We start from the raw sequence: 113791 nt of genomic DNA on the forward strand, positions 1-113791 counted from the left end.
TAATCCGCTATATATTGAATGGCATAAAAAAGCCGGCTGGAAACAGCCGGCTGGTTTTATTTTAAGCGAGACGATCCAAGCTATCCGCTTATGCGCCGTATACAGGGAATTGATCGCACAAGGCTTTCACTTCACCGGCCACGCGTGCCAGGGTGGCTTCGTCTTCGGGTTTGTCCAGCACATCGGCCACCAGGTTGGCCAGTTTGCGGGCGGCAGCTTCGTCGAAACCGCGGGTGGTGATAGCGGCGGTGCCCACGCGGATGCCGGAAGTAACGAAGGGTTTTTCCGGGTCGTTCGGGATGGCGTTTTTGTTGATGGTAATCAACGCTTTGCCCAGTGCAGCCTCAGCGGCTTTGCCGGTGATGTGTTTCGGGCGCAGATCCACTAGGAAAACGTGGCTTTCGGTACGGCCGGAAATGATGCGCAGGCCGCGTTTTACCAGCTCTTCGGCCATGGCGGCGGCATTGATTTTCACCTGTTTGGCGTATTGCTTGAATTCAGGCGACAGGGCTTCTTTGAAGGCCACGGCTTTGGCCGCAATCACATGCATCAGCGGGCCGCCTTGCAGGCTGGGGAAAATAGCGGAGTTGAGCGCTTTTTCGTGGGTGTTGTCACGGCACAGAATCACGCCGCCGCGCGGGCCGCGCAGGGTTTTGTGGGTGGTGGTGGTAACGAAGTCGGCGTGCGGCACGGGGTTGGGGTATTCGCCGGCGGCAATCAGGCCGGCGTAGTGTGCCATATCCACAAACAGGTACGCGCCCACTTTGTCGGCGATTTCGCGGAATTTCGCCCAGTCGATTTCCAAGGCGTAGGCGGAGGCGCCGGCCACAATCATTTTGGGTTTGTGCTCAAGCGCGAGGCGTTCCACTTCGGCGTAGTCGAGCACTTCGTTTTCGTCCAGGCCGTAGGTGATGGCGTTGTAGAGCTTGCCAGAAATGTTTACCGATGCACCGTGGGTGAGGTGGCCGCCGTGGGCGAGGCTCATGCCGAGGATGGTGTCGCCGGGTTTCAATACGGAGGCATATACGGCTTGGTTGGCTTGCGAGCCGGAGTGGGGCTGTACGTTGGCATAGGCGGCGCCGAACAGTTTTTTCACGCGTTCGAGGGCAAGCTCTTCGGCCACATCCACGTGTTCGCAGCCGCCGTAGTAGCGTTTGCCGGGGTAGCCTTCGGCGTATTTGTTGGTGAGCTGGCTGCCCTGGGCTTCCATCACGGCGTAGCTGGCATAATTTTCGGAGGCAATCAGTTCGACGTGGTCTTGTTGGCGGTGCTCTTCAGCGGTAATAGCAGCGGCGAGTTCGGGGTCATATTGTTCGATGGTGATGCTGCGGGAAAACATGCTTGGATCTCCTTTAGTAAAGGCAATGGTAGGACGCTGGTGGTATCAGGGGCGCTGTATTGTAGCTGAATTCTGTGGTTATAGTTAAGGCACTTACTTGCTTCTTGCTGCGTTGGCTTGCTTTGCGGTACTACTTGTACTGTGTGCTGTACTGTTCAGTGGTCTCGCCGCCTTGTATGAAAATATTATAGCCTGACCTAGATAACCAGGACAGACTATCTCTTACCATTTGTTTCAACATGGCAATCTGAGACTTCATTTCATTGTTGTTAAATCGCCATTCGCACTCTTTCAAATACAGCTCGAAATACTTTTTTCGGAATACCGTTGAACTTGCATAAATGACGTTTGGCCCGGTTCTAGAAATTCTCAATCCCGTTAATGTGGTTTTGCCTGCCTGCAAAATGAGTGCGGTAATTAATGTGCAAGCGGCTAAACTCGCTGACATCCAATACGTTGGGATACTGTGGCAATCGGTATAAGCTACGCTGTCCGGCCTTATCTGCTCCCGGATAATCGGCAGCAGGGTAGTCGCTAATATTGGCTACGGTAACGGTGTAAACCTTGCCGTTACGCTTTAACAGCCCGAATACCACAACTTTGCCGGCTGCTCCGCGACTGCGTTTGCCTTTGCGGCCGCCTTCCAAATAACTTTCATCTGCTTCTACTTCGCCATCAAATAATTCCAAGTGCTCGCAACTATGAAAAAAAAGCAAACTCAAACGGTGAAAGTAGTAGGCAGCGGTGGTTTTATTGACTCCGGTCAATTCGGTGTCAGTACGGGCGGTTGCCCCTGCAACGAACAATTCGATCAGTTTGTCTTGGACAGGCTGATTGAGGCGACTTCTCTCATGGGAATGCTTTAATCAAATCTGAGTATTCCTAATTATCTAGGACAGCTCCAAAAATAATTGCTTCAGCTATATGCAGAGGGCGGAGAGAAAGGCTACCTGAAATTTTTAGGCAGCCTTTTAACGGGTGGCAAGATATAGGGAGAAGATTGAGTGATGAACGTTTGCCGAATTACGGTGCGAGGTTGTCTTGCAGCCATTTCAGGTAGACTTCCACGCCGTCGGATACGGGCAGCAGCAGGATTTGCGGGCAATCGTAGCTGTGGTGTTCGAGGATGAGGCGTTCAACGGCGGGATAGTGCCGAGTGGCGGTTTTGATGGTGAGGCGGATTTCATTGTCGCAGCAGAGTTTGCCCTGCCAGATGTATTGGCTTTGAATGGTTTCGTATTGCACGCAGGCGGCGAGTTGATGTTGCAGCAAGAGGCCGCTGATGCGTTCGGCTTCGGCTTGGCTGGGGCAGGTGGTGAGGACGATGGCGGGTTGGCAGGCGGGCATGGTGGTAAGGAGAAGATAGGGTTTCAGGTAGCCTGGTTGGGCGCCGCAGGCTGGCGGACATTGTGGTTTCAATAGGAGGAAAGTGTGGTGGATAGTTTTTCAGGTAGCCTTTCCAATCCAAAGGCTACCTGAAACTGATTAGCTTATTTTTCTAACACACTGGGTACGAAGCGCAGCAGGGTGTCGCGCAGGGGAATGAGTTTGCCGTGGAAGAAGTGGGAGGATTGGGGCAGTACAACCACGGGGATGTCTTGCGGGGCGGCCCAGCTGAGGGCGTTGGCCAGCGGCACCACTTCATCAATTTCGCCGTGGATCACCAAAGTGTGCGCCGGGTCGGCGGCTTGGGCAGCGGGCACTTCATACATGCCCACGGCGGGGCCGAGCAGCACGAGGGCATCGGGGCGGTGCTGCCGGGCGGCAAACAGGCTCACATAGCCGCCGAAGGAAAAGCCGGAAATGATGAGTTGGGCGGCATGGGGGTGTTGGCTTCGGGCGTAGTCGATTACGGCGAGGCAGTCGTCGGTTTCGCCGCGCCCGTAGTCGTACTCTCCTTCGCTTTTGCCTACGCCGCGCAGGTTGGGTAGGTAGCAGTGGAAGCCTAGACGGGCATAGACTTTGGCGGCGGTTTGGATCACTTTGTTGGTAAATGTGCCGCCGTGCAGGGGGTTGGGGTGATTGATGATGGCCACGCCGCGCTCGGGGGCTTTGGGCGGCAGATAAATGGTGTGCAGACGGCCGGCGGGGCCGTCTATCCAGAGTAGGTGTTGTGGAGTTAGCATAGTTTTTTAGTTTGTGAATGAGATTCATAGTAAATTAATTTTAAAGCAAGACAGCGTTGGCTTGCCTTGCTGTACTACTATACTATCTGCAGCTCACCGCCTTGTCCTGATTTAAACTTAATCCACTGCAAGTTTCAGGTAGCCTGAATGGGTTTGAGGGCTACCTGAAAACTAGTGGCAGGTAATGCTCTAGGCCTAGCCAAGGAACAGGCGGTAGGCGGTGTTGTCGGTTTGTTCGGTGTGCACATAGCCCAGCTCTTGCAGGAAGGTGGCAAAGGCTTGGTTGTCAGCGGGCGGTATGTCGATACCCACCAGCACGCGGTCATAATCCGAACTGTGGCTGAGGTAGTGGAACAGGGTAATGTTCCAACCACTCTGCATGCGGTCGAGGAAGTAGGCCAACGCACCGGGGCGTTTGGGAAATTCAAAACTGAACAAACGTTCGTGCGTTACTTTGCCGGTACGCCCACCCACCATGTAGCGAATGTGAATTTTGGCGGTTTCATTTTTGGTAAGGTTGGTGTTGGGCAGGCCGGCGGCGGTGAGCGCGGCACTGATTGCGGCCAGGTCGGCCGCGCCTTTGCTTTGGATAGCCACAAAGATGTGGGCGGTGGAGTTGTCGCTGTAGCGGTAATTGAACTCGGTGATGTTTCGGTTACCCAATATGTTGATGAATTTTAGGAAACTACCAGGCTGCTCGGGGATCGATACGGCAAAAATACTTTCGTTGCTCTCGTCCAGCTCGCTGCGCTCGGAAACATGACGCAAGCTGTGGAAATTGATATTGGCGCCGCTGGTTACGGCAATCAGGGTTTGCCTCTGCACTTGCTCACGGGCGATGTAGGCTTTGAGGCCGGCTAAGGCCAGCGCGCCGGCGGGCTCACAGATGCTGCGAGTGTCGTCGAAAATGTCTTTGAGTGCGCCGCAGATGGCATCGGTATCGACTGTGATGATTTCATCCAAGAATTCGCGGCACAGGCGAAAGGTCTCCTTTCCCACCAGTTTTACTGCCGTGCCGTCTGAAAACAGGCCGACGTCTCTGAGCTCGACCAGCCGACCGTGTTCGATGGAGGTTTTCATGGCGCAGGAATCGTGGGTTTGCACGCCGATTACCTTGATTTCAGGGCGCACCTGCTTGATGAACACGGCTACGCCGGCCGCCAGCCCACCGCCGCCGATAGGTACGAACACGGCATCAATCGGTTTGGAGTGCTGGCGCACGATTTCCAGCCCGATGGTGCCCTGGCCGGCAATCACATCAGGATCGTCAAACGGCGGGATATAGGTTTGACCGCTGGCGTCAGCCAGCTGCATGGCGTGGTCGTAGGCATCGTTGAATGACACGCCTTTGAGCACCACTTTGCCGCCGCGCGAGCGTACTGCGTCCACCTTAATTTGCGGCGCGGTTTCAGGCATCACGATGGTGGCTTCGCAGCCGAGCTTCTGCGCGGAAAGCGCCACGCCCTGCGCGTGGTTGCCGGCGCTGGCGGCAATCACACCTTTTTGCAGCATTTTTGGTGGAAGCTTAGCCATTTTATTGTATGCCCCTCTGATTTTGAAGGAAAAAACCGGCTGTAGATCCTCGCGCTTGAGCAGAATGCAGTTGCCGGTGCGCGCGGAAAGGTTGCGAGCGAAATCGAGTGGTGTTTCAACAGCCAAGTCGTAAACGGAGGCAGTGAGGATGCGGGTGAGGTAGTCGGTGTAGGGTAGTGGCATGATAGGGTGTTTTGAACGAGACTAAAAAGCAAGATACTCTGTTTGCGTCGCCGCTGGCAAGAAAAATCAGGTTAAACGCTTAGCAAAGCGGGTTTGAATGGCTATAATTAGTGCGATTTTGCTGCATGATTGGCATTTGGCAGCAGTCTATCTGAAAAGTTTTCAGATAGACTCAAACCAAACGTTGTTGCCGGCAAACCATTCAACCAAATCAAACAGACAACGCAATGAAACAAAAACTCACCCTCCTCACCTTATCCCTTTTAGTGGCCGGCTGGCAGGTGCAGGCTGCGCCGCAAGCCGCTTCCGCCCCCCGCCAAGCCTCTGCGCCCGCCGCTTCCACTCCGGCTGCCGCTGCCAATTCCGCCGCCACTCAGCCCGTAACCGCTGTGGGGCTGCCCGAAATCAAAGCCTCAGCTTATGCCGTGTATGACGCGCAAAGCGGCCAGATGCTCGCCTCGCACAAATTAAACGAACACATCGAGCCCGCCTCGCTCACCAAGCTGATGACCGCTTATTTGGTGTTTAAAGCGCTGGAAGAAGGCAAGCTCAAACCGGATCAAACCTTTACCGTTTCCGAGCAAGGCTGGAAAGTAGAAGGATCGCGCATGTTTCTCGATCCGAAAACCCCTGCTCGCGTGGATGATTTGCTCAAAGGGGTGATTGTGCAGTCTGGTAACGATGCCTCCATTACCCTGGCCGAAGCTGTGGCCGGCAGCGAAGCACAGTTTGTGCAGCTGATGAACGCCGAAGCCAAACGGCTCGGCATGAACGACACCCATTTTGAAAATAGCACCGGCCTGCCCGGCGCGCAGCACTACACCTCGGTGCAAGACCTCATCACCCTTTCCGCCGCTATCATTCACGACTATCCGCAATACTATCGGCTCTACGCCATCCAGTCTTACAGCTACAACAACATCACCCAGCCCAACCGCAACCTGCTGCTTTACCGCGACCCTGATGTGGATGGCATGAAAACCGGCCACACCGACAGCGCCGGCTACAACCTGGTTGCCTCCAGCAAACGTAACGGCCGCCGCGTGATTTCTGTAGTGGTGGGCACTGAAAGCATGCAGGCGCGCGCCGCCGAGAGCAGCAAATTGCTCAATTGGGCGCTGCAATCTTATGACACGCCCAAGCTGTATGATGCCGAGACCGCCATTTCACAGGTGAAAGTGTATAAAGGTACAGAAAACGCCGTGAACGTGGGCTTTATCGACACCACCTATATCACCGTGCCGCACGGCCAAGCCGCCCAGCTTCAGCCCGTGCTGGAAACCGTGCAGCCCGTGCTTGCCCCGATTACTAAAGGCCAAGTACTCGGCACGGTGAAATTTATGGATGCGCAAAACCGCGTGGTGGCACAGAAAGACGTGGTGGCGCTCAACGACGTAGCTGAAGCCGGCTTCTTCGGCCGCCTGTGGGACAGCATCGTGCTGTGGTTTAAGAGCCTGTTTAGCGGGTCTTGATATGGCTTGATTGATGCGAGAAAGGCTACCTGAAATTGTTCAAGTAGCCTTTTGTTTGGGTGGTAGGGTGCGGTAATGTTGGATTGTGGGTAGGTAGGCGTTGCCACACCGACATTTTGTTCTGTCTGTCGTGCACGATGAGGCGGTTTTGCTGCAAATCGAGCTGGTTACCATAGAACTCCGCCACACTGATTTTGTGCCCTGTATAGGCTTGCAGGCTGAAATGTTGGATAAGTTGAGCGAGGGAGGCACTTGGTGTCGGGCTGCGCGCTGCACGGCCTGTTCGTTACGTTTGGCGATAACAGTGTGCAGAGTGTGGTTGGCGATATGCAAATGGTATTTGTGGCGTTCGGCTTCACCATGGGCGGCGGTGTGGGTGAATTGTTGGAAGTCGAACATGCCGCCGAGCTCGTGGAAGCAGCTGATGGCGGTACGGCATTGACGGTGTTGCCATTCGGGCAGGCTGGCGTAGGGCAGTGTTTCTAGGTATTGGAAGGATATGGGGGTTTAATTTCGTTGAAGCTGCTCTTTCAGGTAGCCTCTTTATGACCTCTTAATCAGTTTCAGGTAGCCTTTTACCCCAAGCTCAGCCGATACGTTTGAACGGGGGCAGACAGGCGAGGAGTTGTTTGCCGTAGCGGGCGGTGAGGATGCGGTTGTCGAGGATGGTGATGCGGCCGTAGTCGTGTTCGGTGCGGATGAGCCGGCCCACGGCTTGGGTGAGCTTGATGCCGGCTTCGGGCACGGTGATTTCCATGAAGGGGTTGCCGCCGCGCTGCTCTATCCAGCGGCTACGGGTTTTTTCAATGGGGTGGTCGGGCATGGTGAAGGGCAGTTTGGCGATGATGACGTGGGCGCAGTCGCTGCCGGGCAGGTCGAGGCCTTCGGCGAAGCTGTCGAGCCCGAACAGGATGCTGGCGCGGCCTTCGGCGATGGCTTGGCGGTGGCGTTCGAGCAGGATGGCTTTGGGCAGGTCGCCTTGGATGAGCAATAGGGGCAGGTGGCTTTCAGGTAGCCTTAAGGCCACGTCTTGCATCTGTTTGCGCGAGGAGAACAAAACGAGGGTGCCGACGGCTTCTTCGGGGCTGATGAGCTTGGGCAGCCATTCGGCGATTTCGGCGGTGTGGGCGTCGGCCTGCTTGGGGCTGGCGGCCACGGGCGGGATGTAGAGCTCGCCTTGGGCGGGGAAGTTGAAGGGGCTTTCCAGCGCGAGGGTGGTGGTTTCAGGTAGCCATTGCAGGCCGGTTTGTTTCAATAAATGGTCGAAGCTGCCGAGCGATTGCAGGGTGGCGGAGGTGAGGATGGCGCCGGCGGCGCGGCGCCACAGGCCGGCGGCGAGCATGGCAGCGGCGCTCACGGGGGAGGCGTGGAAGGAGTAGTCGGTTTTGTCGCTGTTGTGGCTGCATTCGATCCATTTGGCCAGCGGCGGGGCGTCGCCCGCGGGCTCGGTGGCGAGCAAGTCCCACACGGCGCTGATTTGCTCGATGCGGGCGCGGAAGATGCCGAACTCGCTGCTGAGGCGGTCGATTTGGGCGCTGTCGCTGTCTTTTTCGCGGCGGGCGGCGGAGAGGGCGTCGTTGAGGCCGTTGGCGTGTTTGTAGAGGCTTTGCGCGGCGGCGGCGGTGTTGGATACAAGCAGGGCGAGCCCTTCGGGGATTTGGCCGTCTTGCCACAGCCATTGCGGATCGCGGCCGCTGTCGTTGTAGGCGAGCTCGGGGGTGTCGCCGAGGTGGAACTGCCATTCGTAGAGGCTGTCGAGCAGGGCGGCGGCGGCTTCGTCGGCCAGGTTGGCCAGCTCGGCTTTGTCGGCCACGGCGGCGATTTTATCGGTGATTGGTGGCAGTTTTTCCAGTGCCCACACGGCTTGGTTCAGCGAATGCTCGGCGGCAAACTGGTTGAGCGCTTTTTTGGGCAGGTGGTGCGCTTCGTCGATGCAGTAGAAGCTGTGTTCGGGCGCGGGCAGGATCACGCCGCCGCCCATGCCGATGTCCACCATGAGCAAATCGTGGTTGCTCACCACCACGTCTACGGTTTCGAGCGTGTCGCGGGCAAGGTAGAAGGGGCATTCTGGGCGGTTGGGGCAGGCGGCTTTGAGGCAGCCGTAGTTGTCGTTGTTCACCTTGAGCCAGAGGGCGTCGTCGATTTTCTCCGGCCAGGTGTCGCGGTCGCCTTTGAAGCGGCGTTCGGCGAAGGCGTCGGCCAGCTCGCGCAGGGTTTGGATTTCTTCGGGCTTGGGCTTGCTGTCCCACAGGATTTGCGGGGTGTCGAAGCCGGCCAGGCTTTGCTGCGCCTGGCTTTGGGTGAGCTGGTAGAGCTTGTAGGGGCAGAGGTAGCGGCCGCGCCCTTTGGCCAGGGCAAAGGTGAGCTCGAGCCCGCTTTTTTCCACCAAAAACGGCAAATCGCGCCCCACCAGCTGCTCTTGCAGGGCTACGGTGGCGCTGGATACCACCAGCCGCTTGCCGCGCGTTTGCGCCATGATGCCGCCGGCCAAAAGATAGGCCAGGCTTTTGCCCACGCCGGTGGGGCCTTCAATCACGGCAATGCTCTCACCCTCGCGCTTGGGCGGCTCTTCGCCGTCGGCCTTTTCCAGCGTGCGCGACAGGGTGTTGGCCACGGCGGCCAGCATTTCGCGCTGCGCTTTGCGCGGGCGGAAATGGGGCAGGTTTTCGCTGATGGCTTGGTAGTGGCGGCGGATGGCGTCTTTTTCTAAATCGGTGAGCATGGCGGTGGCGGCTGGAAAGAAGCGGGTATTATAAGAGATTATGGGAGGGCTTGGGCGGGAGTGGAGGCTACCTGAAAAATATAGGGCAGGGCAGAGAGGGAATAGGTGTTCCAAAATCAGAATAAGACAATGCCATATTCTTCATGGAGACGGCTATAAGCTTTCAGGTAGCCTGTTGCGCGATAAAGGCTACCTGAAACCCGATGGCGTGCGAAATGAAAGGCAAGTACAATCCGTCGCATCAATCATCAAACAGCTGGAGAGTGAAATGTCTGAACTCTTGGAATTTTCCCGTACCGAAACCGTGGGTGCGGCAGCGGAAACGCTGGATTTTTGGCTCAACGAATGCAGTTTGGATGAAGCGCCTTCGGCCGAGGAAGTGGCGCAGTGGCAGGCGGTGCTGGACGAGCGCGGCGGGCGGTTTGTACGGCTGGCGATGATGTGTGCCGACTGGCTTGAGGAGCACCGGGCGTGAACCGCTGGCTGTGGCTGAGCGTTTTGTGGTTTGCGGGCATGATGTATGCCTTGCTGCTGCATCAGGGCGGCAACGCGCCGCTGCCGTTTGCCCATTTCGATAAAGTGGTGCATGCGGCTTTGTTTTTCGGCCAATTTTGGCTGCTGGCTAAAGTATTTTTGCTGCGGCGGCGGACTGTGCCGTGGCAAGCTTTGCTGCTGGCGGCGCTGGTATTGGCTGCGGGCAGCGAGTGGGCGCAAGGCGCGCTCACGGCATCGCGGCAGGCCGATTGGCGCGATGCGGCGGCAGACATGGCCGGCGCGGCGGCGGCGCTGTATTTGGCGGGCAGGGTGCAGGCGGCGCGCGCTTGCCAAACGGCAGACACAGACTTATAATGCGTACTCTTCGGAATGTAGCGCAGTCTGGTAGCGCACTTCGTTCGGGACGAAGGGGTCGGAGGTTCGAATCCTCTCATTCCGACCAGCTTTTCAAAAAGACTTGGTGCCGCCAAGTCTTTTTGTTTTGGTGCGGCGCAAATGCTGCGCCCTCTCGGTCTTAAAGGCTACCTGAAACTTAGGTTTCGGCCGGGCTGAATTTCCTATTCCATCCAGTTATTGCAAAGAAATCCGTTATGACCGCCTCCCTTATCCAAGACCTGCAAGCGCGCGGCCTGATCGCGCAAACCACCGACATCGAAGCTTTGAGCACGTTGTTGAACGAACAAAAAATCGCCCTCTACTGCGGTTTCGACCCGACCGCCGACAGCCTGCACATCGGCCATTTGCTGCCCGTATTGGCCTTGCGCCGTTTCCAACAGGCCGGGCATACGCCGATTGCCCTGGTGGGCGGCGCGACCGGCATGATCGGCGACCCCAGCTTCAAAGCAACCGAGCGCAGCTTGAATTCCGCCGAAACCGTTGCCGGCTGGGTGGAAAGCATCCGCAACCAGCTGAAACCGTTTTTGAGCTTTGAAGGCGAAAACGCCGCCATCATGGCGAACAACGCCGACTGGTTCGGCAGCATGAACTGCCTCGACTTCCTGCGCGACATCGGCAAGCATTTCTCCGTCAATTCCATGCTGGCGCGGGAATCCGTCAAACAGCGCATCGAGCGCGACGACGTGGGCATTTCGTTTACCGAATTTTCCTACGCCCTTTTGCAAGGCTACGACTTTGCCGAACTGAACAAACGCCACGGCGCGGTTTTGGAAATTGGCGGCTCCGACCAATGGGGCAACATCACCGCCGGTATCGACCTGACCCGCCGCCTGCACCAAAAACAAGTATTCGGCCTGACCCTGCCGCTGGTAACCAAATCCGACGGCACCAAATTCGGCAAAACCGAAGGCGGCGCGGTATGGTTGAACGCGAAGAAAACCTCGCCGTATCAGTTCTACCAGTTCTGGCTGAAAGTGGCCGATGCCGATGTGTATAAATTCCTGAAATACTTCACCTTCCTGTCTATCGAAGAAATCGACGCCATCGAAGTCAAAGACCAAGCCAGCGGCACCAAGCCCGAAGCGCAACGCATCCTCGCCGAAGAAATGACCCGCCTGATTCACGGCGAAGCCGCCCTGCAAGCCGCGCAGCGCATTACCGAGAGCCTGTTTGCCGAAGATCAAAGCAGCCTGACGGAAAGCGACTTCGAACAGCTCGCCCTCGACGGCCTGCCCGCATTTGAGGTTTCAGGTAGCCTCAATGTGGTGGAAGCCTTGGTGAAAACCGGCTTGGCTTCTTCCAACAAAGAAGCGCGCGGTTTTGTGAACAGCAAAGCGGTATTACTCAACGGCCAAGCCGCCGAATCGAACAACCCGAACCACGCCGCCGAACGCCCCGACGATGCCTACCTCTTGACCGACGCACACAAACGCTTCGGCAAATACACCATCCTCCGCCGCGGCAAACGCAACCACGCGCTTTTGGTGTGGCAATGAGTTGAATGAAAACTAAAGGCTACCTGAAACTGGTTTTCCGGCTGCTGTTCAGGTTGTCGGCAAGGTTGTTTTCATCGTATGATTCTGCCTCCGGTCAGCCGGCAGACAGTAGATTTTGCAGAACAGGCAGGCCATCAGCCTGTTCTGCAAAATCTAAATTGAAATCAGAAAGCTGAACATGCTACAGGCAATCAACCCAATCCGGCTGGCCGATAATTCAGGCCGCCCGCCGGAAACCATTTTGGTGAACGTAACGCCGCAGGAAACCCGCGTGGCGCTGTTGGAAGAAAACAAAGTGTGCGAGCTGCACATCGACCGCAACAGCGGCCACGGGCTGGTGGGCAATATTTATTTGGGCGTGGTCAAACGCGTGCTGCCCGGCATGCAGAGCGCCTTTATCGACATCGGCTTGGAGCGCGCCGCCTTTTTGCACATCGTGGACGTGCTCGAACAGCGGCAGAAGCCGGAAGAAACCCAGCGCATCGAGCATATGCTGTTTGAAGGGCAAACCATCCTGGTGCAGGTGATTAAAGACCCGATTAACAGCAAAGGCGCGCGCCTTTCCACCCAAATCTCCTTGGCCGGCCGCTTTCTCGTGTATCTGCCGCAAGACGACCACATCGGCATTTCCCAGCGCATTGAAGACGAAGAAGAGCGCAACGAATTGCGTGCCCGCCTCAAAGCCTTGCTGCCCGAAAACGCCGGTGGCTACATCATCCGCACCAGCGCCGAAAACGCCCGCGACGAAGAATTGCAGGCCGACATCGATTACCTGTCCAAGTTGTGGCAAGACATCCTCGCCCGCTCCAAAACCAGCCCGCCCGAAACCATGCTGTATCAGGATTTGCCCCTGAGCCTGCGCGTGCTGCGCGATATGTTCAACGGCAACACCCAGAAAATCTTCGTCGATTCCGCCAATAATTACCGCCTGATGCAGGAATTTGCCCAGCAATACGTGCAGGGCGCGGTGGAACGTATCCAACACTATCAGGGCGAAAAACCCTTGTTCGAGCTCCATCATGTGGAGCAGGAAATCAACCAGTCGCTCAAGCCGCGTGTGGATTTAAACTTCGGCGGCTACCTGATTATCGAGAGCACCGAAGCCATGACCACCATCGACGTGAACACCGGCGGCTTCGTGGGCGCACGCAATTTCGACGAAACCATCTTCAAAACCAACCTCGATGCCTGCCACGCCATCGCCCGCGAGCTGCGCCTGCGCAACCTCGGCGGCATGATTATTGTGGATTTCATCGATATGGTGAGCGAAGAGCACCGCCAGGCCGTATTGGGCGAGATGGCCAAAGCCCTGCGCTTCGACCGCACCCGCGTTACCCTCAACGGCTTCACCAGCCTAGGGCTGGTGGAGCTCACCCGCAAACGTTCGCGCGAAAACCTCAACCACATCCTGTGCGAACCCTGCCCCACCTGCCATGGCAGGGGCTACCTGAAAACCCCGCAAACCGTGTGCTACGAAATCCAACGCGAAATCGTGCGCGAATCCCGCCGCTTCGATGCCCGCGAATTCCGCATCCTCGCCGCACCGGCCGTTATCGATTTGTTTTTGGACGAAGAATCGCAATCGCTCGCGCTGTTGATTGATTTTATCGGCAAACCCGTTTCCCTGATGGTGGAAAACAGCTACATGCAGGAGCAGTTTGATATTGTGCTGTTGTGATGGGGTTGGATAAGAAAAAAGCTAGCTGAAAACACAGCACGGCAAGTTGCTGCTAGCTAAAATTTTTTAGCTAGCTTTTTGGTTATGGGAAGGATTTACACGGTTTGGCGATACAGCAAGAGAAAAGGCTACCTGAAGCTGTTTTCAGGTAGCCTTTTGTGCTGTGCGGCGATTATTTCTTCAGCGAATTACGGATTTCGCGCAACAGCAAGATTTCTTCGGATGGCTCGGCAGGAGCTTCTTCCGGAGCGGTTTTTTGCAGTTTGCTGATACTTTTGATCACGGCGAAGATAGCGGTGGCGATAATTAGGAAGCTGATCACGGTGTTGATAAACAGGCCGATATTCAGGGTAACCGCACCGGCAGCTTGGGCGGCGGCCAGGGTGGCGTAACCGTTGGCAGGGGCATCGGCACCTGCTTTCAGGGTGATGAACAGGTTGGAGAAGTCCACGCCGCCCAAAATCAGGCCGATAGGGGGCATGATCACGTCGTCCACCAATGATTTGACGATGCCGGAGAAGGCGGTGCCGACTACCATACCGACGGCGAGGTCAATCACGTTACCGCGCATGATGAAGGCTTTGAATTCGTCACGTAATGCCATGTGAGTTTCCTTGAATGGTTAAGAACGGCGGCATGATAATGGTTTTAGCCGCCGCCGTCTTGTAGGTTACGGATAAATTTTGTTAATTGTGGCTGAATGGCGGGGAAAGCAGCAAATTATTCGATTTCCCCGCTGTTGGCAGGCAGGATATGGCGGCAGAAACGCCAGTCGGCAACGGCTTGGTCGTCGATATAGGCTTGCGGTTTGGGCAGGAAGGTTTGGAAACAGTGGGCTATCCCCAGCTCTTCGGCACTGGCGCGGGCGTAGTCGGCACCGCCGCTGCTCCACAAGTAGAGCAGGTGGTCGGCATCGTGCAGGCGGCGGATGTGGGCGATTACGGCGGCCATGGGGATGCGCGTTTGGCCAACGCTGCGGACGAGGGTGTCGTCAACATCTACGAATATGGTTTTGGGGCGGGGCGTATTCATGTGAGGCTACCTGAAAAAAGATAGGGCTGAAGCACTTCATTTCATACGGCCATATTGCTGCCGAGTATGGTTAAAGAGGGCTTCAGCCTGATTTACAAAGGTTACCTGAAGGCAAGGCTAAGCGAAAACCCAGGCTGTTGCCTGTGCCGACTTATTCCGGGTGCATCAGTGCCTGGATTTCAGCCAGGGAAATATCGGGCACGGCGCCGTGGCGGGTAACGTTGAGCGCGCCGATGGCGCAGGCGAAGGCCAGGGTGTCTTCGGGGCTGGCGCCGGAGAGCATTTGGAACAGGAAACCGGCAAGGAAGCTGTCGCCCGCGCCCACAGAATCGGCCATGCTCACGCGAAAGCCGTGGTGGGCGAGGATTTTGCTGTGGCGGAAATACACCGCACCGTGCTGGCCGAGGGTGATGCAGATGTGGGCGGTGTCGGTATGGCCGGCGAGGTAGCGCAGGTTTTGTTCGAGGCTGTGGTAGGGCGAACCGAAGGCGGCGGAGAGTTCGTAGAGTTCGTCGTCATTGAGCTTGATGAGGTCGGCATGGCGCATGAGGCTGAGCACGCGTTCGGGCTCGTAATGCGGCTTGCGCAGGTTGACATCGAGCACGCGGAAACGGGCGGCGGGCAGGGTTTGCTCCAGTGCGGCACGGGATACGGGATCGCGGCCGGAGAGGCTGCCATACACGAGCACGTCGGATTCGTCCACGCGCGCGATTGCCGCTTCGGTTGCGCAGATTTTATCCCAGGCGCAGGGGTAGACGATGTCGTAGCTGGCGCTGCCGTCAGGCTTGAGCAGCACTTTCACCAGGCTGGTGGCGTGTTCTTCGTCGGTTTGTACCAAGTCGGCGGCCACGTTGCGCGCGGCAATCTGGCGCAGCAGCTCTTCGCCGTCGGCATCGCGGCCGCGTCGGCTGATGATGCTGCAGTCCGCGCCAAACGAGGCCAGACGCACCAAAACATTGAGCGGCGCGCCGCCAAGGGCTTTGCCGCCGGGGAAGTCGTCCCACAGTACTTCGCCAAAGCTGCTGATTTTCATGATGAGGCCTTTATAGTTGTTTATTTGGGCATTGGCAGTTTGCCTGATTTGGGTTTCAGGTAGCCCGATGGGGTAGGAAGTAAAACAGGCTACCTGAAAACAATTTATCGCTTTTCAGGTAGCCTTCCATTTGGATTACACGTTGAACAGGAAGTGCATCACGTCGCCGTCCTGCACCACGTATTCCTTGCCTTCCACGCGCATTTTGCCGGCTTCTTTGGCTTTGGCTTCGCCGCCGAGCGAGACGAAATCGTCGTAGGCAATCACTTGGGCGCGGATGAAGCCGCGTTCGAAGTCAGTGTGGATGACGCCGGCGGCTTGCGGGGCGGTGTCGCCTTTGTGAATCGTCCACGCGCGGACTTCTTTCACGCCGGCGGTGAAGTAGGTTTGCAGGCCGAGCAAGTCGTAGCCCGCACGAATCAGGCGGTTCAGGCCCGGCTCTTCCAAGCCCATTTCGGCGAGGAATTCGGCTTTTTCGTCGTCTTCCAACTCGGCGATTTCGCTCTCCATTGCGGCGCATACGGCCACGACGGGGGCGTTTTCTTTGGCGGCGAGTTCTTTCAGTCTGTCCAGATGCGGGTTGTTTTCAAAGCCGTCTTCGGCCACGTTGCCGACATACATGGCGGGTTTGGCGGTGAGCAGGAACAGCGGTTTGAGCATGGCGAGTTCTTCCGCGTCCAAGCCGAGCGAGCGCACGGGCTTGCCTTCGTTGAGGTGCGGCAGGATTTTTTTGCACAGTTCCACTAATTTTTGCGCGTCTTTGTCGCCTGAGCGGGCGCGTTTTTCTTCGCGGACGATGGCTTTTTCGACGCTGGCGAGGTCAGCAAGGGCTAGTTCGGTGCCGATGGTTTCGATGTCGGCAATCGGATCGACTTTGCCTGCGACGTGGACGATGTTGTCGTTGTCGAAGCAGCGCACGACGTTGACGATGGCGTCGGTTTCGCGGATGTTGGCGAGGAACTGGTTGCCTAAGCCTTCGCCTTTGCTCGCGCCTGCAACCAAACCGGCAATGTCGACGAATTCGACGATGGCGGGCTGCATTTTTTGCGGATTGACGATTTTTGCCAGCTCCGACATGCGCGGGTCGGGCACTTCGACGATGCCGACGTTGGGTTCGATGGTGCAGAAGGGATAGTTCGCCGCTTCGATGCCCGATTGAGTCAGTGCGTTAAAGAGGGTGGATTTGCCGACGTTGGGCAGGCCGACGATGCCGCATTTCAAGCTCATGTGTGTTCCTTAAATGCCGTTAGATTAAAATCGGCGGATTTTAACATAGAAGGCTACCTGAAAGCTGCGGTTTGGGTTTTCAGGTAGCCTTTAGGCGATTTGAAGCGGGCTGAAAACGGCGGCGCGGGATGGCAGCCGGGCAGAAGTACGGTTTCGGTCGGGCAAAATATTGTGCCGCTTCGTTGAAGCTGCGTTTTCAGGTAGCCTGCAGGGTAGAGCGGAAATAGGCAGTTTGCCCATAAGGCTGCTATAATGCCGCCCCTGTTTGGCTGGCCGTATAGCTAAAGCGGTTATTTCTTCACGCAGCTAGGAAGGAGTAAGTGCTTTGGCGTTATGCCGATAACCATACAAAGCCGCACATCACCATGCTTGAACACCTGCCTTATTTCCAGCAACACCTGCCCCGCGATTTGAGCCGCGTTAATGCGGTGATTGAGCGCGCGGTGCAATCGGAAGTGGCGCTGATTTCGCAAATCGGGCGCTACATCATCAGCGCCGGCGGCAAGCGGCTGCGGCCGGTACTTACCATCCTTTCTGGCAAGGTGCTGGACTACGATGAAGGCCCGCTCTACGCGCTGGCGGCGATGGTGGAATTCATCCATACTTCCACCCTGCTGCACGACGATGTGGTGGATGAAAGCGAGCTGCGGCGCGGCCGGAAAACGGCAAACAATATGTTCGGCAACGCCGCTGCCGTGCTGGTGGGCGATTTCCTCTACACCCGTGCCTTCCAGCTGATGGTGTCTTCAGGTAGTCTCAAGATTTTAGACGTGATGGCCGATGCCACCAACATCATCGCCGAGGGCGAAGTGTTGCAGCTGATGAATATCGGCAACACCAACATCACCGAAGCCGAATATGCGCAGGTGATCCAATATAAAACCGCCAAACTGTTTGAAGCCGCCGCACAAGTGGGCGCGATTTTGGCCGGCGCCACGCCCGAGCAGGAAATTGCGCTGAAATGCTACGGCTGCCATATCGGCACCGCCTTCCAGATTATTGACGACGTACTGGATTATTCCGGCAACATCGAAGAAACTGGTAAAAACGTGGGCGATGATTTGGCCGAAGGCAAGTCAACCCTGCCGCTGATTTACCTGATGCAAAACGCTGAGCAACCGGTGGCCGAAGCTGTGCGCTACGCACTGGAGCACTCGGACCGGAGCTATTTCAAGCAAATTCATGCCTATGTGGCGCAATCCGATGCACTGGCCTATTGCGTGAACGAGGCGCGTAAAGCAGTGGACGAGGCCTTGTCATGCTTGGCCGCGTTGCCGGATAATGAAGTGTCGCAAGCGATGCGGCAGCTTGCCGAAGAATCGCTGGCGCGTGTATCCTAGCGGCCTTTTTTCGGGAATATATAATTGCATCTGAATGTTATCCCGTTATTTTTGGTGCTGCTGATTTTGCTTGGCGTGCTCAGCAACAACCAATCCATCACCATCTCGGCCACCGTGTTGCTCCTGATGCAGTAAACTGTGCTGGTGCGCTATATTCCGCTGGCCGAATAATACGGCATTCAAGCCGGCATCATTCTGCTCACCATCGGCGTGCTCAGTCCGCTGGTGTCGGGCAGAATCCAGTTTCCCGGTTTGGCCGGTTTGATGAGCTGGAAAATACTGGCGGTGGTTTTGATGGGCATGTTGGTGGCCTGGCTGGCCGGGCGCGGCGTGCCGCTGATGAGCGAGCAGCCGGTGTTGGTAACCGGCCTGCTGCCGGGCACGATTATCGGTGTGGCGTTTTTGGGCGGCATCCCGGTGGGCCGCTGATTGCCGCGGGGATTTTGTCGCTTATTGCCGGAAAAGTGTGATTGGAAAGTTTGAGTATTTCTCGCCGTAGTTCAATGGATAGAACGTATGCCTCCTAAGCGTAAAATACAGGTTCGATTCCTGTCGGCGGGGCCATGATGAAAAGGCTACCTGAAATTTTCAGGTAGCCTTTTTCTTGCCTGCCGTTTGCAGGAAAGGGGGATTAACCCGTATTGCGCAAGCCTTGTGCCACGCCGTTGATGGTGAGGTGGATCAGGTGGATGAGCTGCGGGTTGCCCGGGTGCTGGCGCAAGCGGGCGAGCAGGGCTACCTGAAGCCAGTTGAGCGCGTTCAGGTAGGGAATGCGCAGGGCCAGGGAGCGGGCGAGGCTGCGGTTGTCGGTGAGCAGGTGGTCTTGCTCGATTAATTGCAACAGGGCGCGGCGGCTGCGTTCGAACTCGCCTGCAATGCGCTCAAACATGGCTTGGGCGGCTTGCGGTTGGGCGGCTAGGCCAACATAGGCACGGGCGATGTCCAAATCCGCTTTGGCCATCACTTGTTCCATATTGGAGAGCATGGCTTGGAAGAAGGCGCTGTGCCGCACCATATGGCGCAGGCGGTCGAGGTTGGCGGGGTTGTCGCGCAAGAGCTGTTCGACCGCGCTGCCGAAGCCATACCAAGCAGGCAGCATCAGGCGGTTTTGCGTCCAGGAGAACACCCAGGGAATGGCGCGCAAATCCTGTATCCGTGCTAGGGTTTTGCGGCTGGCGGGGCGGCTGCCGATGTTGAGGCTGGCGATTTCGTTGATCGGGCTGGTTTGCAGGAAGTAGCCCACGAAATCGGGATGGGTGATGAGTTCGCGGTAGTAGGCGAAAGCGGCGTCGGAGAGCGACTGCATCAGCGCGGCATCGGGCTCTTCGGTGCGGTGCAGCAGCAGACTGGCTTCCAGCGAGGCGGCCACCAAGGTTTCGAGGTTGCGCTCGGCGTTGTCGGCATCGGCGTATTTGGCGGTGATGACTTCGCCCTGCTCGGTGATGCGGATTTGCCCGGCCACGCTGCCGGCGGGTTGCGCCAGTACGGCTTCGTAGGATGGACCGCCGCCACGCCCCACGCTGCCGCCGCGCCCGTGGAACAGGCGCAGGCGCACTTGGTGTTTGGCAAACAGTTTCACCAAAGCCTGCTCGGCCTGATACAGCACCCATTGACTGGTTACATAACCGCCGTCTTTGTTGCTGTCGGAATAGCCGAGCATGATTTCCTGAATATTGCTGCGGCCGGCAAGCAGGTGGCGGTACCACGGTAGGGAGAAAAGATGATCCATCACGCCGATGCACTCTTGCAGCGCTTCAATGGTTTCAAACAGCGGCACGATATTGAGCCGGCTTTCAGGTAGCCATTCGGCGTTTAGACGTAACAGACCGGTTTCTTTCATAATCAAGGCCAAGGCAAGCATTTCGCTCACGTTTTCGGCATTGGAGATGATACTTTGGCGGATAGCTTCCTCGCCGAAGCCGGCTTTAATTTCGGCAGCGGCGCGGAAGATGGCCAGCTCGTGTTCGGTATCTTCGCTGTATCGGGCGAACGGGCTGTAGAGCGGGCGCGGGGAAGACAGTTCGCGCAGCAGCACGCGTTCGCGCTCGGCTTCGTTCAGCGCGGCGAAGTCTTCCAAACCGGCGGCGGCAAAGAGCCTGGCCACCACGTCGATATGCTTTTGGGTGTGTTGGCGCAAATCTAGCGGCATCAGATAAAAGCGGAACACGGAAGCGGCACGGATCAGGTCGGCCAGGCGGCCGTCGGCCAGCGGGCGGCCGCCGTTGGCGCACAAGGAAGCGTGCACGGTGTGCAGGTCGGCTAAAAATTCTTCCACTGTGTCATACGGTTCGAGCAGGCCGAACCGGCTGCCCAAGCCGCTGCCGAAACGGTGGGCAGTGGCCACGGTGCGGGCGAGGATGTAGGCCAGGGCGCGGCGGTAGGGCTCTTCTTCGCGGGCGCGTTCGGTGTCGGGTGATTTGGCTGATAAAGCCAGCACTTCGGGGCTCACGTTCACGCGCCGGATCGACATCGGCAGCTCTTCATACAGTTTGTAGAGCTGGCTGCGGTAGAAGCGGAACACGGCACTGGCCTGCTGGGCAAAGGCGGTGCGCAGGGTGTCGGCGGAAACGAAAGGGTTGCCGTCGCGGTCGCCGCCGATCCAGCCGCCGATGTGCAGCACATTGGGCAGGCGGGTGTGCGGAAAGGCTACCTGAAGGGCGGCCTCCAGCTTGCGGTATACGCCGGGTACGGCACTGAAGAAGCTGAGCGGGAAATACATGATACCGTTGCTGATTTCATCGGCCACCGTGATTTTGAAATGACGGTTTTCATTGGTTTGCCACAGCGTCCACAGCATGGTTTGCACCTGCTGCTGCAATCGTTCTTCATTCTGCCCGGCCTGGTTGGCACGTTGGTCGAGCAGGTTGCGGATTTGGCGGTGCAGGGTGAGGGTGGTTTGGCGCTGCACTTCGGTGGGATGCGCGGTGAGCACAGCGGCCACTTCGGTGTGGTTCAGCTGCTGCTGCAAGGCTTCGGCGCTTACGCCTTGCTGTTGCAGCAAATCGAGGGTGTGGCCGAAGGTGGATTTGGCGTTGTCGCGGGTTTGGCTGTGCGCCAGACGGCGGCGTTGGTGGTGTGCGTCTTCGGCAATATTGAGGATTTGTGCAAACAGGCCGCAGGCGCGGATGAGGTCTTCCAGCTGTTGGTCGTTGAGCTGCGGCAGGCTGCGTGTCACCACGTCTTGCGGTGCTTCGCCGCCCAGCAGCGCGGCCACGGCTTCCTGCACGGGGCAGTCGGTTTGCGCGGCCAGCACGGTTTGCAGCGCGCCGGTGAGGAAGGCAACGTCGTCGAAGAGCGGCGCGTCTTTGTAGGGGTGTTGGCCAGAGGGTTCGGGCATCATGGGGTTATTCCTTTGCAGAAGGTTATTCTTGGGTTAGCCGGGAAAAACGCAATGTACTGTTTGGGTAATCCAAGCCGTACACGCACCAGATCAATACGAAATAGGCAATGGCATGCAGCGGCCAGTTGGCAGGAAGGCTACCTGAAAACAGCGGAGCCGAAGGCAGGCAGGTAAACAAGATGCCCGCCAGCACCGATGCCAGAGCCAGCCATTGGTATACGCGCATGCCGAGAAAATACGGCGTTTGCGGTTCGCCGCGCAGCGATTCTTCCACAAAGCGGAACGCACCGCTGAGAATCAAATACATACCGGCAATAAACGAAGCAGGCATTTGCAGCCGGTATAAGCGCCACAGCAGGAAAAAGCTCAGGAAATTGGCGGCGATGGAATAAAACTGGGTGGGGTGCAGATTTTTCCCCTGCCAGCCGGCCAGTTTGCACACACGCGATTTATCATGGAAAAAGCGGATACCCGGCATATCGGTGGGGATGCCGTGGCAGCAGCCCTGAATCAGGCAGCGGCAGCGGCCGAACAGCTGGATGGGGCAGGCAGCCAGTGCGGCCGCGCCCAGCAGCGTCCAACCGCCCAAATCCGAACCGGCGGCAATCAGACAGCCGGCCAGCACGATGCCGAACACGCTGCCGTAGTAGCCAAACGGGCGCAGCAGTGCCGATGAGCCTTCCACCCATTGCGCCCATAAGCCCGCGCCGATAAACCCGGCCACCCCCAGCAGCCACACTGCCCACAAATACTGCGGCAGCAGATAAGCCAACACCAGGAAACCGCTCACGCCGCCCAATGCGGCATAGAAGCCGTGGTTAATCAGCCTCAGGCGGCCGAAGCGCCATTCGTGCCACGAGTTGGCAATATATTCGGCGGCACGCAACAGAGCGTGGTAGATCGGCTGCCGATGTCGGATTGCCCAATAAGCGGCCATCCCGGCCAACACATCGGCCAAGGTATGGTTGTGCGTGGTCAGGCAGCTGACGATCACCAGTATCGCCAACAAAGCCCATACCATACGCCACTGCGGGCGGCATAGGCAAGAATATCGTGCGGCCAACAGTGCCCAAAACACATGAAACGAAGGCAGCGCTGCGGCGGCGCTGTCATACTCCCGCCCCAGGGCAATCCAACGTAGCCATAACGTATTTTCAGGTAGCCTGCCATAGCGCACGGCAGCCGGAATAATCAGATAACAATAGAAAATCAGTACCATGCCCCAGAATGCGTCTAGGGCAAAGCCGCGCAGCTGGCGGTTTTGCCGCAACCACAGCGGCAGCAGCCCGGCCCACGGATAAAGCAGCACATAAAACACCACGCTGAAGCCCCACAGCGGCACAACCTCATCCCAAGCGCCGTTGCTATACCACGCATCGGGCGGCACACCCAGCCACACAAACGCTTCATACAGCAGCAGCCATACCAGCCAAACTTTCAGTCCGAGCAACAGCCGCCTGGAGAAAGCCGCCTCATGCCCGTTATCCGGCGGCAGGCTGAACAGGCCGTAGTGCAGCATCGGCCGGGCGCCGAACTGCTTGGCCATCACCTCGCGCTCGAAGCCGGCCACATAAGCCACTATGAGCAACGCAAACAGCGGCGATACCAGCCACAGCCCGCCGGGCGATTGCGCATACAGCGCCGTGCCCGTGCAAAGCAGGACGGCACCGGTATAAATCGGGTGGCGGCACAGGCGGTAGGCGCCGGAAGCCACAAAATACTGCGGTGGAAACGCATTCATCGGCAGGCCGCCGCCGCGGTACCACAGGTTGTGCATCGCCCACAGGATTAATGAGAGCCCGGCTGCCGTCATCAGTGCGCCGGCCAGTGGGTAGGGCGGTACGGGCAGCCGCACCACATCCGAAGTGTGCCGTGCCCAATATTGCAGCACCAGCGGCAGCAGCAGGCAGAATACCAAGGCATAAACAATTTTTTGCAGGGTAACGCTTATTTTTTGCCATAACACCCTCTCGTATAAGGCCCAGCCTTCCACGGCAATATTTTCAGGTAGCCTCAGGGTGGCGCGGCTTTTCCATTTTTGTTCGCGGCTGGATAAAAATCTGCGGCTGAATAGTAGCCGCAACAATGGGTTGCGCGCTGCAATGGCCAGCAGCGGCTCGTCTTTTATCGTTTCCGGTGCAGCAAACTCCAGATGTAGGCCGAGTGCGGGCGCTTTCAGCCCGCCGGCTTCCAGCACGAAATCTTCAGTTAGCACGCCGTTGTAGTACAAACGTTTCAGCGGCATTTCGCCGCGCCATTCGATCCACACCACATAGTGCTGCTCCGATACGAAACGCCCCCAATACAGCTCGCATAACGGCAGCTGTTGCGGCCAAAAATCCATTTCCAGCGTTTCGGCATAACCCAAGCCGCTGTATTCCTGCCCGTTTAAGGCTACCTGAAAACGGGCGCTGGGCGTGTGTGCATGCCAAACGAGCCGGCGTTTGCCGCCGGCCGGCAAGGTAAGCCGGACACCGTCGGACAAAGCCTGCCAGCGGCCTTCGAGGCCAAGCTTGGGTTGCCGGATGCTGTTGGGGGATAGTTGCGATGCGCTCAGGCAGCTGCGTTCGATGGTGCAGCCGTGGGCCGGGCTGAAAATCAGGGCGGAATATGGCAGCTTGATGCCGTGATAATGCAGCTCGGCCGCATAGGCAATCAATGCGTTGCCGGCAGAATCGATGCCGTCGAAATAATGTTTGCGCAGGCGGAACATGATGGGGTAAAAGCGGTTTGGCCGGATGAGGCTACCTGAAAAATAGCAGTTTCGTGCCAGCCGATATTTTCAGGTAGCCTTGGCTGGCATGGCCGGCATGCCGTTTGATTGCAATTTACGCGGCAGCTGGTCGGAAGGAAACGGCTTACAGCGCGGCTTCGTCCCGCTCGCCAGTGCGGATGCGCACCACGCCTTCCACCGGCAGGATGAAGATTTTGCCGTCGCCGATTTTGCCGGAGTTAGCCGCCTGCATGATCGCTTCTACCGACTGCTCGACCATGCTGTCTTCCAGCACGATTTCCAGCCGGATTTTGGGCAGGAAATCCACTGCGTATTCCGCGCCGCGATAGATTTCAGTATGGCCTTTTTGGCGGCCGAAGCCTTTCACTTCGGTTACGGTCATGCCGTTTACACCGATATCGGTGAGCGCATCGCGCACGTCGTCGAGTTTGAACGGTTTGATGATGGCTTCGATTTTCTTCATGGGTTCCTCGGGGGGTGGTATATAAGGTTTTAGGCAGTTAAGCTACCACAAGCCCGCAACGCTTTCAATCGCCCGTTTCGCCGACAGGACGGGGCAGATTTGGCGTATAATCACGCCTCCCCAACCCCCTCTCATGCGAGTCTGCCCATGCCTATCCTCTTCCTGCGCGGCGAGCGCGCCCTCTCCGGTTTCCGTGTTGAAAAACTGCTGCAAAAATCTGCTGCTTTGAGGCTACCTGAAGCCGGAATCCGCAGCGAATATTGGTATTTTGCCGATTGCGCCGAACACTTGAATGCAGCAGATTCGGAAAAATTGGAAGCGTTGCTGGCGGGGCAGGTGGCATCGGAGTTGCCGCAGTCTTCAGGCAGCCTGCATCTGTTTCTCATCACGCCGCGTATCGGCACGATTTCGCCTTGGGCTTCCAAAGCCACGGAAATTGCAAAAAACTGCGGCTTCACCCAAATCCGGCGCATCGAACGCGGCATGGCAGTGTGGCTTTCAGGTAGCCTTTCCGAAGCGCAGAAACAGCAATGGGCAGCTTTGCTGCACGACCGCATGACCGAATCCGTGCTGCCTGATTTTCAGGCGGCCGCCAAATTGTTCGCCCACCCCGAAGCGCAAACCTTCGATACGGTAGATGTGCTCTCCGGCGGCCGTGCCGCCCTGGAAAAAGCCAATACCGACTTGGGCTTGGCACTCTCGCCCGACGAAATCGATTATCTGCTGGACAATTATCGGGCTTTGAAACGCAATCCGTCTGATGTGGAACTGATGATGTTCGCACAGGCCAACAGCGAACACTGCCGCCACAAAATCTTCAATGCCGACTTCATCTTAAACGGCGAAAAGCAGCCCAAATCGCTGTTCCGCATGATTCGCGACACGCACGAAGCCGCGCCGGCCGGCACGGTGGTGGCGTATAAGGACAACGCCTCGGTAATCGAAGGCGCAAAAATCGCCCGTTTTTATCCTGATGCATCGGCCAATCAGGGCTACCGTTTCCACGAAGAAGACACCCATATCCTGATGAAGGTGGAAACGCACAACCACCCCACGGCGATTGCGCCGTTTGCCGGTGCGGCCACGGGCGCGGGCGGCGAAATCCGCGACGAAGGCGCAACGGGGCGCGGCGCGCGCCCCAAAGCTGGTCTCACCGGCTATACGGTTTCCAACCTCAATGTCCCCGATTTGAAACAGCCTTGGGAAGGCGGCTACGGCAAGCCCGCCCACATCGCCCCCCCGCTCGACATCATGATTGAAGCTCCCATCGGCGGCGCGGCGTTCAACAACGAATTCGGCCGCCCGAACCTGCTGGGCTATTTCCGCACCTTTGAAGCCGAGTTCGACGGCCAAATGCGCGGCTATCACAAGCCGATTATGATTGCCGGCGGTTTGGGCAATATTCAGGCAGAACAAACGCATAAACACGAAATTCCCGCAGGCGCGCTTTTGGTGCAGCTCGGCGGGCCGGGCATGCTTATCGGCTTGGGCGGCGGCGCGGCTTCGTCGATGGATACGGGCGCGAACGATGCTTCGCTCGATTTCAACTCCGTGCAGCGCGGCAACCCCGAAATCGAACGGCGCGCGCAGGAAGTAATCGACCGCTGCTGGCAGCTCGGCGCGTCCAACCCGATTATCGCCATTCACGACGTGGGCGCGGGCGGCCTGTCCAACGCTTTCCCCGAATTGGTCAACGATGCCGGGCGCGGCGCAATCTTCGAACTGCGCGCCGTACCGCTGGAAGAGCATGGCCTGACGCCGCTGCAAATCTGGTGCAACGAGGCGCAGGAACGTTATGTATTGTCGATTCTGGAAAAAGATTTGGACACCTTCCGCGCCATTTGCGAACGCGAGCGCTGCCCGTTTGCCGTGGTCGGCACGGCTACCGACGACGGGCATTTGCAGGTGCGCGACGATTTGTTTGCCAACAAGCCGGTGGATTTGCCGCTGAACGTATTGCTCGGCAAACCGCCCAAAACCACGCGCACCGATAAAACGCAACAACAGCCTGAAAAACCGTTTTCAGATAGCCATATCGATTTGAAGGAAGCCGCCTACCGCGTATTGCAACTGCCCGCCGTGGCCGCGAAAAACTTCCTGATTACCATCGGCGACCGCAGCGTGGGCGGCTTGACCCACCGCGACCAGATGGTCGGCCGCTGGCAAACCCCCGTGGCCAACTGCGCTGTGACCATCATGGGCTTCGATACGCATCGCGGCGAAGCGATGGCCATGGGCGAAAAATCCGCCGTCGCGCTGTTTGACGCGCCTGCTTCGGGCAGGATGTGTATCGGTGAAGCCGTTACCAATATCGCGGCGGTTAATATCGGCAATATCGGCAACATCAAATTCTCCGCCAACTGGATGGCCGCCTGCGGCAATGCGGGCGAAGACGAGAAGCTCTACCGCACGGTGGAAGCCGTGTCGCAGATGTGCCAGGAAATCGGCGTGAGCATCCCTGTGGGCAAAGACAGCCTTTCCATGAAAACCGTGTGGCAGGACGGCGCGGAGAAAAAATCCGTGGTGTCGCCGTTGAGCCTGATTGCCACCGCCTTCGCCCCTGTGCAGGACGTGCGCAAAACGGTTACACCCGATATCAAGCCGGTGGCGGACAGCGTGCTGCTGCTGGTGGATTTGGGGCAAGGCAAAGCCCGCATGGGTGGCTCGGCCTTAACGCAGGTGTATGGCGAATTGGGCGGCGAAGCGCCCGACATCGAAGCAGGCTACCTGAAAAAGTTTTACGATGTGATTCAGCAGCTGGTGCAAGAAGATAAACTGCTGGCCTACCACGACCGTTCGGACGGCGGCCTGTTTGCCACGCTGGCGGAAATGGCGTTTGCGGGGCGGAGCGGCTTGGAAGCGAATATCGATGAATACGCGCAGGTTCTGTTTAAAGAATGGGAAAACAAACTGCCGAACGCGATTGTGGAAGAGGTGTTGCCACTCGCTAATCTGACGGCCTTATTCAACGAAGAGCTGGGCGCGGTATTGCAGGTGCGGAAGCAGGATTTTGCCGATGTGATGGCGGCATTTGATAAACAAGGCTTGGGCAACGCGGTTTACTGCATCGGACAGGCGCATTGCGGCAGCAATTTCACGGTTGTGAATGACGGGGAGACTTTGTTTGACCAACCCCTGGTAGATTTGCAACGCGCCTGGCAGTCCACCTCCCACCAAATCCAACGTCTGCGAGACAACCCGGCTTGCGCCGACAGCGAATTTGCCTTGCTGGCCGACAAAGAACGCAGCCGGTTGTTTGCCGATTTAAGCTTTGATGTGAAACAGGATGTTGCCGCGCCGTTTATCAACAGCGGGGCGAAACCCAAAATCGCCATTCTGCGCGAACAGGGCGTGAACGGCCAAGTGGAAATGGCCGCCGCCTTCACCCGCGCCGGTTTTGATGCCTACGATGTGCATATGTCCGACCTGATGGCAGGCCGCGTGAAGCTGGACACCTTCCAAATGCTGGCTGCCTGCGGCGGGTTTAGCTACGGCGACGTGCTGGGCGCGGGCGCAGGCTGGGCGAAATCTATCCTGTTCCACAGCAAATTGCGCGACCAATTCGCCGAATTCTTCGCTAGGCCAGACACGCTCGCACTCGGCGTGTGCAATGGCTGCCAGATGATGGCCAACCTGGCCGAAATTATCCCCGGCGCGGAGGGCTGGCCGAAGTTCCGCCGCAACGAATCCGAACAGTTTGAAGCCCGCCTGAGCATGGTGCGCGTGCCGCAATCGCCCTCGCTGATTTTGGCCGATATGGTGGGCAGCAGCCTGCCCGTGGTGGTTAGCCATGGCGAAGGCCGCGCCGATTTCGCCCACTTGGGGCGAGCTGAAAACCAAGTTTCAGCTAGCCTGAAAACCGCCATGCAATATATCGACGGGCAGGGCAAGCCCACCCAAACCTACCCACTCAACCCCAACGGCTCGCCCGATGCCATCGCCGCCGTCACCACTGCCGACGGCCGCGTAACCATCATGATGCCGCACCCCGAGCGCGTGTACCGCAGCGCGCAAATGAGCTGGCTGCCGGAAGAGTGGCGCGACAGCGAACTGGCCGGCTGGTATCGGATGTTTGCTACGGCACGGAAGGTGCTGGGCTAGGCTGTCGGGCAAAATAAGGCTACCTGAAAGTATCGGCTTCTATAGTGAATTAAATTTAAACCAGTACAGCGTTGCCTCGCCTTGCCGTACTATCTGTACTGTCTGCGGCTCGTCGCCTTGTCCTGATTTAAATTTAATTCACTATAAAACCGGCCAAAATATTCGGTGATCCCAACGAGTTGGCCAAAGACGAAGTTTGGTTTAATCTCACCCGCGAATCCGCTGCCACCGCCGCCCTGCGTGCCGCGCCGCGTCAGGCCGTGTTTGAAGGATTTGATTCGATTTCATAAGCGGGCAAGCCAGCCCGATATTTTTCAGGTAGCCTCATCATGAATTGGGAAACCCTCACGCAAATCGACCGCCGCCACATTTGGCACCCCTATGCCGCCATGCCCAACACCCAGCCGGTGTATGCCGTGGCTCGGGCGGAAGGCTGCAGCATCGAGCTGGCCGACGGCAGATGGCTGGTGGACGGCACTTCTTCTTGGTGGGCGGCGCTGCACGGATACAACCACCCGCGCCTCAACGCCGCGGCTGCCGCACAGCTGGAAAAGATGAGCCATGTGATGTTCGGCGGGCTCACCCACGAGCCGGCGGTGCGGCTCACGCAGTTGCTGCTGGAATTGCTGCCGCCGGCTCTCAACCAAGTGTTTTATGCCGACAGCGGCTCGGTGGCGGTGGAAGTGGCGATGAAGATGGCGCTGCAATACCAGCAGGCCGTGGGGCAGGGGAAACGCTGCCGTTTCGCCACCATCCGCGCCGGTTATCACGGCGACACCTGGCATGCCATGTCGGTATGCGACCCGGAAGAAGGCATGCACGGCCTGTTTTCGAGCAGCCTGCCGGTGCAGTATTTCCTGCCGCAACCGGCCAGCCCGTTCCACGGCGAATGGCAGCCTGAAAGCATCCGCCCGTTGGAAAGCTTGTTGGCAGAAAAACACGATGAATTGGCGGCGCTGATTTTAGAGCCGGTGGTGCAGGGGGCGGGCGGGATGTATTTCTACCACCCCGAATACCTGCGGCAGGCGCGGGCATTGTGCAGCCGATACGGCGTGTTGCTGATTTTTGACGAAATCGCCACCGGCTTCGGCCGCAGCGGTGAGATGTTTGCTTTGGAGCATGCCGGCGTGGTGCCGGACATTATCTTGCTGGGCAAGGGGCTCACCGGTGGTTATCTCACCTTGTCGGCCGCGGTGTGCACCGAGGAGATTTCCGCGGCCATCAGCCGGGGCCAGGCGGGCGCGTTTATGCACGGCCCCACCTTCATGGCCAACCCGCTGGCCTGCGCGGTAGCGGCTGAGAGCGTAGCGATGCTGCGGGAAAGCCCGTGGCGGCAGCGGGTGGCCAATATCGAGCAAACGCTGCGGCGTAAGCTGGCTGCGACGGCGCAATGGCGTTGCGTGCGCGAAGTGCGGGCGCTTGGCGCGATTGGTGTGCTGAAGATGGCGCAGCCGGTCAACACGGCTTCCCTGCAGCCGCGGCTGGTGGAAAAAGGCGTGTGGGTGCGGCCGTTCGGGCGGCTGGTGTATCTGATGCCGCCGTTTGTGATCAGCCAGCAGGAATTGGATTTCTTGGCCGAACAGACCTTGGCGGCAGTGGCGGAGGAATACGGCGAAGCATGGCCGCAGTCCGAATAATGCTACACGCGCTGAAGGCTACCTGAAATTTTCAGGTAGCCTGTTTGCAGAGAGGAGAACAGTATGCAGAAACAAGTTTATTTTGTTAGCGGCATCGACACCGGCATCGGCAAAAGCATCGCCACCGGCCTGTATGCCAAAGAGCTGGCCGCCGCCGGCCGACGTGTGATTACCCAAAAAATCGTGCAAACCGGCTGCCAAGGCATCGCCGAAGACATCCAAACCCACCGCCGCCTGCAAGGCATCGGGCTCACAGAGCACGACCGCAACGGCAGCACCTGCCCCTATGTGTTTGCCTATCCCTGCTCGCCGCACTTGGCTGCCGAGCAGGAACAGCGCCCCATTGATTTAAAAACCATCGATGCAGCCACCCAAACCCTGCTGCAAAGCTACGACACCGTGCTGCTCGAAGGGGCGGGCGGGCTGATGGTACCGCTAAACCGCGAGCAAACCCTGCTCGACTTTGCCGCCGAACGCGGCTACCCGCTGGTGTTGGTTACATCCGGCCGCCTGGGCAGCATCAACCACACCCTGCTCAGCCTTGCCGCAGCCCGCCATGCTGGCTTGCCGGTGCACCGATTGGTGTACAACCGCTATCCTGCTGCCGACCCCGTAATCGGCGCGGAAACCGAACGCTATTTGCGCGATTACCTGCAGCGGCATTTTCCCGAGGCGGAGTGGGCGGTGTTGGCAGAGGCTACCTGAAAACCGAGCGCAGCATTTTTTCAGGTAGCCTTGCACACAGCTTTAGCCCGAACCCCCACATATCCGCTATAATTCGCATTTTCGTTTACCCCTCTCCCCAAACCGAACCATGGGACAAAAAATCCAAGCCGTAAAAGGCATGAACGACCTCTTGCCGGTGGAGCAGAAAGATTTCAAGCTCACCGCCGCCTTCTGGCAGGCCTTTGAAAACCGCATCGGCCAATGGGCGCACCGCTTCGGCTACCGCCAAATCCGCACCCCGATCGTGGAGCAAACCGGCCTTTTCGTGCGCTCCATCGGCGAAGAAACCGATGTGGTGGGCAAAGAAATGTATACCTTTGCCGACTCCAACGACACCCTCAGCCTCAGCCTGCGCCCCGAAGGCACCGCCTCCTGCCTGCGCGCCGTGGTGGAGCACAATCTGCTGTACAACGGCGGCCAGAAGCTGTGGTATATGGGCCCCATGTTCCGCCGCGAACGCCCGCAGAAAGGGCGCTACCGCCAATTCCACCAAGTGGGCGTGGAAGCGCTGGGCTTTGAAGGCCCCGATATCGATGCCGAAATCATCGCCATGTGCGCCGATTTGTGGCGCGAGCTCGGCATCAGCCAATACCTGACTTTGGAAATCAACAGCCTGGGCAACCGCGAAGAACGCGCCGCCCACCGCGCCGCCTTGGTAGGCTACCTGAAACAGCACGAAGCCGCGCTGGACGAAGACAGCCGCCGCCGTATGCACACCAATCCACTACGCGTGCTGGACAGCAAAAACCCCGATTTGCAGGAAATTTGCAATGCCGCCCCGCGCCTGGCCGATTACCTCGGCGAAGCCTCCCGCGCCCACTACGCCGGTTTCAAAGCCCTGCTCGACGGTTTGGGCATCGCCTATGTGGAAAACCACCGCCTCGTGCGCGGGCTGGACTACTACAACCAAACCGTGTTCGAATGGACCACCGACAAACTCGGTGCCCAAGCCACCGTGTGCGGCGGCGGCCGCTACGACGGCCTGATTGAAGAGCTCGGCGGCAAACCCGCCCCTTCCATCGGCTTTGCCATGGGCGTGGAGCGGCTACTGCTGCTGGTGCACGAATACGGCAATCTGCAAGCCGATGCCGCACCCGATATTTATGTGATACACCAAGGCGGCGACACCCTGCTGCCCAGCATGCAGTATGCCGCCGCCGCCCGTGCCGCCGGCTTCAGCGTGCTGCAGCATTCCGGCAGCCAGAAACTGGCCGCCCAAATGAAAAAAGCCGACGCCTCCGGCGCCAAAGTGGCGCTGATCGTGGGCGAAGGCGAGCTGGCCGAAGGCAAGGCCAGCCTCAAAGACATGCAGCAAGGGCGCGGCCAAGTGAGCGTGCCTGCTGCCGATTTGCTTAAACAATTAAACGAATGGATACGCTAAATGGCTGTTTACGATTTAAAAGACCAAGAAGAAATTGAAAACTTCAAATATTTCTGGCGCAGCTGGGGGCGTTGGCTGTTTGCCCTGCTTGTGGTGGCCGCCATCGGCTACTTCGGCTGGGTGATGTACAGCAGCCACCAGCGCAGCGTGAACAACGAAGCCGTGGCCGTGTTCGACCAGTGGGCGGAAAACCAGCAGGCCGGCAAGCCCGCCGAAGCTGCCAAATTGCTTACCCAACTGCAAAGCCAATATCCGACCAGCATCTCCGCCGCCCAAGCCACCCTGATGCAGGCCGGTGCCGCCTTCGACCAAGGCAAATACGACGAAGCCATCGGCCACTTGAACTGGGTACTCAAATACCACCAAGAACCGCTCATCCGCGCCATGGCCATCCAGCGCCTGGCCACCGTGCAGCTGCAACAGCAGAAATACGATGCAGCCATCGCCACCCTCGGCATGAACACCGATGAAGCCTATTCCGGCATCCTGTTGGAAACCAAAGGCGACGTTTACGCCGCCCAAGGCAAACGCAGCGAAGCCGCCGCCGCCTACAAACAGGCGATGGACAAACTGCCCCAAGACGACCAAGGGCGCGAGTTTATACAGCTGAAAATCGACCAGCTGAACTAAGTTGGGTCAAAGCCCATAACGGCTGTTGCCGGCGGATGGAAAACCCACCGCCGGCAACAGCCGTTTTTTCAGGTAGCCTTTTAGATTTCAGGTGGCGTGTAGCTTGGATAACGTATTGCCTGCGCGGAAGTGAATCAGGCTACCTGAAACTGCCTGGATGGTTTGGAGGCTTGCCATTGCCAATACCGAGCAACTTTATTCTGCAAACAAAGGCTACCTGAAACGGTTTCAGGTAGCCTTTGCACATTCCGTACCAATCCCAATCAAGCCGCAGGTGTTTTGCCTTGCTGGCCTTTGATGATGCTCATACCGGCGGAGACGAGGCCGCCGATGTCGGCCACGTTGGCTGGCATAATCAGGGTGTTGCCTTCTTTGGCCAGTTTGGCGAAGGCGTCCACGTATTGCTCGGCCACTTTCAGGTTAACCGCTTCGTTGCCGCCGGGCTGGTTGATGGCGTCGGCCACCAGGCGGATGGCGTCGGCGCTGGCTTGCGCCACCAGTTTCAGGGCTTCGGCTTCGCCTTGGGCGCGGTTGATGCGGGCCACTTTTTCGCCTTGCGAGGCGTTGACGGCGGCTTGGGCTTCACCTTCGGATTTTTTGATCTCGGCTTCACGCTCGCCCGAAGCAAGGTTGATTTGCTCGATTTTCAGGCCTTCGGATTGGGCGATGCGGGCGCGTTTTTCGCGTTCGGCGGTGATTTGCGCCTGCATGGCACGCAGGATTTCCTGCGGCGGAACGAGGTCTTTGATTTCGTATCGCAATACTTTCACGCCCCAAGACACGGCGGCTTCATCGAGTGAGGCGACCACGGTGCGGTTGATGTCGTCACGCTCTTCAAAGGTTTTGTCCAGTTCCATGCGGCCGATGACGGAACGCAGGGTGGTTTGGGCAAGCTGGGTGATGGCGGTGATGTAGTTGCTGGAGCCGTAGGAGGCGAGTTTGGCATCGGTTACTTGGAAGTAGATGATGCCGTCTACAGTGAGCTGGGTGTTGTCGCGGGTGATACACACCTGGCTGGGCACATCGAGCGGGATTTCTTTGAGCAGGTGCTTGTAGGCCACGCGGTCGAGGAAGGGGATGAGGAAGTTGAGGCCGGGGTTGAGCACGGCGTGGAAGCGGCCGAGCCGCTCCACCACATAGGCCTCCTGCTGCGGCACGACGGTGAAGGCTTTAAAGCCGAATACAATGATAACGGCAAATAGGATTGCCAGGGTAACGATATCCATCAGTTTTCCTCCAGAGGTTGCAAAATCAAGATGTTGCCGGATTTTCCGGCGATGCGCGCGGCTTGCCCGGTCTGCGCGGGGAAGGGGGCTTCAGCCTGCCAATAGGTACCGCGATACTGCACGAGCCACAGGCTGCCGGATTGGGGCTGGTGCAGCAGCACGGTGTTGCCGATATCCAAATCACCTTCGGCATCGGCGGCGTGGGCGCGGCGGTTGCGCCGGATGCGGTACACGGCGGCGATACCGGCTACAGAAAGCAGCACGGCCACCAGCAGCGATACGCCGCTGCCTGCGCCGAGCCAGGCGGCTATGCCTGCACCGAGCAGGGCAATGCTGACCACCAGCAGGTAGAACGTGCCGCTGAACATTTCGAGAACGAACAGGGCGGCGGCGGCGATAAACCAATACCAGTAGTGCATGGGCGGCTCCTTTCTTATGTGGTTGAGATTTTAGCTTCTCAGAAACTCTGCCTTGGCTAGGCTAAGACATCGTTTCAGGTAGCCTTTAGCCTCGTTGATGAGGCTACCTGAAAAGCTCAGCTATACCGAAGTTAAAATTGCGCGGGCCAGCTCAGTCTATGCCTGTGCTTCCTGCAAACGGGGCAGGGCGGCAGTAAGGTCGATGCCGGCAGCAGCGGCGGTTTGCACCAGTTGACGCGGGTCTGCGCCTTGAGCGGCTTGCCCCATGGCCCACAAAAAGCTGCTGCGGGTGCCGCTGCGGCAGTAGGCGAGGGCGGGCGCCGGGTTGTCGGCCAGGTGTTTGGCAAACTGTGCGGCAGCGGCAGCATCGATTTGCGGCATCAGCATGGACTGGTGAATAACGTGCCGGATACCGGCTTCGGCCGCCCAGCGGCGGATTTGCTCAAAGCTTGGCTGGCCGGGCTCTTCGCCGTCGGGGCGGTTGCAGATGATGGTTTGCACGCCGGCGGCGGCAGCGGCAAGAATGTCTTGGCGGCTGATTTGCGGAGAAACAAACAGGCCGGGGGCAAGGATGGGGAAGGGGGCTTGGTTTGACATGGTTTTCTTTGTTTATGAATGGGTTGGTTTGGATCGGACAAGTTCGATGGATTCTTTGGCAGTGAGGTGGTCGATTTCCAAAACCATCACTTTCACGTAATCAAAATGTTTGCCGATATAGGGCAGGAGGCCGTTTTGGCTAGGAGAGTATTTGTTCCCCACGGCTTCGAGCGCAGCCTGTTTTTCGGCGGGGTCGGTAACGGTGTGCACCGTGCCGAACACGATGGCGCTGCGGAAATAAGTGGTGAATTCCTGCGGCACGATGTCGTTGAGATCCACCACGCAGAAGGAAACATGGTTGTCGCGCGCGAGCAGCTCGTGTTTATGGCCTGCGGGTGCGCCATGTAGGATGATTTTGCCTTCGTGGTAAACATAGCTGATAGGCACGGCGTAAGGATAGCCGTTGTCGCCGTGCAGCGCGAGTACGCCGGATTTGCCGCGCTGCAAAATGGCGATAGCTTCGTCGTTGGATAGCTGCTGGTTTGCGTGTTTCATCTCCCTGAACACGATTTTCTCCTTGTTTTGCTGTAGGCCAGTTTCAGGTAGCCTTTCGCTCACAGGGGAATGATACCAAATTCCACGCCCAAATGCTGGGCTTAAATGGCTTGGAGGCTACCTGAAAATAGAGTGGCGGCAGGGCGCGGTGATTGGTTTGCAGGCGGCGTGGGCGGCTATATAATGGCAGCTGTTTTCTATGTCTGCTTACTAAGGAGGTTGCCATGCACAAATCGCCGTTTGCCCGCACTATTTTGCTCGCCTTATTGTCTGTATCCGCCCTGCCTGCGCTGGCAGACAATACCCAGCGTGTTCATCAGGCCTGTTCGCGTTATTTGGACGAACCGCCGGATTATTTTGAATCCCGGAATGCCCGGTTCAGGGCACGCGCCATGCCGAATGCGGCTACCAAGAGCGCACCTGTCGTTGAATTGGCAGCCGGTGCTGCACCCGCCCCGCAGGCAGCAGCCGCCAGAGATTCTTTTATCGGCCTCGAAGGCTCATATGACATGATTAGCGAGAAGAGGATGGTGAATGCGGGAATATCTGCCCCGCCGCGCCAAAACACCGAGCGCTACGGCCATTATGAGCCCAACCCCGTGCACGCTGTGGCCGAACAGCCCGTTTCCACCTTCAGCATTGATGTGGACACCGGCAGCTACGCCAACATCCGCCGCTTCCTCACCCAAACCGGCCGCCTGCCGCCCGCAGATGCCGTGCGCATTGAAGAAATCATCAACTATTTCGACTACGGCTACGCCAAGCCTGCCGACGGCAAACCTTTCGCCGTGCACACCGAAACCGTGGATTCCCCTTTCCGCAGCGGCGCCAAGCTGATCCGCATCGGCATTCAGGCCAAAGAAGTGAGCCAGGCCGCGCTGCCGCCGGCCAATCTTGTGTTCCTGGTGGACGTGTCCGGCTCCATGTATAGCCGCGACAAACTGCCGATGGTGAAATACACCCTCTGCACTCTCGCGCACCAAACCCGCGCCCAAGACCGCATCACTCTCGTTACCTATGCCGACGGCAACAAAGTCGTGTTGCCGCCCACCCCGGGCAACCAGCGGCAGAAAATCCTTGCCGCGCTCGACAGCCTGAAGGCAGGCGGCTCCACCGCAGGCGAAAACGCCATCCAGCAGGCCTACCAAGCCGCCCGGCGCGCCTATATCCGCAACGGCATCAACCGCATCCTGCTCGCCACCGACGGCGATTTCAACGTGGGCATCACCGATTTCAACACCCTGCGCAGCATGGTGGCCGAAAAACGCAAAAGCGGCATTTCTCTCACCACGCTCGGCTTCGGCAGCGGCAACTACAACGAACGGCTGATGGAGCAGCTGGCCGATGCCGGCGACGGCAACTACAGCTACATCGACAGCCCCGAAGAAGCGCAGAAAGTGCTGCATCGCCAGCTCTCATCCACGCTCGCCACCGTGGCGCAAGATGTGAAAATCCAAGTGGAATTCAACCCCGCCACCGTGAAGGAATACCGCCTGATCGGCTATGAAAACCGCATGCTCGCCCGCGAAGACTTTAACAACGACCAAGTGGACGCAGGCGACATCGGCGCCGGCCACAACGTCACCGCGCTGTATGAAATCATCCCCGCCGGACAAACCGGCTGGCTGCCCGAAAGCCGCTACCAGGCCGCCCCCGCTGCCAACGATAAAGCCGGCAGCGAATACGCCTTCATCAACCTGCGCTACAAACTGCCCGGCCAAAGCAGCAGCATTCTCATCAACCGCCCCGTGGACGTGGGCAGCAAACCGCTCGCCCAAGGCAGCAACGCCACCCGCCAAGCCGTGGCTGCAGCCGCCTTCGGCGAACTCTTGCGCGGCGGCAAATACAGCGGCAACTTCGGCTGGCCGCAAACCCTCGAGCTGGCCCGCAACGCCCAATCCCCCGACCGCCACGGCCTGCGCCGCCAGTTTGTGCAGCTGATTGAGAAAGCACAACAGCTCAGCAGCAAGCCGCAGTAAGGTTTCAGGTAGCCTTTGCCTGGTTGGAAAGGCTACCTGAAAATTAAAACTGGTAGGTTGAATACTCATGCCCTGCAAGCATGTTGTAGGGCGATTTTCTGTTTGCTCCTATATTTTCAGGTAGCCTCTTACTCCAACCCCAAAGGAACCCCCATGCCCATTTCCCCAAACATTTTCAAAGCATACGACATCCGCGGTATCGTCGGCCAAACCCTCACCGAAGAGACTGCCGAGCAAATCGGCCGTGCCATCGCCACGCGTGCTGCCCGGCAAGGCCTGCGGCAGATTGCCGTAGGGTGTGACGGCCGGCTCAGCGGCCCGGCATTGCAAGCGGCGCTGATGTGCGGGCTCACCGCAGGCGGGCTGGAGGTGGCCGATGTGGGCATGGCGGCCACGCCCATGCTGTATTTCGCCGCCGTGCAGCATTGCTCCGGCAGCGGCGTGATGATTACCGGCAGCCACAACCCGCCCGATTACAACGGCTTCAAAATGATGCTCGGCGGTAATGCCCTGGCCGGGGAAAGCATTCAAGAGTTGTGCGGTATCATCGAAGCGCAGGATTTTGTGTCAGCTAGCCTGCAAGGCAGCGTGCGCAGTTTGGATGTGGCAGACGAATATATTCGGCACATCGCCAGCCATATTCGCCTGAAGCGGCCGCTGAAAATCGCTGTCGATGCTGGCAACGGCGTAGCCGGAGCGTTTGCCGGGCGGCTGTATCGCGCGCTGGGTTGCGAAGTGGAGGAACTGTTTTGTGAAGTAGACGGCCATTTCCCCAACCACCATCCCGATCCGGCCAAGCCCGCCAATCTGCAAGACCTCATCCGTGCCGTGCAGGCCGGAGCGGCCGAAGTCGGCCTGGCTTTCGACGGCGACGGCGACCGTCTCGGCGTGGTTACCCGCAGCGGAAGTATCATCTATCCCGACCGCCAGCTGATGCTGTTTGCGCAAGACGTGCTCGGGCGCAACCCGGGCGCGAAAGTAATTTACGACGTGAAATCCACCCGCCTGCTGGCGCCGTGGATTAAGCGGCACGGCGGCGAGCCGGTGATGAGCAAAACCGGCCACAGTTTCATCAAAGCCGCCATCAAGCAGCACGGCGCGCTTTTGGCGGGCGAAATGAGCGGGCATGTGTTTTTCAAAGAGCGCTGGTTCGGCTTCGACGACGGCCTCTATGCCGGTGCGCGCCTGCTGGAAATCCTTTCAGGTAGCCCCAACCCCAGCGCTGTGCTGGAAGCCTTGCCGGAAGGCGTGTCCACCCCCGAATTGAATATTGCCCTGCCCGAAGGCGCCGACGGCCACGCGCTGATTGCCGATTTGGCTCAGGCTGCCCGGTTCGACGGCCTGCAAGAGCTGATTACCATCGACGGCCTGCGCGCCGAATTCGCCGACGGCTTCGGCTTGCTGCGCGCTTCCAACACCACGCCGGTGCTGGTGTTGCGCTTCGAGGGCGACAACCAGGCCGCGCTGGCACGAATTCAGGCGCAGTTCAAAACCCTGGTGGAACAGCACGGCGGCTTGCAGTGGCCGTTGTGAAACCGAGCCGGATAAAGCAAACCGCACCGTGGCAATACGGTGCGGTTTGCTTCTCAGGTAGCCTGATTGCTGTAGGAAAAGGCTGGTTAGGGGCTGGCAGTATTCAATACTGGATTGTGCCGTTTGCAGTTTGCTGCACGGTGCTGCTGCCCGGGCTGTCGAACACGGGCTCGGGGCTGCCTGCTTTTTCATAGGCAGCGGCGCGTGCCATTGCGGGAACGGCCAGGGTTTGTTCGTTTTGCTGCAACGATACTTCCACCACGCGGTAGCCGCTGCCGCCCATACTGCGGCTGAGGGTGTCGGCGTGTTTACGGAAGTTTTGCAGGGCTTCGATGGCGAGGCTTTCTTCAATTTGGCGACGGCTTTCCGGCTTGAGCGAGAAACCGATGTCGTTGATGGTGGCTTCACCGCTGCTTTCGGCAATCAGCTTGCCGATAGCTTGGAAATCGCTGCCGGAAACGCGCAAGACGGCGATGTCTTCCCAAGGGCGTGAGCCGTTGCGGTAGCTTTGGTAGACGTGGCGGCTTTCCAGCTCCACTTCTGCGCCGGAGAGGTGGCTGGCGCGGCTTTGCAGGATGTTTAAGCAGCGCGTGGTTTCGGCGGCAGCCTGGGCGGGATTGGCGTGGGTGGAGGAAACTTTCAGGCGCACGGTCATCCAGTTGTTGGGCAAGGTGCGGCTGGCGGTTTCGCTGAATTTGAGCAGGTTGTAGTTGAGCGGCTCGACTAGGGCGGGGCCAAGGCTGAGGCCGGCCAGCAGCGTGGACAGGAGGAGGGCGGTTTTTTCATAAGCGTTTTCCTTTAAGGAGGGATAGTGTGGCGATTATATGGAACGGTCATACCGAAGGCTACCTCAAAACACTTCAGGTTTGCCTGCGCCAAGGTTTTCAGGTAGCCTTGCGCGCCATCTGAATATTGGAAAGGACATACCGTGATTACTGTGAACACTTTGCGCAAAATGAAGCACGAGGGCGAGAAAATCGCCATGCTCACCTGCTACGAAGCCAGCTTTGCCGCGTTAATGGATGCGGCAGGGGTGGATATGCTGCTGGTGGGCGATTCGCTGGGCATGACGGTGCAGGGGCAGAAATCCACCCTGCCGGTGAGCCTTGCCGATATGTGCTACCACACGGCGGCGGTGGCGCGCGGCAGCAGCAATGCGCTGATCGTGAGCGATTTGCCGTTTGGTGCCTACCAGCAGAACAAGGAGCAGGCTTTTGCCGCTGCGGCCGAACTGATGGCGGCAGGAGCGCATATGGTGAAGCTGGAAGGCGGCGCCTGGATGGCGGAAACCACCGAGTTTCTGCAGCTGCGCGGCATTCCGGTGTGCGCACACATCGGGCTCACGCCGCAGTCGGTGCATGTGTTTGGCGGCTATAAGGTGCAGGGCAAGGGCGATGTGGCGGCGCAGGCATTGCTGAACGATGCGCTGGCGCACGAGAAGGCCGGCGCGGCAGTGGTGCTGATGGAATGCGTACCCGCCGCTTTGGGCAAACAGATTACCGAAACGCTGGCCTGCCCCACCATCGGCATCGGCGCGGGCGTGGACTGCGACGGGCAAGTGCTGGTGATGCACGATATGTTCGGCGTGTTCCCCGGCCAAACGGCGAAGTTTGTGAAAAACTTCATGCAGGGGCAGGATAGCATTCAGGCGGCGGTGGCGGCTTATGTGCGCGAAGTGAAAGAAAAAACCTATCCCGCGCCGGAGCATACCTTTGCAGCTTGAGGCAGGTTAATCAAGTGAGGCTACCTGAAAGCGCCGCGCAGCTTTTGCCAGGCTAAATTCAGATTGCCTTGCCATTGTTTTCAGGTAGCCTCGCTATTGAGCCAAAAGGCTACCTGAAAACCTTAGCCAAACCATTCCCACAACCAATCAACAAAGAAGATAGAGCAACCATGCCGCGCTGCACCCCCCCCCCGCCGGCAGAAAATCGCCCGGCTTGTGCACGACCACGGCTTTATGTCGGTGGAAGAGCTGGCACGCAGCCTAAAGTGACCCCGCAAACCATCCGCCGCGATATCAACGTTTTGTGCGAACACAACATCCTGCGCCACGCGCAAAAACAAGCTGCAAAGCGAAAAAGCCCACATTGCCGACCTGATTGCCGAGCACATCCCCGACAACGTTTCCCTGTTTATGAGCATCGGCACCACCATCGAAGCAGTGGCGCTCGCGCTGGTGAAAAACCATAAAAACCTCTGCATCATCACCAACAACATCCACGTTGCCTCCATTGTGTCTGGCCGGCCGGACTACACCGTCATCATCACCTCCGGCGTGGTGCGGCCGGTGGACGGCGGCATCACCGGCGTGGCCACCATCGATTTCATCAACCAATTCAAAGTGGATTACGCCATCCTCGGTGCCTCCGGCATCGAAGCCGACGGCTCGCTGCTCGATTTCGACTACAAAGAAGTGAGCGTGATGCAGGCCATGATGGCCAACGCCCGCCACTGCTATCTGGCCGTGGACTACAGCAAATTCGGCCGCAATGCCTTGGTGCGCATAGGCGATGTAACTGAATTTCACGCCCTGTTCACCGATGAGCCACCCAGCGCCGGCCTGTGCAAAAAACTGGACGATGCCGGCGTTCGCTGGCATCTGGCGGCCAAAGAAGGGGAAGAATAGGGCGGCAGGCTACCTGAAAGAGGTTCGGCGTAAATTTTCAGGTAGCCTTTGATTAAGCCAATACGGCTACCTGAAAGCCAAGCTTCAATAAAGCGAAAATGCCGTTTGATGATTGAAAAAACGGTATTCATGCCGCAAGAAACTGGCGGCTGCACCAGCTTTGCAGTATATTTTCCTAAATTGATTTTGTTACGGAGAACACACCATGTCGATATTGAAAAGGCCGGAAGAAGTGATTATGGCGGTGCTGGGCGCGCTGTTTGTGGTGCTGACTTATGCGGCGGCATCCTATTTCGGCGCGCAGGGGCAAACCGCGCTGCTGGTGGCGGCGCTCACGCTGATTGTGCTGCTGCCGGCGTTTTTGCTGTGGCAACGCAACCGTGCGGCTTGGCTGTGGCCCTGCCTCCTCGGCCTGCTGGCCGCTTGCTGGTGGCCGTATTTCGATGCCCGCGGCGAGCAATCGCTGCCGGTGGGCTTGTTGCAGCAGGATACAGCGGCTGCGGTTTCAGCCCTGCCTTGGTATGCGGGCTGGACGTTTAAGCTGATCTTCGCCGCGCTGCCGGTGCTGGTGGGGTATGGCTGGATAGTGTATCGGCGGTATTATTGGAAGAAAAAACCGATATAAGCATAGCCGGAATTGGAATAGGAAAAAGGCTACCTGAAAATTTAGCTTCGCAGAAACTTTGCTGCGTTGCATTTTCAGGTAGCCTTTTTATTTGCTTTTCATATTGTCTTACTTTGAGCAGAAAACCATTCTTTTTTGATTTAGCACAATAATTTGCTTAATAAAGCTAGAATGATTGCGGTTTTCAGTTTGAGTTCTATGTTAATAAGATTTATTATCATAGCAAGCTTCAGTAAGAAAGAATCAAAACTATTTCTTTTCGTGAGACTTCCGACTCCATTCTAGAGAGCCCAGCTATGTCCGTTATTCCACTCTCCCAGCTGCGCAAAGGCGCGGTTGCGCATATTGATTCCATTGTCCCCAATCCCGTGTTCGGCGAACTCGATCCTTTGGTGTCGCGCCGTTTAGCTGATTTGGGATTTTCCAGCGGCATGCCTTTGCAGGTGATTGCCGTGGGCGGTTTCGGGCGCGGGCCGTTTGCAGTGCGTTTGGGCAATCAGTCACAGTTTTCGCTACGACATGAGGAGGCAGGGAAGGTGATGTGTCATATCGAAAAGCAACCTGAGGCTTAATGCTTAATGGCTACCTGAAAATCATTTTGTGTTACCTAAAAAGCAGCTTTCTTATAGTAACTGATTGAAAATAAGATAGAATAAGTAAGGATAATATGATGGAGCTGAGCTATTTCGCCCTAATCGGCGCGCCGAACTGCGGCAAAACCGTTTTGTTCAACGGGCTGACCGGCGCGCACGCCAAAGTGGCCAATTATCCGGGCGTAACGGTGGACAAGCGCGAAGGCGCGTTTTTGGACGACGAAGCCGTGCGCATTGTCGATTTGCCCGGCACATACAGCCTGCGCACCACCAGCCCCGACGAAGCGGTGGCGAAAGACGTGGCGGTGGGCAAACTCGGCATTCCGCCCGATGCGATTATCGCCGTGGCCGACGCGACCAACCTGCGCATGACGCTGCGCATGATTTTAGAACTGAAAACGCTGAAACTGCCGATGGTGGTGTCGCTGAATATGAGCGATGTGGCGCAGCGGCGCGGTTTGAATATCGACGCGGCGAAACTGAGCGAACTTTTGGGCGTGCCGGTGCTGGAAACCGTGGCCGTGAGCGCGTCGGGTGTGCAGGCGGTGCGCGAAGCCGTGGCGCAGTTGCCGCGCAAACGCTCGTTCCCCGCCAACCCCGCCTCCGCCGAACGCACGTTGGACGAATTGGACAGCGACGCGCTTTATCACGAAGTCGAATCCATTTTGGCGCAAGTCGTGCGCACGGAAATGACCCTGCCCGCCTGGCACAAAAAATTGGACGAAATCGTGCTGCACCCCGTGTGGGGCGTGGTGTTGCTGATGGTCATCCTGTTTATGGTATTCCAAGCGGTGTACACTTGGGCCGCGCCGATTATGGAAGCCATCGAAGGCGGCTTCGGCTGGCTGGGCGAGTGGGTGGCCGCCAATATGCAGCCCGGCATTTTGAACGATTTAATCGTGAACGGCGTGATTGCAGGCACGGGCAGCGTGCTGGTGTTCCTGCCGCAGATTACCATCCTGTTCGCCTTCATCCTGCTGCTGGAAGACTCGGGCTACCTGCCGCGCGCCGCGTTTTTGCTGGATAACGTGATGGCGAAAAGCGGCTTGTCCGGCCGTTCGTTCATTCCGCTGCTGTCCAGCTTCGCCTGCGCCGTGCCCGCTGTGATGTCCGCCCGCACCATCCACGACCCGCGCGAACGGCTGGTTACCATCGCCGTCGCCCCGCTGCTCACTTGCTCCGCGCGGCTGCCCGTGTACGCGTTGATTATCGCCGCCGTCATCCCTAATCAAACGGTGTTCGGCATATTCAATCTGCAAGGGCTGACGCTGTTTGTGCTGTACATTGCCGGCATCCTGTCCGCCGCACTCGCCGCCTACCTCATGAAACGGCTGGCGCGGATTAAGGGCAACGTGCAGCAGTTCCCGCTGTTGATGGAGCTGCCCACCTTCCGTATGCCCAACTTCAAACACATCCTGACCAGCCTGTGGGACAGGGTGAAAGCCTTCCTGAAACGCGCCGGCACGATTATTTTCACGCTGACCGTGATTTTGTGGGGCTTGGTCAGCTGGCCTGCGCCGCCCGAAGGCGCAACCGGCGCGGCAATCGATTACAGCCTGGCCGGCATGATCGGCCACGCCATCCAGCCGCTGTTCGCCCCGCTGGGCTTCACTTGGGAAATGTGCATCGCCATGATTCCGGGCATCGCCGCACGCGAAGTGGTCGTGGCCGCGCTGGGCACGGTGTATGCCGTGGGCGCGTCGTCCGAAGACGCGGTGCAGAACGCGCTGATTCCCATCGTCCACAGCAACTGGGGCCTGCCCACCGCCTTCGCCTTCCTCGCCTGGTATGTCTACGCCCCCATGTGCGCCGCGACTTTGGCAGTTATCAAGCGCGAAACCAAATCTCTGAAACACACTGTTATGGTTACAGGCTATATGTTCGCACTCGCCTACCTCGCGGCCTTTATCGTGTATCAAATTACTTCAAGGATATTATGATGATTCAAATGCAATTTATTATAGTCGCCATCATCATGCTCGCCTGTGTGGTGTTCCTGCTGCGGAAGTTTGTGTTTAAACCAAAAAAAAGGAAACCTGATTGCAGCAGTGGATGTGGGAAATGCGGGGGCTGTGGGTAAGATTGTTGTTTAGTTGATTTTGATGTAAGGAAAAGCAGCCTGCATTTTAGATGGGTAGAGTGCAGGCTGCTTTTTGTGAGCAGAAGGCTACCTGAAAGATTCGGGTAGCCTTCTGCTGTAGCTAAGAACACATTTTTATAAGGGCAGCTTGCCGTCTTAAAAAAGTTACTTGAATCTTCTAGGTAGCCTTTAATCTGGCCAAGCTCTCATTTTCAACGCCCGGTATGCACAACCAGGCATTGTTCTTGCCGTTGCAGGAAGACTTCGCTGCCGCCGAGTTTGTCCAACTGCTGTTTCGGTGAAAGCTTCGGCAGGCTGCGGAGATCTTCCGTACTGAGTTTTTGCACCGACTCTTCCCACAGGCAGCAGCAGTAGGGTTCAAGCACGCGCTCGCTTTGGCCGGCAAGGCCGTGTTTGGCCAAGTTGGCTTGTCATTGCGGTACGGCGGGTATATTTTGGACAGGCTTCCACGATGCGGCAGCTGATGCCGTCCTTATCCGGCGCATAGAAGCGCGGTATGAGGGCAAAGGTGAGTGTCAACACCACCGTTACCACATTCCAACCGATGAAGGGGCAGCGTTTGTGGCGGTCGGATTCATCGGCTTGAATCTCAGCCATGCAGGCTTTCCATGCGTAGCATCATCACGGGCTGGAAAACGTGCTCCAGCGCTTCGATTTTGGCGATAGCGGCCTTGATGTGCTTTTCTTTAGACTGGTGGGTGAGAATCACGATTTCGGCATTTTCGTGATTGATTACACCTTTTTGTAGAAGAGCTTCGATAGAGATGCCCTGTTCGGCAAGGATGCGGCCGATATCGGCCACCACGCCAGGTCTGTCTTGTGCCGATACACGCAGGTAGTAGCTACTGGTGATTTCGTTTATCGGCAGCACGGACAGCTCTTCGTTGTTGCGGAAGGCCAAAGGCGGCACACGCTGTTCGTTGGCAGCGTGAATTAGGCGGGCGGTGTCAATGATGTCGGCCACCACGGCACTGGCGGTAGGGGCTGCACCAGCGCCGGCGCCGTAATACAGGGTCTCACCCACCATATTTGATTGCACCAGTACAGCATTCATCACACCTTCCACCTGCGCCAGCAGACGGCATTCGGGCACGAGTGTGGGGTGTACACGCAATTCAATGCCTTCTTCGGTTTTGCGGGTGATGGCCAAGAGCTTGATGCGGTAGCCCAGCTCTTCGGCGTAGCGGATGTCTTGGCTTTCCAGCTTGTTAATGCCTTCCAAGTAGCAGTGTTGGAAATTAATCGGCGTGCCGAAGGTTAGCGCAGACATAATGCTCAACTTGTGCGCCGCATCGTGGCCTCCGATGTCGAAAGTCGGGTCGGCTTCGGCGTAGCCCAGCTCCTGTGCCTGTTTGAGCACTTCGGCAAACGGGCTGCCGTGGGCGCGCATATTGCTCAGAATGAAGTTACTAGTACCGTTGATGATGCCAACCACCGATTTGATACGGTTGGCGGCCAGGCCTTCTCGCAGGGCTTTGATAATCGGGATGCCGCCGGCCACTGCTGCTTCAAACATTACCATCACGTTTTTTCCCGCCGCCAGAGCGAAAATTTCATTGCCGTATTCAGCCAGCAGTTTTTTGTTGGCGGTAACCACGTGTTTGCCGTTTTCGATGGCACACAGCACCACTTCGCGTGCCGTATCCGTTCCGCCCATCAACTCTACCACAATATCCACATCCGCACTGCGGGCTACCTGAAACACATCGTCTGACACTATGGTATCCGGCGGACATAATTTGCGGATGCAGCCAGTGTTGCGGCTGGCGGCCATGCTGATACGCACCTCCCGCCCCAGGCGACGCGTGATTTCCTGCACGTTTTCTGCCAACAGTTTGACCGTACCACTGCCGACGGTGCCCATCCCTAAGATGCCGATTCTGACTGGTTGCATGCTGATTCCTTGTTATGATTACGGCTGTGCCGAGTGCTGTTTTGCTCTGAAAATGCCGGCTGCCATACGGGCAGCCAAGCTGATAAACAATAAAATCCGAAAGCGGACAGAAAGTCGCTATCTTAGCTGAAAACCCCGCTTTTTACACCTTTTAATAGAAACACTTACACTTTTAACCACACTGCCTCAAAGCCAAGCGTTTCAATCTCCTTGCAGCCTATGCTTTCAGGTATCCTCCAACTCATTAAAATAAAAACAAATTATGCTTATTCAAAGACACTAGACGGTTTCCACCTGCCACATCTACTGCTATCAAGACGGCCAAATCGAAATCGACTGCCGCACCTACTTCCAGGTTGAGTCTTGCCTGATGCGGGCAATGGTCTACACGTGTGTTGCGCCCGCCAACGATGATGATGTCGGGGTTGTCGCAAACGAGGGCTTCCACTGGTACTTCGATCAGGTTAGTCAGCCGAGTGTGAAACGCAGGTTGTTGTCTAATTTGGCGTTATATTAGCTGGCTATTTGTACGGCGTTGCCGCCAATAGTGGAGTAACAAAAATTAGGACAAGGTGGCGAGCTGCAGATAGTACAAGTAGTACAGCAAGACGAACCAACGCAGCACTGGTTTTTGTTAATCCACTATACGGTGTAAACAGCGGCATGGCCGCAGGCCACCCATTTCTACGCTATTGCCCAGCCTGACGTATGGCCGATAGGATTAGTTCTTCCGTCCTATGGTTTTCACTGTGCCAAAAACTGATTATCTACCTACTCAGAATTCGGCAACCACGCCTATTGCCTGCCGAAATGATATTTTCAGGTAGCCTCTTGTACACAGTAAGCTACCTGAAAACTCATTTCTCTACTTACTTTTGAATAAACTGCTATTACAAGGGCACACGCCGAATGCAAACCAAGCTGTTCCGCCTCACCGTGCTCAACACACGTTTCTTCTCCGGTTTCGCTGCTGCCAAAACCACATCTGCTGCCAGCAAATACGTAGCCAATAGCCGAACTGGAAACCATCTACACCATCGCTGAAGCCCAAGCCAAACAGCAGCTCGGCTCCTCACGCATCACCACGCAAGGCTTGCAGCACATGCCGGTGAGTAACAACATTTCCGATCCTTCAACCAAGTCTGCACCTTCCTCAACAAAGAAATCGGTTTCGAGTTCAACAAAGACAGCTATCTCGCCTCGCTGGCTTATTTCCATAACGACTACTACAACCGCATTGTTGATAACAGTCGTGTCGGTGGCTACAACCGCAATGTGCACCGCTTCTTCAATGCCCGCTATTCGTTCTAAAGCCTGATTGCCAAGTAATTTATTCAGCTCAGCGTGGAAAATCTTCCTAATATGTTGTTCAGATTGGTTTTTACTGTGTACTCCTATTGTTGGGGCGTAATAAAAGGCTACCGGAAAATTCAGGTAGCCTTTTATCAGCTTATCCGGCCCTATGCGCCGTCATCTAAATGATCCGGCCGAGCGAGGATGGTGCGTTTACCATTTGTATCGGCAGGGGAGACGATGCCTTCGGCTTCCATTTGATCCACCAGGGTGGCGGCTTTGTTGTAGCCGATGCGCAGGTGGCGTTGGATGGAGGAAATGGTGGCTTTTTGCGTACGCAAAACGATGGCGACAGCTTCGTTGAACAGGGGGTCTTGGTCGCTGTTGCCGCTGCCGCTGTTGGCATTGCTGAACAAATCGTCGCTGCCCACGCCGGAGGTAAGGATGTCTTCCACATAATCGGGCGCACCGAAACCTTTGAGGTATTCGGTCACGCGCTGCACTTCGCTATCGGCCACGAAGGCACCGTGTACGCGCTGTGGGTAGCCGGTGCCGGGCGGCAGGAAGAGCATATCGCCTTGGCCGAGCAGGTTTTCTGCGCCCATTTGATCGATGATGGTGCGGCTATCCACTTTGGAGGCTACCTGAAAAGCGATGCGGGTGGGGATATTGGCCTTAATCAGGCCGGTAATTACGTCCACGCTGGGGCGCTGGGTAGCGAGAATGAGGTGGATGCCGGCGGCGCGGGCTTTTTGGGCGAGGCGGGCGATCAGCTCTTCGATTTTTTTGCCGGAAGTCATCATCAGGTCGGCAAATTCGTCCACGATCACGACGATGTGCGGCAGGTGGGTGAGTGGCTCGGGATTGTCGGGGGTGAGGCTGAAGGGGTTGGCCAGCCGTTCGCCGCGGACGGTGGCATCTTTGATTTTTTGGTTGTAGCCGGCGAGGTTGCGCACGCCCACATGGCTCATCAGGCGGTAGCGCTTTTCCATTTCGTTCACGCACCAGGTGAGCGCGTTGGCAGCAAGCTTCATATCGGTTACCACCGGCGCGAGCAGGTGCGGGATGCCTTCATACACGGAAAGCTCGAGCATTTTCGGGTCGATCATGATCATGCGCACTTCGTCGGGTGTGGCCTTGAACAGCAGCGACAAAATCATGGCGTTCACGCCCACGGATTTGCCCGAGCCGGTGGTGCCGGCTACCAAGAGGTGCGGGGCCTTGGCGAGGTCGGTTACCACCGGCTGGCCGGTGATGTCCTGACCCAGCGCGAGGGTGAGCTTAGATTTGCTTTTGGCAAACACCGGTGAGTTGAATACTTCGCTTAGGCGAATCATCTGCCGTTTGGGATTAGGCAGCTCTAAACCCATACAAGTTTTGCCCGGGATGGTTTCCACTACGCGGATGGCAGCCACGCCGAGCGAACGGGCGAGGTCTTTTTCCAGGTTAATCACCGAGTTGCCACGCACGCCTACATCGGGCTCGATTTCGTAGCGGGTAATCACCGGGCCGGCATAAGCATCCACCACGTTTACTTTTACGCGAAATTCGGCCAGTTTTTCTTCGATTTTGATGCTGTTATCCAGCAGCTGCTCTTCGCTGAGGGAGGCTTCATTGTCGTATTGCGGCGGCAGGAGCAACTCGTTCATCGGCACATGATAGTGGCCGAAATCGGCATACGATACGGCGGAAACGGCCGAAATCGGCGTGGGCTGCGGCGGCAGGTCGGGCAGGGGAGGGATGCCGGGCGCGGCAGTGGGAGTAGGGTTTGCCCACGCGGCTTGCGCCTGAGTTTCGGCTGCACCTTGCTCCAAGACCTGCTGCCATTCGTTGCCGTTATCGAATTCGATGGCGGGTTCGGCAGCCGGTGCTTGTTCGGTGAGCGAGAGGTCGGGGCGGAAGTGATGCTGGATACCGACTTGGTCGGCGGTGTCTGAATACGTTTCAGCGGTATCGTCGCTCACAGTTTCAGTTAAGCTCCAAGGCGGGCTGTCTTCAACGGTGCTTTGCGGGAAAAAAATCGGCGGTTGTTCGGCGGGCAGCGCCGACTCCTCCTCAGCGGGCTGGGCATCGGGGCTTTCGGGTGCAATGCCATGATTGAAGGGGGTAAAGCGGGTGGAAATTGGCAGTGGTTGAGCCTGCTGAGATGGTATAGCCATCGGCACTTGTGCGCCCTGGCTGTGGTTCACGCGCGCGGCGGCGGGAATCACGCTCTCACGCACGGTTTGGCGTTTAAAGTGGCGGCGCTGGCGATTAGCCGGGGCATCGGTTTTAGCCAGATTAGCTAAAATTTCGTCTTCATTGATTACCGGCAAATCAGGCTGCTGCGGGGTGATGGCCGGTTGGGGCGCGGGCTGGGGCTGCCTGCGCGCACGCAGGCGCTGACGCAGGAGATTGTTGCGGATGTCGTCGGGGCTGATGGTGTGCCGCTCTTCGGCAGGCTCTTCAGGCGCAGGCTCGGCCACGGGCGGCAGGTGTGCTTGGATTTTTTCGCGCACATACTGCACAGCGGGATCGGCCGGAGTGATTTCTTCGCGCGGCTCGGCAGCGGGAGAGGGGGCTTTTATCGGCCAGTTCAGCACCACGGTTTCCAGTGGTTTGGCTTCGGCTGCTTCGTTTTTATATAGCATACGCGTGGCCTCGGAAAGGGAAATGATGCTCGACTCGGGTTGGCTTTCTTCATTTTCGATATTTTCAGGTAGCCTGTAGCGGGTGGCCTCGGCTTCGGTGATAACCGGCAAATTGGCGTCGGGAGCGGATAAATCGTGGATTTCCGGCTCGGCGGCAGTTTTGGCTTCGGTTTCGGTGGTGTGAGAGCTTTCAGTATTTTCAACCTGCTCAGCAGTGGCATCAATGGCGATTTCTGGCAACAGGGCAGTTGCTTCCGTTACGGCCGTTTTTTCTTCGGCGGGGCTGAAAATCGGTAGTTCTTCTTGGTTTTCGCTCACGTTACGGCGGCGTGCTTTTTTCTTCACACTACCGGCAAGCAGCTCGATTTTGCGCTGCAATTCGTCTTGCACTTTTTGATAATGCAGCTTCACTTGGGTTTGCGCACGCTGCGGCAGCACGTTGGGGCGGGCAGGCTGTTGCTGCGGAGTGTTTTCCGCTTCGGTATCAGTGGATTGCTTGTTGTTTTGGTGCCGGTTGAGATAGGTAAACTCCAGCAGCCATTCGCGCTCTTCGCGCGCACGCCACCACAAGAGCACGGCGATGCCGGCCAACAACAGAATCAGCAGAAAAACTAAAAACATAAACAGCAGCTCCCGAATTTGGCGCAAAGGTTGGTATTTTAACGTGTTTCCCGCCGAAATTAAACCTTGTGGCCTGGGTAAAAACTCGACTTTGGCGCATTTCTGCGTGATGTGCTTCCTGATGGCCTGCCTATCTGTATGATATGTTTGCGCGTTCTGTGATGCTGGCGCTTTGATTGGTGTCCAAATCTAAGAGTTTACAAAGATCTCCGCCCGCATATTGCGGGCGGAGGGGCGAACCAATCAGAGGCGGATTTCGATATTGTCGATGAGGCGCGTCTTGCCCAAACGGGCGGCGGCCAACACCACCAGTTCGCTGTCGCCGACATGGGCTACCTGAAGATTGCCCGCGTGGCGGAGTTCCACATAGTCCACCTGCCAGCCGGCCTGTTTCAGGTTTGCTGCCGCCTGTTGTTCCAGTGCGGCATAGTCGCGGTTGCCGTTTTCCACCGCGCGGGCAATGGCCTGCAATTCGCGGTAGAGCTGCGGGGCTTGTTTGCGCTCGGCTTCGCTCAGGTATTGGTTGCGGCTGGAGAGCGCCAGGCCGTCGGCGGTGCGGCCGATGTCCACCGGTACGATTTCCACCCGGAAATTCAAATCGGCAGCCATGCCTTGCAGGATGGCCAGCTGTTGGTAGTCTTTTTTGCCGAAACAGGCGTAATCGGGCTCAACAATGTTGAACAGCTTGGCCACCACGGTGGCCACGCCGCGGAAATGTCCCGGTCGGAACGCGCCGCACAGCTCGTTTTGCAGATTGGGCGGCTCGACGTTGTATTGCTGGGCCACATTCGGATACAGCTCCTGCTCGCTCGGCGCGAAGAGTACGGCCACTCCTTCGCCGGCCAGTTTGGCAGCATCCTGCTCCAGCGTGCGCGGATAGCGGTCGAAATCCTCGCCTTGGCCAAATTGCAGGCGGTTGACAAAAATGCTCACCACCACCTTGTCTGCCCATTTGGCCGCTTCGCGCACCAAAGCCAGGTGCCCTTCGTGCAGGTTGCCCATGGTGGGCACGAATGCCACGCTGCCGGCTTCGCGGCGCCAGTCGCGTAGTTCTTTAATGGTATGGATAGTTTTCATGGCTGGTTTGCCTTATCAATAAAATGCGGCGCAGTATACTCCGCCATGCTGGGAGAGGCTACCTGAAAAACAGGTGGTGGGGTTTCAGGTAGCCTTCATTATGGGGGTACAGCATGGAGCATGTATGGCTTGTTTGCATTTCTGTAATACGGCTTATGCGCTTCAAAGTTTCAGGTAGCCCGAGTATGAGAGGGACCACCTGAAAAATATGCCAGATATGAAGCAGGCTACCTGAAAATCCTAAGTTATGGTTTCAGGTAGCCTTTCCGGGTATAACCAAGCCTACTTCCGCACCAGCCGTTCCGCCGCGGCACGGGCGCGGATTTTGATTTCCTCCGTCAGATAATCCTTCATCTGCGCGTATACCAGCGTGATCACGGCGATGTCGTCGCTGAAGCCCAAGGGGCCGAGCAGGTCGGGGATGCTGTCGATGGGGCTGACGAAATACACCAGTGCGCCCACGATAATCAGCTTGGCGCGTTTGGGCACGGCGGGCGATTGAAACAGGAAATACAGCGCATACAGCTGTTCCACCACCGGCCGCCCCAGCCGCAGCGCAAAACGGCGCAGCTTGCGCAAAAAACCGTCCGGCTCAAAACGGCGACGGCGGAATTCCGGCACGAAATCTTCGGGGCGGACAGGGTTGTCTTGATTCATAGCAAACTCCTTGCATTGATACGGCACAAATGGGCGCAGCAGCGGCAGGTTTCAAGTTTAATCTTCTGGCAGTAGCAGCTGCGGGGTCATTGCAGCTTTCAGTTTGGCACAGAGCCTGCCGCCTTCACTGCTTTTCACGCCAAACCACCAAATGCCGGATTTTTTCACCGACCAATATTGGCCGCCTAGCCAGCCGCCGTTGAGCAGATAGCCGCACAGCTGCCCCAGCCAGGGCTGGTGCCCCACCAGTATCAAATAATCAGCCCTTTTATGCGCAGCAATCAGCGCAGGCAGCTCTTCCACACGGTTAATCGGATTAAGCTCGGGTTTCACGGTATAGGGCAGGCCGAGTGCTTCGGCAGTTTGCCGGCTGCGCAGCGCCTGCGAAGCCCACACTTCTACACGGCCGTTCAGATACAGCCTCAGCCACTTGGCAGCCGCACCGGCCTGCTGCCGGCCTTTGTCGGTGAGGCCGCGCTCCAAATCAGGCACACCATATTCGGCTTCGGCATGCCGCCATAAAATCAGGTTCATCTTGCCTTCCTTATTCTCTGATACAATTCGCATCTTAATGCTTGGCAGCCGCAGAGGCTACCTGAAAAGCACAGTTTCAATAACATAAACAAATGACAGCCTTTCCACACACCCTGCCGCCGTTTATTTGGCAGCCCGATCCGCCCGCTGTTCCCGCCGCCCTGCATCGCCTGATACAGGCGCCCTCGCTCACCTTGGCCTTGCAGGCTACCGGTGCGGATTTCCGCGTTCAGGTAGCCTTTCAAGGAGAAAGGGCGCAACGGTGGCCGGCAATGCGTTTCATGTGCGCCAGGTGTGGCTGCTGCTGGATGATACGCCGGTGGTGTGGGCGCGCAGCGTGTGCCCTTTAGCGGGCGCGTGGCCAAGCATCCTGGCTTGCGGCACGCAGCCTTTGGGCAAACGCCTGTTTGATGGCCGCCTGGCCGCCGAACGCAGCCCGCTCGCCTTCGCCGCCGTGCCGCCCGCGCAACAAGAACAAGCCGCCCAAGCCATTTGCCTGCGCCGCTCGGCATTCGATTTGAACGGCGAAAAGATGGTGCTGACCGAAGGGTTTATGCCCGAGCTGGTGCGGTTTTTGGAAGAGTAGGGCGGTATTTTGCAGCAGACATTATTCAGGTAGCCTAAACCATTAGCTTCCCCCGGCTGTTTTATTGTGCAACACTCTTTTTCAGGTAGCCTTTGCCGCAGCCTCGATGCTACCTGAAACCACACTCCCCGAGCACTCCCGTGCCTTTTCTTTCCTCTCCCCGAAGCAAGCCGAGCGTCTGGCCGTGTACCTGCAACTGATGCGCGCCGACAAGCCCATCGGCACGCTACTTTTGCTGTGGCCCACCCTGTGGGCGCTGTGGATGGCTACCGACGGGTTGCCCGATTTCGGCATTCTGTTTGCCTTCGTGCTCGGCACTTTTCTGATGCGCAGCGCCGGCTGCGTGGTCAATGATTTTGCCGACCGCAATTTCGACGGTGCGGTGGCGCGCACCAAAAACTGCCCATTTGCCACCGGCAAAATGAGCACGCGCAAAGCGCTACTCTTAGTACTGGCCTTGTGCGGTAGCTGCCGCCTATACCTGCAGGCTATGCCACACGTTGTTTGTGCTGCTGATGCCACTACTGGCTGCGCCATTCACGCCCGCTGGCCGTATTGGTTCGCGCTTATTTATGTGATGTGGCACCAATGCGGCCAATACCGCGCCATCCGTAGCCGCAACTGGGAGGCCTGTTTTAAAGCATCCTTAATCCAGCAACCGAATCAGCTGAGCTTTGTAGCTTGGTTTGCTGGCACATTACAGTGGCGGCTAAAAGACTGCCTGAAAACTTGGCCGCCGGGCACAAAATTGCCCTTCGGTGGCAGCACAGGTACAATCCCAACTTTGAATGTATTTTTATGCGAGAGAAGTAACCATGAGCCTAATCGGCAATATCCTGCCCTTATCGCATATTGTGCTGGATTTGGAAGTGAGCAGCAAAAAACGCCTGTTTGAAGAAGCCGGCCTGCTGCTGGAAAGCGAATCCGGCCTGAGCCGCACCGCTGTGTTTGAATGCCTGTTTGCGCGCGAAAAGCTCGGCACCACCGCGCTGGGGCACGGTGTGGCCATCCCGCATGGCCGGCATGCCGAAGTGCAAGCGGCCACCGGCGCGTTTATCCGCTTGAAAGAAGCTGTGGATTTCGATGCGCCCGACGGCAAGCCGGTGTCGCTGGTGTTTGTGCTGCTGGTGCCGGAAAACGCTTCCGGCGGGCATTTGGAAGTGTTGTCGGCCTTAGCCATCAAGCTTTCTGACAAAGCCGTGCGCGAGCAGCTTTTAGTTGCCGAAAACACCGAAGCCGTCCACCGCATCCTCACCGCATAACAGGCAGGATACCCATGCCCAGCATCTCCGTGCGCAAGCTCTATCAAGACAACCAGGCCAAGCTGAGTTTGGCTTGGTCGGCCGGCACGGCGGGCGCAGACAACCGCATCAGCGTGGATGCCGATAAACCCGTGCTGGCGCTGGTGGGGCATTTGAATTTTATCCACCCCAATCAGGTGCAGGTGTTGGGTGTGGCCGAAGTGGCTTATTTGGATAAGATGGCCGGCGGCGAAGTGAGAGAGAGTTTGGACGAACTCTTCGATTTAAGCATCGCTCTGGTGATTGTGGCCAATGATTTGCCTGTGCCCTTCATGCTGCGCGATTATTGCCACACGCACAACGTGCCGTTGCTTACTTCTAAAACCGAAAGCCCATTTTTGATGGACGTGCTGCGGATTTACCTACAACGCGTATTGGCTACCTCTACCGTGAAGCACGGTGTGTTTCTTGATGTATTTGAAATCGGCGTACTGCTGATGGGCGCGTCCGGCTTGGGCAAGAGTGAGCTGGCCTTGGAGCTGATTTCGCGCGGACACGGCCTGGTAGCCGACGACTCGGTGGAACTTTACCGCACCGGTCCGGAAACGCTGGAAGGCCGCTGCCCGGCCGTGTTGCGCGATTTTCTCGAAGTACGCGGCTTGGGCGTGCTCAATATCCGTACCATCTTCGGTGAAACCGCCGTGCTGCCCTCCAAACAGCTCAAACTCATCATCAATCTTACGCTGGCCGACGACAACTACATGAAAACGCTCGACCGCCTTTCCATCCAGAGCGAAACCGAAACCGTCCTCAACGTGGCCGTGCGTTCGGTTACTCTGCCAGTGGCTGTCGGTCGCAACCTCGCCGTGCTAGTGGAAGCAGCGGTGCGCAACTATATTCTGCAGGCGCGTGGCAAAGACAGTACCAAAGAATTTTTAGAACGCCATACCGCCATGCTGAGGGAAAACGAACGCATCCATGAGAATAGTGCTGATTAGCGGGCTCACCGGCTCGGGAAAAACAGTTGCCTTAAAACTGCTCAATGACATGGGCTTCACCTGCGTGGACAACATTCCGCCCTCGCTCCTGCCCCAATTGGTAGCCCAATCTGCCGCCAGCCAAATCAGTAAGCTGGCCATCAGCCTCGATATCCGCCTGCTTTATCCTCAAGACTACATCCAAAATTGCCTGCGCGCCATACGCCGCCAAGGCCATCCCCTACGCCTGTTGTTTCTCGATACCGACACCGCCACCCTCATCCGCCGGCTCGACCGTCATGGCCGCCGCCATCCCCTCGCCGCCAACACCCTCACCCTGGGCGAAAGCATAGCAGCTGAGCGGCAGATGCTCCAGCCGTGGCAGAGTTTCGCCTTTTGTATCAACAATTCCCACGACAGCATAGGTGATTTGAAATTCCGCATCCAAGAATGGCTCGCCCTCAGCCACGGTGGTTTGCAGGTGGTGATTGAATCATTCGGTTTCAAATACGGCACACCGCTGGATTTGGATTTCCTTTTCGACACCCGAGCCTTACCCAACCCGTATTACGATGAAAACCTGCGCCCGCTAACCGGCCGCGATGAAGCCGTGCGTGCCTATTTTGCTCAATTCAAAATCGTGCAGCAGATGGTGGCCGACATCAGCGGCTACCTAAACCGCTGGCTGCCAGAATACGCCCGCCAAACCTGCGTGCATATGCTTGTGGTCGGCATCGGCTGCACCGGCGGCCAGCACCGCTCTGTATTCGTGGCCGAAGCCGTGGCCGAACGCTTGCGCGACTACCCCGTGTGGGTGCGCCATCGCCAGCTTCCCGCAACCGCTGCTCACCATATGTAAAAACAAAGGATTGGTTCTGTTAAGGTTTGAGTTTTCAGGTAGCCTAAAACATCAAACAGGCTACCTGAAGCCCACAGAAAGAAAACATCATGAGCATCCAATGGTTTCCCGGCCATATGCACAAAACCCAAAAAGCCCTCACCGAGCGGCTGAAAAGCACCGACATGGTCATCGAAATGCTGGATGCCCGCCTGCCCGCCTCCAGCCAAAACCCCCTGCTGGCCCAGCTCTCGCGCGGCAAGCCCAAGCTCTATCTGCTCAACAAACAAGACCTTGCCGACCCCGAACTCACCTGCGTGTGGCTGGCCGAACTGCAAAACCGGCCCGACACCCGCGCCCTGGCCCTTGATGCTTCCGAACGCCAGGCCGCCCAAAAAATCACCGCCGCCTGCCGCGCGCTGGTTCCGCACCGGCAAGGTATCGACCGCCCCTTGCGCGTGCTCATCTGCGGCATCCCCAACGTGGGCAAGTCCACCCTGATCAACGGCATGATCGGCAAAAAATCCGCCAAAACCGGCAACGAACCCGGCATCACCAAAACCGAACAACGCCTGCTGCTTGCCGACGACTTCTGGCTCTACGACACCCCCGGCATGCTGTGGCCGAAAATCATCGTTCCGCAAAGCGGCTACAACCTCGCCGCCAGCGGCGCAGTAGGCCGCAATGCGCTGGACGAAGAAACCGTTGCCCTCGAGCTGCTCGACTACCTGCGCCAGCACTACCTGCCCCAACTGCAGGCGCGTTACCAAGCCGACCCGGCAGAGAGCCAAAGCTGGCAAGACACCGACTGGCTCGAATGGATCGGCCGCCGGCGCGGCGCCCTGCTTGGCGGCCGCCGCATCAACTACCAAAAAGCCGCCGAAAACACCCTCACCGATTTCCGCGACGGCCAAATCGGCCGCATCACCCTCGAAACCCCCGAGCAATGGCAAGCCTGGCTCGCCGCCGCCCGCGAAGAGGAAGCCCGCCTGCAAGCCAAACGCGCCGAGCGGCAGGCCGAACGGCGTAAGGGGAAATAGGCGATATATGCCAAAGGCTACCTGAAAACCGATTTTCAGTTTTCAGGTAGCCTTTAGTTTGACCGTGATGGCGTTATTTCACCAGCTTCAGGCCTTTGTGTTTGCCGGTGGGTTTGCTGTCTTTTCTGCTGCCGCCAGCTTCGGGTTCGGGTGGAGTGCCGGGTTCGTAGGGAGTGATATCGAAATTCATGCCTTCGCCGGTTTCGCGGGCATAGATGGCGCCGATGTGGCCAACCGGAATCCAAATATCGTGCGCCACACCACCGAAGCGGGCGGTGAAGCTGACCCAGTCGTTATCGATGGAGAGGCCGGCGCAGGCGGTGGCGCCGATATTGAGGATGATTTGATTGTCTTTCACAAACTGCATGGGCACACGGGTGTGTTCGTTCACCCATACTTGTATGTAGGGAGTGTGCCCTTGGTCGCTGCACCATTCATGCAGGGCGCGGACAAGGTAGGGTTTAAGGGTGGGGTTCATGAGCAAGATTCCTGTGTGGCGAAGGGCTACCTGAAAAACATATAGCTAAAATACTTATTTCTTCCTACTGCGTTGGCTCGCCTTGCCGTACTACCTGTACCGTCTGCGGCTTGCCGCCTTGTATGAAAAAATAATTATTTCAGTTATATGCCTAGCGGCGCATGGCTTTTTCGGCGGCAGTGAGCGCGGCGATAAAGGATTCACGCTGGAAAATGCGCTCGGCGTATTTCAGGATGGGGGCGGCAGATTTGCCCAGTTTGATGCCGTAGTGGTCGAGCCGCCACAGGAGGGGGGCGATGGCCACGTCGATCACGGAGAAGTCGTCGCCCAGTACATATTTGTTTTTAGAGAAGGCGGGAGCGAGCAGGGTAAGGCCTTGGCTGATGGCTTCGCGCGCTTTGGCCTGCTCTTTGGCTGATGTATCAGGGTTTTCGAGTTTCTGCACGTGGCTGAACAGCTCTTTTTCCATGCGGAACAAGACTAAGCGGCCGCGGCCGCGCATCACGGGATCGCCGGGCATGAGCTGCGGGTGGGGAAAGCGTTCGTCGATGTATTCGTTGATGATGTTGGACTCAAACAAGATGAGGTCGCGTTCAACCAATACGGGAACTTGGTTGTAGGGGTTCATTACGGAGAGATCTTCTGGTTTATTGAAGATATCTACGTCTTTGATTTCGAAATCCATGCCTTTTTCATATAACACGAAGCGGCAGCGGTGGCTGAACGGGCAGGTGATGCCTGAGTATAAGACCATCATAACTGTATTCTCCCTAAATGGTTTCGCCGGCTTGGCAAGGCTGCCGGCATATGCTGGCTGCGTAATTATAGCCTGCCGGCGGTTTTATGGCTAGGAAACCTATATAACTTAATGATATTTATATATTTAATTCAAATTGACGGCAAGAATGAAGGCTACCTGAAAAGCAAGCAATGTTTCAGGTAGCCTTTGTTTATGGCTTTAAATATCCAGCTCGGCTTTGTCGCCCTCAGCTTCCATCCAGCTGCGGCGCTGGGCGGATTCGCCTTTGCCCATGAGTTTGACGAACACTTCGTGAGTGGGCTCGCTGCTGTGTTCAGGGATATGCACGCGCAGCAGGCGGCGGGTATCTGGGTGCATGGTGGTGTCTTTGAGCTGGTCGGGGTTCATTTCGCCCAGGCCTTTGAAGCGGCTGATGGAATATTGGTTTTCGCGCAAGCCTTCTTTGCGCAGTTTTTCCAGGATGCCTTCAAGCTCGGCTTGGTCTAGGGCGTAGAATTTGCGGGCGGTTTTTTTCCTGCCTTGGGCGGCTACGTCCACGCGGAACAGCGGCGGCTGGGCAACGTAGATGTGGCCGCGCCGGATGAGTTCGGGGAAATGGCGGTAGAAGAGGGTGAGCAGCAGCACTTGGATGTGCGAACCATCGACGTCGGCATCGGAGAGGATAGCGATTTTGCCGTAGCGCAGGCCGGAGAGGTCGGGATTATCGCCTTCGCCGTGCGGGTCTACGCCAACGGCTACTGAAATGTCGTGGATTTCGGTGTTGGCGAAGAGTTGGTCGCGGTGCACTTCGAAGCTGTTGAGCACTTTGCCGCGCAGGGGCAGGATGGCTTGGGTGTTGCGGTCGCGGGCGAGTTTGGCGGAGCCGCCGGCGGAATCGCCTTCCACAAGGAAAAGCTCGTTTTCGCGGATGTCTTCGCTTTCGCAGTCGGTGAGCTTGCCGGGCAGCACGGAAATGCCGCTGCCTTTGCGTTTTTCGATTTTTTTCACCGAGCGCATGCGCTCTTGGGCTTGTTTGATGGCGAGCTCGGCAATTTTCTTGCCGGCTTCGAGGTTTTGGTTGAGCCACAGTTCGACGGGGTCGCCGGCGAGGGCGGCCACGAGTTTGAGCGCGTCGCGGTTGGTGAGTTTGTCTTTGGTTTGGCCTTGGAATTGCGGGTCGAGCATGCGCACGGAAAGCACGAAGGCGACGCGGTTGAATACGTCGTCGCTTTGGATTTTCACGCCGCGCGGCAAAAGGTTGTGGTGGGTGATGAAGTTGGATACGGCGTTGAACAGGGCTTGTTTGAGCCCGGCTTCGTGGGTGCCGCCGGCGGGGGTGGGGATGAGGTTGACATAGCTTTCGGTGGTGATGCGGCCTTCTTCCAGCCAGGTGAGGGCGCAGGATACGCCTTCGCCGTCGGCAAAATCGCCGTGGTGGCTACCTGAAACATGGTTTTGCAGGGTAAGCAGGGGCAGGGTGTTTTCCTGCCCGGCCAGCAGGGTTTTCAGGTAGCCTTCCAGGCCGTCGGGGTAGTGCCAGGTTTGGGTTTCGGGCAGGCCGTTGCGCCGGCGGGTGAGGGTAACGGTTACGCCGGGCAGCAGCACGGCTTTGGCGCGCAGCAGGCGTTCGATTTCGGCGATGTCGTAGTTGGGGCTTTCGAAGTAGCGGGCATCGGGCCAGATGCGCAGGGTGGTGCCGCTGTCTTTGGCGGGGCATTTGCCGGTTTCGGCCAAGGGTTCGACCACGTCGCCTCCGGCAAAGGCGATGCGGTATTCGCGCCCTTCGCGGCGCACGGTTACTTCGAGGCGGCGGGAGAGGGCGTTGGTTACGGATACGCCCACGCCGTGCAGGCCGCCGGAGAATGCATAAGCACCATCACCGCTGGTTTTGTTGAATTTGCCGCCGGCATGCAGGCGGGTGAACACCAGCTCGACCACGGGCACGTTTTCTTCAGGATGCAGCCCCACGGGGATGCCGCGCCCGTTGTCGGATACGGAAAGCGAGCCGTCTTCGTGGATTTCCACATCGATGCGGCTGGCGAAGCCGCCCAGCGCTTCATCGGCGGCGTTGTCGATGGCTTCCTGGCAGATGTGGGTGGGGCTGTCGGTGCGGGTGTACATGCCGGGGCGTTCTTTCACCGGCTGCAAGCCTTTGAGGACTTTGATGCTGCTTTCTGAGTATTGCTTGGTCATGGGTGTGTTCACGTTTTAAATCCGGTCTATTTTAACATATTAGGATTGGCGATTTATGGCTATCCAAGCTGTGCCGGGCATACAAGAAACAGGCTACCTGAAAACGGGTGGAACAAAATTTCAGGTAGCCTGTGTTGGGAATGGGGTTGGGCTTTAGCCTGCCTCGGCATCTTGCTGCAAGGCGGCGAGCAGTTCGGCTTGGCTGCACACGGCGGTGCCTAGTTTGGCCACCACCACACCGGCGGCGGCATTGGCGATGTGCATGGCTTGGCGCAAATCCAGTTTGGCGGCCAGGCCGAGGCCCACGGTGGCGATGACGGTGTCTCCCGCGCCGGATACGTCGAACACTTCCTGCGCACGGGTGGGCTGGTGGCTGATGTGGTCGGGCTCATACAGGCTCATGCCTTCTTCGCTGCGGGTGAGCAGGATGGCGTTTAATTGCAGGTGGCGGCGCAGGGTTTCGGCTTTTTCGGTGAGCTCGGTTTCGTTGCCCCACGAGCCAACCACTTGGCGCAGTTCGTTGCGGTTGGGGGTGATGAGGTAGGCGCCGGCATATTTTTCGTAGTCGTCGCCTTTGGGGTCGATCAACACGGGTTTGTTGTGCTCGCGGGCGAAATCAATCATATCGGCTACCTGAAACAGGCAGCCTTTGCCGTAGTCGGAAAGGATAACGGCATCATAATCCGGCAGCAGGCTGCGGAAACGGCGATTGAGCCGCTCCAGCACGTCTTGGCTGGGTTTTTCTTCAAAATCAATGCGCAAGAGCTGCTGATTGCGCGAGAGTACGCGCAGTTTCACGGTGGTGGCGATGGTTTCGTCGCGTTCTAAAAAGGTTTGTACGCCACTGCTTTGAACGATTTTTTCCAGCTCGTTGGCCGCTTCGTCTTCGCCCACGATGGAGAGCAGGCCGGCCTGCCCGCCCAGGGCGGCGATGTTGCGCGCCACGTTGCCTGCGCCGCCGGCGCGCTGATCCATGCGCCCGATTTTGGCTACGGGCACGGGGGCTTCAGGGGAGATGCGCTCCACCTCGCCAAACCAGTAGCGGTCGAGCATGGTGTCGCCCACCACCAGCACGCGGGCGGATTGGAACTGTTGGGGGAGTGTGGTGAGGGGGGGATTCATGGCTGTTCTCCGATATCAATTAAGATAAATAGGGGTTATTGCGCAAGTATTTGAAGCAGTTGTTTAGCTTCATATGAGAAATATATGACTGTAATAGACTACCTTGAGAGCCACGACGTAGGTCAGGCGGGCTGCAAAATAAATTCGGCGGCGGCTTGCACGTGGATTGCCGTTGTGTCGAACAGCGGCGCGGCGGTATCTTCGGGGCGCACCAGCAGGCCGATTTCGGTGCAGCCGAGGATGATGCCTTCTGCGCCTTGGGCGGCCAGCCGTTCGATGGTTTGCACATAGAAGCGGCGGCTGCTTTCGGGAAAGTGGCCCACGCAGAGCTCTTCGAAAATGATGCGGTGGATTTCGGCCTGCGTGTCCTCGTCCGGTACAATGGCTTGGATGCCGCGTTCGGCCAGGCCTTCGCGGTAGAACGCGTCCTGCATGGTAAAGCGTGTGCCGAGCAGGCCGACGGTGCGGATGCCTTGTGTGCGGATGCGTTCGGCCACGCTGTCTAAAATATGCAGGAAGGGCACGCCGATGGCAGCCTGTATCGGGGCGGCAACTTTGTGCATGGTGTTGGTGGCCAGGAGGACGGCGTCTGCCCCGGCCTGCTCCAGAGTGCGGGCGGCGTGGGCGAGGATTTCACCGGCTTTGTGCCAATCGCCGCGCTGCTGGCAATCCACGATTTCTTGAAATTCCACGCTGGCGAGCAGGATGGGTGCGCTGTGGTTGCCGCCTTTTTGCCGGTTGATAAGGCGGTTGATTTGGGTGTAGTAGGTGGCGGTGCTTTCGGGCGACATGCCGCCGATGATGCCGAGTGTGTTCATGTGGGCTTTCTTTTGGTGAGATTCAGGTGACCTTTGGGGCGGTATGCAGAGGCTGCCTGAAAAGCTGTATATCGGCTTTAGGTAGCCTGTTTGGCGTTTAAGGCTACCTGAAAATTTAATCTTCAGTGGAGCGGAACCCTATTCGCCCATGGCGGCCAGCAGCTCGGCCTGGTGTTCGGCGATGAGGGCGTTGGTGATTTCTTCCATATCGCCGTCCATCACGAAGTCGAGCTTGTGCAGGGTGAGGTTGATGCGGTGGTCGGTGACGCGGCCTTGCGGGTAGTTGTAGGTGCGGATGCGTTCGCTGCGGTCGCCACTGCCGATGAGGGATTTGCGTTCGGCGGCTTCTTTGGCCTGGGCTTCGCGTTTTTGTTTGTCATTCAGGCGGGCGGCGAGCACTTTCATGGCTTGGGCTTTGTTGGCGTGCTGGCTGCGGCCGTCTTGGCATTCCACCACCATGCCGGTGGGCAGGTGGGTGATGCGGATGGCGGAATCGGTTTTGTTGATGTGCTGGCCGCCGGCGCCGGATGCGCGGAAGGTGTCGATACGCAGTTCGGCGGGGTTGAGCTGGATTTCTTCGAGCTCATCGGCTTCGGGCATCACGGCCACGGTACAGGCGGAGGTGTGGATGCGGCCTTGGTTTTCGGTGGCGGGCACGCGTTGCACTCGGTGGCCGCCGCTCTCAAATTTGAGCCGGCCATAGGCGCCGATGCCGGCGATGCGGGCGATGACTTCTTTGTAGCCGCCCAAATCGCTTTCGTTGGCGGAAACGATTTCGACCTGCCAGCGGTTGCGCTCGGCATAGCGGGTGTACATGCGCAGCAAATCGGCGGCAAACAGGGCGGCTTCGTCGCCGCCGGTGCCGGCACGGACTTCGAGGAAGATGTTTTTGCCGTCGTCTTCGTCTTTGGGCAGCAGGAGTTTTTGCAGCTCGGTATCCAGCGTTTCGATTTTGGCTTTGGCGGCCTCGATTTCTTCGGCAGCGAAGTCTTTCATTTCGGGGTCGGCAAGCATGTCTTCAGCGTCGGCAAGGTCACTTTCGGCTTGGCGGTATTGGCGGTAGGTTTCCACTACCGGGGTGAGCTCGGCGTGCTCTTGGTTGAGCTGGCGGAAGCGGTTGATGTCAGCCGTGGCCTCGGGGGTGCTGAGCAGGGCGGTTACTTCTTCGAGCCGCTCGGAGAGGGATTGAAGTTTGTCTAGAACTGATGGTTTCATGTGGGCTCTTTCAAATATAGCGAATTAAAATTAAGAATGCTACAGCGTTGGCTGGCCTTGCCGTACATGTGTACTGGCTGCGGCTTGCCGCCTTGTCCCATTCTTATTTTGGTCCACTATAATTTTCAGGTAGCCTCAAGCGATAGAGGCTACCTGAAAAGGATTATAGCAAATGCGGCTGGGTTTGCCGCTGTGCCTACATGCGGCTGAGTTCGCGCTGTAGGGCTTGGATGTTTTGCTGGCGATCGAGCACGTCGCTTTGCAGGCTGCTCACGCGGGCTTGGTGGGCCTGGTAGGCAGCGCCGTCGCCTTTGGGCATGGTGCGGCTTTCGGTGAGGGCTCTTTGCGCGGTGGCCAGGGCACGGCGTTCGTTGGCCAGCTCTTGCTCGAGAATCATGCGGCGGCCGCTGTTGGTGCGGCCGGAAGGGGCGGCTGCAACCACGGGCTGCGGTGCGGGCGCACGATATACGGCGGCCTGCTGGCTGCCGGCGGCTGCGGCGCGCTGCGGAGCGGGTGCGGCGGCAACGGGCGCAGGCGTGGGGCGCGGCCGGGCGGCACTGTAGCGGCCGATAGTGGGCAGGTCAGCACGTTGGCAGCCGGGGCCTGGTTTGCTGCTGTAGCTGCCGTTACCGCAGGAATAAACGGGACCGGCGGCTGCGCTGAGGCAGCTTAGGGCGAAAATGGTAAGTAGCGTAGTTTTCTGCATTTTATTTTCCCTTTTCTAACGATTGCTGGCTGGAAAATTCCTGTTCGACGGCTTGATACACGGCTTCAAGTTGTTCTTGCAGGGCGAGCCAGTCTTCTTCTATTTGTGCTAATTGTACTTTGACTTCGGCTGTTTTGGCTAAGTATTGGTGCAATTTGGCTTTATTGTGTTCCTTATATGCTTCTTCATCGGCGAGAAAGGCTTCGCATTCGGCTTGCTCGGTGCTGAGTTTGGCCATGAGCTGTTCGGCTTTCTCGATTTTCTGCTGGATGGGTTTGCCGCGTTGGGCGCGTTGTTGGCGGATTTGGGCTGCGAGGCGTTTTTCGTCTTTGCGGTTTTGTCTGGCGGCGGAAGGGGGCGGGGCGGCTTCTGGGTTGCTTTGGACCAGACGCAGGCGGCGGTAGTCGTTGAGGTCTCCTTCGAAAGTTTTCAGGTAGCCTTGGTCGATGAGCAGGAAGCTGTCGGTAGTGGCTTCGAGCAGGCTGCGGTCGTGGGAAACGACGATGAGCGCGCCTTGGAAACTTTGCAGGGCCACGGTGAGGGCGTGGCGCATATCGAGATCGAGGTGGTTGGTGGGCTCGTCGAGCAGGAGCAGGTTGGGCTGCTGCCACACGATAACGGCCAGCGCGAGACGGGCTTTTTCGCCGCCGGAAAAGCCGGTGATGGGCTGGATGGCCATGTCGCCGGCGAAGTCGAAGCCGCCGAGGAAGTTGCGGATGTCTTGCTCTTTGGCTTCGGGGCTGAGACGCTGGATGTGCCAGAGCGGGCTTTGGTCGGCACGCAAGGTGTCGAGCTGGTGTTGGGCGAAATAGCCAATTTTCAGTTTGTCGGCGCGGATAATTTGGCCGCTTTGGGGCTCCAGGCTACCTGAAAGGGCTTTGATCAAGGTGGATTTGCCGCTGCCGTTGACGCCGAGCAGGCCGAGGCGGGCGCCGCTCTCGAGCGAGAGGGTGATTTGGTGCAGGACGGTGTGGCCGCCGTAGCCGAGATCGACTTGTTCGAGCTTGAGCAGGGGGTTGGGCAGGTGTTCGGGCGGGGGGAAGGAGAAGCTGAAGCTGCTGTCGAGGTGGGCGGGGGCGACGAGCTCGAGTTTGGCCAGGGCTTTTACGCGGCTTTGGGCTTGTTTGGCCTTGGTGGCTTTGGCTTTGAAGCGGTCGATGAAGGATTGGAGATGCTGGATGTGCGCCTGCTGTTTGACGTAGGCGGCCTGTTGGTTGGCAAGGCGTTGGGCGCGTTGCTGCTGGTAGAAGTCGTAGTCGCCGCTGTAGCTGTGCAGCTGGCGCTGGGCGAGCTCGATGGTGTGGTTGGTGGCGGCGTTGAGGAAGTCGCGGTCGTGGGAGATGATGATTTGGGTACAGGGCAGGGCGGCGAGGTGGCTTTCCAACCACAACACGGTTTCGAGGTCGAGGTGGTTGGTGGGTTCGTCGAGCAGGAGCAAGTCGGCGCGGCACATGAGGGCTTGGGCAAGATTGAGGCGCATGCGCCAGCCGCCGGAAAAGGCTTTAACGGGGCGGCTGTGTTCGGATTGGCTAAACCCAAGCCCGTTCAGTAGTTTGGCTGCACGGGCGGGCGCGCTGTAGGCGTCGATTTCTTCAAGCTTGGCGTGGCATTCGGCAATGGCGTGCCCGTCGTTTTGCGCTTCGGCCTGCTTGAGGGCTACCTGAAAAGTTTGCAGCTCGGCATCGCCTTGCAACACGTAATCCAGTGCGCTGATTTCCAGAGCGGGGGTTTCTTGTGCCACGGCGGCGAGCTTCCAATGTGGGGGCAGGCGGATGTCGCCGGCGTCGGCACCGATTTCGCCTTTAATCAGGGCAAACAGGCTGGATTTGCCGCTGCCGTTTTTGCCGATAAGGCCGACCCGGCGGCCGGGGGCGATACGGGCGGAGGCTTGTTCGAGCAGGACTTTATTGCCGCGTTGCAGGGTGAGGCGGTTGATTTCTATCATGTTGTTTGATACGTGGGAATCTGAATTTTTTAGATGAAGAGGCTACCTGAAAAAAATTTTCAGGTAGCCTTTGCTGTGCGGTTCGGCTAACGGTGTAATTCCAACGCTAAAAACAGCTTGCTGTTGCCGCGCTGGATGAGTAGGGCGACGGTACGGTCGGCATGGTTGAGGGCTTGGTTGAAGCTGTTTTCGTCGCTCACGGCGGTGCGGTTTACCATTAGGATGATGTCGCCGCGCCGCAGGCCGGCCTGTTGAGCTGCGCCTTCAACTTGCAAAACCAAGAGGCCTTGCCCTTGGCTGCGCAGTTGCAGGCCGGTAGGCTCGGAGGTAAAGCCGCTGCCGTTATCGGCATTGGTGCCGCTGCCGGATTGGTTGCCGGCATCGGCGCTGCTGGTGTTGCTAGAACCGAGGGTGACTTGTACTTCTTCGCGTTTGCCGTTGCGCCAAATGCCGAGGGTGAGCCGGGTGCCGGGCGGCATCATGCCGACGAGCACGGGCAAGTCGCTGGAGGCTTTTACGTTTTCGCCGTTTACGCTTTGCACGATGTCGCCGGGCTGGAGGCCGGCTTTGTCGGCAGGGCCGCCGGGCGTTACCTGCGAAATCAGTGCGCCATTGGCGGCTTCGAGACCGAAGGATTTGGCTAAGTCGTAGTTTACTTCTTGAATAACCACGCCGATGCGGCCGCGCTCAACTTTGCCGTTGCGGTGCAGCTGGTCGGCCACATTCATGGCCACATCGATGGGGATGGCGAAGGAGATGCCCATAAAGCCGCCGGATTGGCTGTAGATTTGGGAATTTACGCCCACTACTTGCCCGCGCAGGTTGAACAGCGGGCCGCCGGAGTTGCCGGGGTTGATGGCCACGTCGGTTTGGATGAAAGGGGTGTAGTTTTCGTTGGGCAGGCTGCGGCCTTTGGCGGAGACGATGCCGGCGGTTACGCTGTTATCAAAGCCGAAAGGTGCGCCGATGGCGGCTACCCATTCGCCTACACGCAGGGTTTTGGGATCGCCGATTTTGACGGTGGGCAGGCCTTGCGCGTCAATTTTCAAGAGGGCGATGTCGGTTTGGGTATCGGAGCCGACCAGGCGGGCGGTGTATTCGCGGCGGTTGTTGAGCACGACTTTGATGCTGTTCATGCCGCTGAGGACATGGGTGTTGGTGAGGATGTAGCCGTCGGAGCTAATGAGGAAGCCGGAACCGAAGTTGTATTCGTCGTCGCCGGGCTCGACTAAATCGGCTTGGTTGGGCTGCAGGCGTTTGAAAAATTCGGAGAAAGGATCGTTTTCAGGCAGCTGATCGATATTGTCTTCGCCACCGGCCTGAGCAGTGTTTTCATTGGTGCGGCTGGCTTGAATATTGACCACAGCGCCGCCCTCTTGCGCAACTAATTTGGTGAAGTCAGGCAACAGCATATCAGCACCGCCTGCGGGTGCGCTCACGGTTCGGACAAATGAGGAATCGTCAGTAGAGGCTTCTTCTTTGCCGCATCCGCCTAAGAGCATCAGGGCAAGCAGGAGGGAAAAGATGGAGCGGGTGGTGTTTGGCATAGTGCATATTATAGCCGGCAGAAAGCGCATTGTATAACTAAAGCATTTATTTAGCTATGCCAGGCTGGAATGCCTTGCTTTTGCGGGATGTGCTTGGAGTGTGAAGATTTAGTTGTGTGAAAACTTGCTATGCTAGACCGTAACCTTGTTGAAACCGTGTTTTCAGGTAGCATTAAGTCGGGAGGGTATGTCTGAAAGCACAAAAAGACAGGCCGTTACCTGTCTTTTTATAAGCGGCTACTTAGGCCGGCTGGATATTGGATGCTTGTTTGCCTTTCGGGCCGGTGGTTACTTCGAAAGAAACTTTCTGACCTTCTTTCAGGGTCTTGAAACCGTTCATGTTGATGGCCGAGAAGTGGGCAAACAAATCTTCGCCACCCTCATCGGGAGTGATGAAACCAAAACCTTTAGCATCGTTAAACCATTTAACAGTACCAGTTGCCATACAATACATCCTATCTAAAAAACAAAATATCGGAAAAAGCAGGGTTGGCAAAGCAGGAAAACGACTGTGTTGGGTAAAACGGTTTGTTCAGCTGCCGAGCCGGAGCAATTTATCCAGCCTGCCGCGCTTGCGGAGATAAGTTTCGCGCAGCCGGGATTAACAGTCAAGTAATGTTTGAATAATAATGTTAAAAATCGCAAAAAAAAGACAGAAATCCGAGCTTTTACCCTTATTTTGTGTTCTGCCGTGCGGTTGAATATAATTGTCTGGCATCAGTCTGCGGTTAGGCTGTGCAAAAAAGCAACCGGCAAACAAAGTTGATTTACAATCTAAAACCGAATTACGGCTAAAGCCGTTGAGTTCCTGTTGCGGCGTTAGTCTGCTTCACTAATAGCAGATAAAGCAAAGGCTTCGGCCAACTACAGTACACCTTGAAGAGTCAAAGCTATGTCCAATACCGAACAGGCGCTCCAGCCAGAAACCGTCTGGCAAAATGTGTCTCCGCCCAAGAAATACGGCGTATTTTTGCTGAATGATGATTATACGCCGATGGATTTTGTGGTTGGTTTGCTTACTGATATTTTCAGGCTACCTGAAAACCGGGCGGAGGCAGTGATGCTGCAAGTGCATCACGAAGGCAAAGGCCTGTGTGGTGTTTACCAAAAAGATATTGCTGATACCAAGCATCAGCAAGTGCAAAACCTTGCCCGGCAGGCCGGTCATCCACTGCTGAGTATGGTTGAGGAGGTGTGAGCCATGTTGTCGAAAGAGCTGGAAAGCATTTTGCAGGTGATCTATGCCGATGCACGTATGCAGCGTTATGAATTTATCGGCATCGAACACTTATTACTCTCGCTGGTGCAGGAGAGCGACGAGGTACGGGCGGTGTTAAAAAGCTGCGGTGCAAACATTCCGGTTTTGGCCGAACAGCTGGCCATCAGCATTGAAGAAAACACACCGGTGCTGCCCGAAGATTCGCCAACCAGCAGCGAAACCCAGCCCACGCTCGGCTTCCAGCGCGTGATTCAGCGTGCGATTGTGCATGTGCAGTCGGCAGGCAAACGGCAGGTGCAGCCGGTGGACGTACTGGTGGCGATTATGTCAGAAAAAAACAGCCATGCCGTGTATTTCCTGGGTTTGCAGTCGATTGGCCGTAGCGAGATTCTCAACTATATCGCGCACGGCATCGTGCCAGATCGCGTAGTGGAAACAGATAAAGGCGATGAAGTTGAGCAGGAAGATGGCGAAGAGGGCAAACCTATCCGTCATGCCCTAGCCAAATATACCGTTAACCTTAATATTGAAGCACGCGAAGGGCGTATCGATCCGCTGGTTGGCCGCACCATGGAGTTGGAACGCCTCATGCAAACCCTGTGTCGCCGACGCAAAAACAACCCGCTTTTGGTGGGTGAGGCCGGTGTGGGCAAAACTGCGTTGGCCGAAGGCTTGGCCTACCGCTTAGAACACAGCGATGTACCTGACACACTCGCCGGCGCCACTGTGTTTGCGCTGGATATGGGCTCGCTCTTGGCCGGCACCAAATATCGCGGCGATTTTGAAGCCCGCGTCAAGGCTGTACTCAAAGAGCTGGCTAAAATCGAGCATTCCATCCTGTTTATCGACGAAATCCATACCATCATCGGCGCAGGCAGCACCACCGGCAGCACTATGGATGCTTCCAATTTGCTCAAACCGGCTCTCTCCAAAGGCCATCTGCGCTGTATCGGCGCCACCACCTATGACGAATACCGCACCATTTTCGCCAAAGACCACGCCTTAAGCCGACGTTTCCAGAAAATTGATGTGCCCGAACCCAGCGTGGCTGAAACCGTGGAAATCCTGAAAGGCCTGCAACCCGCGCTCGAAGACTTCCACCAAATCCGCTTTTCCCAGCACGCCCTGAATGCCGCCGCCGAGCTTTCGGTACGCTACCTGAACGACCGCTTCCTGCCCGATAAGGCCATCGATTTGATTGACGAAGCCGCCGCCGCCCAGCGCATCCTGCCCGGCGACAAACGGCGCAAAGTGATTGAAGCAGCACAGATTGAAGAAGTGGTGGCCAAAATCGCCCGCATTCCCGAGCAAACTGTTTCCAAAGACGATAAAGAAGTGTTGCGCCATTTGGAGCGCAACCTGAAAAACATGGTGTTCGGCCAAGATGCTGCCATCGAAGCATTGGCTGCCGCCATTAAGATGTCCCGTTCCGGTCTGGGGTCGGCGGAAAAGCCCATCGGCAGCTTCCTGTTTTCCGGCCCCACCGGCGTGGGCAAAACCGAAGTTGCCCGCCAACTCGCCTTCATTTTGGGTGTGCCGCTGCAACGCTTCGATATGTCTGAATACATGGAACGCCACGCCGTGGCCCGCCTTATCGGCGCGCCGCCAGGCTACGTTGGCTTTGAGCAGAGCGGTCTGCTCACCGAAGCAGTAAACAAACAGCCATTCTGCGTGCTGTTGCTGGACGAAATCGAAAAAGCCCACCCTGATGTGCACAATATCCTGCTGCAAATAATGGACTACGGCACACTCACCGACAACAACGGCCGCAAAACCGATTTCCGCAACACCATTGTGATCATGACCACCAACGCCGGTGCGGAAAGCCTCAGCCGCCCCGTGCTCGGCTTCACGCGCCAGCGCATGAGCGGCGATGAGGGCGATGCGCTGAAAAAAGCCTTCACCCCCGAATTCCGCAACCGCTTGGGTGCCGTGATTTCCTTTGCTCCATTGGACACCGAAATCATCGCCAAGGTAACCGACAAATTCCTGCTTGCCCTGGAGCAGCAGCTGTTGGCGAAAAATGTGGAAGCTCATTTCACCACCGGCCTGCGCAGCTACTTGGCCGAGCAGGGCTTTGATCCGCAAATGGGCGCCCGCCCTATGCAGCGGCTGATTCAAGACAAAATCCGCCGCCTGCTCGCCGACGAGCTGCTTTTTGGCCGCTTAAGTAAAGGCGGCGAAGTAACCATCGGCTACGATGCCAAGGCTGATAAAGTCACCCTTGCCTTCTCTGCAGCCAAAGCCAAGCGTGGTAAAGTGGCGGATGCCAACGGCTGATGCAGGGCAGATATGGTTTGCGCTGTAAGCGTGTTGTAGCTTCTTAAGAAACGCACTTCTTTTGAGGGCGAGGATTTGACTGCATTGAAGCTGATATTTTCAGGTAGCCTGAACTGCGCTTAGGCTACCTGAAGAGTGGTTCGCAGAAATTGCGCTATTGTGTTTCAGGTAGCCGTTTCTTCTATCCTATCACCACACAGTCATCCCGCATAAAAATTGTCTATAAGCAGTTTTCCCACCCCTTTGGGGGCTTGCCAAACCCACGTCTTTCGGGCAAAGTCCGTCATTTTCTTGGCCACCCTTTATCTCATTTGGCAAACCATTCATTATGTCTGAACCCATTCTCTCGCGGCTGGATACCCTGCTCAAAGTTGAAACGCCAGAAGCCATTGATATTTATCTGCGTCCGGCTTCGGTGTTTGCCCGTTCGCGCGCTTGGTTTGTTGATTTCATTCTCCGTGGCATTTGGCTGATGCTCTCCACTATGCTGTTTGCATTTATCTTCTCTGGTGCGAATGGCGGTGATGACGGCAATATCGCTAAGGGCCTGTTCTTCTTTATGCTGTTTGTTAATATTTTCTTCACGCTGTGGCTATATTTCGTGGTGTTTGAAGTGTGCTGGAACGGCCAGACACCGGGCAAGAAAATCTTCGGCTTGCGTGTGATCAACGACAACGGCACACATATTTCCTGGTCGGCTTCGTTGCTGCGCAACCTGCTGCGCGTGTTTGACAGCCTGCCGTTTTTCTATGGCATTGGCATGATTTGCGGCCTATGCAATCCCTATGGCCGCCGCTTGGGTGACATCATGGCATCCACGGTGGTGGTGTATGTGGATAAAACGCGCGGGCAGGCCGAGCGCATGGATTTGGGCAATATCGAAGCGATTACCCCGCCCGTGGCGCTCACGCGTGAGGAACAGCAGGCAATTTTGAGCTTTGTCGAGCGCTGCCGCCATTTGAGCGCGGCGCGTACCGGCGAGTTGGCGCAAATGATGGTGGGGGCGATTTTCGGCCGTCAGGAAGACGAACGCAGCGCCGAGCAGCTGATCTTGGGTTTGGCCAAATATTATGCGGGTGAACAGCGGAAGGAGGCGGCGTGAGGCAACTGTTTTTTGAAGAACAGCATCAGGCGTTCTGGCGCACGTTCGAGCAGGATTTGCAGCAGCTGGAAAAACGGCGCGGCAGCCTGAGTGCGCAGAAAACGGCTTTGTTTATGCAAGACTACCGTACAGTGTGCCACCATTTGGCGGTGGCCACCGATCGCTGCTATTCCGGCGGCCTTACCGATTATTTGCAATATCTGTGCGAACGCGCGCACCAACTTTTGTATGTGGGGCAGCAGGTATCGCTGTGGGTGCGCTGCCGCGATTTCGTGATGCAGGGCTTCCCACAACTGGTACGGCGCGAGAAAAAACTGGTGTGGCTGGCGCATGCGCTGTTTTACCTGCCGTTTATCGTGGCTTTTCTGCTCACGGCGTTTTATCCCGACAGCGTGGACAAAATCGAAGGCTTACAGCATGGTCCGCAATTGGCGGATAGCTATAAAGAGATGCTGGATCAGTATAGTGAGGGAACTAACCGTGAGGCGTGGCAAAATTTTTTGATGGCCGGCTATTATATTTTCAACAATATAGGTATCGCGTTTCAAAGTTTTGCTAGCGGCATTCTGTTTGGTTTGGGCACGGTGTATCTTACGGTGATGAATGGTTGGGTAATCGGCGGGGCAATGGGCTATATGACCCGCGACCCGGCCGGACCGGCCTTTTTCTCGTTTGTGGGTGCGCACGGCGCATTTGAGCTGACCGGCATTGTGATGGCTGCGGCAGGCGGCCTGCGGCTGGGCTTGGCGCTGCTCAAACCGCAGGGTTTGTCGCGGCGCGATGCCTTGCGTATTCAGGGCAAACAGGCGGTGGGGCTGATGAATGGCGGTTTCCTAATGTTGTTTATTGCCGCATTTATTGAAGGCTTTTGGTCGCCGATTACCAGTATTCCGATGATTTTGAAATATATTGTTTCCATAGCAATGTGGCTTCTGGTGTATGCTTATCTGCTGTATGCGGGCAGGAGGGCGGCATGAATATTTGGGAAACCCGCCTCAATTTCCGCCCGCGCAGTGGCTGGGAGGCTTTGGATTTGGGTGCGCGCCTGTTTCAGGAGCGACCGGCGCTGTATATGGCGGTGTGGGCAACCCTGTCACTGCCGGTGTATGCGTTGGTGCTGGCTTTGTGCTGGCAGCAGCCTGAATGGGGCGGTTTTTTGGTGTGGTGGCTTAAGCCGTTGTTTGAAGCACCGGTGCTGTGGCTGATGTCGCAGCAGGTATTCGAGCCGCTGCCGCCATACCGGCAATGCGTGCGCACGGCGTTTAGGCAGATGTGGCGACCGCGCTTGATTGGTGATTTAACTTGGCGGCGGTTCAGCCTGCGCCGTAGCCTGGTGCTGCCGGTTACGCTCTTGGAAGGCTTGAGCGGCAAGGCGCATCAGCGCCGCTGTAACGAATTGTCGCGCCAAAGTGGTGGTGCAGCCGGCTGGCTGGCGGTTTTCGGTATCCATTTGGAGTCTATCCTTGCCTGTGGCTTACTCTCAATGCTGTTTTGGCTGTGGGTGGGCGATCCGACGCAAAACATCGTGGCTGGCCCTTTCGGCGGGGCGCGTTCCATGGCGGCTTTAGAACAGATTGAGACTTTGGTGTCTTCTGGGCAGGGCATGCTTTTCCAACATTTGCTCAACGGTATTTATGTGCTGCTGCTGTGCTTTTGGGGGCCGATTTATGTGGCCTGCGGCTTCACGCTTTACCTGAACGCCCGCACCAAGGCCGAAGGCTGGGATATCCGCCTGGCCGCCCGCAAAATCCAAGACCGCTTGTTGGGCAGCAGCAGCGCCTTATGGGCGTTGGCCTTGGTCGTGTTTATCGGCTTCGGTTTTTCAGGTAGCCTGCATGCCGAGCCGCTGCCCCAGCGTGAAAAGGTGGAGCAAATCCGTGATAACACTCTGCGTAAAGCGCCGTTTCAAAGCATTAAAACAAAAACCGAATACTGCTGGTTCAAATGCGATAAAGACGATGATGCTTCATCACGCCAGCTGCCAGAGCTGCCTGATGTGAAAACCCCGTCGCCAGTTTGGTTTAACACCCTGATGTATGCCCTAATCGGCCTGCTGCTGGCCTTGGTGTTATGGATTTTATACCGTTGGTATCAAGCCAACGGCGGCTTCGGCTTGAGCCAGGGCGAAGAAGTGCCGGAAACCTTGTTCGGCATGGAAATTACGCCCGAAAGCCTGCCCAACGACGTGGCTTCCGCCGTGCTGGCCGAATACGAACGTGACCCGCGCGCCGCCATGAGCCTGCTTTATCGCGCCAGCCTCTCGCAAATCAGCCGCCGATACGGTCTGCCGCTGCGCAGCAGCGACACCGAAGGCCAAGTGCTCAAACGCGTACGCCAGCGACAGCCGCAGCTTTTGGACTACTGGCAGCCGCTTACCGACAACTGGGTAGAGCTGGCTTATGCCCACCGTTTGCCCGAGCGCGAAGCGGTGCACAGCCTGTGCCGCCAATACCGCCAAGTGTTTGCCGGCGGGGAACAGGAATTTTCAGATAGCCTGCGTGCCGCCGGGGAGGGTAGGGCATGAAAAACCTTCGTTCCATCCTCATCGGTCTGACCGCCATATTGCTTATCGGTGGCCTGATTGCCGTTGCCGGGCTTTCCAAGCAGGAAAGCAAAACCTGGCAGTCGCTCGATCCGCAGCAGGAAATGCGTGAAGGCTCGCTCTACGCCCTGAAAACCCTGCTCACTCAATACGGCGTGGGAAATATCCAACATGAGCGCAGCATGTTTGGCTTGGAGAAACTCAATTCCTACGATAACAACCGCCTGCTGATCGTGGCCGACAACCGCATGCGGGATAAGGAAGATGCCGAACGTCTGCTGGAATGGGTGGGGCGCGGCAACCACCTGGTGATGGCGCTGCCCAGTTATGCCGACGACAATCCGTTGAAAGCAGACGACAAACCAAGCGATACGGAAGATGATGGAAATACGCAAAACTTCCGTCAAACCATGCTGCGCCAGCTGCAAATCGGCACCGTGGAGCTGGAAGAAACCGACGGCAAAACCCTGCCTAACCTGCCCGCCTGCGTGAAGGCAGCCGAGCAGCGCCGCGAAGCCGCCCGCCAAGTTGGCGATGAGGTTGCTTTGCAGATTGACCAGCACTGCAACGCCGGCCTGAGCAGCATCCAACTGCCCGAGGGCGCCACCATTGAAACCTTCACCGGCTCTGAGTACAACTCCGACAACGGCTGGGCGGCGAAAGACGGCAAACTGGTGATGTTCCAGGGCAAAAATGCCTACGGCGCCGTGCAAACCATCCGTGTGCGTTACGGTAACGGCAGCGTACTGCTCACTTGGAACGAAAACTGGCTGGGCAACCCGAGCAGCCCCGATATCGACCGCAACCACCTCGCCCTCTACGACCACCCCTACCTTGCCGTTTATCTGACTCAAGGGAAAGACGGCATCCTGCTGGCCGAGAAAGTTTACCCGTCCAGCTATAACGACACCGAGCCGATGCTGTGGAAAATGCTGAAAGCCCAACCCATACTGTTTGCCGTTGTGCTGGCCGCTGCCGTCGTATTGCTGTGGCGCATCATCGTTCGCGTGGGCGTGGTGCAGCAGCTGCCGCCCGCGCCGGAACGCTACCTGAACCAGCACCTGCTCGCGCAAGGCCAGTTCCTCACCCGCCACTTGAGCCGCCGCGCCATCCTCAGCGATATGCAGCGCCGCTTGCTCGAAGCCCTGCAACAGTGTCACCCGGCTTGGAAACAGATGGACAGCCGCAAACAGCTGGAATTTTTGTGCGCCCAAACCAAGCTGCCGCCCTCCGTGGTCGAGCCCTGGCTCACACCCTTGCCGGAACAGGTTAATTTGGTGCAGTGGCTGCAAATGCTCACCGCCCACCAGCGCATCGTGCGCAAGATAAACCGCTCGTGGTATTGAACGGCAGAGGCTACCTGAAAAGGCGAATACCATGTTTTAGGTAATCTGAACTAGCCTATTTTTCAGGTAGCCTCAAGCAAGCCGCAGGCTACCTGAAACCCAAACCTCCGATTAACCAACGAAACAAATAACGCAAAAGGATGATTCGATGACGGACATCAATTTTTCCCAGCCCCAACAAACCAGCGCCAACCCCGCCATCCAGCAGGGTGTGCGCGCTATTCAAATGCTGCGCGCACGGCTGAACGAAGTGCTCATCGGCCAACAGCAGGTGGTGGACGAAGTGCTCACCGCATTCCTGGCCGGCGGCCATGTGCTGCTCGAAGGCGTACCGGGCACCGGTAAAACCCTGCTCGTGCGCTCGCTGGCGCAAACCTTTGCCGGCGAATTCCGCCGCATCCAGTTCACCCCCGACCTGATGCCTTCCGACGTGACCGGCCACTACCGCTACGATGCGCAAAACAGCCGCTTCGAGCTGCGCCAAGGCCCGGTGTTCACCCACTTGCTGCTCGCCGACGAAATCAACCGCGCCCCGGCCAAAACCCAATCCGCCCTGCTCGAAGTGATGCAGGAGCGCAGCGTAACGCTCGACGGCCACACCCACCACCTGCCCAGCCCCTTCATGGTATTGGCCACCCAAAACCCGATCGAGCAGGAAGGCACCTATCCGCTGCCCGAAGCCCAGCTCGACCGCTTCATGTTCAAGGTGATGATCGGCTATCCCGCCCCGGCCGACGAAGCACGCATGCTGAACGCCGTCATCAACAGCAGCAACAACGACCTGCTCAGCGGCAGCCAGCCTGCGCATGTGTTCCAGCCGCAGCAGATCGAGCAGCTGAAAAAACTGGTGGCGCAGGTGGGCGTCGATCCGCAGATTATCGACTACACCGTGCGCCTGGTGGCCGCCACCCGCGACTGGCCTGCCTTACCCGTGGGCGCCGGGCCGCGCGCCAGCATCGCCCTCATCAGCTGCGCCCGCGCCTATGCCCTGCTGGCCGGCCGCGATTTCGTTACCCCAGACGACATCAAAGCCATCTGGCTGCCCGCCATGCGCCACCGTGTGCGCCTCTCCACCCAAATGGAAATGGAAGACATCCAAGTGGAGCAGGTGTTGAACGAACTGGCCGCCTCCGTGCCCGCCCCGCGCTTGTAAGGCCTGCCCATGAGACCGTCCAGACTGCTGGTGCTGCTATTTGCCGCCATCGTTGCCGTGTGCACCGCCGGCTGGCTGGCAGGCTACCTGAACGCAGATAACGGCCGCATCGTCCAATATACTGCCGGCGGCCTCGCCATCCTGCTCGCCCTGGCTGCGCTGGTTGATGCCTTCTGGCAGCGCCGCCAGCCCGAGCCGCGCTGGGAGCGCAGTCTGCCGCACCAGTTTATCCAAGGCCGGCCGCACGAAGTGGAACTCACGCTCACCCCGCCGGCCAAAGGCCGCTGGCGGCAGCCGCAAACCATCCTGGTGGCCGACCTGTTCCCGCCCGACTGGGACACCGACACCCAGCACCTGATTATCGACACGCGGCCCGGCCGCCTTTCCACCATCCGCTACCGGCTTACCCCGCGCTGGCGCGGCCGTGCCGAATTTACCGGCATCGAATACTGGCTCGCCAGCCCGCTCGGCCTGTGGCAGCGGCGGCATCGGCAGGAATTGCCCGGCAAAGTGGACGTGCTGCCCGATTTCAGCCGCATCCTCGGTGCCGATTTAATCGGCCTGCAACGCTGGCTCAACCTCGTGGGCGTGAAAAAACTGCCGCGCCTAGGCCTCGGCCAGGACTTCCACCAGCTGCGCGACTACCAAGACGGCGACGACATCCGCAATATCGACTGGAAAGCCACCTCCCGTATGAGCCGCCCCATCGTGCGCACCTATCAAGACGAGCAAGACCAACAGCTCATCTTCCTGCTCGACTGCGGCCGCAATATGCGCCTGCAAATGGAAGGCAAAAGCCATTTCGACCACGCCCTGCAGGCCATGCTGCTGCTTTCCTACACCGCGCTCAAACACGGCGACGCCGTCGGCCTGCTCACCTTCGCCCATCCCGTGGCCCGCTTCGTGCCGCCGCACAAAGGCATGGAGCAGCTCGGCCGCCTGGTGCAGGGCGTATTCGATATCGAGCCCTCGCAGCAGGCCGCCGATTTTGAAAGCGCCGTGAACTTATTGCTGCAAAAACAGAAACGCCGCGCCCTCGTGGTGGTGCTCTCCCACCTGAACCACGAAGACAGCCGCTACCTGCTGCAACACATCCAGCGCCTGCGCAAACACCACATGGTTTTATTCGGCGGCCTGCGCCCGCTCGCCCCCGAAGAAGTGCGCCAACAGCCCGTGCGCAACGAAGCAGACGCCCAAGCCTACCTCGGCGCCCTGCAATACGAAAGCCACGTGGCCGAAGCCATCCGCCACTTTGATGCCGCCCGCATTAATGCCATTAATGTGTTGCCCAACCAACTGAGTACCGAACTCATCAACCGCTACCTCCAGCTCAAACGCCGCCAGGCGTGGTAGGGCAGGCTACCTGAAAGTATTTCCTGTTCTTGCTGAGGGCTGGCAATGGGCGGTAAACCGTAAACCAATATTTGTATCTGCTGTAAATTTTCAGGTAGCCTCAAATGCCAAAGAGGCTACCTGAAAATTTTAGGTAGCCCTTTCTCTAGCTTCAAACGCTTAAATCTATAGCTGAAACAATCGTTTTTTCTTACAAGGCGGCGAGTTGTAGACAATACGGGAAGCATTGTAAGGCAAGCCAATGCCGTATGAAGCGAAGCGTTTCAGCGATGCATTCAAATATCAAAGCCATAAGCACATAAACTTTCAGGTAGCCTTTTCGGCTTATGCCCAAAGAAAAACACAGCCGGTTGTAATAACGGGCTGTGTTTGTTTCTCAAAAGATTAGTACAGTTTCGGCGGCAGCTGTTGGCTGCGCAGGCGTTTTTGCAAACGTTTTACTGCAGCGGCTTTTTTGCGTTTGCGCTCAGTAGTCGGTTTTTCGTAGGCTTCACGGGCACGCAGCTCGGTGAGCAGGCCGGTTTTTTCAATGGCACGCTTGAAACGGCGCATGGCTACTTCAAACGGTTCGTTTTCTTTTACGCGAATAGAAGGCATTTTGTCATCCTTAAAAATATCTGTTGCCGGGCAGCTTACCCGGGAAAATGGTTTGATTTATCGCTTTTGCACCGTTCGGCGCGGGCCGGATAAATAGCCGGGGTGGAAAAATCACCTCCTCATCGGGGGGCTGCACCGGCTGGGCGGTGCGCCGAAATATTAGGCAGCAGAAAGGGCTGCATATAAAGGCGCAGATTATGGTGGTTGCGGCGGGATTTGTCAAGCAGGGTAAGGCGGTGGAAGCGCATGGGTAATAAATACTTTAGCTAGAAAACCCATACTTGATTTGAGCTGGAAACATGGGTTTCAGGTAGCCTTTGCTTGTTTACTCCGGGCTCAGCCACACGGCGCTGACCATGCGGCCGGTTTGGCCATCGCGACGGTAGGAGAAAAAGCGGTCGCGCTCGAGCACGGTACAATGCTGGCCGCCGTAGATTTGGCTAACACCGGCACGGCGCAGGGTTTGGGTGGCAAGCAGATAAATGTTTGCTAGGTATTTGCCGCTGTCGATGGGCTCGAAGGCGGCTTCGGCCTGGGTGAAGGCGGCCAAAACGTCGCCGCCTACTTCAAAAGCGTCGGGGCCGATGGCTGGGCCGAGCCAGGCGAGGAGGTCGGCAGGGTCGGCCTGCATGGCGGCGATGGTGTTTTCCAGCACGCCGCCGGCGAGGCCGCGCCAGCCGGCGTGGGCGGCGGCCACTACGCTGCCGGCTCGGTCGCAGAGGAGTACGGGCAGGCAGTCGGCGGTCATGACGGCGCAGGCGGCGCGGCTGCTGCGGTCGAAAGCGGCATCTGCTTCCGGTGGAGCGCCAAGGCAGTCGGCAGCGGGCACTACGCGGTTGCCGTGCACTTGGCGCAGATAGGCCAGCGGCAGGGGAACGTGTGCTTGCACGCGGCGGCGGTTTTCGGCCACGGCGGCGGGGTCGTCGCCCACGTGGTCGCCTACGTTCAGGCTGGCGAAACGGCCTTGGCTGACGCCGCCTTGGCGGGTGGTAATCAAGGTGTGGACATTGCTTGGCGCGGGCCAATCGGCGTGCAGGAGGCTACCTGAAATTTCAGGTAGCCCTAAGTTGGCGGCAAAGCTGTTGGCGGGGAATTGGCCGTTCATGCGGTTTCATCCGGGCGCAGTTGCGGGCAGACGGCGAGGATGGCGCTGAGGATGGCTTCGCCCAAGCGCAGGGAGCGTTGGCCGTTCCAGCCGAAGTCGTCGTCGGGCAGGTTGATGTTGTCTTTGAAGGGCATTTCGAGGGTATAGGAGAGGCAGCCGAAGGTTTCGCCCACGTAGGATTTGGCAATGGCGAGGTTGGCTTGGCCGGGGGCGGTTTCGGGGTAGCCGTGTTCGTCTTGGAAGTCTGGGCTGGCCTGGCGCAGGGCGGTTTTGAAGGCGGCTTCGAGCGCGGCAAGGCGTGCATCATAGGAAGGGTTGCCTTCGCAGCCGGCGGCGAATACGTAGGGCAGGGCTTCTTCGCCGTGGATGTCGAGGAATAAATCTACGCCGGTTTCGTGCATTTTCCAGCGCACGGCATACACTTCGGGGCTGCGCTCGGGGCTGGGGGTTTGCCATTCGCGGTTGAGGTCGGCGCCGGCGGCGTTGGTGCGCTGGTTGCCCAGGGCGGCGCCGTCGGGGTTCATATTGGGCACGATATAGAAGGTGGCGCAGTCGAGCAGGGCGCGGGCGGTGGGGTCTTGGTGGTCGAGCAGGCGGGAGAGCAGGCCTTCGGCAAACCATTCGGCCATGCTTTCGCCGGGGTGCTGGCGGGCGATAATCCAGATTTTGAGGTCGCTGGCGGCTTGGTGGCCGATGGTGAGCAGGTTGATGTCGCGGCCTTGCAGGGTGCTGCCGAGGTCGTCGATTTGGCACAGGCCGCTGCCTTGGGCGTCGCCGAGGAGGTTGAGGTGCTGCTCGTGGGAGTAGGGCTCGAAATAGGCGTAGTAGATGCTGTTGGCCAGCGGGGTGTGTTCGATGGTGAGCACGCCGTCTTCGTAGCGGGTGGGCACGCGGAACCAGTTGCTGCGGTCGTAGGAGGCGGTGGCCTGATAATCTTCCCAGCCCTCGGGGTAGCTGGATTGACCGGCATTTTCGATGCGGATACGGCAAGGCTGGTAGGCCGCGCCCTGCAGGCGGAAATAAAACCACTGGCTGAAGGAGGCGGCATTGTCGCCGCACAGGGCGAGGCGGATGTTTTGGCTGTCGGCGCTGTCGGTTACGGTGATGGCGCCGCAGTCGAAGTTGCTGCTGATTTTGGGCATGGCTAGTCTCGCTGCTTGAGGAGGGGAAGCGGGGATTGTAATGCTTTTCAGGCAGCCTTTCTAGGGAAGGTGGGGCGGTGGAAAGGGCGGCGGCAACTGGATTTTTTGCGGCGCTGGCTCTAAACTGTGCAGCAGATTGGGCGGCAGCGTTTCTCAGGTAGCCTGTTGGAATATTGCTGCTGCCTTACTTTATATTGATTTTAAAGGAAGAAATAATGAAGATTTTGTTATTGGGCGCACCCGGCGCGGGCAAAGGTACGCAGGCGCAGTTTATTACCGCCGCTTTCGGTATCCCGCAGATTTCCACTGGCGACATGCTGCGTGCCGCCATCAAAGCCGGCACGCCGCTGGGCTTGGAAGCCAAAAAGATTATGGATGCAGGCGGCTTGGTGCGCGACGACATCATCATCGGCATGGTGAAAGAGCGCATTACGCAAAGCGATTGCCAAAACGGCTTCCTGTTTGACGGCTTCCCGCGCACGCTGGCGCAGGCCGAAGCTATGCAAGAAGCCGGAGTGATTTTGGATGCGGTGGTGGAAATCGATGTGCCCGATGCGGTGATTCTCGAGCGCATGGCCGGCCGCCGCGTGCACCTGCCTTCCGGCCGCACCTACCACATCCGCTACAATCCGCCCAAAGTGGAAGGCAAAGACGACGTTACCGGCGAAGACCTGATCCAGCGCGACGACGACCGCGAGGAAACCGTGAAAAACCGCCTTGATGTGTACCACAAGCAAACCGCCGTGCTCATCGGCTTCTACAGTCGGCTCACCGGCGACAACGCGCCCCGCTACATCAAAATCGACGGCACGCAGCCGGTGGAAGCCGTGAAAAACGCCGTGCTCTCCGCCTTGGGCAAATAAGCCGGGCGCAGAAGTTTTCAGGCAGCCTCCAACCAAGTAGCAGGCTACCTGAAACCAAAAGGCTACCTGAAAAAGGAAAAGCAATGAAAAAACTATGGTTTGCAGCCTGCGTATTGGCGCTTTCCGCCGCAGCCTCGGCCGAATTGCGCGAAAACCGCTCTTACATGCCGGAAGAGGAAAAGCCGTGGGAAGAGGCTGCCGTGGTGCTGCCCGATTATCCCGATCTGCAGCGCGGCGAGTGGTTTGAGCTGTATATCAACCCCACCTACCGCAATAAAGTTTGGCTACAACTGCCCGTGCAACAAGCTGCCGACCGCAGCATGCGCTATGTGCTGGCAGTACAGCCGCAGGGCGGGCAGCCGAATATGAGCTATGAGGGCATGCGCTGCGGCGACCGCCATCTCAGATCCTTCGCCTTTGGCGACAACACTAACCGGCGCTGGATTGCTCCGCGCAATAATGTATGGCGCAAGTTCGACAGCTATGTGAACGCCAACGACCCGGTGCGCAGCCGCCTGATGGCGATTTTCTGCAACGACGGCCGCGCGCTCACTGCGCAAGAGCTCGATCAGCGCATCCGCAGCATGGGCGGGCTACACTGACAGTGTGAACGCTTAAATCAAAATAAAGGCTACCTGAAAACCGGTATGGGTTTCAGGTAGCCTTTTCCCCAGCCAGCCACAAATTTAGGTTAAACCCTGCTAAAGCGGCCTTGCCGCATTGTTGCCTGCCCTCGATTTGCCTTACAATCGCCGTTTTCAACGGCAGAGGCCACCATGTCTTCGTCTTCTACCCCGCACACTACAGCCAGCAGCCTGGCCTTATTCCGCCGCCTGTTTGGCTACCTGAAAAACTATCTGCGCATTTTTGCCCTGGCCGTGCTCGGTATGGTGGTGGTGGCCGCCACCGGGCCGATTTTCGCCTGGCTGCTCAAACCGCTGATTAACGAAGGCTTTGTGGAGAAAAACCTCTCCGCTATGCGTTGGGTGCCGTTGGCGATTATCGGTCTGTTTATCTTGCGCGGTATTTTCAACTTCATCAATGAATACAGCACCAGCTACCTCTCCGGCCACCTGGTGCAGCAAATCCGCCGCGAAATGTTTGCCAAAATGCTCAAGCTGCCGGCCGGCTATTTCAGCCAACACGGCAGCGGGCGGATTATGTCGCGTATCATGAACGATGCCAGCCAGATTACCGAGGCCGGTTTCAATGTGGTAACTGTAACCGCCAAAGACGGCATCACCGTGGTGGGGTTATTGGGCTTCCTGCTGTATCTGGATTGGCAGCTCACGATTATTACGCTGATTTTAATTCCCGTGTTGGCTTGGTGCGTGCGCCAGGTGAGCAAACGCCTGCGCCAGCTTTCGCGGGAAAGCCAGCAATATGCCGGGCAGATGACGCAGGTGCTGGGCGAGAGCATCACCGGCGAACGCGTGATTAAAGTGTATGGTGGGCAGGAGCATGAGAAAAACCGCTTCGATGAAACCGCCATCAACGTGCGTCGCAACGGCGTGAAGCAAACTGCCGCCAACTCCTTCAGCACGGCGGTAACCCAGCTGATGATTGCCACCGCGCTGGCCGCCATCCTCTATTTGGCTGCCGCCCGCGCCGCTTCCGATTCGTTTAGCGCCGGCGATTTCATGTCCTTCCTTTCCGCCATGCTGATGATGTTCGACCCCATCAAGCGCATGACCGGCATTTCTTCCTCGCTGCAGCGCGGCCTGGCCGCCGCCGAGAGCGTGTTCCAGTTTTTAGACGAACCGGTTGAGCCCGATAACGGCACCGAAACCCTCAGCGAGCACACCGGCGATATCGAGCTGGTGAACGTGAGCCACCATTATGAAGGCGCCGCCCGCAACAGCCTCGACAACATCAATCTGCACATCCCCAACGGCAGCGTGGTGGCCTTGGTGGGCGCGTCCGGCTGCGGCAAAACCACGTTGGCCAACTTATTGCCGCGCTTCTTCGATCCCACCGCGGGCGAAGTGCGTATCGGCGGGCGCGACATTCGCGAATACAGCATGGCCTCCCTGCGCAAACAAATGGCGCTGGTGAGCCAAGACGTGGTGCTGTTTAACGGCACGGTGGCCGAAAACATCGCCTACGGCCGTTTCGATGCCGACCCCGCCGATATTGAAGCGGCGGCCAAAGCTGCCAACGCTTGGGAATTCATCTCTGCCATGCCGCAGGGCTTACAAACCGAAATCGGCCAAAACGGCCTCAAACTCTCCGGCGGTCAGCGCCAGCGTATCGCCATTGCCCGCGCTCTATTGAAAAACGTGCCTATCCTGATTTTGGACGAAGCCACCAGCGCGCTCGACACCAAATCCGAACGCCTGGTGCAATCTGCGCTCGACAAACTCATGCAGCAGCGTACCACTTTGGTGGTGGCACACCGCCTCTCTACCATCGAGCAGGCCGATAACATTGTGGTGATGCACGAAGGCCGGATTGTCGAGCAGGGCAAACATGCCGAGCTGCTTGCCAAAGGCGGCCGCTACGCCGACCTCTACCGTATGCAGTTCCACGAACAGCAAGAGCAGCAGGCACAACAGGCAGAAGCCGCCAAAAGCCTCTCGGGCATGCTTTAACGCTGTTGCATAGGAGTAAAGGCAAAGGCTACCTGAAAAATTTCAGGTAGCCTTTGAGTATGTTTGTAGCCAAGTGTTGTATAGATTGGATTGCAATGCTGGTATTCCGGCCAATAATTGGATTAGCACGCATTAAGACTGCCTGAAATGTTCAGCCAGCCTTCCATTCAATCAATCCCCAAATTTCAGGTAGCCTGCATATTGCAACAGGCTACCTGAAAACTTCTATTCCGCTATTTCATGATGGCGCATCACCCACCAGCCGCCCCATAGGCCGACTAGGATAAACGCACAAGCCAGCAGCGACCACCAGGCAAACGGCACACTCAAGAAATATTCCACTGTGCCGCATTGGCCGTAGCCGCGGATAATCGGCTCATACCAATCAAACAGCGGCGCACCCTGCAAGCGGAAAGTCCACGGCGCCCCGCAGGAAGGCTGCTGGTCTACGGGCAGACTTTGCAGATGCAGCTGGCTGATGGCTGTCCAGCCGCCCCATAGCGCCGGAATACTCACCAGCATCGCCGCCACCGTCCGCGCCCAGCGGCGTTTCAGCGGCAACAGCATGGAGAGCAGCGAAAGCAGCCCCACGAAAATAATCGACACCCGCTGGATAATGCACATCACGCACGGGTCCATACCCCGCCCATACTGCATATACAACGACATCGCCGTGCACACCACCGCCACGGCAAAAATGCCCAACAGGATTTTCCGATAAGAACCAATCATGATCTGCTTTCGTCCGGCTTGCAAAATTAAGGAGCAATATTATAAACCCGCCGCCGGGGAACACCAAACGGCAAAGGTTACCTGAAAAATAAGCTTATCCGATACGCCGCTTTGAAGGACACATTTTTCAGGAGAGTGCATCATTGTTATTCGGCAACAGCGAAGAAGGGAGTATCCGGCCAACAACCAAACTTTTTGCGTTGCATATGGTATTTGCACTCTATTTGTTGTTAAGAATTATCAAATTCATTTGTATTAGGTTGTAAAAGACTATAATCGCGCCTTGAAAAATTATCTATGTTTACTTTCTTTATCAAAGGGAAATCATGCAACACCCGTTCAAACCCACCTTTATCGCCGCCCTGCTGGCCGCTACCGCGCCCGCATGGGCCGATAATGCTGCCGAAAATGAAGGCGGCAGCGCCGAATTGGAAAGCATCCAAATCACCGCCCGCAACCGCAGCACCCGCACCGAAAACCGAAACAGCTACACCACCTCCACCATGCGTACCACCACGGGGCTTTCGCTGTCGCCCAAGGAAACGCCGCAGTCGGTGAGCGTGATTACCAAACGGCAGATGAGCGACCAAGGCATCACCAGTATGGAAGATGCGCTGAAAACCACGACGGGCATCAACGTTATCCGCGATACCGGCACAGCGCGCTTCCAATCGCGCGGTTTCTATATCGACCAGATTGAGGAAGACGGCATCAGCAGCGTGGTACCCGGCGCAGTAGCCAACCCCATGTACGATGCACAATCTGCTACTGATTTGGCAGTGTACGATCATATCGAAGTGGTGCGCGGTGCCACGGGGCTTACCCAAGCCAACGGCGAGCCGGGCGGCACGGTCAATGCCGTGCGCAAACGCCCGACCTCTTTGCGCCAAATACAAGGCGATGTTTTGTTTAACCGCTTCGGCACCGCCCGTACCACGATTGATGTTTCCGGACCGCTGAATAAAGCGCAAACCCTGCGCGGGCGCGTGGTGGGCGTGGCAAGTAGAGACGGCAGTTTCAAAGACAGTGCGGCAGGGAACACATTCACCTTATACGGCGTGATGGATGCACAGTTAGGTGAGAATACCAAGCTAACTTGGGGCGGGCTGTATCAGCGCAAAATATCCACGCCCGACGACTGGGGTATTCCGATGGGCGTGAACGGCAGCGACTCCGGCCTGCCACGCGACACTTTCCTCAGCTATGATTGGAGCCGCAACAGAGCCCGTAAAATCAATCTGTTTGCTGAATTGGAGCACTATTTTCCCAATGATTGGAAACTGACCGGCACGCTCAATTACAACAACAACCATTCTTTGAAACGTAACGGCGGCATTTACAGCGGCAGTACTTCCTATGCGGGCTGGACAACCGGCGGCGTTCTGCCTTCCGGCTGGCTCGGCCGGTATGACCGCAACGAAAAGCAGTTCACCATCAAAACCAATCTGAACGGCAAATACCGCCTGTTGGGGCAGGAACACGATGTGTTCTTCGGCTATACCTACAACCACAAAAGCGGCGGTGGCGAACGCCGCCAGTTCCGACATCTTCGGTCTTACGACCCGTCTTCTTTCCAGGGCAACGAAGTGGCCGAGCCGGATTGGTATGCCGGCACACCGTGGATGTTGTGGGACTACGATAATACCGAGCGCAGTTATTCCTTAATGGCCGGTACACGCTTCAACCCCACCGAAAAGCTGCACATTTTGGCCGGCACGCGCTACACCAATATGACCACCAAATCTGTGGTGGACTATCACTACACCGGCGGTACGGTCGATAATGACCCGGATAGTGTTACCGAGCGCAACCATCATCGTTTTATTCCGTATTTCGGTATCACTTACGACATCACGCCGCATCACAGCGTATACGCCAGCTACACCAGCATCTTCAAGCCCAACGGCAGCAAAGACCGCTACGAGCGTTATCTGCCGCCGGTATTGGGCAGTAACTACGAAATCGGTTGGAAGGGCGAATGGTATGAAGGTAAGCTGAATGCTTCCGTGGCCTTGTTCGACATCGTGCAGAAAAACCGCAGCGTGCAGGTGTACGACAATATCATGTCGCGCTGGTATAACGAGCCGGTGGGCCGTGTGCGCAGCCGCGGCGTGGATATGGAAATTTCCGGCAAGCTGACGGACGATTGGCAGCTGTTTGCAGGCTACACGCTGAACAACAGCAAATATCTGGATGCCGAAAACCGCGGTGCGATTCCTGCGGGCACCAATTTCAGCAAACACACGCCGCGCCATATGTTCCGCCTCTACACCAGCTACCGCCTGCCCGGTGCGGCAAACAAATGGACGATTGGCGGCGGCGTAACGGCACAAAGCGAAACCTCCAGCCTGGCCAATGTGAAGCAGGGCGGTTATGCGCTGTTTAACGCCAATGTGCAATACAGCTTCAACGACAACATGAAGCTCAGCCTGATTGGCAGCAACCTGACCGACCGGCGCGTGTATGAAAACCAGAAAACCCGGCAGAACGGCATCAACAACTATCTGATCGAACCGCGCAACATCATGCTGAAATTCGATTGGAAGCTGTAATCCCGCCGCGCAGGCAAAGAGAAAAGGCTACCTGAAAATTTTCAGGTAGCCTCTGTTCGGCGGCGTGGGGCAGAGCGGTTTGCCGTGCCGTTTGCTCAGTTAGAACTTGCTTTTGATGTCGTTGATCAGGCCTTCGGCTTTGCCTTTGGCTTCGCTCATCAGCTCTTCAGCGGATTTTTTGCCTTTTTCCAGCACATCGGCCGCTTGTTTTTCCACGTCGGCAATGGCTTCTTTAGCTTTGCCCACGCCTTCTTGAATCAGGCCTTCGGCTTGCAGTTTGCCGCTGCCGATGGCATCGCCCACTTCTTTTTTCACTTTGCCTGCGATATCGTCGAAATTGCTCATAAAAATACTCCTTGGTTGTGTGCTATTAATAGTTGAGACTATAAACCTTTTTTGCTTTGCAAGTAAAACCGATTAACCTTGCTTTACCATCCAAATATTATCCATATCCCATTTTCAGGTAGCCCCGTGAAAACCCTCCGCCGTTTCCTCCGTCTTGCCGCCCCGTTTTGGTTTGCCAAAAGCCAATGGCGCGAATGGCTGCTTTTGGCTGCCGTGGTCGGCTGTTCGCTCGCCATCGTGCGCGTCAGCGTGCTGATTACCGATTGGAACAAAACGTTTTACGATGCGCTCGCCGCCTTCAACAGCGCCGCCATGCCCGTACTGGTTGGCGAATATCTGCTGTATATCACCTTGGTGACCGCCTTGGTCGCCTTCGGCAACTGGTTGCGCAAAATCCTACTGTTCCGCTGGCGCAGCCACCTTACGCAGCAGTTCCAGCGGCAATGGCTCGGCCGCAGCCGCCACTACCGCCTGCAGCTGCAACACGGCGGCGGACCGGACAACCCCGACCAGCGTATTGCCGAAGACATCTTCCTGCTCTCGGAAAAAAGCATCGATTTGTTCAAATATTTCATCATGAACGCCGCCAAACTCGGCGCATTCGTGGTGATTTTGTGGCAACTATCCGGTGTGCAAACCTTCAAAATTTTCTGGCAAAACATCACGGTGCACGGCTATCTGGTGTGGGTGGCGCTGGCCTATTCGGCAGCCTGCACGCTGCTCACCCACCTGATCGGCCGCAAGCTCCAGCCGCTCAACGTGGAACGCCAGCACCGCGAAGCCGACTACCGCGCCACCCTCCTGCGCGTGCGCGACCATGCCGAGCAAATCGCCCTCTATCGCGGCGAAGCGGCCGAACAAAGCCGCCTGAACCGCCGCTTTGAAGCCGTGCGCCGCAACTGGCGCGAGCTCATCGGCCGCGAACTGCGCCTGGAAACCTTTTCCGCCGCCTATCTGCGCCTCTCCATGTTTATCCCCATCATCGCCACCCTGCCCATGTATCTGGCGCATACCCTCACTTTCGGCGACATGATGAAGGCCCGCAGCGCGTTTTCCAACGTGCAGGACGGCTTCGGCTGGTTTATGGATTACTACAAACGCATCATCGAATGGGCATCCGTGGTGGAACGTCTGGACGGTTTTCAGGTAGCCCTGAACGCACTGGGCGACGTACCGCAAAAGCAGCCCGCACATGATAGCGACGGCGAATCCGGACAAACCGCCGCACTCAAAGCAGACAGCCTTACCCTCCACACCGCAGACGGCCGTACCCTACTGCACGGCCTCTCGCTCGCCGCCCGCGCCCCCGAATGGCTGCTGCTCGAAGGCCGCAGCGGCATCGGCAAATCCACCCTGCTGCGCACGTTTGCCGGGCTGTGGCCGTATTACCAAGGCCGTTTCGCCATCCAAGGCCGCAGCCTGTTTCTGCCGCAACGCCCCTATCTGCCGCACGACAGCCTGCGCAACGTGCTCGCCTACCCATACGCTGCCGCACCTGATAATGCCGCCATCGCCCAAGTATTGAAGCAAACTGGCCTGCCGCGTCTGACCGCGCTCGATCCCGATGCCGAACACGAGTGGCACAACATCCTCTCCGGTGGCGAACAGCAGCGCCTCAGCCTTGCCCGCGCCTTGCTGCATCGCCCCGATGTATTGTTTCTGGACGAAGCCACCAACCAGCTGGACGACACTTCCGCCGCCGAACTCATGCACACTCTGCGCCAATGCTTGCCGGATGTCTTGTGCATCGGTATCAGCCATCAGGCACGGATTCAGGAACTGTTTGAGCGAAGGGTGGATTTGGCTGGATTTATGGAAGGGGAAATGGCGGTTTGCGAGGCAGAGGGCACCACTTGAAACAAAGGCTACTTGAAATTTCAGGTAGCCTTTCTATTGCCGTGGTTCGGCATTGTTGTAACGATATTTGGTTTTACCGATTTCTTTTAAAGTCTGGCGAACTCCACTATATACGCTCGTTTTAACCGCGTTGAAATCTTGTTTCTGGCTAGCTTTCAGCGAATGGCTGCTGGTTTACTAAGAGCAAGAATATAGTCGGTTGCCCAAATTTTCTCAGTGATGGCTGCCTAGTGGAGGCTACCTGAAAGCAGTTAATGCCTTCATTTATCATACTCAATCTGTTTGCTAAATCCATATTGCTAGCACTTGGGAGACAATTCCGGCAAGCAAGTTTTAATCTATGCAATATTTCGCACAAGCCGGCAAAATAGGCTACAATCGTCCCGTTTTCGACCACCCTCCAAATAAAGGTTGAGCCATGCTAACCGGTAGTCTTGTCGCCATCATTACTCCGATGCGTGAAGATGGCAGTGTCCACTACGAACAATTCCAACACCTGATTGATTGGCACGTTGCCAACGGCACTGATGCCATTGTCGCTGTTGGTACCACCGGCGAGAGCACCACGCTCAGCGTGCCGGAAAAGATTGAAGTGATTGAGGCGGCTATCCGATTTGCCGACGGCCGCATTCCGGTGATTGCCGGTACCGGTGTGAACAGCACCAGCGAAGCCATCGAGCTGTCCCGAGCGGCAGTTGGCTCCGGCGCGTATGCCACGCTCTCTGTGGTGCCGTACTACAACAAACCGCCGCAGGAAGGCATCTACCGCCACTTCGCTGCTATTGCCGAAGCGGCGGATATTCCGATGATTGTGTACAACGTGCCTGGCCGCACCGTGGTTAACATGAATAACGACACCGTGCTGCGCTTGGCTGAAATCCCTAACATCATCGGCATCAAAGAAGCCAGTGGCGACATTGGCCGCATGGTGGATCTGATTAACCGCGTGCCCGAAGATTTTGCCATCTATTCTGGCGATGACCCCACCAGCATGGCAGCCATGCTGTGTGGCGCACACGGTGTGATTACCGTGGCCGGCAACGTGGCGCCCAAGTTGTTTTCCGATATGTGCCGTGCCTCGCTAGCCGGCAATCTGGCCGAAGCCCGTGCGCTGAACGCCAAACTGGTGCCGCTGTATCAAGAAATGTTTTGCGAGCCCAGCCCTGCCGCGCCGAAATGGGCGCTGGAAAAACTAGGCTTGTGCGGCCGTGCCGTGCGCTTGCCGATGGTAAGCCTGAGCGAAACCGGCCAGGCACGCGTGAGCGCCGCACTGCAAAAACTGCAACTGATTTAATTGGATTTAATTACAAGTTTCAACCCTGAAGGACATAGCTGCATGAACGTATTCAAACTGCCCGCCGCCTTGTTGATGGCCAGCCTGGTGGCCGGTTGCGCCACTAAAACCGAAACGCCAAAGCTAGACTACCAAACTGAAAACCGCAAAGTGGTGAGCTTGGAAGTACCGCCCGATTTAGACAACCCCTCGCAAGGCAATATATACAACCTGCCCGCTGGCGGCTCAGTGCGGGCCAGCGATGTTGCCCGTAGCCAGCAGGCTGCTGCCAACAAAGCGGGTTCGCCGGTGTTGGCTGAGGTGAAAAACATCACCATGCAGCGAGAAGGTGGTGAGCGTTGGCTGAACATTGCCAACAAAAACCCAGCCGAAGTGTGGCCGCTCTTGCACGCTTTCTGGCAAGAGCAGGGCTTCGTGATTGCCCGTGAAGAGCCGGGTATCGGCCTGATGGAAACCGATTGGGCGGAAAATCGCGCCAAACTGCCGCAAGACGGCCTGCGCCGCCTGTTTGAACGCGTCGGCCTGGGCGGTGTATATTCCACCGGCGAGCGCGACAAATTCACCATCCGCCTCGAGCGCAACAGCAAAGGTGGTACTGATGTATTCTTCACTCATCGTGGCATGAAGGAAACTTATGCCGACCGCAACAAAGACACCACCATGTGGCAGCCTTCACAGCGCGATACCGCTTTAGAAGCTACGCTGCTCGGCCGCTTCATGCAGTATTTAGGTGCCGACGAACAACAAATTGAGCAAGCGCTAAAACAGCGGCAGGCTGCCGCCCCGCGCAACGGCGATTTGGCCAGCCTGGAAAAAGGCCGCCTGATTTTGCGTGGTAATCAAGCCCGCAATTGGCGTCGTGTCGGCCTTGCGCTCGACCGCATCGGCCTGAGCGTTACTGCCCAAAACACCCAACGCCAAGCCTATTTGGTTCAGGAGGCTCCTGCCGAAGGAGAAGCCGTGCGCACCGAGAAGCCTGGCTTCTTCAGCCGCCTATTCGGCAGCCGCAGCAGCAAACCCGCCGAACCGCAGGCACAGCCTGAATTTGTGGTGGCTGTGCAGCCGCAGGGCAATAACAGCAGCCAATTGGTGTTATCCAACAAAGACGGCAGCCCCTACCAAGGCGCGGATGCACAAACTTGGCTGAGCCGCCTGTATAACGAACTGCGCTGATGGCACAATGAGAAAGTAGCCTTTAATGCAGATTAAAGGCTGCTTCTTTATTGTCTGTATTCAAGGCTACCTGAAAGTTTGTTGTATCCAAGAGGCTGTTTTTCCTGAATCCAACTATGCCGATAGTTTTCAGGTAGCCTTATCCCGCTCGCCAGGCAGCTTGGAAAGCCTTTATGGCAAACAAAAACAAATAGAGAACTGTTACAATACGCCGCATTCGTTTCCTTATTTTCGACCATCATTCAGGAGTTGCACACATGCTTTTGTTCTTGCTAATTATTGTTGCCGTTGCCATCGGTTGGCTGGTTAAGGTTTACAACACCTTGCAAAGCAGTATGCAGAGTATTCGCGAAGGGTTTTCCAATTTGCAGGCTGGTTTGAAAAAACGCCAGCAGCTCAGTGGGCAGATTATCGAAATTGCATCCGGCTATTTGGAACACGAGCAGATCACGCAACTTAAAGTAGCTCAGGCTAACAATACCCAACAGATGATGGCTATGGCGCAATCGTTTCCGCAACTGAAAGCTGATGCCACCTATCAAAAGCTGATGGGGCAGCTGGAGCGCTTGGAAAATGAAATTCTCGAGCGTCGTGAAAGCTACAACAACCGCGTGCGCCGTTTCAACAGCTACCGCAACTCCTTCCCCGCCGTGTTGGTGGCGCAGAAGCTGTCGTTTGGCACGGTGGAATATTTCAACAGCGATGATGAAAAATTTGATGCACAGGCACAGAGTTTTGCCCGCGACGATACCGAATGCTTGCAAAAAATTATTGGCAGCAGCGCACAGGCGGTTAAATCGGCATCCGAACACGCAACACGGGCAGCCAAAGAAGGTGTATCGCAGCTAAAACAGCAATATGGCGATAAGCCCGATGTGACGGATCTCCAGCAGGATGTGTCAGTACAAAATGAGGCATCGCAGGATACCGAACAGCCAAACGTTCCGCCGCAATAAATAAAAGATTGGTCGTTTACACTTTCAGGTAGCCTTCAGGCTACCTGAAAACATGGGCTGTCACGAAACTGGAATAAGATAAGCAGCATCCAGCTAATCTTTTATTTATTGAAACAATTAGTGATTCAGGCTACCTGAAAGTGCCATATTTAACAGAATCAAAATTGGATTAGTGATTTTGTTCTATTGTTCCTATAGCTAAGGTGCTTTACTATCCTAATTCGTTGGCTCAATTTGCCGTACTATTGCCGTATTATCTGCAGCTTGCTGCCTTTTAATATAGGCAATAATTACTTCAGTCATAAAATTCTTGAAATTCAATTATTCCAATTAAATCTTCCTAGTTCTACCGCATATTGCCATGAATAAAACCAGACGCTACCTGAAACTTACCGCGCTGTTCACGATACTATTTATCCTGTTGCTGCTCGCGGGCAATGTGTTATTTATTTTGAAATACACCGCCGCAGCCGTAGCCTGTTTCCTGGCCGCCTTCTTGTGCATGGCCGGGCAGATGGCTTCGTTGGCCAAGTTTTTACGCGAAAAACAGCTGGTCGCCCAACAGATGCAGCAGGCTGTTTCACAGCAGGTAGAAAATGAAGCTAAACCGACAGGTAAGGAGGTATCGTGAAAGAATTAGTATTAGCCAGTACCAACGCCGGAAAATTGCGTGAATTCAACACTCTGTTTGTCAAACTCGGCTGGCAGGTATGTCCCCAGTCGGATTTTGCCGTGCCCGAATGCCCGGAACCGCATGTTAGTTTTGTGGAAAACGCGCTGGCAAAGGCACGGCATGCCAGCCGACATAGCGATTTGCCCGCACTGGCTGACGACAGCGGTATTTGCGCGCCTGCCCTAAATGGCGCACCGGGCGTGCTCTCCGCACGCTATGCCGGAGAGGAGCTGCGTTCTGATGCTGCCAACAACGCCAAACTGAGTGCTGACTTGGCTGCGCAGGCCAACCGCGCCGTGTATTACGTTTGCGTGCTGGTTTTAGTGCGCCACGCCGATGACCCGCAGCCGCTGATTGCAGAAGGTGTGTGGCACGGGCAATGGCAGGAACAGGCCGCCGGGAGCAACGGCTTCGGCTACGATCCACATTTCTACCTACCCGATTTGCAGCAAACTGCCGCCCAGCTTGCACCAGACACCAAAAACCAACTTAGCCACCGTGCTCAAGCTTTGCGGCAACTGGCAGAAAAAATCCGTGCCGGATTTTAACAGCATGAAACACCCGTTACCCATTCTGCAGGTCAAAGGCTACCTGAAAATAAATATAGTAAATTTTGCCAAAACAAACGCAGTGAGTTTTTGCGGAGCTAAAACTAATGCAGCAGGTTTCGTCAAAATCGGCATGGCCGGCTACGCTATGCTGCTGGCCGCCTGTTCTACCTTGCCCGCCAGTGCCGAACCTGCTAGGAACAACATCATTAGCGGCGAAGTGGTTCGTGCGTGGGACGGTGATACGCTACATCTGCAAGACCACCGCTCCGGTCAACGGCATAAACTCCGCCTTGCCGGCATCGATGCGCCGGAATTGGAGCAAGCCCAGGGCAAAGCCTGCCGCGACCGTTTGGCCGAACAAGTGCTGCATCGACAAGTACAGGCCGAAATCGTGGATACCGACCGCTACGGCCGCAAAGTGGCACAAATCCGCCTAAATGGCCAGGATATCAACCGACAGCAGGTGGCCGACGGCTGCGCCTGGCACTATCGCCGCTACGCCCGCGAATGGCAGAGCGAGGCCGAATATGCCGCTTATGCGGAAGCTGAGGTGCAAGCCAAAAACCAGCGGCTCGGTCTGTGGCGGCAAGCTTCTCCACAGGCACCGTGGCAGTTTCGTCATCGGCAGCCACAACAGTATTGGCATTGAAAAGGCCACCTGAAAATGTGAGCCTCAACGAAGCTAAAACGAGGTTGCAACAAAGTAAAAACGGATGGAATAAGCTTTGCCAAAACCAGGCATCTGCTTAATCAAAATCGTTCGCAATAAAACCACCTATCCCTGCCAACACAATGCTATAATTTACAGATTTTTCCGCCGCCGTGCGGGTTAACTTTATTCAGAAAGACAATATGGCAGCCTTCAACACACAAAAAGTCCTGTCCGTACACCACTGGACTGACGCCTATTTCACCTTCACCTGCACCCGCGACGACAGCCTGCGCTTTGAAAACGGCCAATTCGTCATGGTCGGCCTGCTGGTGGACGGTAAGCCCCTGATGCGTGCCTACAGCGTGGCTTCCGCCAACTGGGAAGAGCATCTCGAATTTTTCAGCATTAAAGTGCCGGATGGCCCGCTCACCAGCCGCCTGCAGCACCTCAAAGTTGGCGACGAAGTACTCATCAGCAAAAAGCCCACCGGCACCCTGATTTGTGGTGATTTAAATCCCGGTAAACATCTCTATTTGCTCTCAACCGGCACTGGTATTGCCCCGTTTTTAAGCATCACCAAAGATCCGGAAGTGTATGAGCAGTTTGAAAAAGTGATTCTCGTGCACGGTGTGCGCTATAAAAAAGACCTCGCCTACTACGATCGCTTCACCCAAGAGCTGCCTAATCACGAATACCTGGGTGAAATGATTCGTGAGAAACTGATTTACTACCCAATTGTTTCTCGTGAGGAATTTCAACATCAAGGTCGTCTCACCGATTTGATGTGGAGCGGCAAACTGTTCGAAGATATCGGCCTGCCACCGATTAACCCACAAGACGACCGTGCTATGCTGTGTGGCAGCCCGGCCATGCTCAAAGACACCAGTGATGTGCTCAACAGCTTTGGCTTAACTGTGTCGCCCAAAATGGGGCAGCGCGGCGATTATCTGATTGAGCGTGCGTTTGTAGACCAATAAAGTTTGAGTATTTTAGTGAAGAAAAGGCTATCTGAAAACGCAGCGAGGCGAAGTTTCTGCGAAGCTAAAATTTCCGGTAACCTTTGAGGACGGATGGATTGCTGCCTTGTGTGAGAAATGGGCTCTCTATCAGCTGCTGTCTGCTTTTGGCAAATACAGAATCAGTGCTGTTTTCCAGCGTATCGGCAATATGGTTATCGATTCATCCCGCACCAGTAAAGGCAGCACGATGGATTCACCGCATGTAATCAGGTTGGCGGTGATGTCGTAGTAGAACAGGTTGCTTGTCGGTACGCTGTCGAGCAAGTGCAGTAAAGTAGAGCAAATAGCAGAATTGGTGTAGGGTGGGATATGTTGCTTGAATGAAAACTATGCCCAAGATGCAGTTTCATGATCAGTGTTGTCCAGCTGGTGAACAAGAAAGTTTTCGATTAAATGACAGGTAGCTCGCGGATAGGTAGAAATTGTAGACACCTACAGCATAACGTAATTCTTCGTTATTACTGTCTAGCCAAGAGGGCAGTTTGGTGTGGGAATCGGTGCGGCAGTGTTAGTAGACGTCGACTGGAGTCTTCATGTTTTATCAGACATAGAAGGGGAGAACTTGAGAAATTTAGCGGGACTTGTTTTACTTGTTTTTATTTTGTTTAAGCTTTGCTTTCAGGCGGCCTTCGTAGCGGATTAACATGCTTTGTGATGTGAGTTGGCGAGTATAAGCTTAAGCCGCTCAGGCATATGGGAAGATGCAACGTTGTATGATAAATATATAAGAAAAGGCTTAACTATTTTTAGTTAAGCCTTTGGATTTTTGGTCGGAGTGAAAGGATTCGAACCTTCGACCCCTTGCACCCCATGCAAGTGCGCTACCAGACTGCGCCACACTCCGACTTCCGAAAGGAACAATTTTAAGCTGTTTTTTACGGCTTGGCAAGGACTGCTTCGATTTTTTCTAAAATTACCTGCAAATCCTGCCAAACTTCTTTAGCAGTGGCAGCGGGGCGATTTAGGCTGTCGTGGCCGTTTAGATTGAAACGGTCGATGTAGGTGGGGAAACTGCCGCTTAATTTACGGATCTTCACCACATCTTGCCGGGTGTATTGGTTGCCGCCATGGCCGATCACTACGCCGTTATCTTGCTGCCATTGGAAGAATTGTTCGGGCTGGATATCGGCTAGATAGCACAATTCTTCCAGGCTGAAGTAGCGTTTAACCGGAATGGGTGGTAAGGCGCGTTCAGTTTTGTTTGCCATAGTGGTGTTCCACCATGCCTTTGAGTTTTTGGCTGGCGTGGAAGGTTACTACCCGACGGGCGGTAATCGGAACTTCTTTGCCGGTTTTGGGATTGCGGCCAGGGCGTTGCGGTTTGTCGCGCAGTTGGAAGTTGCCGAAGCCGGAAATTTTGATTTCCTCACCGCGTTCTAAAGTGGCGCGGATCTCTTCGAAGAAGAGTTCAACGATTTCTTTTGCATCGCTCTTGCTAATATTGCTGACTTTTTCTACCAGAATATTGGCCAATTCTGCTTTAGTGAGTGTCATTGAGTTTACCTCTAAAGTTACTAAGTTGAGGATTATCGCTAATTACTTTTTAGAAATCAAGTGAATGCTGCTACATGCGGAAAAATCTGTGAAATGAGACGACAGATTATGTGGCAATTTGTTCATTATGCCTATAATACAGTGGATTTCACTGGCAGCTGTTCCAAAAAGGCTACCTGAAAAATGGCTGTGCTTTGATATGGCCAAAGCTCATTTTTTCTACAATGCGAGCTAACGCAGTAGGAAGAAAACCAGTGCTTTGGCTATATTTGCAGCCAGGTTTGTAGTGCGACTGGATTTTCGATAGTAAGCCAGGCGGTGTTGGCGGCGGCAAGCCGTACAGTGGCAGAGGTGTGATACAACACGCTGTATCGGAAGTAGTGCAATTTGGCTTGGCTGCTGGCTTTCTGCTGCTGCCATTGGACGGCGAAGTCATTGGCAGCATAGCCGTTGATGGCAACGATGCGGTCGCCGGGGGCGAGGCCGGCTTGTTCGGCACTGCCGCCGTTGAGTACGTGGCTGAGGGTGATGTCGCTGCCGTTTTGCTGGAAGCGGGCGCCGAAGTCGTTGGCGGGCGGAACAGTCGGCAATGGGCCGCAGCCGCCGTTGTGCGAGGGCGGCAGGGACAGCCAGTGTAGGCGGAGGCCGGCGTGGACAAGGGCGGTTTCGAGCGGCAGTGGCCGGGTGCTGCGGATGATTTGGTTGAACAGGCTGCGCAAGTCGAGGCCGGTGATGGATTGGGCAAGCTCTTCCCATTCAGTTTCATGCAGCGGTTGTTTTCTGGTCAGCCAGTCTTGATAGAGGGCTTGCATGATGCTGTCGAGGCTGTGCCGGCTTTGTTGGCGTATGTATAGGTCGAGGCAAAGGGCGGCGAGGGTGCCTTGCTGGTAGTAGCTGGTAATGACATTGGGACTGTTCTCGTTTTGCTTATAGTATTTGTCCCAGGCGTGGAAGCTGGATTGGGCTAGGGTTTGCAGGCGGTGTCCGGGATTGCGGTGCACACGGGTGATGGTTTTAGCTAAGAGTTCGAGATAGGCGGTGGGGCTGATACAACTGCTACGCACGAGGAATAGGTTGTCGTAATAGGAGGTGATGCCTTCGAATGCCCATAAAAGCTCGGTGTAGGCTTCTTGGTTGAGATCGGATTGGGCAAGGGCGGCGGGTTTGATGGATTTGACGTTCCAGGCGTGGAAATATTCGTGGGAAATCAGGCCGAGCAGCTGGGTGTAGTTGGCAGAGGCTTCGGCAAGGTTATTTTCAGGTAGCCAGCTGCGATCGGCGAGCAGGGCGGTGGATGATGTGTGCTCGAGGCCGCCGTAGACGTGATCGCCCAGGTGCAGCAAGAAGGTGTAGTGCGTAAATGGGGCGGGGTTGGGGAAGAATTGGAGTTGGGCGGTGCAGATGGCCTGGGTGTCGGCCAGCAGGCGTTGACGGTCGAAGTCGGGGTAGTGGCCGCTGAGGACGATGCGATGTGGAATGCCGGCAGCGGTGAATTCGAGAATTTCGAGGGTGCCGGATTCAAGCGGGCAATCGATAAGATGACGGTAGTTGTTTGCTTGGTAGAGATGGTTATCCAGCCTGGGCAGGGCGGTGGCGGTTTGCCATTGGCTAGGGAAACAGAGTTCGACTTGGTGTGGCTCTTCGGTGTGTGAGGCTACCTGAAAAAACAGGGCGGCGCCGTCGAAGAAGGCGCGTTCGCTATCTAAATAGCAGCCGCGTACGGAGAGATCGAAGGCATAAACGTCGTATTCAATGAGCCAGTCGCCGGGTGTGTTTTCTTCGGCCTGCCAGATATTTTTGCTGACGGCTTGTAAGTTGGCAGTTTGGCCGTTACAGCTGGCTTCAATACGGACGATGTGCCGGGCAAACTCGCGAATCATATAGCTACCGGGCACCCAGTTGGGCAGGGTGAAGCGGACGGCTTGGTTGCCGCGGTGGCTGAAACGCAGGCAGACGCGGAAGAGATGCTGTTCAGGCAAGGGAGTAATGGTGTAGTGGAGCATTTGCTTGTTTCGCTAGAACTGAATGGGATACAGCTTTTTCAGGAAACCTGTTTTGTTAAAAATGAAAATTTGCTTTATATACTGTTTAAGTTACATGCAATACCAGTATTAAAGGAGAGTACAGCTATCTTTAATATAGAGAATAGAGATTTTTCATGAGAACATAAACCTATAACTACAAAGTAGTGCGGCAGTTTGCCGTGATGACGGTGGTTTGGGGTGTGGTTGGAATGTTGGTTAGAGTAACTGTGACTGCACAGCTCTATTTTCCGCAGCTGAATCTATCTGAGTTGGGGCCGTGGTTCCATTCTGGCCGTTTACATCCACCGCATACCAATGCCATTATTTTTGTATTCGGTAGCTGTGGCTTAATTGCCACATCTTAATTATGGTGCAGCACACTTGTAACGCTCGTCTATATGGCGGTTGACTACCAGCCTTTACATTCTGGAGCTGGCAGCTGGTGCTTCTGCTGGCGGCGGTTACCCTGCCAATGAACTTTACCAAGGCAATTGGAGTATACCGATCAATATTGCCTACTACTACGACAAATTCAAAACGCACTACGATGAAGAGGAGCGGCACATCATCGATGATAATGATTCGATCAATAACAACAACCAGACTCCCTAAAGCCGTGAATACGGAGCACAACAATGAATACATCCCTCTTTAAACTGGCAATTTCCGGAACTACTACATTACTGGCATCGTCGCAATCAGCTTTATCAGGCTGATATGGCTAATTTTGTCGCAAAGTAAAGTTAAGATACCAGCCAAAAGCGAAGATGTAAAAACCACCGGCCACAATTGGAACGGCATCGAGGAATACAACGATCCGCTGTCACACTCTAGTGTTTTACCTCATATTATTCTGATTTGACTGTTTTCCATCGGCTATCCTAACCTATGTGTGGGGTAAAGCCAATCCGAACGGCGCCGCCAAACCCGTAGCGGCAACTGCATCCGCTCCCGCACCAGCTGCTGCTTCCTCAGCCAGTGCAGCTTCTGCCGCCTCGCAGCCTGTGGCTAAGTAAGAGAGCGTCCATTCGAAGGCTACCTGAAAAAGGCAAGGCATTTTTCAGGTAGCCTTTCCTATACACCGCGTTTACAATATAGCCAAATTCTCTTTACAGGACATAAGTCATGCTAGATATCCAACTTCTCCGTACCGATGCCGCCGCTGTAGCCGCCAAACTGGCACAACGCGGGTTTGTTTTTGACTCTGCCGCCTTCGACGCATTGGAAGCGCAGCGTAAGGCTCTGCAAATGCGTACCGAAGAGCTGCAATCCCGACGCAACAGTGTGTCCAAACAAATCGGTGCACTCAAAGGGCAGGGCAAACATGCCGAAGCCGAAGCAGCTATGGCCGAAGTAGCACAAATCAAAACCGATTTGGAACAGGCTGATACCGACTACCAAGCCGTACAGGCACAAATCGATGCCTTGCTGCTAGGTATCCCGAATTTGCCGCATGAGAGCGTGCCGGCCGGCAAAGATGAAACTGAAAACGTGGAAGTGCGCCGCGTAGGTATTCCGCGTCAATTTGATTTTGAAATCAAAGACCATGTGGACTTGGGTGAAAAGCTCGGCCTCGATTTTGAAACCGCTGCTGCGCTTTCCGGTGCCCGCTTCAGCCTGATGAAAGGCCAGGTTGCCCGCCTGCACCGTGCCTTGGCGCAATTTATGCTCGACACCCACACCCAGCAGCACGGCTACACCGAGTGCTACACCCCTTATATCGTCAGCGATAGTACCCTCATCGGTACTGGCCAGCTGCCCAAATTTGGTGAAGATTTGTTCCATGTTATCCGCGGTGGTGATGAGAGCAAAACCAAGCAGTACCTCATTCCCACAGCCGAAGTAACTCTGACCAACACCGTGCGCGAGCGCATCCTGCCGGCCGATGCCCTACCCATCAAGCTCACCGCCCACTCGCCCTGCTTCCGTAGCGAAGCAGGCTCGCACGGCAAAGACACGCGCGGCCTTATTCGCCAGCACCAATTTGACAAAGTGGAAATGGTGCAAATTGCTCACCCCGACCACTCCTACGCCGCACTGGAAGAAATGGTCGGCCACGCCGAGCGCATCCTGCAACTGCTTGAACTGCCTTACCGCGTTATTACCCTGTGTACCGGCGATATGGGCTTCGGTGCCGCGAAAACCTACGATTTGGAAGTGTGGGTGCCCGCGCAAAACACCTACCGCGAAATCTCCAGCTGCTCCAACTGCGAAGATTTCCAAGCCCGCCGCATGAAAGCCCGCTTCAAAGATGAAGATGGTAAAAATCGCCTGGTGCATACCCTGAACGGCTCCGGCTTGGCAGTAGGTCGTACCTTAGTGGCGGTGCTGGAAAACCACCAAAACGCCGATGGCAGCATCAGCATCCCTGCTGCCTTGCGCCCCTACTTGGGCGGCGTGGACAAACTCGTCCCCTAAGCTCAAAGGCTACCTGAAAACCTATTTTTGGTTTTTCAGGTAGCCTTCATTTCATACCAATTAGCTGATTAGATGATAGATTTACACTGCCATTCCAATATTTCAGACGGTGCCCTGCCGCCACGGGAAGTAGTGAAACTGGCGCACGCCAATGGTTGCACCCTGCTCGCGCTCACCGACCACGACCACACCGGCGGTTTGGACGAAGCGCGGCAGGAAGCGCAAGCCTTGGGCATCCGGCTGATAAACGGCGTGGAAGTCTCCGTGAGCTGGCGCAAACGCACCATCCATATCGTCGGCCTCAATTTCGATGATACCGATACCGTACTGCAAAACCTGCTGGCCAGGCTGCGGCGCGGCCGGCTGGAGCGTTTTCTGCGTATGGCGGAAAAGCTTGAAAAGAAAGGTCTTGCCGGTGCCTGCGAGGGCGCGCTCGCGCTGGTGCCCAACCGCGAAATGGTCAGCCGCACCCATCTGGCGCAATGGCTGATGGAACACGGCCATGTGCGCAACAAACAACAGGCTTTTAAAAAATATTTGGGTGATGGCAAGCCCGGCTATGTGAGGCATGAATGGGCTACGCTCGAAGAAGCTGTGTCTGCCATTTTGGGCGCAGGTGGCATTGCAGTTGTCGCTCACCCCATTCGCTATGGTCTCTCCGCCACCGCACAGCGGAATTTGTTCACCGAGTTCAAAGCACTGGGCGGCCAGGCCATTGAGGTGCACAGCAGCACCACCGACTTGAACGACCGCCTCAACTACGCCCGCCTCGCCGAACAATACGGCTTTCTCGCCAGCGTCGGCAGCGATTTCCACCGCATAGGCGATTTCGGCAGCGGCCGCCTCGGCGCCTGCCCGCCATTGCCCAAACGCTGTCGGCCGGTTTGGCAAGAATTTTGCTTGTAGTATTTCATTCACACACCGATGCCTATGCACGGGAAAACGATATAAGGAAATGAACCATGATCAAACAGTTTGAAATCAATAACTATGTGAGAAAGCAGCTGCAAGACTACCTCACTGAGAAGAAGCTTACGCTGGAGCAGGCTATGGCCGAAGAAGCCAGCAACAACGAAATTGCCGCCATCGTGCACGCCGGCCTGCCCGGCATGGTGCGCAAGATTTATTCCCTAGGCAAAATGCAAACCTTCTTCTGGGAAAAGCGCGAACTTATCCAGGGATTTATTGCAGACCGACTGCAAAGTGTGAATGGAGAAAAGACAAAAAAAGCTAAATAAGGTAACCTGCCGAAAAGTGTCAGGCTGTATTCCTTGTGAGGAAGGAATGTAGGACTGATAATCGAAGATTTTATTAATAATTAGAGGAGTGATAAATATGTTTTTGGTTTTACTAGCCCTGATTTTGGCCAGTGTAGTGGCTTTCTTCTTTTTCCGCAACCGTCGCATTGAACAGGAAATTGAGCGCCAGCGCCGTGAAGAGGAAATTGAGCGTATCTTGGAGCGCAAAAAACAGGAAATCGAGCAGAACAGAACGCTGAACTGATTGCTTGATTGGGCACTGCGCGCGCTATTGCTCAAATTGCCGAAAAAGGCTACCTGAAACCTTTAGGTAGTCCTTTTTTATATCGCACGCTGGCTAATAAGCAACACTATTTCTCTATTTTTCCTTCTTTATCTTGCATTGTTTCAGCTTTGGTTTGCTGCCGCTTGGCACGGGGGTGGGTATCATCGTACACGCGAGCGAGATGGTCGAAATCCAGCTTGGTGTAGTGCTGGGTGGTGGCGAGCTGACTGTGGCCGAGCAGCTCTTGTACAGCACGGATGTCGCGGGTGTTTTGCAACAGGTGGCTAGCATAGCTGTGGCGCAACATATGGGGACTGAGGTGGCAGCTGCCGTAACGGGTGGCGAATTGTTGCAGGCGTTTTTGGATTTGGCGGGCACCGAGGCGGCGGCCGGTACGGCCGGTGAAGAGGGCTGTTTCGTTGGGCGCGGCGGTACGGGTTTTCAGGTAGCCTTCGAGGGTGCGGATGCTTTGAGCGGTGAGGGGAAGATGGCGTTGTTTGCAGCCTTTGCCGGTTACGGCCACCCAGCCGCTTTGCAGGTTAAGGTCGGCCAGGTTGAGAGCACAGGCTTCAGCAAGGCGCAGGCCGCTGCCGTAGAGCAGCTCAAAGATGGCAAGGTCTCGACTGTCGAGCAGATTTTCTGGGGCTTGGTTGAGGAGTTGGTTGAGCGGCTCGGCAGGTACGGCTTTGGGCAGGCGTTCAGGGGATCTGGGGGCTTTAAGGCCGTGGGTGGGGTCGGTTTTCAGATAGCCTGTTCGCACCAGCCAGCGGCAAAACTGCCGCCAAGCGCTGAGGCGGCGGGCGATGCTGTGTGGGTGCTGGTTTTGTTGGCCAAGCTGACGCAGGGCGGCGGTGAACAATGGTCGGGCAAGTGCGCTTTGCGGCTGAAAATTGGCCAGCCAGGCGAGGTCTCGGCGGTAGGCGGCCAGGGTGTGGGGGGAGTGGTTTTGCTGTTGCAGGCTGTGCAGCCAGACTTCGATTTGTGCTATCCAACCGCTGCTCATTGCTTTGCTCTGTGGTGAGTAAAATGGGCGCGGAAGGCGGCGGGAGTATGCTCGATAAGCTGGGCGGCGTAGTTGAAAAACACCATGCCGCATTGTACGCGGGCGATTTCGGTGTGGTCGGTTGTCCGGGAGAGTTTGGCGAAAAACGGGAAGCCGGCCTTGCCAATTTCGCCTAAGGCTACCTGAACTAGCAGCTCTTCGCCATGAAAGGCTTGGGCGCGGTATTGCACGACAGCATCGGCCATAATCAGACCGGCACCGAAGGCATCGGTTTCAGTGCAGCCGTGCGCGGTAAGAAAGCGTAAGCGGGCTTCGTGGGCGATGCGTAAAACGGCATCGTTGGCAAGGTGTTTACCATAGTTGAGGTGGCCGACTTCTAGCGTGATGCGGGTTTCAAAACAGAAGTGTTCCGGCAGGTTGATTTGGATGCGCTGAGTGGCTGGCATACTAGGGTTCCGCTGATTAAAAATCAGGTTATCTTAGCATTTATTGCCTAATTATTGAATGTGTTGCAACAACATTCTGTAAAACAGCTGTGTAAATACCTTGACAAAATCTGCTCCAAACCCATATGCCTTGCAAGAAAACAATATGCAAAGGAAATAATCATGCGATACGACAAATTAACCGCTAAATTCCAGCAGGCCTTGCAAGAAGGCCAGAGTTTGGCCTTGGCTGCGGATAGCAGCTATCTAGAAGCAGGTTTCGTGTTAAAAGCCCTGCTTGACGACCAAAACAGCGGAACATCTGCACTGTTGGCTCATGCGGGCGTGAACGTGCCGCAAGTGAAGCAGCGTTTGCAGCAACATTTAAACAGTCTGCCGAAAGTGTCTGGCCAGGGGGGCGATATTCTGCCCAGCCGCGAATTACAGGCGGTGTTGAATCTGACGGATAAGGCCGCCGTCAAACGCGGCGATGCCTATATCGCCAGCGAACTTTTCCTGCTCGCCTTGGTGCAGCAGAACGATGCGACCGGCAAAATCCTGAAAGAAGCCGGTGCGACCGAACAAAACATCAATGCCGCAATTGACGCGGTACGCGGAGGACAAAACGTAAACGATGCCAATGCCGAAGACCAACGCGATGCTCTGAAAAAATACACGCTTGACCTGACCCAGCGCGCCCGCGACGGCAAACTTGATCCCGTTATCGGCCGCGATGATGAAATCCGCCGAGCGATTCAAGTGCTGCAACGCCGCACTAAAAACAACCCCGTGCTTATCGGCGAACCGGGCGTGGGTAAAACCGCCATTGTTGAAGGCTTGGCGCAGCGCATCGTCAATGGTGAAGTACCTGAATCCCTGCGCAACAAACGCCTGCTGGTTTTGGATTTGGCAGCATTGATTGCCGGCGCGAAATACCGCGGCGAATTTGAAGAACGCTTGAAAGGCGTGTTGAACGACTTGGCGAAAGACGACGGCAACACCCTGATTTTCATTGACGAAATCCATACCTTGGTCGGCGCGGGCAAAACCGACGGCGCGATGGACGCGGGCAATATGCTGAAACCGGCTTTGGCGCGCGGCGAACTGCACTGCATCGGCGCGACCACTTTGGACGAATACCGCCAATACATTGAAAAAGACGCGGCACTCGAACGCCGCTTCCAAAAAGTATTGGTCGGCGAACCCAGTGTGGAAGACACCATCGCCATTCTGCGCGGTTTGCAGGAACGCTATGAAATCCACCACGGCATCGACATCACCGACCCCGCCATCGTTGCCGCCGCAGAATTGAGCGACCGTTACATCACCGACCGCTTCCTGCCCGATAAAGCGATTGATTTAATTGACGAAGCCGCCAGCCATATCAAAATGGAGTTGGACAGCAAACCCGAGCAGATGGACAAACTCGACCGCCGCATCATCCAGCTCAAAATGGAAAAAATGCATGTTGCCAAAGAAAGCGACGACGCCAGCAAAAAACGTTTGGAACTGATAGACGAAGAAATCGACGGCCTGCAAAAAGAATACGCCGATTTGGACGAAATCTGGAAAGCCGAAAAAGCCGCGTCTTCCAGCACCACCGACATCAAGAAACAGATGGACGACATCAAAGTCAAAATCGAGCAGGCCAAACGCCAAGGCGACTTTGCCCGCGCGTCCGAACTCGAATACGGCGAGTTGCCGAAATTAGGCGCACAGTTGCAAGCGGCGGAAAGCAACCCCGACGGCAAAAAACAAAACAAACTCTTCCGCACCGAAGTCGGCGCGGACGAAGTAGCCGAAATTGTATCGCGCATGACCGGCATCCCAGTGTCCAAAATGATGGAAGGCGAACGCGACAAGCTGCTGAAAATGGAAGAAGTATTGCACCGCCGCGTGGTTGGACAAGACGAAGCCGTGCGCGCCGTGTCCGACGCCATCCGCCGCAGCCGCTCCGGCCTTGCCGATCCGAACAAACCCTACGGCAGCTTCCTGTTCCTAGGCCCGACCGGCGTGGGTAAAACCGAGTTGTGCAAAGCCTTGGCGGGTTTTCTGTTCGACAGCGAAGACCACCTCATCCGTATCGACATGTCCGAATACATGGAAAAACACGCCGTTGCCCGCCTAATCGGCGCGCCTCCGGGCTATGTCGGCTACGAAGAAGGCGGTTACCTGACCGAGCAAGTCCGCCGCAAACCGTACAGCGTGATTCTTTTGGACGAAGTGGAAAAAGCCCATCCCGACGTGTTCAACATCCTGCTGCAAGTATTGGATGACGGTCGTCTGACCGACGGACAAGGCCGCACCGTGGACTTCAAAAACACCGTCATCGTCATGACTTCCAACATCGGCAGCCAGCACATCCAACAAATGGGCACGCAGGACTACGAAGCCGTGAAAAAAGCGGTGATGGAAGAAGTGAAAGCCTACTTCCGCCCCGAAATGATCAACCGTATCGACGAAGTGGTCGTGTTCCACGGCTTGGATCAGGAGAATATCCGCAACATCGCCAAAATCCAGCTCAAAGGCTTGGAAAAACGTTTGGAAGCGCAGCACCTGCACCTGAAAGTGGACGATGCCGCCTTGGATTTGATTGCCGAAGCCGGTTTCGACCCCGTGTACGGCGCGCGTCCGCTCAAACGCGCCATCCAGTCGGAAATCGAAAACCCGCTTTCCAAAGCCCTGCTCGAAGGCAGATACGCGCCCGACAGCACGATTCATGTGAAAGAAGAAGGCGGTAGGCTGGTGTTTGCCTGATTTGAAGGCTTGAATATTTGAAACGGAAAGGTTACCTGAAAATGATTAAACCGATATTTTCAGGTAGCCTTTTTTGCACCTCTCGGTAAATAGGCGATACGGAAACTGCAATAAGCTAACCCCCACACAAAAAGGAAGCGCTATGAATTTCAATAATCTGCTCAACCAAGTATTGGATGCCGTGCAGCAAAGCGGCAACAAAGTGATGTCTGATAACAATCCGCTCAACTCGTTCGGTGGCGGGGCGTTAATCGGCGGGCTGGCTGCGATTCTGCTGAAAAAAGGCAGCGCGAAATCATTGCTGAAGGCCGGGTCGGCCGCCGCTTTGGGGATGATGGCCTATCAGGCTTACCAAAGCTGGCAGGGAGGCCGGCAAAACAGCACGGTGGCCGCTTTTTTCCCGAAGCGGCTTTTGCAGCGCAGGGGCAGTCGGCTGAAGAGCGCAGCCGCGTGATTTTGCGCACCATGATTGCAGCCGCGGCTTCAGACGGCTTGATTGATGAAACGGAAAAGCAGCTGATTGCCCAAGAGGGCGGTGCCGATGCCGAAGTGCGGCAGTGGCTAGCCAACGAATATGCCCGTCTGGCTTCTATTAACGAGCTGGCCGAGGCGGTAGACGGCGATCAGGCGCTGGCTGCCGAAGCCTATTTGGCTGCCCGCGCGGTTTGCGGCGATTTGGTGCGCGGTGAGATTGCCTTCCTGTCCCGGCTGTCGCAGGCATTGGGGCTGGATGACGGTTTGGTGGAGCAGTTGGAGCGGCAGTTGGAATTGGCGCAATAAAACGCCAGCCGTTTGGTATAAGCAAAAGGCTACCTGAAAATTTTCAGGCAGCCTTTAATCCGTTCTGAACGAAGCATCACACCGCAGGCGGGGTTTCTTTGGCGGGTTCGGCGGCTTCATCTGCCGGGGCTGGAGCAGCCAGCTCGGTGGCTTGGGCGGGCTCAGTGGTGAACACGGTGGCATCGGCAGCGGCGTCGGCTTCGCCTAAGTCGTTTTGCGGGGGCACGGGCGCGTCGTGCGGCACGAGTTGTACGCGTTGCTCGGCGTTGCCGGCATGGGCTTCTGAGGCTTGATCGGCCAGGTAGGAGAGGGTGACGCTTTGGCCGCTGCGCTGTTCGAGCTGGCTGCGGTAGGCTTCGGGAGTCATCAACTCTTCAGCGCCACGGCTCAGCTGGGCGAATACGTTTTGGTAGCTGCGGGTGAGCTCGTCCACCGCTTCGGCGGTATCGATAAAGTGGTGGTTTACGGCTTCGCGATAGTCTTGCAGGGCTTTTTTGGCTTCTTCCAATTCGGCTTGCTGTTTGCTGTTGCCACGTTTGAACAGCGGGGTGATGAGCATGCCGATAAGGAAGCCGCCGAGGCCGGTGAGGATAAATTGGGTAATGAGGGGCAGGTTGTTCATGGGATTTTCCTTTGTGGTGGACGGGCGGTATGACTATTGTATAGCAATTTAGGCGGTTTGTTGCCTTATGTAAAGGCTATAGTGAATTAAATTTAAACCGGTACCGCGTTGGCTTGCCTTGCCGTACCTGCGTACTGTCTGCGGCTCGCCGCCTTGTCCCGGTTTAAATTAAATCCACTACACCTGAAAAGTTTGCAGCGTTAATGCAGCACTCGCTGCGGATTATCTGCGCTGTAGCCGGCTTCTTCCTCTTCTTCAGGCAAGCCTTGGTAGATATCGAATTCGATGCTGGCACCCACAGCGTGGTAGAAACTGATTACTCGGGGCGAAAAGCCGATGGCCAGGGTGGAGTCGCGTTCATCGGTGCTCACGGTGAGCACAACCATCAAACAGGCTTCGAGCCGGTGGGCTTTGATTAACTTGGCAATTTTGTCTTGCACCGGCAGTAAGGTGGCGATGAGTTCGTCGGCGATTTCGTCCAATCGGAACACGTCGCCGCCGCGCAGGACGGGTGTGCCATATTGCCAGCTGGCATGCTGCAGCACTCTGCCGCCTATGTTGCTGCCCTCATACACCGCGCGGGTAGGGGCAAGATTGAGGGTGGCGCTGACGGCATCGGGGTCGAAACCGCGGCCGGTAAGGGCGAAGTAGAGATAGCATTCGTTGAGGTTGGGCGTATCCATCAGCTTATTTTCATTGGATTAAATAGACGGCTAGGCGGATAAGGAGCAGGCTCATCAGTGCGGCGATGATGTCGTCCAGCATCACGCCGAAGCCGCCACCCACTTGGCGGTCGAACCAGCGGATGGGCGGCGGTTTTACCGCATCGAAGAAGCGGAAGGAGGCGAAGGCAGCCAGCCACCACACCCAAGAGTGCGGCGTGAAGGCGAGCACCAGCAGCATGGCCACGATTTCGTCCCACACGATGCCGCCATAGTCGTGCACGCCGAGGGCGGCTTCGGTTTGGTTGCAAATCCAGATACCGACGGCAAACAGGGGCAGACACAGCAGGGCGAGCAACCAGCCGTCGATGCCCAGCGCCATCAGCACGGCGGCGAGGGGCAGGGCGGGCAGGGTGCCGAAAGTGCCGGGGGCGACGGGGGCGAGGCCGCTGCCGAAGCCGAAGCCGAGGAAACAGGCAGGGCGGTGCAGCAGCCAGGCGAAAGTGGGGCGGAAGGCGGGTTTCTGTTTAGCCAAAGTGGTCGAATCCTAAATGGGCAAGATGCAGTTCGCTGCCGTTGGCGCGCAGCAGTTTCAGGTAGCCTGTGTCGTTGATGCGGCCGATGCGGGCCACGGGTGTGCGGCTGCTTTCGGCCGCGGCAAGCACGGCTTGGCGCGCTTGCGGTGGGGCGGTGAACAATAATTCGTAGTCGTCACCGCCGGCGAGGATGAGCTCGTATACGGTTTGCTCGTGCAGGCATTGGCGCAGGCCGGGCGCGGTAGGCACTAGGTCGGCGTATAGCTCCGCGCCCACATTGGAGGCGCGCAGGATGTGCCCGAGGTCTTGGGCCAGGCCGTCGGAAATATCTTGTGCCGCCGTGGCAACGGGCAGCAAGGCTTGGCCGAGGGATACGCGCGGAGTGGGGCGCAGGCGGGCGGTTTCGCATTCGGCAAACAGGTTTTCAGGTAGCCTGATGTTTTGCCAGATATGGTGCAGGGCGGCAGCAGCCAAGCCGATTTGGCCGGACACCCAAATATCGTCGCCGTTTTGCGCGCTGCTGCGACGCAGGCCAAGGCCGGCAGGTAGCTCGCCGGTGATGGCCACGTTGAAAACGAGATCGCCTTTGGTGGTGTCGCCGCCGATGAGGGTGATGCCGTATTGGCGCAGTATGGCGAACAGGCTACCTGAAAATGCTTCCAGCCAGCCGGGATTGAGCTCGGGCAGGGCGGCGCTGAGCATTACCCAACGCGGCTGCGCGCCCATGGCAACCATGTCGGAAATGTTCACGGCCAGGATTTTGTGCGCGAGGTCGGCAGGAGCAACATCGGGGAAGAAGTGGCGGCCGGCCAGCAGCATATCGCTGCTGAAACATAAATCATGGCCGGGGCGCGGGCGGACGATGGCGGCATCGTCGCCGATGCCGAGCAGGAGCTCGAGGTCGGCCGGCTGTTCGGCATTGAGGTAGCGGCGGATGAAGTCGAATTCGCCGAGGGGCTTTGTGGTGGATTGGGGCATGGCGGGATGTTTGGTTGTAGGGTGGAGGCTACCTGAAAACAA

Annotated in this window: 100 protein-coding genes, 3 tRNA genes and 7 pseudogenes; 59 read left to right on the forward strand and 51 right to left on the reverse strand. The window is 56.7% G+C overall.

Annotated elements, in window-relative coordinates; translation table 11 throughout:
• Positions 1-88: 88 nt before the first annotated feature.
• The 5 genes and pseudogenes from glyA to ilvA all read right to left on the reverse strand — a co-directional run bounded on the left by glyA (position 89) and on the right by ilvA (position 5181).
• A complete protein-coding gene (gene glyA / locus A7P97_RS04545) occupies positions 89-1339 on the reverse strand; it encodes a serine hydroxymethyltransferase (RefSeq protein ID WP_067530566.1) in 1251 nt (416 codons plus the stop codon).
• A 130-nt stretch (positions 1340-1469) separates the two neighbouring features.
• Positions 1470-2154 (reverse strand): annotated as a pseudogene (locus A7P97_RS04550) (IS1595 family transposase).
• Positions 2155-2362: 208 nt separating this feature from the next.
• On the reverse strand, positions 2363-2686 hold the full coding sequence (gene cutA / locus A7P97_RS04555) for a divalent-cation tolerance protein CutA (RefSeq protein ID WP_067530567.1): 324 nt from the start codon (positions 2684-2686) through the stop codon (positions 2363-2365).
• Between the two features lie 143 nt (positions 2687-2829).
• The gene (locus tag A7P97_RS04560) at positions 2830-3465 is read right to left on the reverse strand and encodes an alpha/beta hydrolase (protein ID WP_067530568.1); all 636 of its coding nucleotides are present in this window, start codon (positions 3463-3465) and stop codon (positions 2830-2832) included.
• Between the two features lie 195 nt (positions 3466-3660).
• Positions 3661-5181, reverse strand: a complete 1521-nt coding sequence (gene ilvA / locus A7P97_RS04565; protein ID WP_067530569.1) for a threonine ammonia-lyase, biosynthetic — start codon at positions 5179-5181, stop codon at positions 3661-3663.
• Positions 5182-5408: 227 nt separating this feature from the next.
• Here ilvA and A7P97_RS04570 point away from each other — a divergent pair, with 227 nt between their 5' ends.
• Together A7P97_RS04570 and A7P97_RS04575 are read left to right on the forward strand one after the other, a co-directional pair.
• On the forward strand, positions 5409-6653 hold the full coding sequence (locus A7P97_RS04570) for a D-alanyl-D-alanine carboxypeptidase family protein (protein ID WP_067530570.1): 1245 nt from the start codon (positions 5409-5411) through the stop codon (positions 6651-6653).
• 255 nt (positions 6654-6908) lie between these two features.
• Positions 6909-7139 (forward strand): hypothetical protein, encoded by a 231-nt coding sequence (locus tag A7P97_RS04575; RefSeq protein ID WP_125080264.1) that lies wholly within the window; start codon positions 6909-6911, stop codon positions 7137-7139.
• 100 nt (positions 7140-7239) lie between these two features.
• Here A7P97_RS04575 and dinG read toward each other — a convergent pair whose 3' ends face one another.
• Positions 7240-9375, reverse strand: a complete 2136-nt coding sequence (gene dinG / locus A7P97_RS04580) for an ATP-dependent DNA helicase DinG (RefSeq protein WP_067530572.1) — start codon at positions 9373-9375, stop codon at positions 7240-7242.
• A gap of 268 nt (positions 9376-9643) precedes the next feature.
• Between dinG and A7P97_RS04585 the strand changes: the two genes are divergently transcribed.
• From A7P97_RS04585 to rng, 5 genes are all read left to right on the forward strand, one after another.
• Complete coding sequence (locus tag A7P97_RS04585; protein ID WP_067530978.1) at positions 9644-9850, forward strand: dioxygenase; 207 nt, start codon at positions 9644-9646, stop codon at positions 9848-9850.
• Positions 9847-10224: a hypothetical protein gene (locus tag A7P97_RS04590; RefSeq protein ID WP_082887600.1), complete on the forward strand. Its 378-nt coding sequence runs from the start codon at positions 9847-9849 to the stop codon at positions 10222-10224. The genes A7P97_RS04585 and A7P97_RS04590 overlap by 4 nt, the downstream gene beginning before the upstream one ends.
• Positions 10225-10235: 11 nt before the next feature.
• A tRNA-Pro gene (locus A7P97_RS04595) sits at positions 10236-10312 on the forward strand.
• 148 nt (positions 10313-10460) lie between these two features.
• Positions 10461-11762, forward strand: coding sequence for a tyrosine--tRNA ligase (gene tyrS / locus A7P97_RS04600; RefSeq protein WP_067530573.1), 1302 nt, complete (start codon positions 10461-10463; stop codon positions 11760-11762).
• A 178-nt stretch (positions 11763-11940) separates the two neighbouring features.
• Positions 11941-13440 carry a ribonuclease G gene (rng, locus tag A7P97_RS04605; RefSeq protein ID WP_067530574.1) on the forward strand — a complete coding sequence of 500 codons (1500 nt, stop codon included), beginning with the start codon at positions 11941-11943 and terminating at the stop codon, positions 13438-13440.
• A 172-nt stretch (positions 13441-13612) separates the two neighbouring features.
• Here rng and mscL read toward each other — a convergent pair whose 3' ends face one another.
• The 4 genes from mscL to ychF form a co-directional block, all read right to left on the reverse strand.
• The gene (mscL, locus tag A7P97_RS04610; protein ID WP_067530575.1) at positions 13613-14044 is read right to left on the reverse strand and encodes a large conductance mechanosensitive channel protein MscL; all 432 of its coding nucleotides are present in this window, start codon (positions 14042-14044) and stop codon (positions 13613-13615) included.
• A gap of 116 nt (positions 14045-14160) precedes the next feature.
• Complete coding sequence (locus A7P97_RS04615; protein ID WP_067530576.1) at positions 14161-14472, reverse strand: DUF705 domain-containing protein; 312 nt, start codon at positions 14470-14472, stop codon at positions 14161-14163.
• A 151-nt stretch (positions 14473-14623) separates the two neighbouring features.
• Positions 14624-15505 carry a carbohydrate kinase gene (locus tag A7P97_RS04620; protein ID WP_067530577.1) on the reverse strand — a complete coding sequence of 294 codons (882 nt, stop codon included), beginning with the start codon at positions 15503-15505 and terminating at the stop codon, positions 14624-14626.
• A 135-nt stretch (positions 15506-15640) separates the two neighbouring features.
• Positions 15641-16732, reverse strand: coding sequence for a redox-regulated ATPase YchF (ychF, locus tag A7P97_RS04625; protein ID WP_067530578.1), 1092 nt, complete (start codon positions 16730-16732; stop codon positions 15641-15643).
• Between the two features lie 365 nt (positions 16733-17097).
• On the opposite strand from ychF, the gene A7P97_RS04630 reads away from it, so the two are divergent.
• From A7P97_RS04630 to A7P97_RS04640, 3 genes and pseudogenes are all read left to right on the forward strand, one after another.
• Positions 17098-18072: a polyprenyl synthetase family protein gene (locus tag A7P97_RS04630; RefSeq protein ID WP_067530981.1), complete on the forward strand. Its 975-nt coding sequence runs from the start codon at positions 17098-17100 to the stop codon at positions 18070-18072.
• A gap of 24 nt (positions 18073-18096) precedes the next feature.
• Positions 18097-18542: pseudogene (locus A7P97_RS04635) on the forward strand (DUF441 domain-containing protein).
• A gap of 19 nt (positions 18543-18561) precedes the next feature.
• Positions 18562-18636: transfer RNA gene (locus A7P97_RS04640), tRNA-Arg, on the forward strand.
• Between the two features lie 67 nt (positions 18637-18703).
• Here A7P97_RS04640 and ppc read toward each other — a convergent pair.
• The 3 genes from ppc to A7P97_RS04655 form a co-directional block, all read right to left on the reverse strand.
• Complete coding sequence (ppc, locus tag A7P97_RS04645; RefSeq protein WP_067596322.1) at positions 18704-21412, reverse strand: phosphoenolpyruvate carboxylase; 2709 nt, start codon at positions 21410-21412, stop codon at positions 18704-18706.
• A gap of 22 nt (positions 21413-21434) precedes the next feature.
• Positions 21435-24125: a prolipoprotein diacylglyceryl transferase family protein gene (locus tag A7P97_RS04650; RefSeq protein ID WP_231865653.1), complete on the reverse strand. Its 2691-nt coding sequence runs from the start codon at positions 24123-24125 to the stop codon at positions 21435-21437.
• A gap of 145 nt (positions 24126-24270) precedes the next feature.
• Complete coding sequence (locus A7P97_RS04655) at positions 24271-24609, reverse strand: P-II family nitrogen regulator (RefSeq protein ID WP_067530580.1); 339 nt, start codon at positions 24607-24609, stop codon at positions 24271-24273.
• A gap of 147 nt (positions 24610-24756) precedes the next feature.
• On the opposite strand from A7P97_RS04655, the gene purL reads away from it, so the two are divergent.
• The 5 genes from purL (at position 24757) to A7P97_RS04680 (ending at position 33084) form a co-directional block, all read left to right on the forward strand.
• Positions 24757-28710 carry a phosphoribosylformylglycinamidine synthase gene (gene purL, locus A7P97_RS04660; protein WP_067530581.1) on the forward strand — a complete coding sequence of 1318 codons (3954 nt, stop codon included), beginning with the start codon at positions 24757-24759 and terminating at the stop codon, positions 28708-28710.
• A gap of 329 nt (positions 28711-29039) precedes the next feature.
• Positions 29040-30347: an adenosylmethionine--8-amino-7-oxononanoate transaminase gene (gene bioA / locus A7P97_RS04665; protein ID WP_067530582.1), complete on the forward strand. Its 1308-nt coding sequence runs from the start codon at positions 29040-29042 to the stop codon at positions 30345-30347.
• A 63-nt stretch (positions 30348-30410) separates the two neighbouring features.
• Positions 30411-31052 carry a dethiobiotin synthase gene (bioD, locus tag A7P97_RS04670; protein WP_067530583.1) on the forward strand — a complete coding sequence of 214 codons (642 nt, stop codon included), beginning with the start codon at positions 30411-30413 and terminating at the stop codon, positions 31050-31052.
• A gap of 109 nt (positions 31053-31161) precedes the next feature.
• The gene (hisS, locus tag A7P97_RS04675; protein ID WP_067530584.1) at positions 31162-32454 is read left to right on the forward strand and encodes a histidine--tRNA ligase; all 1293 of its coding nucleotides are present in this window, start codon (positions 31162-31164) and stop codon (positions 32452-32454) included.
• Positions 32455-33084, forward strand: a complete 630-nt coding sequence (locus A7P97_RS04680; RefSeq protein ID WP_067530585.1) for a tetratricopeptide repeat protein — start codon at positions 32455-32457, stop codon at positions 33082-33084.
• A 263-nt stretch (positions 33085-33347) separates the two neighbouring features.
• Here A7P97_RS04680 and A7P97_RS04685 read toward each other — a convergent pair whose 3' ends face one another.
• The 4 genes from A7P97_RS04685 to A7P97_RS04700 form a co-directional block, all read right to left on the reverse strand.
• Positions 33348-34310 (reverse strand): SPFH domain-containing protein, encoded by a 963-nt coding sequence (locus tag A7P97_RS04685; protein WP_067530586.1) that lies wholly within the window; start codon positions 34308-34310, stop codon positions 33348-33350.
• Complete coding sequence (locus A7P97_RS04690) at positions 34310-34729, reverse strand: NfeD family protein (protein WP_067530587.1); 420 nt, start codon at positions 34727-34729, stop codon at positions 34310-34312. The genes A7P97_RS04685 and A7P97_RS04690 overlap by 1 nt, the downstream gene beginning before the upstream one ends.
• 156 nt (positions 34730-34885) lie before the next feature.
• The gene (locus tag A7P97_RS04695; RefSeq protein WP_067530588.1) at positions 34886-35326 is read right to left on the reverse strand and encodes a TIGR01244 family sulfur transferase; all 441 of its coding nucleotides are present in this window, start codon (positions 35324-35326) and stop codon (positions 34886-34888) included.
• Between the two features lie 12 nt (positions 35327-35338).
• The gene (locus A7P97_RS04700) at positions 35339-35833 is read right to left on the reverse strand and encodes a pyridoxamine 5'-phosphate oxidase family protein (RefSeq protein ID WP_067530589.1); all 495 of its coding nucleotides are present in this window, start codon (positions 35831-35833) and stop codon (positions 35339-35341) included.
• 380 nt (positions 35834-36213) lie between these two features.
• On the opposite strand from A7P97_RS04700, the gene A7P97_RS04705 reads away from it, so the two are divergent.
• Complete coding sequence (locus A7P97_RS04705; protein WP_369799522.1) at positions 36214-37800, forward strand: von Willebrand factor type A domain-containing protein; 1587 nt, start codon at positions 36214-36216, stop codon at positions 37798-37800.
• A 153-nt stretch (positions 37801-37953) separates the two neighbouring features.
• Positions 37954-39333 carry a phosphomannomutase/phosphoglucomutase gene (locus A7P97_RS04710; protein ID WP_067530590.1) on the forward strand — a complete coding sequence of 460 codons (1380 nt, stop codon included), beginning with the start codon at positions 37954-37956 and terminating at the stop codon, positions 39331-39333.
• A 103-nt stretch (positions 39334-39436) separates the two neighbouring features.
• Here the strand turns inward: A7P97_RS04710 and A7P97_RS04715 are convergent, their stop codons facing one another.
• On the reverse strand, positions 39437-40099 hold the full coding sequence (locus A7P97_RS04715; protein WP_067530591.1) for an SIMPL domain-containing protein: 663 nt from the start codon (positions 40097-40099) through the stop codon (positions 39437-39439).
• Positions 40100-40261: 162 nt separating this feature from the next.
• Between A7P97_RS04715 and panB the strand changes: the two genes are divergently transcribed.
• The 6 genes and pseudogenes from panB to A7P97_RS09685 all read left to right on the forward strand — a co-directional run bounded on the left by panB (position 40262) and on the right by A7P97_RS09685 (position 45257).
• The gene (gene panB, locus A7P97_RS04720) at positions 40262-41056 is read left to right on the forward strand and encodes a 3-methyl-2-oxobutanoate hydroxymethyltransferase (protein WP_067530592.1); all 795 of its coding nucleotides are present in this window, start codon (positions 40262-40264) and stop codon (positions 41054-41056) included.
• Between the two features lie 234 nt (positions 41057-41290).
• A pseudogene (locus A7P97_RS04725) lies at positions 41291-41959 on the forward strand (DeoR/GlpR family DNA-binding transcription regulator).
• A 205-nt stretch (positions 41960-42164) separates the two neighbouring features.
• Entirely contained in the window at positions 42165-42584 is a 420-nt protein-coding gene (locus A7P97_RS04730) for a hypothetical protein (RefSeq protein ID WP_082887601.1), read from the forward strand.
• A 296-nt stretch (positions 42585-42880) separates the two neighbouring features.
• Positions 42881-43156 (forward strand): FeoA family protein, encoded by a 276-nt coding sequence (locus A7P97_RS04735; RefSeq protein WP_067530593.1) that lies wholly within the window; start codon positions 42881-42883, stop codon positions 43154-43156.
• 98 nt (positions 43157-43254) lie between these two features.
• Positions 43255-45117 carry a ferrous iron transporter B gene (locus A7P97_RS04740; RefSeq protein WP_067530594.1) on the forward strand — a complete coding sequence of 621 codons (1863 nt, stop codon included), beginning with the start codon at positions 43255-43257 and terminating at the stop codon, positions 45115-45117.
• Positions 45118-45125: 8 nt separating this feature from the next.
• Positions 45126-45257 carry a FeoB-associated Cys-rich membrane protein gene (locus A7P97_RS09685; protein ID WP_082887630.1) on the forward strand — a complete coding sequence of 44 codons (132 nt, stop codon included), beginning with the start codon at positions 45126-45128 and terminating at the stop codon, positions 45255-45257.
• Between the two features lie 212 nt (positions 45258-45469).
• Here the strand turns inward: A7P97_RS09685 and A7P97_RS10685 are convergent, their stop codons facing one another.
• The 4 genes from A7P97_RS10685 to A7P97_RS10095 form a co-directional block, all read right to left on the reverse strand.
• Positions 45470-45643 (reverse strand): hypothetical protein, encoded by a 174-nt coding sequence (locus A7P97_RS10685; RefSeq protein WP_231865656.1) that lies wholly within the window; start codon positions 45641-45643, stop codon positions 45470-45472.
• Positions 45636-45875: a hypothetical protein gene (locus A7P97_RS10690; protein WP_231865657.1), complete on the reverse strand. Its 240-nt coding sequence runs from the start codon at positions 45873-45875 to the stop codon at positions 45636-45638. Before A7P97_RS10690 ends, A7P97_RS10685 begins: the two co-directional genes overlap by 8 nt.
• A complete protein-coding gene (locus A7P97_RS04750) occupies positions 45868-47172 on the reverse strand; it encodes a homoserine dehydrogenase (protein WP_067530596.1) in 1305 nt (434 codons plus the stop codon). Before A7P97_RS04750 ends, A7P97_RS10690 begins: the two co-directional genes overlap by 8 nt.
• A 244-nt stretch (positions 47173-47416) precedes the next feature.
• Positions 47417-47620 carry a hypothetical protein gene (locus A7P97_RS10095; protein ID WP_125080257.1) on the reverse strand — a complete coding sequence of 68 codons (204 nt, stop codon included), beginning with the start codon at positions 47618-47620 and terminating at the stop codon, positions 47417-47419.
• 716 nt (positions 47621-48336) lie between these two features.
• Between A7P97_RS10095 and A7P97_RS10695 the strand changes: the two genes are divergently transcribed.
• Positions 48337-48483 carry a hypothetical protein gene (locus A7P97_RS10695; RefSeq protein WP_255361180.1) on the forward strand — a complete coding sequence of 49 codons (147 nt, stop codon included), beginning with the start codon at positions 48337-48339 and terminating at the stop codon, positions 48481-48483.
• 149 nt (positions 48484-48632) lie between these two features.
• Here the strand turns inward: A7P97_RS10695 and A7P97_RS04760 are convergent, their stop codons facing one another.
• The 4 genes from A7P97_RS04760 to A7P97_RS04775 form a co-directional block, all read right to left on the reverse strand.
• Positions 48633-51716 (reverse strand): DNA translocase FtsK, encoded by a 3084-nt coding sequence (locus A7P97_RS04760; RefSeq protein WP_082887602.1) that lies wholly within the window; start codon positions 51714-51716, stop codon positions 48633-48635.
• Between the two features lie 243 nt (positions 51717-51959).
• A complete protein-coding gene (gene panC / locus A7P97_RS04765; RefSeq protein WP_067530599.1) occupies positions 51960-52793 on the reverse strand; it encodes a pantoate--beta-alanine ligase in 834 nt (277 codons plus the stop codon).
• A gap of 282 nt (positions 52794-53075) precedes the next feature.
• On the reverse strand, positions 53076-53450 hold the full coding sequence (locus tag A7P97_RS04770; protein ID WP_064084895.1) for a YkvA family protein: 375 nt from the start codon (positions 53448-53450) through the stop codon (positions 53076-53078).
• Between the two features lie 57 nt (positions 53451-53507).
• Positions 53508-53984 carry a histidine phosphatase family protein gene (locus A7P97_RS04775; RefSeq protein ID WP_067530600.1) on the reverse strand — a complete coding sequence of 159 codons (477 nt, stop codon included), beginning with the start codon at positions 53982-53984 and terminating at the stop codon, positions 53508-53510.
• 262 nt (positions 53985-54246) lie between these two features.
• Between A7P97_RS04775 and A7P97_RS04780 the strand changes: the two genes are divergently transcribed.
• The 6 genes and pseudogenes from A7P97_RS04780 (at position 54247) to ylqF (ending at position 58666) form a co-directional block, all read left to right on the forward strand.
• Positions 54247-54570, forward strand: a complete 324-nt coding sequence (locus tag A7P97_RS04780) for a chorismate lyase (protein WP_067530601.1) — start codon at positions 54247-54249, stop codon at positions 54568-54570.
• A 199-nt stretch (positions 54571-54769) separates the two neighbouring features.
• Positions 54770-55072: pseudogene (locus A7P97_RS11035) on the forward strand (UbiA family prenyltransferase); the annotation flags it as partial.
• A gap of 313 nt (positions 55073-55385) precedes the next feature.
• A complete protein-coding gene (gene ptsN / locus A7P97_RS04790; protein ID WP_067530602.1) occupies positions 55386-55832 on the forward strand; it encodes a PTS IIA-like nitrogen regulatory protein PtsN in 447 nt (148 codons plus the stop codon).
• A gap of 14 nt (positions 55833-55846) precedes the next feature.
• A complete protein-coding gene (gene hprK, locus A7P97_RS04795) occupies positions 55847-56809 on the forward strand; it encodes an HPr(Ser) kinase/phosphatase (RefSeq protein WP_067439116.1) in 963 nt (320 codons plus the stop codon).
• Positions 56790-57647, forward strand: a complete 858-nt coding sequence (gene rapZ / locus A7P97_RS04800; protein ID WP_067530603.1) for an RNase adapter RapZ — start codon at positions 56790-56792, stop codon at positions 57645-57647. The genes hprK and rapZ overlap by 20 nt, the downstream gene beginning before the upstream one ends.
• Positions 57648-57736: 89 nt before the next feature.
• Positions 57737-58666: a ribosome biogenesis GTPase YlqF gene (gene ylqF / locus A7P97_RS04805; protein WP_067530604.1), complete on the forward strand. Its 930-nt coding sequence runs from the start codon at positions 57737-57739 to the stop codon at positions 58664-58666.
• 73 nt (positions 58667-58739) lie between these two features.
• On the opposite strand, the gene A7P97_RS04810 is transcribed toward ylqF, so the two are convergent.
• The 10 genes from A7P97_RS04810 to A7P97_RS04855 all read right to left on the reverse strand — a co-directional run bounded on the left by A7P97_RS04810 (position 58740) and on the right by A7P97_RS04855 (position 69874).
• Positions 58740-59144, reverse strand: coding sequence for a ClpXP protease specificity-enhancing factor (locus A7P97_RS04810; RefSeq protein WP_067530605.1), 405 nt, complete (start codon positions 59142-59144; stop codon positions 58740-58742).
• A 151-nt stretch (positions 59145-59295) separates the two neighbouring features.
• The gene (locus A7P97_RS04815) at positions 59296-59901 is read right to left on the reverse strand and encodes a glutathione S-transferase N-terminal domain-containing protein (protein WP_067439104.1); all 606 of its coding nucleotides are present in this window, start codon (positions 59899-59901) and stop codon (positions 59296-59298) included.
• Positions 59902-60102: 201 nt separating this feature from the next.
• On the reverse strand, positions 60103-62076 hold the full coding sequence (locus A7P97_RS04820; RefSeq protein ID WP_067530606.1) for a DNA topoisomerase IV subunit B: 1974 nt from the start codon (positions 62074-62076) through the stop codon (positions 60103-60105).
• Positions 62077-62229: 153 nt separating this feature from the next.
• Positions 62230-63198, reverse strand: a complete 969-nt coding sequence (gene rfaE1, locus A7P97_RS04825; protein WP_067530607.1) for a D-glycero-beta-D-manno-heptose-7-phosphate kinase — start codon at positions 63196-63198, stop codon at positions 62230-62232.
• 122 nt (positions 63199-63320) lie between these two features.
• Complete coding sequence (locus A7P97_RS04830) at positions 63321-64016, reverse strand: aspartate/glutamate racemase family protein (RefSeq protein WP_067596323.1); 696 nt, start codon at positions 64014-64016, stop codon at positions 63321-63323.
• Between the two features lie 138 nt (positions 64017-64154).
• Complete coding sequence (prfA, locus tag A7P97_RS04835) at positions 64155-65231, reverse strand: peptide chain release factor 1 (protein ID WP_067530609.1); 1077 nt, start codon at positions 65229-65231, stop codon at positions 64155-64157.
• Between the two features lie 196 nt (positions 65232-65427).
• Positions 65428-65937, reverse strand: coding sequence for a hypothetical protein (locus tag A7P97_RS04840; RefSeq protein ID WP_023886447.1), 510 nt, complete (start codon positions 65935-65937; stop codon positions 65428-65430).
• Between the two features lies 1 nt (position 65938).
• Entirely contained in the window at positions 65939-67882 is a 1944-nt protein-coding gene (locus tag A7P97_RS04845) for an ATP-binding cassette domain-containing protein (RefSeq protein ID WP_067530610.1), read from the reverse strand.
• 86 nt (positions 67883-67968) lie between these two features.
• Complete coding sequence (locus A7P97_RS04850) at positions 67969-69429, reverse strand: DegQ family serine endoprotease (RefSeq protein ID WP_067596324.1); 1461 nt, start codon at positions 69427-69429, stop codon at positions 67969-67971.
• Between the two features lie 241 nt (positions 69430-69670).
• Positions 69671-69874, reverse strand: coding sequence for a cold-shock protein (locus A7P97_RS04855; protein ID WP_003822547.1), 204 nt, complete (start codon positions 69872-69874; stop codon positions 69671-69673).
• A gap of 447 nt (positions 69875-70321) precedes the next feature.
• Between A7P97_RS04855 and clpS the strand changes: the two genes are divergently transcribed.
• From clpS to A7P97_RS04895, 8 genes are all read left to right on the forward strand, one after another.
• Complete coding sequence (gene clpS / locus A7P97_RS04860) at positions 70322-70627, forward strand: ATP-dependent Clp protease adapter ClpS (RefSeq protein WP_067530612.1); 306 nt, start codon at positions 70322-70324, stop codon at positions 70625-70627.
• A gap of 3 nt (positions 70628-70630) precedes the next feature.
• Complete coding sequence (gene clpA / locus A7P97_RS04865) at positions 70631-72928, forward strand: ATP-dependent Clp protease ATP-binding subunit ClpA (RefSeq protein ID WP_067530613.1); 2298 nt, start codon at positions 70631-70633, stop codon at positions 72926-72928.
• A 328-nt stretch (positions 72929-73256) separates the two neighbouring features.
• Positions 73257-74030, forward strand: coding sequence for an RDD family protein (locus A7P97_RS04870; protein ID WP_067530614.1), 774 nt, complete (start codon positions 73257-73259; stop codon positions 74028-74030).
• Positions 74027-75007, forward strand: coding sequence for a stage II sporulation protein M (locus A7P97_RS04875; protein ID WP_067530615.1), 981 nt, complete (start codon positions 74027-74029; stop codon positions 75005-75007). The genes A7P97_RS04870 and A7P97_RS04875 overlap by 4 nt, the downstream gene beginning before the upstream one ends.
• A complete protein-coding gene (locus A7P97_RS04880) occupies positions 75004-76554 on the forward strand; it encodes a DUF4129 domain-containing protein (protein ID WP_067530616.1) in 1551 nt (516 codons plus the stop codon). The genes A7P97_RS04875 and A7P97_RS04880 overlap by 4 nt, the downstream gene beginning before the upstream one ends.
• Complete coding sequence (locus A7P97_RS04885; RefSeq protein ID WP_067530617.1) at positions 76551-77918, forward strand: DUF4350 domain-containing protein; 1368 nt, start codon at positions 76551-76553, stop codon at positions 77916-77918. The genes A7P97_RS04880 and A7P97_RS04885 overlap by 4 nt, the downstream gene beginning before the upstream one ends.
• A 148-nt stretch (positions 77919-78066) precedes the next feature.
• Positions 78067-79071, forward strand: a complete 1005-nt coding sequence (locus A7P97_RS04890) for a MoxR family ATPase (protein WP_067530618.1) — start codon at positions 78067-78069, stop codon at positions 79069-79071.
• A 9-nt stretch (positions 79072-79080) separates the two neighbouring features.
• The gene (locus tag A7P97_RS04895) at positions 79081-80424 is read left to right on the forward strand and encodes a DUF58 domain-containing protein (RefSeq protein ID WP_067530619.1); all 1344 of its coding nucleotides are present in this window, start codon (positions 79081-79083) and stop codon (positions 80422-80424) included.
• Positions 80425-80808: 384 nt separating this feature from the next.
• On the opposite strand, the gene rpsU is transcribed toward A7P97_RS04895, so the two are convergent.
• From rpsU to A7P97_RS04910, 3 genes are all read right to left on the reverse strand, one after another.
• Positions 80809-81021, reverse strand: a complete 213-nt coding sequence (gene rpsU, locus A7P97_RS04900; RefSeq protein WP_064090458.1) for a 30S ribosomal protein S21 — start codon at positions 81019-81021, stop codon at positions 80809-80811.
• A 325-nt stretch (positions 81022-81346) separates the two neighbouring features.
• On the reverse strand, positions 81347-82126 hold the full coding sequence (gene pgeF, locus A7P97_RS04905; protein WP_082887605.1) for a peptidoglycan editing factor PgeF: 780 nt from the start codon (positions 82124-82126) through the stop codon (positions 81347-81349).
• Positions 82123-83268, reverse strand: coding sequence for a M14-type cytosolic carboxypeptidase (locus A7P97_RS04910; protein ID WP_067596325.1), 1146 nt, complete (start codon positions 83266-83268; stop codon positions 82123-82125). The genes pgeF and A7P97_RS04910 overlap by 4 nt, the downstream gene beginning before the upstream one ends.
• 215 nt (positions 83269-83483) lie before the next feature.
• Here A7P97_RS04910 and adk point away from each other — a divergent pair, with 215 nt between their 5' ends.
• The 3 genes from adk to msbA all read left to right on the forward strand — a co-directional run bounded on the left by adk (position 83484) and on the right by msbA (position 86722).
• Entirely contained in the window at positions 83484-84131 is a 648-nt protein-coding gene (gene adk, locus A7P97_RS04915; protein WP_067530621.1) for an adenylate kinase, read from the forward strand.
• Positions 84132-84214: 83 nt separating this feature from the next.
• On the forward strand, positions 84215-84733 hold the full coding sequence (locus A7P97_RS04920; protein WP_049258461.1) for a CNP1-like family protein: 519 nt from the start codon (positions 84215-84217) through the stop codon (positions 84731-84733).
• A gap of 174 nt (positions 84734-84907) precedes the next feature.
• On the forward strand, positions 84908-86722 hold the full coding sequence (msbA, locus tag A7P97_RS04925) for a lipid A export permease/ATP-binding protein MsbA (RefSeq protein WP_067530622.1): 1815 nt from the start codon (positions 84908-84910) through the stop codon (positions 86720-86722).
• 225 nt (positions 86723-86947) lie between these two features.
• On the opposite strand, the gene A7P97_RS04930 is transcribed toward msbA, so the two are convergent.
• Entirely contained in the window at positions 86948-87454 is a 507-nt protein-coding gene (locus A7P97_RS04930) for a disulfide bond formation protein B (RefSeq protein WP_067530623.1), read from the reverse strand.
• Positions 87455-87780: 326 nt separating this feature from the next.
• Here A7P97_RS04930 and A7P97_RS04935 point away from each other — a divergent pair, with 326 nt between their 5' ends.
• On the forward strand, positions 87781-90006 hold the full coding sequence (locus A7P97_RS04935) for a TonB-dependent siderophore receptor (RefSeq protein ID WP_067530624.1): 2226 nt from the start codon (positions 87781-87783) through the stop codon (positions 90004-90006).
• A gap of 99 nt (positions 90007-90105) precedes the next feature.
• Here the strand turns inward: A7P97_RS04935 and A7P97_RS04940 are convergent, their stop codons facing one another.
• A complete protein-coding gene (locus A7P97_RS04940; protein ID WP_067530625.1) occupies positions 90106-90351 on the reverse strand; it encodes a CsbD family protein in 246 nt (81 codons plus the stop codon).
• Between the two features lie 126 nt (positions 90352-90477).
• Between A7P97_RS04940 and A7P97_RS04945 the strand changes: the two genes are divergently transcribed.
• The 8 genes from A7P97_RS04945 (at position 90478) to A7P97_RS04980 (ending at position 98484) form a co-directional block, all read left to right on the forward strand.
• Positions 90478-92208 carry an ABC transporter ATP-binding protein/permease gene (locus A7P97_RS04945; protein ID WP_067530626.1) on the forward strand — a complete coding sequence of 577 codons (1731 nt, stop codon included), beginning with the start codon at positions 90478-90480 and terminating at the stop codon, positions 92206-92208.
• Positions 92209-92626: 418 nt separating this feature from the next.
• Positions 92627-93502: a 4-hydroxy-tetrahydrodipicolinate synthase gene (dapA, locus tag A7P97_RS04950; RefSeq protein WP_067446890.1), complete on the forward strand. Its 876-nt coding sequence runs from the start codon at positions 92627-92629 to the stop codon at positions 93500-93502.
• 42 nt (positions 93503-93544) lie between these two features.
• Positions 93545-94675 carry an outer membrane protein assembly factor BamC gene (gene bamC / locus A7P97_RS04955; RefSeq protein ID WP_067530627.1) on the forward strand — a complete coding sequence of 377 codons (1131 nt, stop codon included), beginning with the start codon at positions 93545-93547 and terminating at the stop codon, positions 94673-94675.
• Positions 94676-94932: 257 nt separating this feature from the next.
• Entirely contained in the window at positions 94933-95631 is a 699-nt protein-coding gene (locus A7P97_RS04960; protein ID WP_082887606.1) for a LemA family protein, read from the forward strand.
• 361 nt (positions 95632-95992) lie between these two features.
• Positions 95993-96262 carry an NGO_0222 family membrane protein gene (locus tag A7P97_RS04965; protein WP_067530628.1) on the forward strand — a complete coding sequence of 90 codons (270 nt, stop codon included), beginning with the start codon at positions 95993-95995 and terminating at the stop codon, positions 96260-96262.
• Positions 96259-96852: an RdgB/HAM1 family non-canonical purine NTP pyrophosphatase gene (rdgB, locus tag A7P97_RS04970; protein ID WP_067439028.1), complete on the forward strand. Its 594-nt coding sequence runs from the start codon at positions 96259-96261 to the stop codon at positions 96850-96852. The genes A7P97_RS04965 and rdgB overlap by 4 nt, the downstream gene beginning before the upstream one ends.
• A 4-nt stretch (positions 96853-96856) precedes the next feature.
• On the forward strand, positions 96857-97504 hold the full coding sequence (locus A7P97_RS04975) for a thermonuclease family protein (protein ID WP_067530630.1): 648 nt from the start codon (positions 96857-96859) through the stop codon (positions 97502-97504).
• 203 nt (positions 97505-97707) lie between these two features.
• Positions 97708-98484, forward strand: coding sequence for a ferredoxin--NADP reductase (locus A7P97_RS04980; RefSeq protein ID WP_067530631.1), 777 nt, complete (start codon positions 97708-97710; stop codon positions 98482-98484).
• Positions 98485-99293: 809 nt separating this feature from the next.
• Here the strand turns inward: A7P97_RS04980 and A7P97_RS04985 are convergent.
• The 4 genes from A7P97_RS04985 to A7P97_RS05000 all read right to left on the reverse strand — a co-directional run bounded on the left by A7P97_RS04985 (position 99294) and on the right by A7P97_RS05000 (position 102023).
• Positions 99294-99370: transfer RNA gene (locus A7P97_RS04985), tRNA-Pro, on the reverse strand.
• Between the two features lie 31 nt (positions 99371-99401).
• On the reverse strand, positions 99402-99734 hold the full coding sequence (locus A7P97_RS04990; RefSeq protein ID WP_067530632.1) for a hypothetical protein: 333 nt from the start codon (positions 99732-99734) through the stop codon (positions 99402-99404).
• Positions 99718-100020: an integration host factor subunit alpha gene (locus A7P97_RS04995; RefSeq protein WP_067439019.1), complete on the reverse strand. Its 303-nt coding sequence runs from the start codon at positions 100018-100020 to the stop codon at positions 99718-99720. The genes A7P97_RS04990 and A7P97_RS04995 overlap by 17 nt, the downstream gene beginning before the upstream one ends.
• A gap of 263 nt (positions 100021-100283) precedes the next feature.
• Positions 100284-102023 carry a M61 family metallopeptidase gene (locus tag A7P97_RS05000; protein WP_067530633.1) on the reverse strand — a complete coding sequence of 580 codons (1740 nt, stop codon included), beginning with the start codon at positions 102021-102023 and terminating at the stop codon, positions 100284-100286.
• A 203-nt stretch (positions 102024-102226) separates the two neighbouring features.
• Here A7P97_RS05000 and A7P97_RS10700 point away from each other — a divergent pair.
• From A7P97_RS10700 to A7P97_RS10110, 7 genes and pseudogenes are all read left to right on the forward strand, one after another.
• Positions 102227-102534: pseudogene (locus A7P97_RS10700) on the forward strand (cbb3-type cytochrome c oxidase subunit I); the annotation flags it as partial.
• Positions 102450-102656, forward strand: a complete 207-nt coding sequence (locus tag A7P97_RS10105) for a hypothetical protein (RefSeq protein ID WP_067526050.1) — start codon at positions 102450-102452, stop codon at positions 102654-102656. The pseudogene A7P97_RS10700 and the gene A7P97_RS10105, both read left to right, overlap by 85 nt.
• A 67-nt stretch (positions 102657-102723) precedes the next feature.
• Positions 102724-102867, forward strand: a pseudogene (locus A7P97_RS10705) (cbb3-type cytochrome c oxidase N-terminal domain-containing protein); the annotation flags it as partial.
• Between the two features lie 302 nt (positions 102868-103169).
• Positions 103170-104462: a serine--tRNA ligase gene (serS, locus tag A7P97_RS05010; protein WP_067530634.1), complete on the forward strand. Its 1293-nt coding sequence runs from the start codon at positions 103170-103172 to the stop codon at positions 104460-104462.
• A 72-nt stretch (positions 104463-104534) separates the two neighbouring features.
• Positions 104535-105368, forward strand: a complete 834-nt coding sequence (locus A7P97_RS05015) for a PHP domain-containing protein (RefSeq protein ID WP_067530635.1) — start codon at positions 104535-104537, stop codon at positions 105366-105368.
• A 56-nt stretch (positions 105369-105424) separates the two neighbouring features.
• On the forward strand, positions 105425-105700 hold the full coding sequence (locus tag A7P97_RS05020) for a hypothetical protein (protein ID WP_067530636.1): 276 nt from the start codon (positions 105425-105427) through the stop codon (positions 105698-105700).
• Between the two features lie 97 nt (positions 105701-105797).
• Entirely contained in the window at positions 105798-105965 is a 168-nt protein-coding gene (locus A7P97_RS10110; protein ID WP_156497483.1) for a hypothetical protein, read from the forward strand.
• A 106-nt stretch (positions 105966-106071) separates the two neighbouring features.
• Here the strand turns inward: A7P97_RS10110 and A7P97_RS05025 are convergent, their stop codons facing one another.
• Positions 106072-106989 (reverse strand): tyrosine-type recombinase/integrase, encoded by a 918-nt coding sequence (locus A7P97_RS05025; protein ID WP_067530637.1) that lies wholly within the window; start codon positions 106987-106989, stop codon positions 106072-106074.
• Positions 106986-107435 carry a thioesterase family protein gene (locus A7P97_RS05030; RefSeq protein WP_067530638.1) on the reverse strand — a complete coding sequence of 150 codons (450 nt, stop codon included), beginning with the start codon at positions 107433-107435 and terminating at the stop codon, positions 106986-106988. Before A7P97_RS05030 ends, A7P97_RS05025 begins: the two co-directional genes overlap by 4 nt.
• Positions 107436-107597: 162 nt before the next feature.
• Between A7P97_RS05030 and clpB the strand changes: the two genes are divergently transcribed.
• A complete protein-coding gene (gene clpB, locus A7P97_RS05035; RefSeq protein ID WP_067530639.1) occupies positions 107598-110171 on the forward strand; it encodes an ATP-dependent chaperone ClpB in 2574 nt (857 codons plus the stop codon).
• A 142-nt stretch (positions 110172-110313) separates the two neighbouring features.
• A pseudogene (locus tag A7P97_RS05040) lies at positions 110314-110951 on the forward strand (tellurite resistance TerB family protein).
• 76 nt (positions 110952-111027) lie between these two features.
• Here the strand turns inward: A7P97_RS05040 and A7P97_RS05045 are convergent.
• The 4 genes from A7P97_RS05045 to thiL all read right to left on the reverse strand — a co-directional run bounded on the left by A7P97_RS05045 (position 111028) and on the right by thiL (position 113749).
• On the reverse strand, positions 111028-111573 hold the full coding sequence (locus A7P97_RS05045) for a YhcB family protein (protein ID WP_067530640.1): 546 nt from the start codon (positions 111571-111573) through the stop codon (positions 111028-111030).
• Positions 111574-111773: 200 nt separating this feature from the next.
• Entirely contained in the window at positions 111774-112256 is a 483-nt protein-coding gene (locus tag A7P97_RS05050; RefSeq protein ID WP_067530641.1) for a DUF4279 domain-containing protein, read from the reverse strand.
• Between the two features lie 10 nt (positions 112257-112266).
• Positions 112267-112770, reverse strand: a complete 504-nt coding sequence (locus tag A7P97_RS05055) for a phosphatidylglycerophosphatase A (protein ID WP_067530642.1) — start codon at positions 112768-112770, stop codon at positions 112267-112269.
• A complete protein-coding gene (gene thiL / locus A7P97_RS05060) occupies positions 112763-113749 on the reverse strand; it encodes a thiamine-phosphate kinase (RefSeq protein WP_067530643.1) in 987 nt (328 codons plus the stop codon). Before thiL ends, A7P97_RS05055 begins: the two co-directional genes overlap by 8 nt.
• Positions 113750-113791 lie beyond the last annotated feature (42 nt).

It is taken from the genome of Eikenella sp. NML070372, from assembly GCF_001648415.1.
GTDB classification, from domain to species: Bacteria; Pseudomonadota; Gammaproteobacteria; order Burkholderiales; family Neisseriaceae; genus Eikenella; species Eikenella exigua.

What these genes read in the sequence shown, in the direction of transcription:
- glyA (WP_067530566.1), bottom strand. Translation starts at nt 1,339, where the DNA reads ATGTTTTCCCGCAGCATCACCATCGAACAATATGACCCCGAACTCGCC.
- cutA (WP_067530567.1), bottom strand. Translation starts at nt 2,686, where the DNA reads ATGCCCGCCTGCCAACCCGCCATCGTCCTCACCACCTGCCCCAGCCAA.
- A7P97_RS04560 (WP_067530568.1), bottom strand. Translation starts at nt 3,465, where the DNA reads ATGCTAACTCCACAACACCTACTCTGGATAGACGGCCCCGCCGGCCGT.
- ilvA (WP_067530569.1), bottom strand. Translation starts at nt 5,181, where the DNA reads ATGCCACTACCCTACACCGACTACCTCACCCGCATCCTCACTGCCTCC.
- A7P97_RS04570 (WP_067530570.1), top strand. Translation starts at nt 5,409, where the DNA reads ATGAAACAAAAACTCACCCTCCTCACCTTATCCCTTTTAGTGGCCGGC.
- dinG (WP_067530572.1), bottom strand. Translation starts at nt 9,375, where the DNA reads ATGCTCACCGATTTAGAAAAAGACGCCATCCGCCGCCACTACCAAGCC.
- A7P97_RS04585 (WP_067530978.1), top strand. Translation starts at nt 9,644, where the DNA reads ATGTCTGAACTCTTGGAATTTTCCCGTACCGAAACCGTGGGTGCGGCA.
- tyrS (WP_067530573.1), top strand. Translation starts at nt 10,461, where the DNA reads ATGACCGCCTCCCTTATCCAAGACCTGCAAGCGCGCGGCCTGATCGCG.
- rng (WP_067530574.1), top strand. Translation starts at nt 11,941, where the DNA reads ATGCTACAGGCAATCAACCCAATCCGGCTGGCCGATAATTCAGGCCGC.
- mscL (WP_067530575.1), bottom strand. Translation starts at nt 14,044, where the DNA reads ATGGCATTACGTGACGAATTCAAAGCCTTCATCATGCGCGGTAACGTG.
- A7P97_RS04615 (WP_067530576.1), bottom strand. Translation starts at nt 14,472, where the DNA reads ATGAATACGCCCCGCCCCAAAACCATATTCGTAGATGTTGACGACACC.
- A7P97_RS04620 (WP_067530577.1), bottom strand. Translation starts at nt 15,505, where the DNA reads ATGAAAATCAGCAGCTTTGGCGAAGTACTGTGGGACGACTTCCCCGGC.
- ychF (WP_067530578.1), bottom strand. Translation starts at nt 16,732, where the DNA reads ATGAGCTTGAAATGCGGCATCGTCGGCCTGCCCAACGTCGGCAAATCC.
- A7P97_RS04630 (WP_067530981.1), top strand. Translation starts at nt 17,098, where the DNA reads ATGCTTGAACACCTGCCTTATTTCCAGCAACACCTGCCCCGCGATTTG.
- ppc (WP_067596322.1), bottom strand. Translation starts at nt 21,412, where the DNA reads ATGATGCCCGAACCCTCTGGCCAACACCCCTACAAAGACGCGCCGCTC.
- A7P97_RS04650 (WP_231865653.1), bottom strand. Translation starts at nt 24,125, where the DNA reads ATGTTCCGCCTGCGCAAACATTATTTCGACGGCATCGATTCTGCCGGC.
- A7P97_RS04655 (WP_067530580.1), bottom strand. Translation starts at nt 24,609, where the DNA reads ATGAAGAAAATCGAAGCCATCATCAAACCGTTCAAACTCGACGACGTG.
- purL (WP_067530581.1), top strand. Translation starts at nt 24,757, where the DNA reads ATGCCTATCCTCTTCCTGCGCGGCGAGCGCGCCCTCTCCGGTTTCCGT.
- bioA (WP_067530582.1), top strand. Translation starts at nt 29,040, where the DNA reads ATGAATTGGGAAACCCTCACGCAAATCGACCGCCGCCACATTTGGCAC.
- bioD (WP_067530583.1), top strand. Translation starts at nt 30,411, where the DNA reads ATGCAGAAACAAGTTTATTTTGTTAGCGGCATCGACACCGGCATCGGC.
- hisS (WP_067530584.1), top strand. Translation starts at nt 31,162, where the DNA reads ATGGGACAAAAAATCCAAGCCGTAAAAGGCATGAACGACCTCTTGCCG.
- A7P97_RS04680 (WP_067530585.1), top strand. Translation starts at nt 32,455, where the DNA reads ATGGCTGTTTACGATTTAAAAGACCAAGAAGAAATTGAAAACTTCAAA.
- A7P97_RS04685 (WP_067530586.1), bottom strand. Translation starts at nt 34,310, where the DNA reads ATGGATATCGTTACCCTGGCAATCCTATTTGCCGTTATCATTGTATTC.
- A7P97_RS04690 (WP_067530587.1), bottom strand. Translation starts at nt 34,729, where the DNA reads ATGCACTACTGGTATTGGTTTATCGCCGCCGCCGCCCTGTTCGTTCTC.
- A7P97_RS04695 (WP_067530588.1), bottom strand. Translation starts at nt 35,326, where the DNA reads ATGTCAAACCAAGCCCCCTTCCCCATCCTTGCCCCCGGCCTGTTTGTT.
- A7P97_RS04705 (WP_369799522.1), top strand. Translation starts at nt 36,214, where the DNA reads ATGCCGAATGCGGCTACCAAGAGCGCACCTGTCGTTGAATTGGCAGCC.
- A7P97_RS04710 (WP_067530590.1), top strand. Translation starts at nt 37,954, where the DNA reads ATGCCCATTTCCCCAAACATTTTCAAAGCATACGACATCCGCGGTATC.
- A7P97_RS04730 (WP_082887601.1), top strand. Translation starts at nt 42,165, where the DNA reads ATGTCGATATTGAAAAGGCCGGAAGAAGTGATTATGGCGGTGCTGGGC.
- A7P97_RS04735 (WP_067530593.1), top strand. Translation starts at nt 42,881, where the DNA reads ATGTCCGTTATTCCACTCTCCCAGCTGCGCAAAGGCGCGGTTGCGCAT.
- A7P97_RS04740 (WP_067530594.1), top strand. Translation starts at nt 43,255, where the DNA reads ATGGAGCTGAGCTATTTCGCCCTAATCGGCGCGCCGAACTGCGGCAAA.
- A7P97_RS09685 (WP_082887630.1), top strand. Translation starts at nt 45,126, where the DNA reads ATGCAATTTATTATAGTCGCCATCATCATGCTCGCCTGTGTGGTGTTC.
- A7P97_RS10690 (WP_231865657.1), bottom strand. Translation starts at nt 45,875, where the DNA reads ATGGCTGAGATTCAAGCCGATGAATCCGACCGCCACAAACGCTGCCCC.
- A7P97_RS04750 (WP_067530596.1), bottom strand. Translation starts at nt 47,172, where the DNA reads ATGCAACCAGTCAGAATCGGCATCTTAGGGATGGGCACCGTCGGCAGT.
- A7P97_RS04760 (WP_082887602.1), bottom strand. Translation starts at nt 51,716, where the DNA reads ATGTTTTTAGTTTTTCTGCTGATTCTGTTGTTGGCCGGCATCGCCGTG.
- panC (WP_067530599.1), bottom strand. Translation starts at nt 52,793, where the DNA reads ATGAAAACTATCCATACCATTAAAGAACTACGCGACTGGCGCCGCGAA.
- A7P97_RS04770 (WP_064084895.1), bottom strand. Translation starts at nt 53,450, where the DNA reads ATGAATCAAGACAACCCTGTCCGCCCCGAAGATTTCGTGCCGGAATTC.
- A7P97_RS04775 (WP_067530600.1), bottom strand. Translation starts at nt 53,984, where the DNA reads ATGAACCTGATTTTATGGCGGCATGCCGAAGCCGAATATGGTGTGCCT.
- ptsN (WP_067530602.1), top strand. Translation starts at nt 55,386, where the DNA reads ATGAGCCTAATCGGCAATATCCTGCCCTTATCGCATATTGTGCTGGAT.
- hprK (WP_067439116.1), top strand. Translation starts at nt 55,847, where the DNA reads ATGCCCAGCATCTCCGTGCGCAAGCTCTATCAAGACAACCAGGCCAAG.
- rapZ (WP_067530603.1), top strand. Translation starts at nt 56,790, where the DNA reads ATGAGAATAGTGCTGATTAGCGGGCTCACCGGCTCGGGAAAAACAGTT.
- ylqF (WP_067530604.1), top strand. Translation starts at nt 57,737, where the DNA reads ATGAGCATCCAATGGTTTCCCGGCCATATGCACAAAACCCAAAAAGCC.
- A7P97_RS04810 (WP_067530605.1), bottom strand. Translation starts at nt 59,144, where the DNA reads ATGAACCCCACCCTTAAACCCTACCTTGTCCGCGCCCTGCATGAATGG.
- A7P97_RS04815 (WP_067439104.1), bottom strand. Translation starts at nt 59,901, where the DNA reads ATGATGGTCTTATACTCAGGCATCACCTGCCCGTTCAGCCACCGCTGC.
- A7P97_RS04820 (WP_067530606.1), bottom strand. Translation starts at nt 62,076, where the DNA reads ATGACCAAGCAATACTCAGAAAGCAGCATCAAAGTCCTCAAAGGCTTG.
- rfaE1 (WP_067530607.1), bottom strand. Translation starts at nt 63,198, where the DNA reads ATGAATCCCCCCCTCACCACACTCCCCCAACAGTTCCAATCCGCCCGC.
- A7P97_RS04830 (WP_067596323.1), bottom strand. Translation starts at nt 64,016, where the DNA reads ATGAACACACTCGGCATCATCGGCGGCATGTCGCCCGAAAGCACCGCC.
- prfA (WP_067530609.1), bottom strand. Translation starts at nt 65,231, where the DNA reads ATGAAACCATCAGTTCTAGACAAACTTCAATCCCTCTCCGAGCGGCTC.
- A7P97_RS04840 (WP_023886447.1), bottom strand. Translation starts at nt 65,937, where the DNA reads ATGCAGAAAACTACGCTACTTACCATTTTCGCCCTAAGCTGCCTCAGC.
- A7P97_RS04845 (WP_067530610.1), bottom strand. Translation starts at nt 67,882, where the DNA reads ATGATAGAAATCAACCGCCTCACCCTGCAACGCGGCAATAAAGTCCTG.
- A7P97_RS04850 (WP_067596324.1), bottom strand. Translation starts at nt 69,429, where the DNA reads ATGCCAAACACCACCCGCTCCATCTTTTCCCTCCTGCTTGCCCTGATG.
- A7P97_RS04855 (WP_003822547.1), bottom strand. Translation starts at nt 69,874, where the DNA reads ATGGCAACTGGTACTGTTAAATGGTTTAACGATGCTAAAGGTTTTGGT.
- clpS (WP_067530612.1), top strand. Translation starts at nt 70,322, where the DNA reads ATGTCCAATACCGAACAGGCGCTCCAGCCAGAAACCGTCTGGCAAAAT.
- clpA (WP_067530613.1), top strand. Translation starts at nt 70,631, where the DNA reads ATGTTGTCGAAAGAGCTGGAAAGCATTTTGCAGGTGATCTATGCCGAT.
- A7P97_RS04870 (WP_067530614.1), top strand. Translation starts at nt 73,257, where the DNA reads ATGTCTGAACCCATTCTCTCGCGGCTGGATACCCTGCTCAAAGTTGAA.
- A7P97_RS04880 (WP_067530616.1), top strand. Translation starts at nt 75,004, where the DNA reads ATGAATATTTGGGAAACCCGCCTCAATTTCCGCCCGCGCAGTGGCTGG.
- A7P97_RS04885 (WP_067530617.1), top strand. Translation starts at nt 76,551, where the DNA reads ATGAAAAACCTTCGTTCCATCCTCATCGGTCTGACCGCCATATTGCTT.
- A7P97_RS04890 (WP_067530618.1), top strand. Translation starts at nt 78,067, where the DNA reads ATGACGGACATCAATTTTTCCCAGCCCCAACAAACCAGCGCCAACCCC.
- A7P97_RS04895 (WP_067530619.1), top strand. Translation starts at nt 79,081, where the DNA reads ATGAGACCGTCCAGACTGCTGGTGCTGCTATTTGCCGCCATCGTTGCC.
- rpsU (WP_064090458.1), bottom strand. Translation starts at nt 81,021, where the DNA reads ATGCCTTCTATTCGCGTAAAAGAAAACGAACCGTTTGAAGTAGCCATG.
- pgeF (WP_082887605.1), bottom strand. Translation starts at nt 82,126, where the DNA reads ATGAACGGCCAATTCCCCGCCAACAGCTTTGCCGCCAACTTAGGGCTA.
- A7P97_RS04910 (WP_067596325.1), bottom strand. Translation starts at nt 83,268, where the DNA reads ATGCCCAAAATCAGCAGCAACTTCGACTGCGGCGCCATCACCGTAACC.
- adk (WP_067530621.1), top strand. Translation starts at nt 83,484, where the DNA reads ATGAAGATTTTGTTATTGGGCGCACCCGGCGCGGGCAAAGGTACGCAG.
- A7P97_RS04920 (WP_049258461.1), top strand. Translation starts at nt 84,215, where the DNA reads ATGAAAAAACTATGGTTTGCAGCCTGCGTATTGGCGCTTTCCGCCGCA.
- msbA (WP_067530622.1), top strand. Translation starts at nt 84,908, where the DNA reads ATGTCTTCGTCTTCTACCCCGCACACTACAGCCAGCAGCCTGGCCTTA.
- A7P97_RS04930 (WP_067530623.1), bottom strand. Translation starts at nt 87,454, where the DNA reads ATGATTGGTTCTTATCGGAAAATCCTGTTGGGCATTTTTGCCGTGGCG.
- A7P97_RS04935 (WP_067530624.1), top strand. Translation starts at nt 87,781, where the DNA reads ATGCAACACCCGTTCAAACCCACCTTTATCGCCGCCCTGCTGGCCGCT.
- A7P97_RS04940 (WP_067530625.1), bottom strand. Translation starts at nt 90,351, where the DNA reads ATGAGCAATTTCGACGATATCGCAGGCAAAGTGAAAAAAGAAGTGGGC.
- dapA (WP_067446890.1), top strand. Translation starts at nt 92,627, where the DNA reads ATGCTAACCGGTAGTCTTGTCGCCATCATTACTCCGATGCGTGAAGAT.
- bamC (WP_067530627.1), top strand. Translation starts at nt 93,545, where the DNA reads ATGAACGTATTCAAACTGCCCGCCGCCTTGTTGATGGCCAGCCTGGTG.
- A7P97_RS04960 (WP_082887606.1), top strand. Translation starts at nt 94,933, where the DNA reads ATGCTTTTGTTCTTGCTAATTATTGTTGCCGTTGCCATCGGTTGGCTG.
- A7P97_RS04965 (WP_067530628.1), top strand. Translation starts at nt 95,993, where the DNA reads ATGAATAAAACCAGACGCTACCTGAAACTTACCGCGCTGTTCACGATA.
- A7P97_RS04975 (WP_067530630.1), top strand. Translation starts at nt 96,857, where the DNA reads ATGAAACACCCGTTACCCATTCTGCAGGTCAAAGGCTACCTGAAAATA.
- A7P97_RS04980 (WP_067530631.1), top strand. Translation starts at nt 97,708, where the DNA reads ATGGCAGCCTTCAACACACAAAAAGTCCTGTCCGTACACCACTGGACT.
- A7P97_RS04990 (WP_067530632.1), bottom strand. Translation starts at nt 99,734, where the DNA reads ATGGCAAACAAAACTGAACGCGCCTTACCACCCATTCCGGTTAAACGC.
- A7P97_RS04995 (WP_067439019.1), bottom strand. Translation starts at nt 100,020, where the DNA reads ATGACACTCACTAAAGCAGAATTGGCCAATATTCTGGTAGAAAAAGTC.
- A7P97_RS05000 (WP_067530633.1), bottom strand. Translation starts at nt 102,023, where the DNA reads ATGCTCCACTACACCATTACTCCCTTGCCTGAACAGCATCTCTTCCGC.
- serS (WP_067530634.1), top strand. Translation starts at nt 103,170, where the DNA reads ATGCTAGATATCCAACTTCTCCGTACCGATGCCGCCGCTGTAGCCGCC.
- A7P97_RS05015 (WP_067530635.1), top strand. Translation starts at nt 104,535, where the DNA reads ATGATAGATTTACACTGCCATTCCAATATTTCAGACGGTGCCCTGCCG.
- A7P97_RS05020 (WP_067530636.1), top strand. Translation starts at nt 105,425, where the DNA reads ATGATCAAACAGTTTGAAATCAATAACTATGTGAGAAAGCAGCTGCAA.
- A7P97_RS10110 (WP_156497483.1), top strand. Translation starts at nt 105,798, where the DNA reads ATGTTTTTGGTTTTACTAGCCCTGATTTTGGCCAGTGTAGTGGCTTTC.
- A7P97_RS05025 (WP_067530637.1), bottom strand. Translation starts at nt 106,989, where the DNA reads ATGAGCAGCGGTTGGATAGCACAAATCGAAGTCTGGCTGCACAGCCTG.
- A7P97_RS05030 (WP_067530638.1), bottom strand. Translation starts at nt 107,435, where the DNA reads ATGCCAGCCACTCAGCGCATCCAAATCAACCTGCCGGAACACTTCTGT.
- clpB (WP_067530639.1), top strand. Translation starts at nt 107,598, where the DNA reads ATGCGATACGACAAATTAACCGCTAAATTCCAGCAGGCCTTGCAAGAA.
- A7P97_RS05045 (WP_067530640.1), bottom strand. Translation starts at nt 111,573, where the DNA reads ATGAACAACCTGCCCCTCATTACCCAATTTATCCTCACCGGCCTCGGC.
- A7P97_RS05050 (WP_067530641.1), bottom strand. Translation starts at nt 112,256, where the DNA reads ATGGATACGCCCAACCTCAACGAATGCTATCTCTACTTCGCCCTTACC.
- thiL (WP_067530643.1), bottom strand. Translation starts at nt 113,749, where the DNA reads ATGCCCCAATCCACCACAAAGCCCCTCGGCGAATTCGACTTCATCCGC.